Source organism: Pseudomonas sp. CFBP 13602 (assembly GCF_014842725.1).
Lineage (GTDB): Bacteria > Pseudomonadota > Gammaproteobacteria > Pseudomonadales > Pseudomonadaceae > Aquipseudomonas > Aquipseudomonas baltica.
In genome coordinates, this window is record NZ_JACYVT010000003.1 from 1 (window position 1) to 114,024 (window position 114,024).

At 63.1% G+C, this 114,024-nt stretch carries 103 protein-coding genes, 1 tRNA gene and 2 pseudogenes (1 of these 106 only partly in view); 46 read left to right on the top strand and 60 right to left on the bottom strand.

Going from position 1 to position 114,024, the window contains the following annotated elements; translation table 11 throughout:
* Positions 1-625 precede the first annotated feature (625 nt).
* Positions 626-1,000 (bottom strand): c-type cytochrome, encoded by a 375-nt coding sequence (locus tag IFU31_RS06395; protein WP_192102558.1) that lies wholly within the window; start codon positions 998-1,000, stop codon positions 626-628.
* 133 nt (positions 1,001-1,133) lie between these two features.
* Between IFU31_RS06395 and ampC the strand changes: the two genes are divergently transcribed.
* Both ampC and IFU31_RS06405 read left to right on the top strand, forming a co-directional pair.
* Entirely contained in the window at positions 1,134-2,273 is a 1,140-nt protein-coding gene (ampC, locus tag IFU31_RS06400; RefSeq protein WP_446731025.1) for a class C beta-lactamase, read from the top strand.
* Positions 2,274-2,346: 73 nt separating this feature from the next.
* Positions 2,347-2,907 (top strand): hypothetical protein, encoded by a 561-nt coding sequence (locus IFU31_RS06405; protein ID WP_192058745.1) that lies wholly within the window; start codon positions 2,347-2,349, stop codon positions 2,905-2,907.
* 250 nt (positions 2,908-3,157) lie between these two features.
* On the opposite strand, the gene IFU31_RS06410 is transcribed toward IFU31_RS06405, so the two are convergent.
* The 8 genes from IFU31_RS06410 to IFU31_RS06445 form a co-directional block, all read right to left on the bottom strand.
* Positions 3,158-4,450 (bottom strand): sensor histidine kinase, encoded by a 1,293-nt coding sequence (locus tag IFU31_RS06410; protein ID WP_185795113.1) that lies wholly within the window; start codon positions 4,448-4,450, stop codon positions 3,158-3,160.
* 146 nt (positions 4,451-4,596) lie between these two features.
* Positions 4,597-4,673 (bottom strand) — tRNA-Val (locus IFU31_RS06415).
* Positions 4,674-4,777: 104 nt separating this feature from the next.
* Complete coding sequence (locus tag IFU31_RS06420) at positions 4,778-5,446, bottom strand: UPF0149 family protein (RefSeq protein ID WP_192102560.1); 669 nt, start codon at positions 5,444-5,446, stop codon at positions 4,778-4,780.
* An 80-nt stretch (positions 5,447-5,526) separates the two neighbouring features.
* Positions 5,527-6,513, bottom strand: a complete 987-nt coding sequence (locus IFU31_RS06425; protein ID WP_192102561.1) for an asparaginase — start codon at positions 6,511-6,513, stop codon at positions 5,527-5,529.
* Positions 6,514-6,526: 13 nt separating this feature from the next.
* Entirely contained in the window at positions 6,527-7,717 is a 1,191-nt protein-coding gene (locus tag IFU31_RS06430; RefSeq protein ID WP_122474935.1) for a hypothetical protein, read from the bottom strand.
* A 12-nt stretch (positions 7,718-7,729) separates the two neighbouring features.
* On the bottom strand, positions 7,730-8,623 hold the full coding sequence (locus IFU31_RS06435) for a nitrilase family protein (RefSeq protein ID WP_185795110.1): 894 nt from the start codon (positions 8,621-8,623) through the stop codon (positions 7,730-7,732).
* A gap of 129 nt (positions 8,624-8,752) precedes the next feature.
* On the bottom strand, positions 8,753-10,690 hold the full coding sequence (locus IFU31_RS06440; RefSeq protein WP_192102562.1) for a flavin monoamine oxidase family protein: 1,938 nt from the start codon (positions 10,688-10,690) through the stop codon (positions 8,753-8,755).
* Positions 10,691-10,896: 206 nt separating this feature from the next.
* A complete protein-coding gene (locus IFU31_RS06445; protein WP_192102563.1) occupies positions 10,897-11,880 on the bottom strand; it encodes a 2-hydroxyacid dehydrogenase in 984 nt (327 codons plus the stop codon).
* A gap of 219 nt (positions 11,881-12,099) precedes the next feature.
* Between IFU31_RS06445 and IFU31_RS06450 the strand changes: the two genes are divergently transcribed.
* Positions 12,100-12,981 (top strand): alpha/beta hydrolase, encoded by an 882-nt coding sequence (locus IFU31_RS06450; protein WP_192102564.1) that lies wholly within the window; start codon positions 12,100-12,102, stop codon positions 12,979-12,981.
* A gap of 104 nt (positions 12,982-13,085) precedes the next feature.
* Positions 13,086-13,997: a formate/nitrite transporter family protein gene (locus IFU31_RS06455; protein WP_192054538.1), complete on the top strand. Its 912-nt coding sequence runs from the start codon at positions 13,086-13,088 to the stop codon at positions 13,995-13,997.
* Positions 13,998-14,009: 12 nt separating this feature from the next.
* Here IFU31_RS06455 and IFU31_RS06460 read toward each other — a convergent pair whose 3' ends face one another.
* On the bottom strand, positions 14,010-15,089 hold the full coding sequence (locus IFU31_RS06460; RefSeq protein ID WP_192102565.1) for an MBL fold metallo-hydrolase: 1,080 nt from the start codon (positions 15,087-15,089) through the stop codon (positions 14,010-14,012).
* Positions 15,090-15,274: 185 nt separating this feature from the next.
* Here IFU31_RS06460 and IFU31_RS06465 point away from each other — a divergent pair, with 185 nt between their 5' ends.
* The 4 genes from IFU31_RS06465 (at position 15,275) to IFU31_RS06480 (ending at position 19,531) form a co-directional block, all read left to right on the top strand.
* On the top strand, positions 15,275-17,407 hold the full coding sequence (locus IFU31_RS06465; protein WP_192102566.1) for a putative bifunctional diguanylate cyclase/phosphodiesterase: 2,133 nt from the start codon (positions 15,275-15,277) through the stop codon (positions 17,405-17,407).
* 118 nt (positions 17,408-17,525) lie between these two features.
* The gene (locus IFU31_RS06470) at positions 17,526-18,716 is read left to right on the top strand and encodes a sensor histidine kinase (protein ID WP_192058781.1); all 1,191 of its coding nucleotides are present in this window, start codon (positions 17,526-17,528) and stop codon (positions 18,714-18,716) included.
* 87 nt (positions 18,717-18,803) lie between these two features.
* Positions 18,804-19,205, top strand: coding sequence for a YidH family protein (locus IFU31_RS06475; RefSeq protein WP_122474951.1), 402 nt, complete (start codon positions 18,804-18,806; stop codon positions 19,203-19,205).
* Entirely contained in the window at positions 19,202-19,531 is a 330-nt protein-coding gene (locus tag IFU31_RS06480) for a DUF202 domain-containing protein (protein ID WP_192102567.1), read from the top strand. The genes IFU31_RS06475 and IFU31_RS06480 overlap by 4 nt, the downstream gene beginning before the upstream one ends.
* Positions 19,532-19,535: 4 nt before the next feature.
* On the opposite strand, the gene IFU31_RS06485 is transcribed toward IFU31_RS06480, so the two are convergent.
* Positions 19,536-20,171, bottom strand: a complete 636-nt coding sequence (locus tag IFU31_RS06485; RefSeq protein ID WP_122474955.1) for a DUF998 domain-containing protein — start codon at positions 20,169-20,171, stop codon at positions 19,536-19,538.
* Positions 20,172-20,289: 118 nt separating this feature from the next.
* Here IFU31_RS06485 and IFU31_RS06490 point away from each other — a divergent pair, with 118 nt between their 5' ends.
* On the top strand, positions 20,290-20,697 hold the full coding sequence (locus IFU31_RS06490) for a GNAT family N-acetyltransferase (protein WP_342214352.1): 408 nt from the start codon (positions 20,290-20,292) through the stop codon (positions 20,695-20,697).
* A 16-nt stretch (positions 20,698-20,713) separates the two neighbouring features.
* Here the strand turns inward: IFU31_RS06490 and IFU31_RS06495 are convergent, their stop codons facing one another.
* Both IFU31_RS06495 and IFU31_RS06500 read right to left on the bottom strand, forming a co-directional pair.
* The gene (locus tag IFU31_RS06495) at positions 20,714-21,691 is read right to left on the bottom strand and encodes a YihY/virulence factor BrkB family protein (protein ID WP_192102568.1); all 978 of its coding nucleotides are present in this window, start codon (positions 21,689-21,691) and stop codon (positions 20,714-20,716) included.
* Between the two features lie 221 nt (positions 21,692-21,912).
* Positions 21,913-22,104, bottom strand: a complete 192-nt coding sequence (locus IFU31_RS06500) for a CsbD family protein (RefSeq protein WP_192058726.1) — start codon at positions 22,102-22,104, stop codon at positions 21,913-21,915.
* A 217-nt stretch (positions 22,105-22,321) separates the two neighbouring features.
* Here IFU31_RS06500 and IFU31_RS06505 point away from each other — a divergent pair, with 217 nt between their 5' ends.
* On the top strand, positions 22,322-22,702 hold the full coding sequence (locus tag IFU31_RS06505; protein WP_192102569.1) for a hypothetical protein: 381 nt from the start codon (positions 22,322-22,324) through the stop codon (positions 22,700-22,702).
* A 21-nt stretch (positions 22,703-22,723) separates the two neighbouring features.
* On the opposite strand, the gene IFU31_RS06510 is transcribed toward IFU31_RS06505, so the two are convergent.
* Positions 22,724-23,560, bottom strand: coding sequence for a CvfB family protein (locus IFU31_RS06510; RefSeq protein ID WP_192102570.1), 837 nt, complete (start codon positions 23,558-23,560; stop codon positions 22,724-22,726).
* A 215-nt stretch (positions 23,561-23,775) separates the two neighbouring features.
* Here IFU31_RS06510 and IFU31_RS06515 point away from each other — a divergent pair, with 215 nt between their 5' ends.
* The 3 genes from IFU31_RS06515 (at position 23,776) to IFU31_RS06525 (ending at position 25,773) form a co-directional block, all read left to right on the top strand.
* Positions 23,776-23,964, top strand: a complete 189-nt coding sequence (locus IFU31_RS06515) for a hypothetical protein (RefSeq protein ID WP_177327984.1) — start codon at positions 23,776-23,778, stop codon at positions 23,962-23,964.
* A 161-nt stretch (positions 23,965-24,125) separates the two neighbouring features.
* A complete protein-coding gene (locus tag IFU31_RS06520) occupies positions 24,126-24,845 on the top strand; it encodes a TorF family putative porin (protein ID WP_122474965.1) in 720 nt (239 codons plus the stop codon).
* 67 nt (positions 24,846-24,912) lie between these two features.
* Entirely contained in the window at positions 24,913-25,773 is an 861-nt protein-coding gene (locus IFU31_RS06525) for a DUF6279 family lipoprotein (RefSeq protein ID WP_192102733.1), read from the top strand.
* A 9-nt stretch (positions 25,774-25,782) separates the two neighbouring features.
* On the opposite strand, the gene glcC is transcribed toward IFU31_RS06525, so the two are convergent.
* Entirely contained in the window at positions 25,783-26,535 is a 753-nt protein-coding gene (gene glcC / locus IFU31_RS06530) for a transcriptional regulator GlcC (protein WP_122474967.1), read from the bottom strand.
* Between the two features lie 198 nt (positions 26,536-26,733).
* Here glcC and glcD point away from each other — a divergent pair, with 198 nt between their 5' ends.
* The 7 genes from glcD to IFU31_RS06565 all read left to right on the top strand — a co-directional run bounded on the left by glcD (position 26,734) and on the right by IFU31_RS06565 (position 35,422).
* Positions 26,734-28,233, top strand: coding sequence for a glycolate oxidase subunit GlcD (gene glcD / locus IFU31_RS06535; RefSeq protein ID WP_192102571.1), 1,500 nt, complete (start codon positions 26,734-26,736; stop codon positions 28,231-28,233).
* Positions 28,233-29,294 carry a glycolate oxidase subunit GlcE gene (glcE, locus tag IFU31_RS06540; RefSeq protein WP_192102572.1) on the top strand — a complete coding sequence of 354 codons (1,062 nt, stop codon included), beginning with the start codon at positions 28,233-28,235 and terminating at the stop codon, positions 29,292-29,294. Before glcD ends, glcE begins: the two co-directional genes overlap by 1 nt.
* Positions 29,295-29,312: 18 nt before the next feature.
* A complete protein-coding gene (gene glcF, locus IFU31_RS06545; RefSeq protein ID WP_192102573.1) occupies positions 29,313-30,533 on the top strand; it encodes a glycolate oxidase subunit GlcF in 1,221 nt (406 codons plus the stop codon).
* A gap of 59 nt (positions 30,534-30,592) precedes the next feature.
* Complete coding sequence (locus IFU31_RS06550) at positions 30,593-30,994, top strand: heme-binding protein (RefSeq protein ID WP_122474974.1); 402 nt, start codon at positions 30,593-30,595, stop codon at positions 30,992-30,994.
* A gap of 30 nt (positions 30,995-31,024) precedes the next feature.
* Positions 31,025-33,205 (top strand): malate synthase G, encoded by a 2,181-nt coding sequence (locus IFU31_RS06555; RefSeq protein WP_192102574.1) that lies wholly within the window; start codon positions 31,025-31,027, stop codon positions 33,203-33,205.
* 112 nt (positions 33,206-33,317) lie between these two features.
* On the top strand, positions 33,318-34,064 hold the full coding sequence (locus tag IFU31_RS06560) for a response regulator transcription factor (protein WP_192102575.1): 747 nt from the start codon (positions 33,318-33,320) through the stop codon (positions 34,062-34,064).
* Between the two features lie 29 nt (positions 34,065-34,093).
* Complete coding sequence (locus IFU31_RS06565; protein ID WP_192102576.1) at positions 34,094-35,422, top strand: ATP-binding protein; 1,329 nt, start codon at positions 34,094-34,096, stop codon at positions 35,420-35,422.
* A 13-nt stretch (positions 35,423-35,435) separates the two neighbouring features.
* On the opposite strand, the gene IFU31_RS06570 is transcribed toward IFU31_RS06565, so the two are convergent.
* From IFU31_RS06570 to cysK, 3 genes are all read right to left on the bottom strand, one after another.
* The gene (locus tag IFU31_RS06570) at positions 35,436-37,388 is read right to left on the bottom strand and encodes a TonB-dependent receptor domain-containing protein (protein WP_192102577.1); all 1,953 of its coding nucleotides are present in this window, start codon (positions 37,386-37,388) and stop codon (positions 35,436-35,438) included.
* Between the two features lie 111 nt (positions 37,389-37,499).
* Positions 37,500-38,438, bottom strand: a complete 939-nt coding sequence (locus tag IFU31_RS06575) for an aspartyl/asparaginyl beta-hydroxylase domain-containing protein (RefSeq protein ID WP_122474982.1) — start codon at positions 38,436-38,438, stop codon at positions 37,500-37,502.
* Positions 38,439-38,760: 322 nt separating this feature from the next.
* The gene (cysK, locus tag IFU31_RS06580) at positions 38,761-39,735 is read right to left on the bottom strand and encodes a cysteine synthase A (protein WP_122474984.1); all 975 of its coding nucleotides are present in this window, start codon (positions 39,733-39,735) and stop codon (positions 38,761-38,763) included.
* A gap of 123 nt (positions 39,736-39,858) precedes the next feature.
* Between cysK and IFU31_RS06585 the strand changes: the two genes are divergently transcribed.
* From IFU31_RS06585 to IFU31_RS06595, 3 genes are all read left to right on the top strand, one after another.
* Positions 39,859-40,935: a DUF748 domain-containing protein gene (locus IFU31_RS06585; RefSeq protein WP_192102578.1), complete on the top strand. Its 1,077-nt coding sequence runs from the start codon at positions 39,859-39,861 to the stop codon at positions 40,933-40,935.
* Positions 40,936-41,172: 237 nt separating this feature from the next.
* The gene (locus IFU31_RS06590) at positions 41,173-42,018 is read left to right on the top strand and encodes an AAA family ATPase (protein ID WP_056844259.1); all 846 of its coding nucleotides are present in this window, start codon (positions 41,173-41,175) and stop codon (positions 42,016-42,018) included.
* Between the two features lie 30 nt (positions 42,019-42,048).
* Entirely contained in the window at positions 42,049-43,227 is a 1,179-nt protein-coding gene (locus IFU31_RS06595) for a vWA domain-containing protein (protein ID WP_192102579.1), read from the top strand.
* Between the two features lie 63 nt (positions 43,228-43,290).
* Here the strand turns inward: IFU31_RS06595 and IFU31_RS06600 are convergent, their stop codons facing one another.
* The 3 genes from IFU31_RS06600 to IFU31_RS06610 are packed head-to-tail and all read right to left on the bottom strand — an operon-like array spanning position 43,291 to position 45,252.
* Positions 43,291-43,830 (bottom strand): DUF2937 family protein, encoded by a 540-nt coding sequence (locus IFU31_RS06600; RefSeq protein WP_185795090.1) that lies wholly within the window; start codon positions 43,828-43,830, stop codon positions 43,291-43,293.
* Positions 43,831-43,872: 42 nt separating this feature from the next.
* Entirely contained in the window at positions 43,873-44,655 is a 783-nt protein-coding gene (locus IFU31_RS06605) for a class II glutamine amidotransferase (RefSeq protein ID WP_122474991.1), read from the bottom strand.
* 30 nt (positions 44,656-44,685) lie between these two features.
* Positions 44,686-45,252, bottom strand: coding sequence for an MFS transporter (locus tag IFU31_RS06610; protein WP_122474993.1), 567 nt, complete (start codon positions 45,250-45,252; stop codon positions 44,686-44,688).
* A 33-nt stretch (positions 45,253-45,285) separates the two neighbouring features.
* Between IFU31_RS06610 and IFU31_RS06615 the strand changes: the two genes are divergently transcribed.
* On the top strand, positions 45,286-47,340 hold the full coding sequence (locus IFU31_RS06615; protein ID WP_192102580.1) for a S9 family peptidase: 2,055 nt from the start codon (positions 45,286-45,288) through the stop codon (positions 47,338-47,340).
* A gap of 296 nt (positions 47,341-47,636) precedes the next feature.
* On the opposite strand, the gene IFU31_RS21840 is transcribed toward IFU31_RS06615, so the two are convergent.
* Positions 47,637-47,765: a hypothetical protein gene (locus IFU31_RS21840; RefSeq protein WP_446731020.1), complete on the bottom strand. Its 129-nt coding sequence runs from the start codon at positions 47,763-47,765 to the stop codon at positions 47,637-47,639.
* 234 nt (positions 47,766-47,999) lie between these two features.
* Between IFU31_RS21840 and IFU31_RS06625 the strand changes: the two genes are divergently transcribed.
* The 5 genes from IFU31_RS06625 (at position 48,000) to IFU31_RS06645 (ending at position 54,025) form a co-directional block, all read left to right on the top strand.
* Positions 48,000-48,680: a spermidine synthase gene (locus IFU31_RS06625; protein WP_122474999.1), complete on the top strand. Its 681-nt coding sequence runs from the start codon at positions 48,000-48,002 to the stop codon at positions 48,678-48,680.
* Positions 48,681-48,894: 214 nt separating this feature from the next.
* Complete coding sequence (locus IFU31_RS06630; RefSeq protein ID WP_240998650.1) at positions 48,895-49,584, top strand: DUF1120 domain-containing protein; 690 nt, start codon at positions 48,895-48,897, stop codon at positions 49,582-49,584.
* Between the two features lie 225 nt (positions 49,585-49,809).
* Entirely contained in the window at positions 49,810-50,532 is a 723-nt protein-coding gene (locus tag IFU31_RS06635) for a fimbria/pilus chaperone family protein (protein WP_122475003.1), read from the top strand.
* Positions 50,532-52,904, top strand: a complete 2,373-nt coding sequence (locus tag IFU31_RS06640; RefSeq protein WP_192102581.1) for a fimbria/pilus outer membrane usher protein — start codon at positions 50,532-50,534, stop codon at positions 52,902-52,904. Before IFU31_RS06635 ends, IFU31_RS06640 begins: the two co-directional genes overlap by 1 nt.
* The gene (locus IFU31_RS06645; protein ID WP_192054578.1) at positions 52,901-54,025 is read left to right on the top strand and encodes a DUF1120 domain-containing protein; all 1,125 of its coding nucleotides are present in this window, start codon (positions 52,901-52,903) and stop codon (positions 54,023-54,025) included. The genes IFU31_RS06640 and IFU31_RS06645 overlap by 4 nt, the downstream gene beginning before the upstream one ends.
* 7 nt (positions 54,026-54,032) lie before the next feature.
* On the opposite strand, the gene IFU31_RS06650 is transcribed toward IFU31_RS06645, so the two are convergent.
* Entirely contained in the window at positions 54,033-54,683 is a 651-nt protein-coding gene (locus IFU31_RS06650; RefSeq protein ID WP_122475009.1) for a DUF1120 domain-containing protein, read from the bottom strand.
* Between the two features lie 182 nt (positions 54,684-54,865).
* Positions 54,866-55,522 (bottom strand): DUF1120 domain-containing protein, encoded by a 657-nt coding sequence (locus tag IFU31_RS06655; protein ID WP_192102582.1) that lies wholly within the window; start codon positions 55,520-55,522, stop codon positions 54,866-54,868.
* Between the two features lie 226 nt (positions 55,523-55,748).
* On the opposite strand from IFU31_RS06655, the gene dapE reads away from it, so the two are divergent.
* From dapE to IFU31_RS06680, 5 genes are all read left to right on the top strand, one after another.
* Positions 55,749-56,900, top strand: coding sequence for a succinyl-diaminopimelate desuccinylase (dapE, locus tag IFU31_RS06660; protein ID WP_122475013.1), 1,152 nt, complete (start codon positions 55,749-55,751; stop codon positions 56,898-56,900).
* Positions 56,900-57,712, top strand: coding sequence for a putative RNA methyltransferase (locus IFU31_RS06665; RefSeq protein ID WP_122475015.1), 813 nt, complete (start codon positions 56,900-56,902; stop codon positions 57,710-57,712). Before dapE ends, IFU31_RS06665 begins: the two co-directional genes overlap by 1 nt.
* A gap of 12 nt (positions 57,713-57,724) precedes the next feature.
* On the top strand, positions 57,725-58,102 hold the full coding sequence (locus tag IFU31_RS06670; protein WP_122475016.1) for a hypothetical protein: 378 nt from the start codon (positions 57,725-57,727) through the stop codon (positions 58,100-58,102).
* Between the two features lie 135 nt (positions 58,103-58,237).
* A complete protein-coding gene (gene plsB / locus IFU31_RS06675; protein ID WP_122475018.1) occupies positions 58,238-60,721 on the top strand; it encodes a glycerol-3-phosphate 1-O-acyltransferase PlsB in 2,484 nt (827 codons plus the stop codon).
* 60 nt (positions 60,722-60,781) lie between these two features.
* Positions 60,782-61,183 (top strand): YbaY family lipoprotein, encoded by a 402-nt coding sequence (locus tag IFU31_RS06680; RefSeq protein ID WP_192058694.1) that lies wholly within the window; start codon positions 60,782-60,784, stop codon positions 61,181-61,183.
* 18 nt (positions 61,184-61,201) lie between these two features.
* Here IFU31_RS06680 and IFU31_RS06685 read toward each other — a convergent pair whose 3' ends face one another.
* Both IFU31_RS06685 and IFU31_RS06690 read right to left on the bottom strand, forming a co-directional pair.
* Positions 61,202-63,391: a TonB-dependent receptor gene (locus tag IFU31_RS06685; protein WP_192102583.1), complete on the bottom strand. Its 2,190-nt coding sequence runs from the start codon at positions 63,389-63,391 to the stop codon at positions 61,202-61,204.
* A 137-nt stretch (positions 63,392-63,528) separates the two neighbouring features.
* Positions 63,529-64,311: a class I SAM-dependent methyltransferase gene (locus IFU31_RS06690; RefSeq protein WP_342345282.1), complete on the bottom strand. Its 783-nt coding sequence runs from the start codon at positions 64,309-64,311 to the stop codon at positions 63,529-63,531.
* Between the two features lie 95 nt (positions 64,312-64,406).
* Between IFU31_RS06690 and IFU31_RS06695 the strand changes: the two genes are divergently transcribed.
* Positions 64,407-65,021 carry an energy transducer TonB gene (locus IFU31_RS06695; protein ID WP_122475026.1) on the top strand — a complete coding sequence of 205 codons (615 nt, stop codon included), beginning with the start codon at positions 64,407-64,409 and terminating at the stop codon, positions 65,019-65,021.
* Between the two features lie 465 nt (positions 65,022-65,486).
* Here the strand turns inward: IFU31_RS06695 and IFU31_RS06700 are convergent, their stop codons facing one another.
* The 6 genes from IFU31_RS06700 to ppc all read right to left on the bottom strand — a co-directional run bounded on the left by IFU31_RS06700 (position 65,487) and on the right by ppc (position 71,896).
* Positions 65,487-66,176: an extensin family protein gene (locus IFU31_RS06700; RefSeq protein ID WP_185795079.1), complete on the bottom strand. Its 690-nt coding sequence runs from the start codon at positions 66,174-66,176 to the stop codon at positions 65,487-65,489.
* Positions 66,177-66,224: 48 nt separating this feature from the next.
* A complete protein-coding gene (locus tag IFU31_RS06705) occupies positions 66,225-67,094 on the bottom strand; it encodes a DUF72 domain-containing protein (protein WP_192102734.1) in 870 nt (289 codons plus the stop codon).
* Positions 67,091-67,384 carry a hypothetical protein gene (locus tag IFU31_RS06710; RefSeq protein ID WP_192102584.1) on the bottom strand — a complete coding sequence of 98 codons (294 nt, stop codon included), beginning with the start codon at positions 67,382-67,384 and terminating at the stop codon, positions 67,091-67,093. The genes IFU31_RS06705 and IFU31_RS06710 overlap by 4 nt, the downstream gene beginning before the upstream one ends.
* Before the next feature lie 149 nt (positions 67,385-67,533).
* Positions 67,534-68,214 (bottom strand): tRNA (adenosine(37)-N6)-threonylcarbamoyltransferase complex dimerization subunit type 1 TsaB, encoded by a 681-nt coding sequence (gene tsaB, locus IFU31_RS06715; protein WP_122475032.1) that lies wholly within the window; start codon positions 68,212-68,214, stop codon positions 67,534-67,536.
* 123 nt (positions 68,215-68,337) lie between these two features.
* On the bottom strand, positions 68,338-68,985 hold the full coding sequence (gene adk, locus IFU31_RS06720; protein ID WP_122475034.1) for an adenylate kinase: 648 nt from the start codon (positions 68,983-68,985) through the stop codon (positions 68,338-68,340).
* Positions 68,986-69,250: 265 nt separating this feature from the next.
* A complete protein-coding gene (gene ppc, locus IFU31_RS06725; protein WP_192102585.1) occupies positions 69,251-71,896 on the bottom strand; it encodes a phosphoenolpyruvate carboxylase in 2,646 nt (881 codons plus the stop codon).
* A 231-nt stretch (positions 71,897-72,127) separates the two neighbouring features.
* Here ppc and IFU31_RS06730 point away from each other — a divergent pair, with 231 nt between their 5' ends.
* From IFU31_RS06730 to IFU31_RS06755, 7 genes and pseudogenes are all read left to right on the top strand, one after another.
* Positions 72,128-72,472, top strand: coding sequence for a pilin assembly protein (locus tag IFU31_RS06730; RefSeq protein WP_192058681.1), 345 nt, complete (start codon positions 72,128-72,130; stop codon positions 72,470-72,472).
* 240 nt (positions 72,473-72,712) lie between these two features.
* Positions 72,713-73,117 (top strand): DUF4398 domain-containing protein, encoded by a 405-nt coding sequence (locus IFU31_RS06735; protein WP_185795075.1) that lies wholly within the window; start codon positions 72,713-72,715, stop codon positions 73,115-73,117.
* 42 nt (positions 73,118-73,159) lie between these two features.
* The gene (locus IFU31_RS06740) at positions 73,160-73,972 is read left to right on the top strand and encodes an OmpA family protein (protein WP_122475042.1); all 813 of its coding nucleotides are present in this window, start codon (positions 73,160-73,162) and stop codon (positions 73,970-73,972) included.
* A gap of 231 nt (positions 73,973-74,203) precedes the next feature.
* Positions 74,204-74,920: pseudogene (locus IFU31_RS21845) on the top strand (PAS domain-containing protein); the annotation flags it as partial.
* A gap of 108 nt (positions 74,921-75,028) precedes the next feature.
* A pseudogene (locus IFU31_RS21850) lies at positions 75,029-75,472 on the top strand (methyl-accepting chemotaxis protein); the annotation flags it as partial.
* A gap of 246 nt (positions 75,473-75,718) precedes the next feature.
* Positions 75,719-76,132: a DUF4398 domain-containing protein gene (locus IFU31_RS06750; RefSeq protein ID WP_122475046.1), complete on the top strand. Its 414-nt coding sequence runs from the start codon at positions 75,719-75,721 to the stop codon at positions 76,130-76,132.
* A 41-nt stretch (positions 76,133-76,173) separates the two neighbouring features.
* Positions 76,174-76,956, top strand: coding sequence for an OmpA family protein (locus IFU31_RS06755; protein ID WP_122475048.1), 783 nt, complete (start codon positions 76,174-76,176; stop codon positions 76,954-76,956).
* Positions 76,957-77,004: 48 nt separating this feature from the next.
* Here the strand turns inward: IFU31_RS06755 and IFU31_RS06760 are convergent, their stop codons facing one another.
* The 13 genes from IFU31_RS06760 to IFU31_RS06820 form a co-directional block, all read right to left on the bottom strand.
* Positions 77,005-77,913: an alpha/beta hydrolase gene (locus IFU31_RS06760; RefSeq protein WP_192102587.1), complete on the bottom strand. Its 909-nt coding sequence runs from the start codon at positions 77,911-77,913 to the stop codon at positions 77,005-77,007.
* 63 nt (positions 77,914-77,976) lie between these two features.
* On the bottom strand, positions 77,977-79,254 hold the full coding sequence (locus IFU31_RS06765; RefSeq protein WP_122475052.1) for a flavohemoglobin expression-modulating QEGLA motif protein: 1,278 nt from the start codon (positions 79,252-79,254) through the stop codon (positions 77,977-77,979).
* A gap of 58 nt (positions 79,255-79,312) precedes the next feature.
* The gene (locus IFU31_RS06770) at positions 79,313-80,023 is read right to left on the bottom strand and encodes a TetR family transcriptional regulator (RefSeq protein ID WP_192102588.1); all 711 of its coding nucleotides are present in this window, start codon (positions 80,021-80,023) and stop codon (positions 79,313-79,315) included.
* A 198-nt stretch (positions 80,024-80,221) separates the two neighbouring features.
* The gene (gene lysS, locus IFU31_RS06775; RefSeq protein WP_192102589.1) at positions 80,222-81,724 is read right to left on the bottom strand and encodes a lysine--tRNA ligase; all 1,503 of its coding nucleotides are present in this window, start codon (positions 81,722-81,724) and stop codon (positions 80,222-80,224) included.
* 110 nt (positions 81,725-81,834) lie between these two features.
* Positions 81,835-82,930 (bottom strand): peptide chain release factor 2 gene (gene prfB / locus IFU31_RS06780; protein ID WP_122475055.1). Its coding sequence is split into 2 segments (ribosomal slippage): positions 81,835-82,857 and positions 82,859-82,930, totalling 1,095 coding nucleotides; the frame shifts between segments, so codons are not numbered across the junction.
* Positions 82,931-83,043: 113 nt separating this feature from the next.
* On the bottom strand, positions 83,044-84,057 hold the full coding sequence (locus IFU31_RS06785; RefSeq protein ID WP_122475057.1) for a diguanylate cyclase: 1,014 nt from the start codon (positions 84,055-84,057) through the stop codon (positions 83,044-83,046).
* A gap of 39 nt (positions 84,058-84,096) precedes the next feature.
* The gene (gene cheB / locus IFU31_RS06790; protein ID WP_185795068.1) at positions 84,097-85,107 is read right to left on the bottom strand and encodes a chemotaxis response regulator protein-glutamate methylesterase; all 1,011 of its coding nucleotides are present in this window, start codon (positions 85,105-85,107) and stop codon (positions 84,097-84,099) included.
* Positions 85,104-87,428, bottom strand: a complete 2,325-nt coding sequence (locus IFU31_RS06795) for a hybrid sensor histidine kinase/response regulator (RefSeq protein ID WP_192102590.1) — start codon at positions 87,426-87,428, stop codon at positions 85,104-85,106. Before IFU31_RS06795 ends, cheB begins: the two co-directional genes overlap by 4 nt.
* Positions 87,425-88,102 carry a chemotaxis protein CheW gene (locus IFU31_RS06800; RefSeq protein WP_122795255.1) on the bottom strand — a complete coding sequence of 226 codons (678 nt, stop codon included), beginning with the start codon at positions 88,100-88,102 and terminating at the stop codon, positions 87,425-87,427. Before IFU31_RS06800 ends, IFU31_RS06795 begins: the two co-directional genes overlap by 4 nt.
* Complete coding sequence (locus IFU31_RS06805) at positions 88,099-89,367, bottom strand: CheR family methyltransferase (protein ID WP_192102591.1); 1,269 nt, start codon at positions 89,365-89,367, stop codon at positions 88,099-88,101. Before IFU31_RS06805 ends, IFU31_RS06800 begins: the two co-directional genes overlap by 4 nt.
* Before the next feature lie 16 nt (positions 89,368-89,383).
* Positions 89,384-89,899 (bottom strand): chemotaxis protein CheW, encoded by a 516-nt coding sequence (locus IFU31_RS06810; RefSeq protein ID WP_185795066.1) that lies wholly within the window; start codon positions 89,897-89,899, stop codon positions 89,384-89,386.
* Positions 89,899-91,521, bottom strand: coding sequence for a methyl-accepting chemotaxis protein (locus IFU31_RS06815; protein WP_122475688.1), 1,623 nt, complete (start codon positions 91,519-91,521; stop codon positions 89,899-89,901). Before IFU31_RS06815 ends, IFU31_RS06810 begins: the two co-directional genes overlap by 1 nt.
* A 205-nt stretch (positions 91,522-91,726) precedes the next feature.
* Positions 91,727-92,479, bottom strand: a complete 753-nt coding sequence (locus IFU31_RS06820) for a tellurite resistance TerB family protein (RefSeq protein WP_192102592.1) — start codon at positions 92,477-92,479, stop codon at positions 91,727-91,729.
* Positions 92,480-92,782: 303 nt separating this feature from the next.
* On the opposite strand from IFU31_RS06820, the gene IFU31_RS06825 reads away from it, so the two are divergent.
* Positions 92,783-94,396, top strand: a complete 1,614-nt coding sequence (locus IFU31_RS06825) for a glucan biosynthesis protein D (RefSeq protein ID WP_122475070.1) — start codon at positions 92,783-92,785, stop codon at positions 94,394-94,396.
* A gap of 77 nt (positions 94,397-94,473) precedes the next feature.
* Here IFU31_RS06825 and IFU31_RS06830 read toward each other — a convergent pair whose 3' ends face one another.
* The 3 genes from IFU31_RS06830 to IFU31_RS06840 all read right to left on the bottom strand — a co-directional run bounded on the left by IFU31_RS06830 (position 94,474) and on the right by IFU31_RS06840 (position 98,027).
* Positions 94,474-95,580: an NADH:flavin oxidoreductase/NADH oxidase gene (locus IFU31_RS06830; RefSeq protein WP_192054608.1), complete on the bottom strand. Its 1,107-nt coding sequence runs from the start codon at positions 95,578-95,580 to the stop codon at positions 94,474-94,476.
* Positions 95,581-95,720: 140 nt separating this feature from the next.
* The gene (gene recJ, locus IFU31_RS06835; protein ID WP_122475073.1) at positions 95,721-97,430 is read right to left on the bottom strand and encodes a single-stranded-DNA-specific exonuclease RecJ; all 1,710 of its coding nucleotides are present in this window, start codon (positions 97,428-97,430) and stop codon (positions 95,721-95,723) included.
* A 57-nt stretch (positions 97,431-97,487) separates the two neighbouring features.
* Positions 97,488-98,027: a YaeQ family protein gene (locus IFU31_RS06840; RefSeq protein WP_122475075.1), complete on the bottom strand. Its 540-nt coding sequence runs from the start codon at positions 98,025-98,027 to the stop codon at positions 97,488-97,490.
* Between the two features lie 180 nt (positions 98,028-98,207).
* Between IFU31_RS06840 and IFU31_RS06845 the strand changes: the two genes are divergently transcribed.
* Complete coding sequence (locus tag IFU31_RS06845) at positions 98,208-99,119, top strand: TIGR02285 family protein (RefSeq protein ID WP_244652135.1); 912 nt, start codon at positions 98,208-98,210, stop codon at positions 99,117-99,119.
* A gap of 36 nt (positions 99,120-99,155) precedes the next feature.
* Here the strand turns inward: IFU31_RS06845 and IFU31_RS06850 are convergent, their stop codons facing one another.
* Positions 99,156-99,446, bottom strand: a complete 291-nt coding sequence (locus tag IFU31_RS06850) for a DUF3509 domain-containing protein (protein WP_122475077.1) — start codon at positions 99,444-99,446, stop codon at positions 99,156-99,158.
* A gap of 275 nt (positions 99,447-99,721) precedes the next feature.
* Here IFU31_RS06850 and IFU31_RS06855 point away from each other — a divergent pair, with 275 nt between their 5' ends.
* Entirely contained in the window at positions 99,722-100,360 is a 639-nt protein-coding gene (locus IFU31_RS06855) for a response regulator (RefSeq protein ID WP_244657655.1), read from the top strand.
* Between the two features lie 40 nt (positions 100,361-100,400).
* Here the strand turns inward: IFU31_RS06855 and IFU31_RS06860 are convergent, their stop codons facing one another.
* The 11 genes from IFU31_RS06860 to ffh all read right to left on the bottom strand — a co-directional run bounded on the left by IFU31_RS06860 (position 100,401) and on the right by ffh (position 113,094).
* Complete coding sequence (locus IFU31_RS06860; protein WP_163007386.1) at positions 100,401-100,868, bottom strand: response regulator; 468 nt, start codon at positions 100,866-100,868, stop codon at positions 100,401-100,403.
* 105 nt (positions 100,869-100,973) lie between these two features.
* Positions 100,974-104,573, bottom strand: coding sequence for an ATP-binding protein (locus tag IFU31_RS06865; protein WP_244657651.1), 3,600 nt, complete (start codon positions 104,571-104,573; stop codon positions 100,974-100,976).
* 134 nt (positions 104,574-104,707) lie between these two features.
* On the bottom strand, positions 104,708-106,117 hold the full coding sequence (gene thrC / locus IFU31_RS06870) for a threonine synthase (RefSeq protein WP_192102594.1): 1,410 nt from the start codon (positions 106,115-106,117) through the stop codon (positions 104,708-104,710).
* Between the two features lie 25 nt (positions 106,118-106,142).
* A complete protein-coding gene (locus tag IFU31_RS06875) occupies positions 106,143-107,447 on the bottom strand; it encodes a homoserine dehydrogenase (RefSeq protein ID WP_122475085.1) in 1,305 nt (434 codons plus the stop codon).
* Positions 107,448-107,540: 93 nt separating this feature from the next.
* On the bottom strand, positions 107,541-108,275 hold the full coding sequence (locus IFU31_RS06880; RefSeq protein ID WP_122475087.1) for a DsbC family protein: 735 nt from the start codon (positions 108,273-108,275) through the stop codon (positions 107,541-107,543).
* Between the two features lie 142 nt (positions 108,276-108,417).
* Positions 108,418-109,314 (bottom strand): site-specific tyrosine recombinase XerD, encoded by an 897-nt coding sequence (xerD, locus tag IFU31_RS06885; protein WP_122475089.1) that lies wholly within the window; start codon positions 109,312-109,314, stop codon positions 108,418-108,420.
* A gap of 197 nt (positions 109,315-109,511) precedes the next feature.
* Entirely contained in the window at positions 109,512-109,862 is a 351-nt protein-coding gene (gene rplS / locus IFU31_RS06890) for a 50S ribosomal protein L19 (RefSeq protein WP_043193039.1), read from the bottom strand.
* A gap of 42 nt (positions 109,863-109,904) precedes the next feature.
* Complete coding sequence (trmD, locus tag IFU31_RS06895; RefSeq protein WP_122475091.1) at positions 109,905-110,657, bottom strand: tRNA (guanosine(37)-N1)-methyltransferase TrmD; 753 nt, start codon at positions 110,655-110,657, stop codon at positions 109,905-109,907.
* A 3-nt stretch (positions 110,658-110,660) separates the two neighbouring features.
* Positions 110,661-111,197 carry a ribosome maturation factor RimM gene (gene rimM / locus IFU31_RS06900; protein WP_122475093.1) on the bottom strand — a complete coding sequence of 179 codons (537 nt, stop codon included), beginning with the start codon at positions 111,195-111,197 and terminating at the stop codon, positions 110,661-110,663.
* A gap of 5 nt (positions 111,198-111,202) precedes the next feature.
* Positions 111,203-111,454, bottom strand: coding sequence for a 30S ribosomal protein S16 (gene rpsP, locus IFU31_RS06905; RefSeq protein WP_043193034.1), 252 nt, complete (start codon positions 111,452-111,454; stop codon positions 111,203-111,205).
* 257 nt (positions 111,455-111,711) lie between these two features.
* Positions 111,712-113,094: a signal recognition particle protein gene (gene ffh / locus IFU31_RS06910; protein ID WP_122475095.1), complete on the bottom strand. Its 1,383-nt coding sequence runs from the start codon at positions 113,092-113,094 to the stop codon at positions 111,712-111,714.
* Positions 113,095-113,261: 167 nt separating this feature from the next.
* On the opposite strand from ffh, the gene IFU31_RS06915 reads away from it, so the two are divergent.
* A protein-coding gene (locus IFU31_RS06915; protein WP_122475097.1) for a cytochrome C assembly family protein crosses the window boundary here: on the top strand, positions 113,262-114,024 show its 5' portion. It continues 50 nt past the right edge of the window; 763 of the gene's 813 nt are visible here — the first part of the coding sequence; its start codon is at positions 113,262-113,264; its stop codon lies off the right edge, out of view.

A 114,024-nucleotide genomic window follows, 5' to 3' on the forward strand; every position in this document is an offset into this window, starting at 1 on the left:
GATGCTGATAATCTTGTTGACTAACAGTCTTAACTCACAAGCACCCACACGAATTGCTTGATTCAATTGTTAAAGAGCGGTGCGTTGATTCTTTCGTCTCAACCGAGGCGCGCATTCTACGCTAGCCTCACATCCTGTCAAGCGTTTATTTTGAAGTATTTAGCTAATCTCTAACAACTTCAACCGCTTGCGCTTTCGATTGCTCGTCAGCGGGAGGCGAATATTACTAGATTTTGCCGGCGAGTCAACACCTGTTCGCAAAACTTTTCACGACATCGTTCGTTTGACGTCAGGAACCAAGGGGCGCGCATTCAAACCGATTCGGTTCGACCTGGCATACGTGCTGCCGCTTGGGATCGCCCATGGGCAGTTCACGGTGCGAAGCTGGTCCCTTTCGCCAGGGATCGGGTGGGTTCATGGGGTCGGCCAGATAGACCCCGCTCGATGCGCAACCCGTCAGACACATCACTAATGCCAGTATTACCTTCGACATCCAATGCCCTCATCAAAGGGTTTGGAGAATACGAAGCCACATCCGCCAATCAAAGAGGTCGTTTCCCACGCTGTTGTAGGATGCTGCCTTGTGACCTGGGCCGCGCCGCGCCTCCACCGTATCGTACCTGCCTCAAGGGTTGCTTTTGAGGTACTCGAGAAGGTCGGCCATCTTTTGATCGTTGCCGAACCACCACAGGCGCATCTTGGTACCAGGCACCACATCGCTGGGTGCCTCGACGAAGGCGGCGATCTTCTCGGTGGTCCAGACGATGCCCGAGTTCTTCATCTCTGCTGAATAGCTGTAGTCACCGGTGCTTCCCGCCGCACGGCCGATCAGGCCATTGAGCTGCGGGCCGAATGCGGCCTGGGCACCGCGGCCTACCTTGTGGCAACCACCGCAATTCTTGTCGAATGTCGCCTGGCCGGCTACGGCGTCTCCCGCGGCCATGGCGTTGGCCTGCACCGCGACCAGTAGCGTGAAAAGCGCGCAGGTTACTGATTTCATGTTTCCTCGGAGTGTTGTTACAGATGCTCATCATAACGGCTGACACAACAAAGAGAGATGCCGGGATAATGCAGAGTGATCACTGCCAATAAAAATGGAAGAGGAGTCACTCATGCGCAGGTCCGGCACAGCCATGGTCATTGCGGGTTTTCTGGCATTCACGACCGTATGGGCGGGCGATAGCGCCCATGCCGAGGAGCCTGCAGTCGAAAGCCTGGTGAAGGCCCGGGCCGCAGCGTTGATGGCGCAATACAACATTCCAGGCATGGCGATCGCTATCACTAACGGTCGCCAGCAGCTGTTCTTCACCTATGGGCTGGCGTCGCGCGAAACGAAGGCGCCTGTTACCGCAGACACACTGTTCGAGCTTGGCTCGATCAGCAAGACCTTCACCGCCACCCTCGCTACCTATGCGCAAGCCAATGGGCAGCTGTCTCTGAGCGATCATCCCGGCCAGTATCTGCCCACATTGCGCGGCACACCGCTGGACCAGGCGTCACTCGCCGACCTGGGCACCCACAGCGCCGGCGGATTTCCTCTGCAGTTGCCGGACGACATCCAGAACGCTGCACAACTGATGACGTACTTTCGCGACTGGCAGCCCACCTATGCACCGGGCACCCAGCGCAGCTATGCGAACCCCAGCATTGGGTTGCTCGGGATGATCGCGGCCACGAGCATGAAAATGTCGTTCGGCCAGGCCATGCACGACAGGCTGCTCCCAGGCCTAGGCCTTGCCCACACTTACCTGGATGTCCCGACTGCGCAGTTGCCGTTGTATGCGCAGGGCTACGACAAGAACGACAAGCCGGTGCGGCTGAACCCGGCGGTACTGGCCGAGGAAGCCTATGGTTTCAAGTCCAGTGCGCGGGACATGCTTCATTATGTTCAGGCACAGATGGGCGCGGTGGCCTTGCCTGCGAAGCTGCGTGAGGCATTGGATGCCACGCAACGGGGCTACTTCAGGGTAGGTGGCATGACGCAAGCCCTGATCTGGGAGCAATACGCCTATCCCGTAGCGCTCGACACCCTGGCGCAAGGCAACTCCAATGCAGTAGCCCTGACTACCCAACCCACAAGCCCGCTGCGGCATCTGGACAAGGTATGGGTCAACAAAACCGGGTCGACCAATGGATTTGGCGGGTATGTGGCGTTTGTCCCATCACGAGGGATCGGCGTCGTGGTGCTGGCGAACAAGAACTATCCGAACGAAGCGCGGGTCAGGTTCGCTCATGAGCTGGTCCAGGCACTGGACCAGAGACTGGACAAGTAGGGGGTTCACGCACGTTCTCAAGCCCATGGGTCTGGGGTAGGATCCGAGTCCTGACCTTATTGGAGTTTCGTCGATGCGCCGCACTTGCCTGTTTCTCGCTTTCACGCTGGGCCTGGTCAACGTGGCCTGGGCTGCCAAGCCAGCACCGAGCGCCCCGAAAGCGCAGACCGTCAAGACGCTCGACGGCAAGTTCATGTTCACCCTGCCTGCGGGGTACACCGCCAACCCGCTGCCACCTGCCGATCCGAAAAGCGAAGCTGCAGGTGCCAAGGGCATGATGTACATGAATGAAAGCGAAAGACGCGTGGTGGTGACCACTGAACTGCCCATTCCCAAGGGTGGGCGTGCCGCCGACAACGATGATGAGTTCCTGACGGGCGCGACGGCAGGTTTCATCAAGCAACAGGCGACTGCGTTGCCTGACTTCAAGAAGACTGCGGAAAAACGTATCACCTTGCGAAAGCTGGGCGTGGAGCAAATTGACAGCACCGCGACCATGGGCGGCGGCGCAACCATGACGACCACCTTCGTGGCCGGCTCGGGACCGACCATGTCGGTTGTCCAAGTGATTTCGCGCGCCAGCGACCAGACGGGTCATGCGGCCATGGTCAAGCGTATCGTGACTGGCAAGTAACGGAATCGGGCCACCCTGCCCGGCTGTGGCAGGGGGTTTGCTGTGCGCAGGACAAAACAGCGCCCAACAAAAAACCCGCCGAAGCGGGTTTTTTGTCTAGCCATTCCAACATCCTGTCAGCAGCTTCCTTGCAATGGCCGGTCGTCCCTGACCCTGAGTCGCATCCTTCGTCTCAGTTAGTGAGGCTAGATTACTGGGATGAAGGTGATCGCAATAGAGGCGATTGGAGCCACAGCGTGTAAGTGATTCGCTATACCGCTGCTACGCGTCGTAGCCAGAGGGTAACGGTTGTGCCCTCGCCCAGCCGGCTCTCGATACGTGCGATACCCTCTGCGCTCGACGCGAAACCGTACACCTGCGACAACCCCAACCCGGTGCCCTGCCCGGCAGTCTTGGTGGTATAGAACGGTTCGAAGACCTGTACCAGTACGTCTTCCGGGATACCCGGCCCATCGTCGGCAACGCTCAGGCAAAGGTAGGTGCCGTCGGCCAGTTGGGCGTCGCCGCAGACGACACGTTCACAGGTGGCCACGCGGATCTGCCCGGCACCGCGCAGCGCATCGCGCGCATTGACCAGCAGGTTGAGCAACGCAGCATCCAATTGATGGGCGTCGCACATCACCGCCTGCGCTGGCGCTTGCAGATCCAGCTGCACCTTAGTTGCCGTACCGAGCGCGCGACCGAACAGGTCACTGTTGTGCTCGATCCGCTCGTCGAGTACGACCGCCTGCACGCTGGGCTCCTCGCGACGGGCGAAGGCGAGCAGGTGATGAATCAATTGCGCGCCCTGCCGTACCGCCTGCAGGCCGATTTCGGTGAGGCGTTCGACTTCCAGGGGCTTGCGTGCCTTGAGGCGAGTCATCTGCAAGCTGGCACTGACGGCCTGCAACAGGTTGTTGAAATCGTGGGCGATACCCGCGGTCAATTGGCCCAGCGAGGAAACCCGTTGGGCATGGCGCAGGGTCTGCAGAGTTTGCTGGTGCTCGCCCAGCACGTTGTCGAGCTGCCGGGACAAGGCAAGGGTCTGTTGCTCGCGCTCGGCGTTGAGCAGGCGCAACTCCAATTGCGCAGCCGTTTGCCGTGCCAGAGCCTGCAGAGCGCTGCACTGCGCCGCATCCAGCGTGCGCGGCACGGTGTCGATGACGCACACCGTGCCCAGTGCCAAGCCCTGGCGCGAGATGATCGGCGCGCCCGCATAGAAGCGAATATAGGGAGGGCCCAACACGAGCGGACTGCCCTTGAAGCGCAGGTCAAGATGAGTGTCCTGGACGATCATCACGGTATCGGGCGCGAGGATGGCATGGGCGCAGAACGCCAGGTCGCGATGGGTCTCGGAAACGTCGAGCCCGACACACGCCTTGAACCATTGACGCTCGCGGTCCACCAGAGAAACCAGGCCGATGGGTGTCCCGCAGAGCTGAGTCGCCAACTGGACGATGTCGTCGAAGCCCGGCTCCGGGACACTGTCGAGCACACCCAGATGTTCGAGCGCAGCCAGGCGTTCGGACTCGTCGATAGGCGATGGGGCCGGGCTGTGGGACATGCAAAGGGCCAGGTTTAGGAATTGATTGGCGATAATGCGCGCGGCGAGCCAAGGCGGCAAGCATGTGCAAGCATATTGCGCATGAACGAAAAAGGGCGACCCTTCCGGATCGCCCTTCTGCACCGCCCAGCAGAGCGGATTTTGTTTGGTAGGCGCGATTGGACTCGAACCAACGACCCCCACCATGTCAAGGTGGTGCTCTAACCAACTGAGCTACGTGCCTGCTGTGGCGCGCAATTTTACGGATTGAGGCGCCACTGTCAACGGCAATTTGCCGCCAATCGTAAAAAAATCACTCACTTGCAACGGACGCACTCGATGCGCAGGTCAATGCAGACAGCATTGCTTGAATTTCTTGCCGCTGCCGCAGGGGCAGGGATCGTTGCGGCCCGTCTTGGTTTCGCCGGTGATGGGCGTCTTGCCCGGACGACGCTCGAACCAGTACTGGTGCAGACGAATGGCGGCCATCTGGATCATCTCCATGGCCTCTTCGGCGTCCAGTTCCTCGCCCGAGCCGTCGCGCTTGAGGAGGTCGACACCCTGCGTGTGCAGCGTGATCAACGCCAGGAGGTCCTGCTCCTGGTCGGGCATGTCGAGCCAGCTGCCACCGACCACTACCCCACGTTCGTAGCCATAGCACCAGTCCTCGACGCTGACCACTTCTTCGTCGTCGAACAGGTTGAAGATCGGCGCGAAGTTTTCAAAGTCTTCTTCCAGCAGCATGGCCAACTGGTTCATGTGCTGGATGAGCAGGTCGAAGAATTTCTCGAACTGCTTGTCATCCTTGAAGACCGGCAACTGATCAGGCCCTCCCCACAGCGCCGCGTACCAGTCGTCGAAGGCGATTGCCTGAGGGCACGAAACGATGGCTGTGAAAAAGCCGTCTAGCTCGGAGATGCTGCCGACCGATGTTTCGCTGGCGTATTGCCCCAGTACATCTTCCACGTAATCCAGTTGTGTGTCGGTCAGCGCGTCATTGCTGATGGTGTAGGCCATGGTCTGCTCGATCAGGTCATCAAAAAGAATGCCCGCATTGTAGCCGCCAGCGTGGACGATGTCCCCGGATCTGCCGCCGATCAGTTGTCCAATTGGCTCAGGTAACGCTTGATGTCGTGCTCTTGGCCGCTACCGACCAGCATCCAGAGCAGGATCCGACACTTGCGCGGGCAGAGAAATCTACCCATCACGGCACCCTTCGCCTGCAGGTCCAGCTCGCTTCCCGCGAAGCCGTAACTACCGCTGGCCGTTGGCCCACTGCCCGTGCGAGTGGCCACTATGACCGGCATATGCCGGGCAATGACGTGCAGGCTGGCGGCCCAGCGCTGCGATACATGCCCGGCGCCGAAACCGCCAATGACCACGCCCCGATACCCGGCGTCGACGACCCTGTCGAGCAGCAGGGTGTCTGCATCCAGTGTGGCTTCGAGTAGCAACACGGTGTGATCGGTTCGGGTGGGATACGGCAGGCAGCAGCGCGCTGCAGGCGCGGCGGCGTAGTGCACCCGACCTTCGATCATCAGGCCAATCGGCCCGTAGGGTGCCGAGGCGAAGGCATCCATGGCCAATGCCGCGACCTTGCGCACCCGGGACGCCGCGTGCACCTGATCGTTGATCACTACCAACACGCCACGCCTGCGACTGTGTTCGGCCAGCGCCACCTGACTTGCAGCCAGCAGGTTCGCCGGGCCATCGGCACCGCAATGCGAGGCCGCACGCATGGCGCCCGTCAGTACCAGAGGTTCGTCGAGATCCCACAGCAGGTCGAGGAAAAAAGCGGCTTCTTCCAGGGTATCGGTGCCTTGGCTCAAGACTACCCCGACGGCTCCAGCCGCGATGCAGCTACGGGCCCACTCCAGGGCCTCGAGCAAGGCCTGGAAACTCAAGGAGGCGCTGGGCAGCAGATTCAGTGTGTGCACCTGAACCTCGGCCAGCGACGTCAACTCGGGCAGCAGGTCCACCATGCCCTGCCCGCTCAAACTGGGTTGAACACCTGCCCCAGTGGCCTGGGTCTGCATGCTGATGGTGCCGCCCAGGGCACCTACGGATAGTCTGGGTAGAGCCATGGGCGGTACTCCGTCAGAGGTTTGGGCTGCCGATGATCAGACCGATCAGCGGAAGGATGAGCACGGTGCTGATTGCCATGGACAGCACGTTGCCGATGTAGCCATGCATGTAGGACGGCAGCCGCTGGCTGATGGCGACGGCCAGGGGCGGCGCCAGCAGTGCGCCCAATGCGGCACTGAGGATGATCACCGGCAGGCTGCCACCATGGACCAGAATCGCGGCGGGGGCTACCGAGACGACGGGAATGTAGGTCGGATACCAGCCGCGAGCAATCCATTGACGGCGCCAGATCAGCACACCCAGCGCCGAGGCCAGGGTTTGCGCCGCCAACAGCTGCAACAGCCAACCGGAACCGTAGAACGGACTGGCCGGATTGAGCATCAGCGCCAGCAGCGCCCCCAGCACCAACCCCAGGCTGGCCCATTCGTTGCCGAAGAACGGGGCCTCGGAGAAATCCGCAAGGATACGGCGCAAGGTCCAGCGCAGGCCGTAGTTGGCCGGAGAAGCCACCACCGGTGGCGCTTGCGCAGGCGCCGCGTCGGGCCTGACCAGAACCGGGAAGCGCTTGCACAGCAGGAAGCCGATTACGCTGCCCACTGCCATGCCGGTAACATTGCCGATCACCACTGGCAATGCCAGCGGGGTACACACGTACTTGACGATCAGCAGGCAGGCCGGGGTGATCAGCACGGCGCCCATCACGGCCCCGGTAAGCGCCACGCGCCAGCCACGCCCGAACAGCAGCACCGTGGCCGCCGGCATGGACACGAACGCGACGAAAGTCGGCTGCCAGGTATCGGCCGAAAGTGTCCATCCCCAGAGCAGATTGCCCAGACCCAGGCCGAGCAGCGAGCTGGTCACCACCCATGGCCAGAGCCCGGTGCCGTAGCAGATCGCGAAGCCTTGCCAGCGCTTGCCGGTGTGATTGGCCCACCAGCCCAGTCCCGCACCTGCCAGTAGGCCGATGGAGGCAAACTCATGCTTGTAGAACGCGACTTCGCTGATATCACCCACCACCCAGCGCCACCAGGCTGCTGGGTGGTGCAAGTTAGCCATCATGTCGCCATAGCTGGGCCACAGTGCGTCGATGGCCAGCAGCTTGCCGCTGATGACGGTCAGGGTAATGGCCAGCGACAGCATCAACAGGCCAGTTAAAGTCCCGCTGGATGCGCGGGTTGGTGTGTCTTGCAGAGAGGATTGCATGGCCAGCCCTCCTCAGCGCGGCAGCGCGGCGTGACGGTCATAGCCCAGCATCGAGCCATAGAGGTCGACCCGACGGTCGCGCGGCAGATCGTTGAGGCTGTTCCAGATCGGCGCGCTACGTGCCGACACAAGGTCGACGTCGGCATAGAGGATGGTTTCCTCTTCGGCTCCGGCCACCTCGCTGAGCGGCCAACCGTTGGTACCGGCAATCAACGAACAGCCCAGGAAGCGATCGCCGCGATCGGTACCGATGCGATTGGCTGCAGCGATGAACGTGTTGTTGACGTGCGCTGCAGTGATGGTCAGGTAAGACGCCATGCATTTGCCGGTTTCGTCGAACAGCGGCGGCGGCGTCCAGACCCAGTTGTTCAGGCTGCAGATGATGTCGGCACCCTGCAGGCTCAGCAGGCGTGGCACTTCCGGAAACCAGACGTCCCAGCAGATCATCAGCCCGATGCGCCCGATGGGCGTTTCGAACACCGGAAAACCGAGGTCGCCGGGACTGAACCAGAGCTTTTCGAGATTCCACAGATGAGCCTTGCGGTACTTGCCTATGAAGCCGTCGGGCCCCACCAGCATTGCGCAGTCGTAAAGCTTGTGCCCGTCGCGCTCCGCCAGGCCGGCGGCGAGATAGACCTTATGTTCGCGCGCGAACTCGATCCAGGCCTGCGCGCTGGGGCCGTCGGGCACGGCCTCGGCCAACGCGAACGCTTCTTCGCGGTTGCGGTAGGCGTAGCCGGTGTTGGCCAGCTCCGGCAGCACGATCAGTTGGGCGCCTCCCGCGACCGCGCGCTGGGCCAGGTGAAGGCTATGGGAGAGGTTGAACGAGCGATGCTCGAGACCGCATTGTGGATCGAACTGAACGACAGCGACCCGCACGGGGCTGATAGCGGAAACAGAGGACATGGAGGCACCTTCTTGTTGTTTTTGGATTGCCTCCGCATAGAAACGCATTCGTTAAGATCATAGAACCGGACGCTTCCCAAGCATCTGTAGGATTAATCCGGCAGGTAGGACAAGAGGGTACAAAATCGTTCAGGACTCGGTGCCATACCGAGGGTAATGAGACAGGTCGAACCCGGCGTTGAAGACTGCGCCCTGGTTGGCGCAGAGGTTGATCACCGCGTCCACGGCGCCACGCATGGCCGGTTCGGTCCAGCCGGCGTCGACCGAAAACGATTCACCTGCGAGGTACAGCCCGGATAGGCGGCTGTAATCGCGGTTGTAGCTCATGAGCCCGACCGCATCCTGATACGCGCCTGCCCGGTAAAGCTTGGCGCAGCCCAGCGCATTGCGGTCCGTGACCCAGCGCTGCACGCGTGCGTTGGCCGTGTCGATGAATGAGGAAATGCGCGTGCCGACGTTGCTGCAGCGCATCAAGATGCGGTCCAGCTCGCGCACACAGTTGTCGACCAGCTCGGCGTCGCTGAACGCCGCCAGCTTGGTCGCATCGTCCTCCCAGGTGTAGCTGAGCAGGATGCAGTCATAGGCATAGTTGTCGTTGTAGCGGTAGGCATAGACGTCGTGCACGAAACTGTCGGTGACGAGTATCTGCGGTATGTCACGCCTGGCCGAGAGAAAGGTTTTCTTCAGCGGCGCGTAGACTTTGCAGCTGGTTTCCCAGTGCGCGGTCTTGTAGGCATCGATGGTGGCCTGAGGCAGCATGGCCGAGGTGAAACCAGCCACCTGGATTCGCGTTTCGAGGATCCAGGAGGGCACCGTGACGATCACCGAGTCGAAGCTCTGTTTCACCTGCCGGCTGGCCAGCGCGTCGCTTTGGTGCCAGCGGTAACCCACTTCTATGCTGCCGTCGGCCAGTCGCGTGAGGCTGTTCACCGGGCTGTCGGTGATCAGGCCAGCAGGCTGCTCGCGCAATCGTTCGTAAGGCGAGCGAGCCCCCTCCCCCAGCGGCATGAACATCAGACACTCATCCAATGCAGCCAGACCCAGGTAGCGAGGTGTGGCGAACGCCACACCTTTGGAGTCGGTCACGGCATGCTCGGTGAGGAACGGGGCTGGTAGCGGCATACCCTGGCCATCGACACGGCCGTGTACCAATTGCAAATGGCTGCTGAAGCCGAATATCGCGGTGCGCAGTGGATAAAGGCTGCACACGTCGTAGAAAGCGCCCCAACTGCCATCGCCTATGCCGATGGCGTAGAAGATCGACGATTCGGCGGCCGACATGCCTAGACCACCGAAGTCGCCCGGCCGGCTGGGATCCCAAGTGGGTACGCAAGGAGCGCGAACCAGCTCGCGGAACGCTACATGCTGGTAGCGCGTGACAATCGCAGACCACAAGGCGGGCCACTGTTGACTGCCGAACACGGCGGCGACCTGCATCGCCATTCGCTCGGCGAACAGCTTCCATTTCTGGTAGACGGCTTGCAGCACGGCGGTAGGTGGCGGTGTGCTGCCGTCGGGATTGTTCCAGATCAGCAGTTGGGGTTCGGTTTCCCCTGCCAGGCGACCTTCGTGCAGATAGATGCCGGTGGAGTGTACGAAGGGCGTGCCGGGATTCGGGAAGTCTGAGGTCTTGAGATCGTACAGGCCTGTGTAGTAGGCCATCAATGAGCGGCCGTCTACAGGCGCCTCGCCGGTGCGATTGAAAAAGGGCATGCGCATGGCGCCCATTTCGAAAGGCGTCGAGGGCGTGGATTGAGGGCTGTCGACCTGCACGGTGAGGTGACGTCCGCCGAGGCGGCGCGACTGCTCGATCAAGGTGATGCGTTCGAAGCCACAGCGCAGCAGTTCGCGAGCTGCCACCAACCCTGCGACGCCCGCGCCAATGATGCAGATGCGGTGTTGTGCGTTACCTGCGTGAGCGATGCCCCCGGTTTGTTCGAGCAGGCGGCGATAGTCGAAGCATAGATCCGGAGGGTTGGGAAAGCGGGCCGCCCACGGCAGGCTGGCGGGGTTCTGCACGGCGGCTGCGATGTCGGCGGGATGGTTGTGGGATGAGCCAATGGTCATGAATGACAGTCCTTGTCGGTCGGATTGAGGAGGCGTCAGTGTGCGAAGCCGTGGTGCGTCCAGGCAGAGGGATTGGGGGGCTGCGGTGTAGGAAGGATTTGGGGCGTATGTGGGAAGCAGGTGCGGTGGTTCAGGGAAGCTGCGGTGTGGCCGGACGCGGCTCGCGCCGCTGCTACAGGGGGCCGGGTGTGTCGCCGCGTCGGGTGTTAGACGGGACGGGGGTTTGTAACGACGTTCTGGAGGGGCTGGCCTTGGTGCAGGCGGTTGATGTTGGCGGCGATGAAGGCGTAGCGGCGTTCGAACAGGCCCTGGGTCCAGCCGGAGGCGTGGGGCGTGCAGTAGGCATTGGACAGGTCTTCGAAGCGGTGGTGAGCGGGTGCGACCGGGTCGGTGTCGCCGCTGGGATAGCGGTACCAGACATCCAGGTAGGCCTTGGCGATGAGGTTGTCGCGCAGGGCGTGGTACAACGCATCCTCATCGACCACGGCGGCGCGGGCGATGTTGATCAACACGGCATCATGGCGCATCGCGGCAAACTGCGCAGCGCCGAATGAACCGCGGGTGCGCTCGTTCAACGGGCAGGTGAGGATGACGAAATCGGCACGCGAGAGCGCCTGGTCGAGTTCGCCGGGTGTGTACGCCTCATCCATAGGGCCGTCGACCCGTCCGCCTTCGGCGCGAGCGGAAATGGCGATGATGCGCAGGCCGAAAGCTTGGGCACGGGTGGCAACAGCCTGGCCGATTCGGCCAAAGCCGACGATGACGACCGTCTTGCCGAACAGCTCGCCGCGCGGCTGACGCTTCAGGTAGGCACCCGTCCAGTGTTCGGTACTGAAGCGCGCACGAAGATCCGCCAGCTCGATCTGGTGTTCGAGCATGCAAGCCAGGGCGTATTCAGCCATGGGGATTTCATGTTCGAACACATTGCAGACAGTGGCACCGAGCGGCAGCGCTGCGAAGTCGATGCCATCCAGGCCGGCGCCGGGTACCTGCAACAGGCGGAACGCCGGCGCGGGGCCAGTACGCTGGAAGCGCATCGAGACCAGCACGTCGGCGCCTTCGATCTGCGCGTCCCAGGCAGCCGATTCATGGGCCTCACGGGGCAGCGCAACGAACTGCGCCGGGCAGTCCAAGCCTGCGGCAAGCATCTCGCGGTGTGTCGCGGCCTCTCCCACCATCACGATTTTCATGTGTCGCCCTCTTGTGTTGAAACGCTGCCCGCAATGGTAGCGCAAACATCGGTAGTCGGCGGACAGTAGAATATCGGCTCGGTCATGGCAATAGAGCGTGTGCATTGGGCACCGGGCAACCGTCCCGAACGGTACCTGACACCGCTTGAAATCAATTTGCAATGAACAGCCTGCAGTGCGTTCCGGTCCAGTGAAGAGACCCGTCTGGAGTGTGCATGCATGGCAACACCTACCACCGCGCCCCGTCGTCGGCGCTGGCTTCCCTTTCTGCTGCTGGCTCTGGCGATAGGTATCGGCTTGCCGTATGGCTGCTCGCAACTGGCCTATAAGGAGCGGCAATTGCTGTTCAACATCGAACCAGGCACGGCGAGCTGGTACTCGGGACTGCCTTCCGGGGTGACCGAGCTGCAGATTCCGGTCGAGAAAGCCTTGAGCAGCACCCAGTACCTGCACGCCTGGTGGTGGCCGGCATCGCGCGCCGATGCGCCGGCGGTGCTGTATCTGCATGGCACCCGCTGGAACCTGACGGCACAAGTGCGGCGCATCAGTCAGCTGCGCGAGCTGGGCTTCTCGGTGCTGGCCATCGACTACCGCGGTTTCGGCGAAAGCCCCGGCGAGTTGCCGTCGGAGCGCACCGTGTACCAGGACGCCCAGGCTGCCTGGGCACGGCTGGTGCAGTTTCAGCCCAACGCCGAGCGCCGATTCATCTATGGCCATTCGCTGGGCGGTGCGATCGCCGTGGATCTGGCCGAGCATCTGGCCGAAGGTGACGAGCCCAAGGCGGCCGGGCTGATCGTGGAGTCTACCTTCACCGATCTGGCCGCTGCCGCAGCGGCCGTGGCCAATACGTCGCTGCCGGTGCGCTGGATCATGTCGGAGAAGTTCGACTCCATCGACAAGATCGGCGACATCGGGATACCGGTGCTTATCGTTCATGGCCTGGACGACCGCTATGTACCGCCGCGTTTCAGCCAGGAACTGTTCGATGCCGCTGCCCAGCCCAAACGCTTGCTGCTGGTACCAGGTGGCACGCACAACAACAGCATGACGTTGGGTAGCCAGGCCTACGCCGAGGCGCTGCGTGAGGTGTTCGGTCTGTAGTGGACGCAAAGCGTGGGGTGACGCAACTTATTCAGCGCCCTGAAGGTCTGTGCTGTGGCAGCCGTGCACCGGGCACGCGCGCCAGCGCATTCGCAGGAACCTCCATGGAAAAGCACGAACCCAGCCTTGATGCCTCTGAAGAAGACGGCAAGACCCCTGGCCTGTCGGCCGACGAAAAAGCCGAGGTCCATGAGAATCAACCGCCCCGTGCGGCGGTGCTGCATGAAACCATTCGTATACAGGGCGACCACGAACTCGAACGTACGGTAGCCGCCCTGTGGTGGTCGGCCCTGGCCGCCGGACTGACCATGGGCCTGTCGCTGATGGCCATGGGTCTGTTCAATTCACGCCTGCCCGATGGCGAAACCAGCAAGGTCATTGCCAGCCTGGGCTACTCGGCCGGTTTTCTTGCAGTGATCCTGGCGCGCCAGCAACTGTTCACTGAAAACACCCTGACGGCCGTATTGCCGATCATGAGCAAGCCGAGCCTGAGCAATTTCGGCCGGCTGTTCAAACTATGGGGCGTGGTCCTGGCGGGTAACCTGGCGGGGACCTTGCTGGTGTCCTACGTCATGCTTCATTTGCCGATCTTCGATGCCAAGACCGATGTCGCCTTTCTCGACATCGGCCGCAAGGTGATGGAAAACGACCTGTCGCAGATGTTTTCCAAAGGCATCATTTCGGGCTGGATGATCGCCACCATGGTCTGGATGATTCCTTCGCAGGAAAGCGCCAAGATGTGGATCATCATCCTGGTCACCTACCTGATGGCATTGGGCGATTTCACCCACATCGTCGTGGGTTCGGCAGAGGTTTCCTACCTGGTATGGGCCGGCGAGCTGGACTGGAAAGCCTTCTGGCTCGACTTTGCCGCACCGACGCTGGCCGGCAACATCATTGGCGGCAGCTTCATTTTCGCCTTGATCAGCCATGCCCAGATCAGAAGCGAAAGTGGCCTGCCGCCCAAGGACGATGGGCAGGGCAAGGCGCGCAAGGAACCCAACGCCGACGCCTGAGCCGGGGCTGCATCAGGGTGTAGCCACGGGGGCCGGTGAGTCGACCTGCTCCCACCAGTGCACACCGGCCTGGGGATTGCGCATGTCGACCCGCTCCCCCATGCGCGGCGTGCTCAACGGCACGCTCTTGGCCTGCGCAAGTGCGCTGATGCGATCGAAAGGTTCGTGCCAATCGTGTATCGAAAGGTCGAAGGTCCCATTGTGGATCGGCAGCAGCGTCTTGCCGCGCAGGTCCAGGTGCGCCTGCAGGGATTCTTCGGGCTGCATGTGCACGTTCGGCCAGGCGACGTTGTAGGCACCGGTTTCCATCAGGGTAAGGTCGAAGGGCCCGAACCGTTCGCCGATCTGCTTGAAGCCCGGGAAGTAACCGGTATCGCCGCTGAAGAACAGCCGGAAGTCTTTGTCGATGATCACCCACGATGCCCATAGCGTGCTGTTGCTGTCGAACAGGCTGCGCCCGGAGAAATGCTGCGATGGGGTCGCCACCAGACGCAACCCGCCCACTTCGGTTTCCTGCCACCAGTCCAGCTGACGCACCTTGCTGGCGGGCACGCCCCAGTCGAGCAGGCGGTCGCCCACGCCCAGGGTGGTCAGGAAGTATTCGGTCTTGTCTGCCAGCGCCTTGATCGCCTGCTCGTCCAGATGGTCGTAGTGGTCGTGGGAGAGGATGACGGCCTTGATCGGCGGCAGGTCGGCGATGCTGATCGGTGGCTGATGGAAGCGCAACGGGCCCGCCCACTGCACAGGCGAGGCGCGCTCGGAAAAGACCGGGTCGGTCACCAGGAACTGGCCATTCATCTTCAGCAGCACGGTCGAGTGCCCCAACCGCCACAGGCTGTGGTCCGGCGCCGCCAGCAGTTGCTGGCGAGACAGGCGTTCGACCGGCAATGCGGCCTGCGGGCGGGTGCCTGGCGGCTTGCTCAACAGCAGGTACTTGATGCCGATGCGCAGCTTCTTCATGAAGCCGTCCTTGGGCAGGACCACCTGATTGCGATACTGGCCGTCCTCGCGCAACGAGCCTGGCAGTTCTTCGGCGTTAGGTGAAAACGACGTCATAAGCGCAAGCACTCCGAAAAGCAGTGGAATATTCATGCAGCCCTCTGGCTGGAAGATGCGTGCTACAGCATACGCTTTCGGCCTGGCGTGAAAAGCCCGTGGTCGGCCCGGAGCGCCGAGAAGGTGCCTGCATCGGCGCTTGGTCGCCCGGCGGGAACCATGTCGCCGCCGCAGCCGTCCGAATGGGATCAGGAAACGTCTGTTCGCAAGGACCGCTGCTCATGAATGCTGTTGATGCCGCCAACCCCTCCCGCTACTTACGCCATGCACGGCTTCTGGTGCTGGCGTTCGTGCTGCCCATCCTTGCCAGTGTGTTGATTGCCGGCAGTGCCGTGCTCGGCGTTCCCGCCGCGACGGATCATGCCAGCGATCCTTCGGCAGAGACGGTCGCCGCGAACAGCTTGAGCGGCGAGCGCGATCTGGGGGATAACAGTGGCCGGCCGCTGATTTCCCACGAAGAAGCCGGCTCGGGACTGCCCGTGCAGACGCCGCCACCGGGCAGCGAACCGCTCTGGGCGATGTCGCCGGCGACGATTGCCACACTGTTGCTCGTCGTGCTGATCGCCTCCGGCGGGCTGCTGCTCAGGACCTTGCGCAGCTTGCGTGACATCGACCGGGATCATGCACGATTGCAGGACAGGCATCGAGCACTGCAATCGAGTGAAGAGCGCCTGTATGACCTGACCCGTGCCAGTTCCGACTGGATATGGGAAACCGACAAGTTCCTGCGGGTCAGTTATCTGTCCTCGGAATTCACCGCTTCCACCGGTTTGGCAGGTGATGCCTGGCTGGGCCAGCCGATTGAATTGCTGTTGCAGTGCGAAACCCTGCCTCCGGGCCAATGGCTGCAACAGCTGGGAAACACCGCCGCAGCAGCAGGGACTGGTCAGTTGCGCTGCAGCTACCGCGACAGCGCGGGACAGACCCGCCAGAGTCGCATTGCAGCGCGGCCCATCGTCCACGAATCACGCGTGGTCGGGTACCGCGGTACGGTGGTCGACGTCACCGACCATGTCAGCGCCCAGGCCCAGCTGGCCCACCGCTCCACCCACGATGCCGTGACAGGCCTGGGTGATGAGCATGCCCTGACGCGGTTCCTCGACCAGACCCTGGCCGATCGCCTGCGTCCGCTGCCATTGACCGTGCTGCTGCTGGACCTGGAAGGGTTTGACGCAGCGCAGCAAACCCTGGACAAGCCCGCACGCGAATGTGTTCTGCGCACAGTCGCCAGTCGCCTGCGCGACAGCACGCGCAGCAATGATCTGGTGACCCGCCTGCACGCCGGGCAGTTCATGCTTGTGCTGGCCAGCATCGACGAGATGATCGAGATCGAGCATTTCTGTCAGCGCCTGATCGACAACATCCAGCGCCCGATCGCGCATGGCATCAGACAGCTGCAGGTGGGTGTGAATATCGGCGTGGTTCACGACCGGCCCGCACGTGGCGATGCCAGCGAGTGGATGCGCTGCGCGGACGTCGCCCTGCGTCAGGCCAAGGCTCAAGGCGCCGGCAGCTGGCAGCATTTTGCCCCGGCGCTGGACCGACAGAACCAGCTCAGGCAACTGGAAACCGATCTGGCATCAGCCATACGCCATGAACAACTGCTGCTGCAGTTTCAGCCCAGGTATAGCGCCGAGGCCGAACGAGTGGTCGCGGTCGAGGCACTGCTGCGCTGGCAGCACCCGGTCGAAGGCTTGCTCACCTCGGACGTTTTCCTGCCTTTGGCCGAGCGCAGCGACTTGATCGTAGCGATCGGCCGCTGGATGTTGGGCGAGGCCTGCAAGGCAGCACGCCATTGGCCACAGTCGATTGCCGTGTCGCTGAGCCTGGCACCGGCGCATTTCAGCCGCGGCGATGTTTCTCGCGATGTTCGTGACGCGCTGGCAGAAGCCCGCTTGCCTGCCAGCCGTCTGCAGGTGCAGGTTGCCGAGCAGGTCATGCTGGGCTGTGCCGACGGTGCCGTAGGTGCACTGACCGCACTGAAGGAACTAGGTGCCGGGCTGATTCTCGATGAGTTCGGTAGTGGCTACTGCTCCCTGGGATACCTGCGTCTGTATTCCTTCGATGGGTTGAAGATCGAACGACGTTTCGTGGCCGGCATGAGCGACAACCCGAATGACCGCGCCATGGTGCGCGGCATGATCGACCTGGGCAAAGCCATGGGTGTTCGTGTGATCGGCGCCGGTGTCGATACCGAGCAACGGCTACTCTGTCTGCAGCAAGAAGGATGCGCAGAGCTACAGGGTGATCATTTGAGCACCGCTCTGGATCACCTGGCGCTGGAGCCATTGCTCAAGCAGCAGAGCGCCTCGCGCAGGGTTCGTGAGGTACCGCAGGCATGTGATTACAGCTGATATAAGCCGTGCGGACTCAAGATTTTTTTACAGGCTCGAGCGGCATCGCTAGAATCGGTGCACCGTCCGGACACGACCAGCCAATGGTTCCGGCATGCGCAACCACAGTGGACACTCCATGGGCACGACTGCAGCAGCCGACATAGCCACCCTCGCGCGTATCGACGCGGTCCCGGCAATCCTGCAGGTCATCTGCGAAACCACCGGGATGCGTTTTGCAGCGGTAGCCAGAGTTACCGAAGATTCGTGGACCACGTGCGCGGTGCTCGACAGCATCGGCTTTGGCCTGGGGGTCGGCGACGAACTGGACGTGACCACTACCCTGTGTCACGAGATACGCGTCAGTCAGCAGACCGTCATCATCGACAAGGTCAGCGAAGACGAGGTGTACTGCAACCATCACACTCCGCGCATCTACAAGTTCGAAAGCTATATATCGACGCCTATATTCCGCGCCGATGGCAGCTTTTTCGGCACCATCTGTGCGCTCGATCCACGGCCTACCTGCCTCAAAGGCAGCACCATCGAACCCATGATGGAATCGTTCTCGCGTTTGCTGTCGCTGCAGATGGAGAATGAAGAACAGCACCAGCGCACGGCTACCGCGTTGCTGGAAGAGCGTGAAATGGCCGATCTGCGTGATCAGTTCATTGCGGTGCTCGGCCATGACTTGCGCAATCCGCTGTTTGCCATCAACGCCGGCTCGGAGCTGTTGCAGCGACGCGTCACCGATGAGCGCAGCCTGGGTATCGTCAAGCATATCCAGACCAGTGCACGTCGCGCCTCGCAGCTGATCGAAGATGTGCTGGATTTTGCCCGTGGACGACTCGGTGCCGGCATCGTGGTGGACCTGCAGCCCGACGCCGACCTGACGCGGAGCCTGGAGCACGTGGTCTCCGAGCTGCAGCGCATTCACCCCGACCGGGTCATCACGATGGATGTCGATGATCTGCAAGGCGTGCTGTGCGACAAGGAGCGTATTGGCCAACTGCTTTCCAACCTGGTGTCCAACGCGATCATCCACGGTGCTCCGGACAGCGAGGTGCGCGTGTGCGGCCGACTGTCCAATCAGGCATTCACCCTGTCGGTGCATAATCAGGGGCCGGCGATCGCTGAAAACGTGCGCTCGCAGTTGTTCAAACCCTTTGCCCGGCCCAGTGTGCGCAGCCCGCGCGGGGGCCTTGGACTGGGTTTGTACATTGCCTATCAGATCGCCCTGGCCCACGCCGGTCGACTGGAAGTCGCGTCGAGCGATGAAGACGGTACGCAGTTCAGCTTCCACCTGCCCGTGAACACCGACCGCGACTGAGGCCTGGGCCTGCTACGCGGAAAGTGGCCGGCACGACGGCTGGCGATGGTAGCATCGCCCTACCTCCACACCCTGCCTGGCACCCACATGGCGAGACCTGACCCCGGGATCCCCCCCACTCATGGCCAACGCAGCGCGCGACAGCTGAAGCTGCTCACGGGCGGCAGCGAGCCCGACCCACGTTTCACGTTGGCCAACGAACGCACGTTTCTGGCCTGGATTCGTACAGCCCTGGCCTTGATGGCTGGCGGCATCGCTGTCGAAGCATTCACTGCGGACGTGTTCGCACCCGAGTTTCGCAAGAGCCTGGCGGTCATCCTGCTGCTGCTGGGCATGCTGCTCAGTGCCAGTGCGAGCCTGCGCTGGCTGAACGTGGAGCGGGCGATGCGTCACAAGCAGCCCTTGCCCATTCCGTTGCTGGTGCCGCTGCTGTCCATCGGCGGTGCGTTGGTCACGGCAGCGCTGATAGCCTTCGTCGTATTGCGATGAGCCCGCTGCAAGCGGGACATCAGGACGAAGGCCTGCAGCCTGAACGGACGTTGCTGGCGTGGGGACGGACCCTGTTGGCGATGTTGGTGGCGAGTCTGTTCTTTCTGCGCTGGATGCCCTTCCACGGGCGCTTCGCCGGTGGCCTGATCGCGTTCACTTTGCTGGGAGCGCTGCTGATCTGGCTGAGCCAACGGCGCCGATACCGCTGCAGGGTGGAAGGGATCAGCCGCGCGCGCTTCCCGGCCGACGTGACGGGCGTGCTTGGCCTGGGCAGCATGGTCACGGTGATCGGCGGCGCGGCGATCTGGATCACCTTGATGACCTGAAGCGTCAGGCGTATTCGTTGCGCTCGGCCTTGAGCAATGCCCACGCCAGCCCGGCGACCCACACCAGTGAAGCGAAGTAGTTGACCCGCTGGAACAGGCCGAAGCCACGGCCAACGTCCATCGCTGCAGCCATCCACGGCAGGCAGCCCAGCGCAAACAGGCTACAGATCAGGGACAACCAGACCAAGCCCTTGCGGCCCTCGCGGCGTGCCACGACAATCCACAGCGCACTGGCGAGCAACAGGCTTGCCGACATGATCACGCTGGCGATGGTATGCAGGTTCTGCTGTGTCGAGGGGTATTGCAGGGAACAGCCGGCGTCGCAGGTGAAATACCCAGCGGCTAGGCTCGCCACACCGTGCACGATGATCAGCGAGGCGCTCAGCCGCGCAAGGCGCAGATGAGCATGGCCCGCGTACAGGCCAATACCGAACGCTATCGACAACAGGCCCAGCGGGTAATGACCGAGCCAGGCCCAGAGGGCGTGGGTGGGTGCATCGATGGCGCCCAACAGACCCATCGCCTGATCGATGTGGCTGTACCCGGCATACAAGCTGCCGGTCACGATGAGGCTGGCGGCCAGCCATAGCGGGCTGATCAGGCCAGCCAGATAGAGTAATTTGCGAATCGGCTGCTGCACAGCGCATCTCCGTCATAAAAAGAGGCCCGGACCTTACTACAGCGCCGGTGCGGTCACGAAGCAATTTCTCCCGCCATTGGGCAAACCTGGCGCTTTGGCAATAACAGGACACATTTACGTGGAATTCATCGAACTACCGACCTGTGCGCGACCGCTGCTGGACAAGTTCTACAAGTCGCAGAACAGTCGGATGCGCAGCGTGGGCAACGCCCGCTGGTGGGTAGCACGGAGCGACGGAATCGTTGCAGGTTCGAACTTCGTGTCGGTGGCCGGGGGGCACTGGTTAACCGGCCTGCACGTGGCTGTCGATCAGCGCAACAAGGGCTTGGGCCGACGCTTGCTCAGCACCGCCCAGACCACGCTGGGCGGGCCGGTATGGTTGTTTTGCGAACCGCCGTTGCGTGGTTTCTACCTCAGCCTCGGCTTCGAGGATGCAACCACTCTGCCTGCCGAGCTGACCCAGCGCCTGCAGCGCTACCGAGCCAGCAAGAACTTGCTGGCCCTGGTGCGTCCGACTGCCGCTTGATCTGCATAGCCTCGGCTCAAGGCTGCGGGCACGCTGCAACCGATGACGGCGTGGCAGGACTTGCACGCAGGTCCTTCTCGCCCGTGGGCACGGTCCCGGTCTGGTCCACAGCGGGGGTGGTATCTTCAGGGTCTTTGGCACCCTTGTCCTTGCCCTCGGCCGACATGTGCTCGATCACCGCATTCATCTCGGCACCGAGCAACAGCACCGCAGAAGAGATGTAGAAATACAACAGCAACACGATGATCGCGCCAATGCTGCCGTACATGGCGTTGTAGTCGGCGAACGTCTTCACGTAGTAGGCAAAGCCCAGCGATGCGACGATCCACACCACCACGGCGAGCATCGAGCCAGGCGTGATGAAGCGGAATTCCTGCTTCACGTCAGGCATGACGTAGTAGATCACCGCAACGGCGATCATCAGCAGGATGACGATCAGTGGCCAGCGCAGGATGGTCCACAGCGTGACGATGAAATCTTCCATGCCGATCTGCCCGGCCAGCCACTGCATGACCTGGGGACCGGTGACCATCAAGGCCGCTACGCACAACAGCATCCCGGCAAGGCCGATGGTGTACAGAATCGACAGGGGAATGCGCTTCCAGGCCGGACGTTCTTCGACTACATCATAGGCAGCGTTCATTGCGCTCATGGTCAGTCGCACGCCTGCCGAGGCAGTCCACAGCGCAACCACGATACCGATGGAGAGCAAACCACCTTTGGACTGCTGCAACTGGTCGATCACCGGATTGACTTGTTCCAACGCCTGTGGCGGCAGCACCAACTCGGATTGCAGACGCATCCACGAGAAGAAGTCCGGCAGATGCAGGAAGCCGATCAAGGCAATCAGGAAAAGAAGAAAAGGGAATAGCGAGAACAACATCTGGTAGGCCAATGCCGAAGCATAAGTAGGCATTTCGTCGTCGACGAATTCCTTGACCGTGCGAACCATGACCTTCATGAAAGGCAGGTTGTTCATGTGGGGAAATAGCATAGCGTCTCCTTGCGCCACTCGACTTTCGAATACCCTGCCTGAGTGGATGCGCAGCTCAACTGAGTCAGGCAGCCGCGGCAGGCTTGTAGCGGCACGCTTTCTACCGTAAAGCTGCAGGAAAAACGACAATCAGAGTATGTACGTCCGTGTCCGCCCAATAGCACAACGGCCATCGTTTGATGACCGTTGGCGAACTTCACTCAGGCAGGAAACACGCTGCCTCAGTGTTTATTTACAGCGTCTTTCACAGTGTTCTTGACTTCGCCTTCTACTTGCTGGGCTTCGCCTTTCTTCTCTTGCACTGCACCTTCAACCTGCAGTTTGTCGCTACCGGTGACTTTGCCCACGCCTTGCTTGAGGTTGCCGACTGCTTCGTTGGCTACGCCTTTGATCTTGTCTGAAGTGCCGCTCATGGTATGTCTCCTGGTCATGTAGGAATGTCTTGTCTCGACACAGGAATTGACCGGCACCGGCCATCCAGAGTTTCAAATTATTTTGCGTGGCAAAAGACGCCGTGGTCGTGCGGCAGGCACATGGGTTTTGCCCGCGCTTTATGTTCGGCCGATTTGCCCGCAGAATGCCGGTCGGATTCGGCCAGTGCGCCGAAGCGTCATACCTGTAGGAATTTTCATGAAACTCGACAAACCCCAAGCCATCGCCCGTCGCAACAAGGAACTGGGTGGCGCGGTGCTCGGCGTCAACAACTGCCATTTCACCGTGCTGGACGCCAAACGCAACATCTGGTGGTTCGACATCCCTGTGGCACGCATGCAGATCGGCCAGTACGAATGGATTCACCTGCTGCTGCATACTCCTTCCAGTGATCAGCTACTGCACCTGAAAGTGACCACGGCGTTTTTACGTGAACACATGGAAGGGCTGGTGGTGCGCAACGCCGGCAAACGCAAGTCGACGGTCAGCCTCGAGCTGAGCGCCGACAAGGATTCGTTCCTCAAGGATGTGCGCCCCACCGGCAGCGGCGTCGGCTTCGCGCCGTTCCTGCAGGCCTGAAAGCGGCCTGCGTGACGGGCTTCAGACCAGTTCGATACGGTCGGCGTGGATGACGATCTGGCCGTCCTTGTACAGGGCGCCGATGGCCTTCTTGAAGTTGCCCTTGCTGACACCAAACAGGTCGCTGATCACCTGCGGATCGCTCTTGTCGCTGACCGCCAGGGTGCCCTGGTTGTCGCGCAGCTTGTCGAGGATCTGGGCGTTGAGGCTGCTGGTGAGCTGCGCGCCGATGGGCTGCAGGCTCAGGGCAATCTTGCCGTCGCCGCGCAGCTCCTTGATGTAGCCCTTCTCCTGCTTGCCGGAGCGCAGGAACTTGAACACTTCGTTCTTGTGGATCAAGCCCCAATGGGCGTTGTTGATGATGGCCTTGAAGCCCATGTCGGTTTCTTCGACCACCAGCAGATCGACTTCCTGGCCTACCTGATAGGCCGGCGGCAGCTTGTCGAGGTAGCGATCCAGGCGGGCGGTGGCCGTAATGCGGCGCGTACGCTTGTCCAGGTACACGTGTACCACGCAGTACTCGCCCGCTTTCATCTGGCGTTTTTCTTCGGAGAACGGCAGCAGCAGGTCCTTGGGCAGCCCCCAGTCGAGGAAGACGCCAATGCTGTTGATCTCGACGACCTTGAGGCTGGCGAACTCACCCACCTGAACCTTGGGCTTTTCAGTGGTGGCCAGCAGTTTGTCTTCGCTGTCCAGATACACGAAGACGTTCAGCCAGTCTTCGTCTTCGCTGGGAATATCCTTGGGAATGTAGCGATTGGGCAAGAGGATCTCGCCGTCTGCGCCGCCGTCCAGATACAGCCCGAAGTCCGTATGTTTTACCACTTGCAATGCGTTGTAGCGCCCGACTAAAGCCATTTCGAATTTTCCTCGTCACCTGGCTCGGCATTCTACCCGAGAACCCTTCGGTTCGCTGCGCAAGGCGCCTTGCGCGACAGGTATTGGTACGCCGGAACCTTGCTGGACAAAACCTTGATCACAGGGGATGCCACTGCCACCGCTGGTCCATATAGCCCAGCCGAGAGGGGATAAATCATGTACAATGCCTGGCCATATTAATTTTTGACAGGTTAATGGCAGCCATGCGCGTTAAAGCATCCAACAGCAAAGTCAAACCCGCTCCAGCCGTAGAAACCAGCGAGTCGATCAACGAACAGATTGCTGCGTTTCTCAAGTCCGGTGGCGAGATCCAGCAGATTGCCAAGGGCGTGAGCGGCCAGACCTTCACCCCGTCCAAGCACATCAGCCTGGGCAAGAAGTAAGTTTGCGGCCCGGCCGTGGCGCCGGGCAAAACTTCAGCGTCATGTAACTCCTCGCATCACCCTCATCCCCCCTGAATCGACGAATGGCAGCGTGACGCCGCCCATGAGCGGTATGCTTGCACCCTTCTAGATCGGGCCGTCCAGGCTTACTGGAGGTAGGTATGCTCAGACCCAGCTGGTTATTGATAGCCGGACTCGTGGTCCCCCCTTCCCTATGCGCCCAGGTCATTCAACGTGACATCGGCGATTTCAACCTCAAGCTCGGCACTACACCGTCGCGCAGCATGGCCGTGGGCCTGGTGCAGCCAAGCGCCGGCAGTTCCTTCCATGGCGGGCTGGACCTGACCCACGACAGCGGTCTGTATTTCGGCCAATGGTCGCCCAACATGGGCCTCACCTCCTCCAGCAATCTGGAGGTGGATTCCTATATGGGCTACAAGCATCCGTTTGATAATTCGCTGGGCTATGAAGTGGGCGTGATCCAGTACAGCTACCCCGAGCTGGATGCCCCTTCGACGCATGCGTTCTACGCCGGCCTGCGCGTGCTGGATCGGCGCTTCGGAGCCGCGTTCAACAATACCCCCGACGGCCAGAACAGCACGCTGTTCGCCGACCTGGGCGGCCTGCCCCTGTTGGATGTGGGCTTTACCATGAAGGTCAGCAACCATCAGCTCACCACCCCGTTCACCATTGGCGAGGGGCAGGAAGTGCGGGCATTCAACGACTGGTCGCTGCAGATGTCACGGCCGATCGGCAGCTTCGACCTGGATTTCATCTACAGTGGCTCGGACCTGAGTGGCGCCAATTGCGCTGCCTATTCAGGCCAGAATGGCCAGTGTGACAGCATGTTCATGCTCAAGGCCCAACACGCGTTTTTCTGAACCGCACGCACCGGCATGGCTCTATAACCACAACAACGCCATCGCACGGACCGCTGCCATGAATCCTTTGTTTCGTCGCTTGTCGCATTGTGTGCTGCTCATGGGCCTGTGCCTGGTGTTCAGTGGCTGCACACGAGTGGACCTGGCCTATCGCAATCTGGACGTGATCATTCCCTGGTCGATGAACGACTACCTGGACATGAATCGCGAACAGAAGAACTGGTTCGACGAACGCCTCAAGGAGCATCTGCGCTGGCACTGCACCACGCAACTGGCCGACAACCTCCAGTGGCTGGACAAGGTCCAGCGCATGGTCGCCGAGCAGCAAGTGACTGCGCCGGCGCTGCGCGAACGCACCGCCGAGGCCAAACAGGCGATCTCGGCCATTGCGGTGCAGGTTACGCCCTCGGCGGTCGAGTTGCTGCAGGGCCTGGACGACAATCAGGTGCGCGCCCTGCAGCAGGCGCTCAACGAGGATCTGGTCAAGCGCCGCAAGGAATACGTGGAGCCGCCACTGCAGGCGCAGATCGACGAACGCGCCAAGCGCATGAGCAAGCGTCTGACACCTTGGTTCGGCAAGCTCACCGATACACAGCAGCAGCGCGTGCAGGCCTGGTCGCAGAGCCTGGGCGAGCAGAATCGTGAATGGATCGACAACCGCGAGCATTGGCAGGCGCAGTTCATGGCCGCCTTGCAGCAGCGCCAGTCGGCGGAATTCCCGGCGCGGATCGCGCAATTGCTGCAACAGCGCGAAGCGGTGTGGACCCCGCAATACAAGCTGGCCTATGCCCGTACCGAGCAGGCAGCCATCGACCTGATGAGCGGCCTTGCGGCCGACAGTACGCCTGAACAACGCGAGCGTATCGAGCGCAGGCTGGGTGAACTACGCGAAGACTTTGCCAACCTCAAGTGCCTGAAGAACGCCTGATCCGCTGCTTCAGGCCCAGCCTTCCAGACGCAGCGTGGCACGTACCAGACGCTGCTCTTCCCCTTCGATTTCCCGCAGGTTGGCGCAGATGCTCTCGATATGCGCCACGGCTGCCTTGCGTGCCTGCTCGGGCTGGCGATTGATCACTGCGGTGTAAAGCCTGGCGTGTTGCTTGTCGATCTGTTGTTTCTGCGGCTGGCGGTGGTACAGGTTGTTCACGCAGGCAAACACCGAGTTGAGCAGCAGGTCGGTCAACGAGCGCAGCGTCTGTACCAGCACTGGATTGTGCGAGGCATCGCAGATGGCCAGGTGAAAAGCGTGGTCCAGGTGCGCATGCCGGGTGGCGTCCAGCGGCTGGTCATGGGCTGCCAGCAGCGCCTGGTAGCTGCGCTCGATCAACACAAAATCAGCCTGGGTACCGCGCAGTGCGGCCAGCCGTGCCGACTCGCCTTCGAGCAGCGAACGCACTTCGAACAGGTCATAGAGCGTACGCGGCTGGGAACTGAACAGGTGCATCAGGGGCGTGGCATCGTTGGCAGGCGACAGCGACGCGACGAACGAACCGCGGCCCTGCTCGGTGGCGATGATGCCACGGGCGCGCAACAGCTTCAGGCCCTCGCGCAGCGCGTTGCGCGACACACCGAGCTTTTCCACCAGACGCCGTTCCGACGGCAGTGGTTGTCCGGTCTTGAGAATGCCATCGACGATGAGCCGCTCGATGCGCTCGCACACTACATCGGCGACTTGAGGTTTGTTGTGCATGCCATGCCTGCTGGTAGGACCATCGGCCGAGACTGTCGTCAAACGTTCGACGACCCTCCAAAAATAAGCCAGTAGACGCTTCGATAGAAGCCCCCCGACCAAAAGAACTGGTCCTACCAGTGGTTCAGCCCGTAGACAGGCCTGGTGTTTGCGACCACTGTTGAGCGCATAAGAACGACAAGCCGGTGGCCTGCGCCCATGAACATTCTCTACGACGAACGCATCGACGGCGTCCTGCCCAAGGTCGACAAGGCCGCGCTGGTGCAGGCACTGCACTCCCGCATCCCCGACCTTACCGTACTGCATCGCACCGAAGACCTGCGCCCTTACGAGTGCGACGGGCTCAGTGCCTATCGCACCGTACCGCTGCTGGTGGTGTTGCCCGAGCGTATCGAGCAAATTGAGGCTCTGCTCAGGTTGTGCCACGCGCAAAAGGTGCCCGTCGTCGCACGTGGAGCAGGTACCGGACTGTCGGGGGGCGCCCTGCCGCTCGAACAGGGCGTGCTGCTGGTGATGGCGCGCTTCAAGCAGATTCTCGAGATCGACCCCGCTGGGCGCTGGGCGCGCGTGCAGCCTGGCGTGCGCAACCTGGCGATCTCGCAGGCGGCGGCGCCCTTCGGCCTGTACTACGCCCCCGACCCTTCGTCACAGATCGCGTGCTCGATTGGCGGCAACGTCGCGGAAAACGCTGGTGGCGTGCACTGCCTCAAGTACGGTTTGACCGTGCACAACCTGCTCAAGGTGCAGATGCTGACCATCGAGGGTGAACGCCTGACCCTGGGCAGCGATGCCCTCGACTCGCCCGGTTTCGATCTGCTGGCGCTGTTCACCGGGTCCGAAGGCATGCTGGGCATCATCACCGAGGTGACCGTCAAGCTGCTGCCCAAGCCGCAGGTGGCCAAGGTGCTGCTGGCCAGCTTCGATTCGGTGGAAAAGGCCGGCGCCGCCGTGGCCGACATCATTGCCGCAGGGATCATTCCCGGCGGCCTGGAAATGATGGACAACCTGGCCATTCGCGCCGCCGAAGACTTCATCCATGCCGGCTACCCGGTGGACGCCGAAGCGATCCTGCTGTGCGAGCTCGATGGCGTGGAAGCCGATGTGCACGACGATTGCCAGCGCGTCTATCAGGTGCTGACGGAGGCCGGCGCGACCGAGGTCCGCCAGGCCCGCGACGAGGCCGAACGCCTGCGTTTCTGGGCGGGGCGCAAGAATGCTTTCCCCGCCGTCGGCCGACTCTCGCCCGACTACTACTGCATGGACGGCACCATTCCGCGTCGCGCCCTGCCGGGCGTGCTCAAGGGCATCTCCGAGCTTTCCGAACAATACAGCCTGCGCGTGGCCAACGTGTTTCATGCCGGGGACGGCAACATGCACCCGCTGATTCTGTTCGATGCCAACCAGGCCGGTGAGCTCGAACGTGCCGAAGCGCTCGGCGGGCAGATCCTGGAGCTGTGCGTGGCGGTGGGCGGCAGCATCACCGGCGAACACGGTGTGGGGCGGGAGAAGATCAATCAGATGTGCGCCCAGTTCAACAGTGACGAGCTGACGCTGTTCCATGCGGTAAAAGCCGCGTTCGACCCCGATCGGCTGCTCAATCCCGGCAAGAACATTCCGACCCTGCAGCGCTGTGCCGAATTCGGCGGCATGCATATCCACCATGGGCAACTGCCATTCCCTGATCTGGAGCGCTTCTGATGACCGGCAGCGATTTGGACGCCAGCGGGCAACTGCTGGATCAGGTTCGGCAGGCGCTGGCCGACGACCGCCCCTTGTGCATCCAGGGCGGCAACAGCAAGGCCTTCCTGGGCTGCATCGGTGCCGGCGAGCACCTCGATACGCGCGCGCACTGCGGCATCGTCAGCTACGACCCTACGGAGCTGGTGATCACCGCACGGGCCGGCACGCCCTTGCAGGCCCTGCGCGCCGCCGTTGAGCAGGCCGGGCAGATGTTGCCTTTCGAGCCACCGGCCTATGGCGAGCAGGCCACCCTGGGCGGCACGGTTGCGGCCGGACTGTCGGGGCCACGTCGTCCCTGGGCCGGTTCCGCCCGCGACTATGTACTGGGCACGCGGGTCATCACCGGGTTGGGCAAGCACCTGCGCTTCGGCGGCGAGGTGATGAAGAACGTCGCCGGCTACGACCTGTCCCGGTTGCTGACCGGCAGTTTCGGCACGCTGGGCGTGCTGACCGAGGTGTCGCTCAAGGTACTGCCCAAGCCGCGTGCCTGTTTCAGCATCAAGCTGGCCTGCGACGCCGAGCGCGCCTTGCTCAAGCTCGCCGAATGGGGCCAGCAGCCGATGCCGATCAGTGCCGCATGCCACAGCGATGAGGTGCTCTATCTGCGCCTGGAGGGCGGCGAAGGCTCGGTGGCTGCGGCCCACGAGCGCATCGGCGGCGAGCCCATCGACTCGGCGTTCTGGGATGAGCTGAACGAGCATCGGCTGCCCTTCTTCGCGCAGCCCGAAGCGCTCTGGCGATTGTCGCTGCCCAACAACACCGCTGCCTTGCAGCTACCGGGCAAACAACTGATCGACTGGGGCGGTGCCCAGCGCTGGCTGAAATCCAACGCCAGCGCCGCGTCGATTCGCCAGGTGGTCGAGGCAGTCGGCGGGCATGCCACCTGCTACACCACAGGCGTCACCCCCGAGCCGTTTCAACCCTTGCCCGAGCTGCTGCTGCGCTACCACCGCCAGCTCAAGACGCAGTTGGACCCACAGGGCATCTTCAACCCCGGCCGCCTCTACGCGCAGCTGTGAACCAGGAGCCGTGAACCCATGCAGACCCAATTGAGTGATCAGGCCCGCCTGCTGCCGCGTACCGAGGAAGCCGAGCGCATTCTGCGCAGCTGCGTGCACTGCGGCTTCTGCAATGCCACCTGCCCTACCTATCAACTGCTGGGCGACGAACTGGACGGCCCGCGCGGGCGCATCTATTTGATCAAGCAGGTGCTCGAAGGCCACGAGGTGACGGCGCACACGCAGCAGCACCTCGATCGCTGCCTGAGCTGCCGCAACTGCGAGACCACCTGCCCTTCGGGGGTGGACTACCACAACTTGCTGGACATTGGCCGTGCTGTGGTGGATCAGGCGGTGCCGCGGCCGGTCGAGCAACGCTGGCTGCGCGGCGGTCTGCGTGCGCTGGCCCCGCACCCGACCGCTTTCAAGACGCTGATCCAGCTCGGCCAGACCTTTCGTCCACTGCTGCCGCAACGCCTAAAGGACAAGCTGCCGCGTCAGGTGCATGCTGCCGTGCCGCGGCCTGCCACGCGGCACGCGCGTAGGGTGCTGATGCTCGAAGGCTGTGTGCAGCCCGGGCTGTCGCCCAACACCAATGCCGCCGCCGCGCGAGTGCTGGACCGCCTGGGCATCAGCGTCACGGCGGTTCGCCAGGCCGCTTGCTGCGGCGCGGTGGATTACCATCTGGACGACCAGGCCCGTGGCCTGCAGCGCGCCCGACACAACATCGACGCCTGGTGGCCTGCAATCGAAGCAGGCGCCGAAGCCATCGTGCAGACAGCCAGTGGCTGTGGTGCTTTCATCAAGGATTATGGCCACCTGCTGGAACAGGATCCGGCCTACGCAGCGAAGGCCCAGACGGTCAGCCGCCTGGCCAAGGACCTGGTCGAAGTGTTGCGCGACGAGCCGGTGGAGCAACTGGCCGTTCATACCGACCTGCGCCTGGCCTTTCACTGCCCGTGTACATTGCAACATGCGCAGAAGCTGGGTGGCGTGACCGAACACCTGCTGCGTCGGCTGGGCTTTCATTTGACCGACGTACCGGACGGCCACCTGTGCTGCGGGTCCGCGGGTACCTACTCGGTGACTCAGCCGGTGTTGTCGCGGCAGTTGCGCGACAATCGCCTCAATGCCCTGGAAAGCGGCGCACCCCAGGTGATCGCCACTGCCAACATCGGTTGCCAGAACCATCTGGACGGGGCCGCGCGCACCCCGGTACGGCACTGGATCGAACTGGTCGAACAGGCCATGGCCGACTGACCCCATATTTTTGAATGCACTGCACTTTGAACCTCTCGACAATAGAACTGGAGAAGCCCATGCAAAGCAAAGCGATTCTTGGCCACGAAGACGTCATCCGCATCCTCGCCGCAGCACGCGCCGAAGCGCAGAAGAACAACTGGGCAGTGGGCATTGCCGTGGTCGACGACGGTGGCCATCTGCTGGCGTTCGAACGCCTGGACGGCGCCGCTGCCAGCACGGCCTACATCGCGCCGGGCAAGGCGCGCACCTCGGCCCTGGGGCGCAAGGAATCGGTAGTGTTCGAAGAGATGGTCAACAACGGACGTACCGCGTTCCTGTCGGGTAACCTCATGACCTGCCTGGAAGGTGCCGTGCCACTGATCCACGAAGGCCAGGTCATCGGCGCGGTCGGCGTGTCCGGGGTCAAGCCCGGTGAGGATGCGCAGGTCGCCAAGGCCGGCGCCGCTGCCCTGGTCTGAATTCCCGCCCCCGTATTCGAGGAGACTGCAATGAAGCACCGCATGAGAGCCCAGCGTCTGCAGGTCGACGCCACCCTGTACGATTTCATCGAGAACGAAGTATTGCCTGGCAGCGGGCTGGAATCCGAAGCGTTCTGGACCGGCTTCGACGCCTTGGTCCATGAATTCGCGCCGCAGAACCGCCTGCTGCTGGCCGAGCGCGATCGCTTGCAGACCGAACTGGACAACTGGCACCGCGCCCACCCCGGACCGATCCAGGACCCGGCTGCCTACCGCAGCTTCCTGCAGTCCATCGGCTACCTGCTGACACAGCCCGACCGCGTCGAGATCAGCACCTGCGATGTCGATGACGAGATCGCCCGGGTGGCCGGCCCGCAACTGGTGGTGCCGTCGACCAATGCCCGCTACGCCCTGAACGCGGCCAATGCCCGCTGGGGCTCGCTGTACGACGCGCTGTATGGCACCGACGCCATCCCGGAAAGCGATGGCGCAAGCAAGGGCCAAGGCTACAACCAGGTTCGCGGCGACCGCGTGATTGCCTTCGCCCGCGCCCTGCTCGACCAGAGCACCCCGCTGGCCAACGGATCGCACCGCGACGCCAACGGCTACCGGATCGAGGGTGGCCAGTTGCAGGTGAGCCTGGTCGACGGCAGCGTCAGCGCGCTGGCCGAGCCGAGCCAGTTCGTCGGCTTCCAGGGCGATGCGCAGCAACCGGTTGCCGTGCTGCTCAAGCATCATGGCCTGCACATCGAAATCCAGATCGACCCGACCTCACCGATCGGACGTACCGACGCGGCAGGCGTGAAGGACCTGCTGCTCGAAGCGGCCCTTTCGACCATCATCGACTGCGAGGACTCGGTGGCGGCGGTGGATGCCAGCGACAAGGTGGCGATCTATCGCAACTGGCTGGGCCTGATGCGCGGCGATCTGACCGAGGAGCTGGAAAAAGGCGGCCAGCGCATCACCCGCCGGCTCAATCCGGACCGTCAGTACCACACGCCGGCAGGCGGCGGGTTGACCCTGCACGGCCGTTCGCTGTTGTTGATCCGCAACGTCGGGCACCTGATGACCAATCCGGCAATTCTCGACGATGAAGGCCGGGAGATCCCCGAGGGTATCCTGGACGGCGTGGTCACCAGCCTGATCGGACGCTACGACCTGGAGCGCAAGGGCAACTCGCGCACCGGCAGCCTTTATATCGTCAAGCCGAAGATGCACGGCCCGGCCGAGGTGGCCTTCGCGGACAAGCTGTTCGCTGCCATCGAAGACCTGCTCCAGCTTTCGCGCAATACCCTGAAGATCGGCATCATGGACGAGGAACGCCGCACCTCGGTGAACCTCAAGGCCTGCATTGGCGCAGCCTCGACCCGCGTGGCGTTCATCAACACCGGCTTCCTCGACCGCACCGGCGACGAGATCCACAGCGCCATGCAGGCTGGGCCGATGATGCGCAAGGGTGACATGAAGGGCAGTGCCTGGATTGCCGCGTACGAGCGCAACAACATGCTCACCGGACTGGCCTGCGGCTTGCGCGGCAAGGCTCAGATCGGCAAGGGCATGTGGGCGATGCCCGACCTGATGGCCGACATGCTGGTGCAGAAGATCGGCCACCCCAAGGCCGGCGCGAACACCGCCTGGGTGCCCTCGCCCACTGCGGCCACGTTGCACGCCCTGCACTATCATCAGGTGAACGTCAGTGAGGTGCAGCAGACCCTGGAGCAGATCGACGCAGCAGGCGAGCACGATGCCCTGCTGGACAACCTGCTGACCATCCCGGTGGTAGCCAATGCGCAATGGAGTGCGGACGAGATCCGTCAGGAACTGGACAACAATGCCCAAGGCTTGCTGGGCTATGTGGTGCGCTGGGTTGAACAGGGCATCGGTTGCTCCAAGGTGCCGGACATCCACGACGTCGGGCTGATGGAAGACCGCGCGACCCTGCGTATTTCCAGCCAGCACCTGGCCAACTGGCTGCTCCACGGCGTGGTCAGCCGCGAGCAGATCGTCGAAACCCTGGAGCGCATGGCCAAGGTGGTCGACCAGCAGAATGCCGGAGACGCGTCGTACCGCCCCATGGCGACCGACTTCCAGAGCTCGGTGGCCTTCACGGCGGCCAGTGCGCTGGTGTTCCAGGGCGGCGAACAGCCCAGTGGCTACACCGAGCCGTTGCTGCACCGGTTCCGCCTGGCATTCAAGAACGCCCAGGCGTGACATCGGCCGGGATAGGAAGGTTGTCGCCGACCTGTCCCGGCACTGCTGCGGCGGTTTCCCGCTTGCTGTAGTATCGCGTTCCGAATGAGAATCATCCGCGAACGCAATCATCATGAATCCTTCCTCTCCTCGTTTGCTGGTGGTCGATGACCACCGCAAGATCCGCGAGCCGCTGGCCATCTACCTGCGCCGCTTCGGTTTCGACGTGCGCACCACCGAAGACGCAGCTGGCATGTGGGCGCTGCTCAAGCAGGACGTGTTCGACGTACTGATCCTCGATGTGATGCTGCCCGACGGCGATGGGTTCGAGCTGTGTCGCACGCTGGCGCACAAGTCCACGGCGGCGGTCATCCTGTTGACCGCGCGCGATGCCTGCGCCGACCGCGTTCAGGGCCTGGATGCCGGAGCCGACGACTACGTGGTCAAACCCTTCGAGCCGCGTGAACTGGTGGCGCGCATCCACAGCGTGCTGCGCCGGCGTGGCACCTTGGGCACAACGGTGACGGCCGTGCCGCCAGCCCAGCCAGCGCCCTTGCGCTGCTACCAGTTCGCCGACCTGAGCTTTCGCAGCGGCTGTAACACGCTGACCCGCCGAGATCGAAGCCAGGTACGCTTGAGCACCGTGGAAGGCCGTTTGCTGGAAGTCTTCCTGGATCATCCCAATACCGTGCTGGGTCGCGAACGCTTGATCGAACTGACCTCGCGGCCCGGCAGCGATCTGTTCGATCGCGCCATCGACCGGCAGATCAGCCGCCTGCGTCGCAAGCTGGACGACAGCGCCCTGCAGCCCCTGTTGCTGCAAACGGTGTGGGGTGGCGGCTATCGCCTGGCGGCCAACGTCGCCCAGCAGCCCGGATGAAGCGCCTGCGCAAAGCATGGCCCCAGACCATGGCTCGCCAACTGGCGGTACTGCTGCTGCTGGCACTGCTGGCGTCCAACCTGATTGCCGTGCTGCTGCTGCAACGCACCGGCTCGCTGGTGCACCCGCTGTCGCGCACGCTGGTGGTCGAGCGGCTGGCCAGCGCCTACCACGCCGCCCGCGATCTGCCCCCGGCCGCTGCGCAGCACCTGCTCGAGGCCATGACCACTGCCGATACCCGTTTCTGGATCGCCCCCGACGCCGAAGTCCAGCCGTTCGTCATGCACAGCGAAGAACAGCGCCTGGCCACGGCCGTGCGCCAGCGGCTGGGCTTGCAGCACAACACCGTGGTCGTCCTGCAACTGGAGCGACGCAATGGCGGCCCTGCCCGTGAGCACCTGTTCAAGCGCGCCGGTTGGGAAGCGCTGCGCCTGCGCAGCTCGATAAGCCTGCCCAACGGTGCACAGCTCAATGCCGAGCAGGCACCGGCCGGTGCCTACGAATGGGGCCGACTGCTGGCCTACAGCGTGCCGGTCAGCACCATTCCGGTATTGTTGATCGTGGCTTTCTTCATGCGCCGGGTGGTCGCGCCCGTGAGGCGCCTGGCCCTGGCCACCGAACGGGTCAGCCGTGGCGAATGGATCGCACCGCTGCCGCTGTCCGGCCCGCGCGAAGCCCGGGAACTGACGCTGGCGTTCAATGTGATGCAGGCGCGGATCGCCCGGCATGTCGAAGGCCGCACGCGCATGCTGGCCGCCCTCAGCCACGACCTCAACACACCCATCACCGAGTTGCGCCTGCAGGTCGAGCTGCTGGAGGACCCGACCCTGCGCGGGGACATGCTCGATAGCCTCGACGAGTTGCGGGCAATGGTCAGTGAAACGCTGAATTTCGTGCGCGGCGATGCGGTGCAGGAAGCGACTACCGAGGTGTCGCTGAGTGATCTGCTGGAAGACCTGGCGCGGCGCTACCAGACCTTGGGCACGCCCGTCGAGTGGGCGGGTTCGCCCCCCGTGACGTGTCGCTGCCGACCACTGGCGCTCAAGCGCGCCCTGACCAACCTGATCGACAACGCCTTGCGCCATGGCGGCGATGCGCGATTGCGCCTGTACCGCGAAGATTCGGGTGGGCTGTGCATCGAGATCCGCGACCACGGCCCGGGGATCGACGCTGGCTGGTTGCAACAGGTGTTCGAGCCATTCGTGCAACTGGGCAAGGGCGGGGCCGACCCCAGCCAGGGAGGCGGGTTGGGCCTGGGCCTGGCGATTGCCCGCGCCTGCGTACAGGCCCACGGCGGCGAACTGCTGCTGGAAAACCGCGCACCGGGGCTGGCAGCCCTGGTGCGCCTGCCAGGCTGAACGTCGGCGGGTATCAGAAGCGCAGCGTGGTACCCATCCAGAAGGTACGGCCGTAATTGACCGTGCCGTAGGTGTCGTCGTCCAGGCGCTTGTCGGCGACGTTGTACACCGCGGCCTTGAGGGTGATGTCGCGGGTCAGCTCGTACGAGCCGCCAACGTCTGCGGTGGTATAGGCCGGTGCCGGTTCGCCGCTCAAGGTGGTGCCGTATTCCTGGCCATAGTAGTTGACCGAGGCCCAGGCCTGGGCGCGGTCAGACAGGGTCCAGTCGGCGCTGATATTGGCCTTGTGCTCGGGTGTCAGCGACAGCGGTGCGCCGGCATTGCTGCCGCTCTTCTGCTCCGAGTCGGTGTAGGTGTAGTTGCCCTTCAGCGCCACCGCGCGAGTGATGTCCCAGCGTCCGTTGACCTCGGCACCGGTGATCGTCGCTTCGTCGACGTTGATGCGGTCCTGGACGATGTAGCCGTTCCAGCGCCGCGCGGTGTTTTCCGTGGACAGTTTGTCCTTGAAGACGTTGTGGAACACCGTGGCCCCGGCCGACAGGTCGTTGCGATTGGACCACAGCGCCGACAGCTCGTAGTTGGTGCTGGTTTCCGGCTTGAGGTCCGGGTTGCCGAGGTTGACGTAGGTGTTGCGGCGAATGGTGGCGTAGCCGGGCACCACTGCGCGAATCTCCGGAGCCTTGAAGCCGCGCGCAACGCCGCCCTTGAAAGTCCAGTCCGGGGTGGCGCGCCATACTCCGTAGATCCGTGGGCTGACGTGGGTGCCGTATTGCTCGTGCTCGTCCACCCGGGCACCGGTGGTCAGGGCGAAATCGTCGGTCACCGACCATTCGTTCTCGGCGAACAGCGCTTTCTGGGTCACCGAAAATTCATAGTCGCGGCCGTCCATCAAGCCTTGGTTCCAGTCGGTGAGTTTGGCGCGGTTCCATTGCAACCCGGTGGTGGTGATGTTGTAGGCCGTGGGGATGACCAGCTTGGCATCGAGCACGGTGTTTTCCACCACCGGCTTGCGTCCGAGAATCTCCGGCTGGTTGGCTGCCGCCTTGCCTTCGCGGCTGGCTTTCTCGTAAGCCAGGGACACGTCCGAGGTGGCCCAGCCCCAGCGACCCTGATGCGAGATGGAATAATGATCGCGGTTGTTTTCCTGCTCGCGGGTGGCCCAGTTGACGCTGGTACCGTCGCCGTTCTTCAGGCGCGTGGCGCCGCCTTCCAGGAGGATGTCGTGATCCTCGGTAGGCGTGAAGGCCAGGCGTGCGGTGAGGTCCTTGTGGTCGGCCTTGGTGAAACCGTTGGTGAGTTCCACGTCGTCATCGGCCTGGCGGTCGAGGTAACGGCCCCAGACCTGTACCCCCAGGTATTTCTCCACCAATGGGCCGTTGAGGTAGAACTGGGTCTGCCGCGAATTGCCCTGGTCGCTGTGCTGACGCGCGGCGTAATCGTAGGAAACCGAGCCGCCCCACTGGGTGGAGACCTTGCGGGTGATGATGTTGATCACGCCACCGATGGCGTCCGAGCCGTACAGCGAAGACATCGGTCCGCGGACCACTTCGATCCGCTCGATGGCTTCGGCCGGTGGGACGAAGCTCTGCTCGTAGCCACGGTTGCCGTTGACCCGGGTTTCACGGCTGCTCTGGCGTTTGCCGTCGACCAGAATCAGGGTGTAGTCCGGTGGCATGCCGCGGATGGAGATATCGGTTTCGTTGGCGCCGCCGTTGACGACGACCCCCTCGATGTTGCGTACGGCGTCACCAAGGTCGTTGTAGGATTTTTTGCGCAGCTCATCGCCGGTGATGATGGTGACGGAGGCCGGGGCATTCTCCACGCTTTGCTCGAAGCCCGACGCCGTGACCACGACCTCGTCGAGGACGGTCGGTGCAGCCAGTTCGATCGGTTCGGCTTGCGCCAGCCCGGCAGCGGCCAGGGCGATCATTGCGGCCAAGGGCCGCAAGGAAAGTGGAGGATGCATGGAACTTCCCTACGATTCTGTTGTAAAAGCGAATCGTATGCATCCTCAGGCACGAAGGTTGGACAAGGTGTGACAGGGTCCAGATTTGCGGTGTTAGGGCTGGCCGAGCGGTCAGCCGAACAGCCAGTAACCCAGCGCCGTCAGCACGACCACTGCCAGCACCGGGCGCAACACTCGGTAGGCCTTGGGATTGGCGCGCTTGAACTGCTTGACCTTGCCACTGAAGCGATCGCTGAAGGTCTTGCTCCAGGCATAGGCCTGGTTGATGCCGCCCACGCGTTCGTCGTCCAGATTCTGCGGTGCGGTGGCACGCCCCAGAAAGGCACTGACGCGCTTGTTCAGGCTCGCCATGAAGCGGTTGCTCAGCGGGCGTTCGATGTCGCAGAACAAGATGACCCGGGTGTGCTCGGTCTCGTTCTTCACCCAATGCACGTAGGTTTCGTCGAACATCACGTCGTCGCCATCGCGCCAGGCGTATTCCTCACCGTCCACGAAAATGCGGCAGGCATCGGAGTTTGGGGTCGACAGGCCCAGGTGGTAGCGCAGCGATCCGGCAAAGGGGTCGCGATGCGGGTTGAGGTGGCTGCCGCCCGGCAATAGCGCGAACATTGCGCCCTTGACGTTGGGGATGCTGTTGACCAGTTCGACGGTGCGCGGGCACAGCGCGTCGGCCGACGGCAGGGATTTGTCGTACCACTTGAGGTAGAAACGCTTCCAGCCTTTCTTGAAGAACGAGCCGAAACCGGCATCGTTGTTCTTTTCGGCGGCGCGGATGTAGCCCTCGTCGAACAGGTGCATGGCCTCGTCGCGGATGACCTGCCAGTTGTCCTTGAGCACATCCAGCTCCGGGAATTTGCTGCGGTCCAGGTAGGGTTTGGACGGCACGCTGGAGAACAGGTACATCAAGGCGTTGTAGGGAGCGAACAGGGCCGAGTGGTTGACGAACTGGCGCAACACCGGCAGACGCGCCTTGCCCCGCAGGTGCACGTAGAGCGTGCTGCCGATGAACAGCAGCAAGACGGCAGCCTTGGCGGCGAAGGAAAGGGTCATGGAGCGGATCCTCGAGTGGGCAGTGCGCCATGATAAACCCTGGTGGCCCGACTGGAAATGAAAGGCGTCGGGCAGCGGTCGGGCTGCAAGAAGGCACCGCGGTGTGTCAGCTGTTCCGCAGCGCGGCTTTCGCGGCCGCGGACCGCTCCTACGGAGGTGGCGTATACCCGTAGGAGCGGTCATCGGCCGCGAATAGGCCAGCGCGGTGTGTCAGATATACCGCGGCGTGGCTTTCGCGGCCGCGGGCCGCTCCTACGGGGGTGGCGTATACCCGTAGGAGCGGTCATCGGCCGCGAAGGCGTCAGCCGTCACACAACAGCGATCAAGCCTGCAGTTCGGTTTCGGTGAACAGGTCGCTGAACAGCATGCTCGACAGGTAACGCTCGCCCGAATCGGGCAGGATCACCACGATGGTCTTGCCCTGCATTTCCGGCTTTTCCGCCAGCTTGGCCGCGGCCGCCATGGCCGCGCCACAGGAAATACCGCAGAGGATGCCCTCCTCCTGCATCAGGCGCCGCGCCATGGCCTTGGCTTCGTCGTCGCTGACCAGCTCGACCCGATCCACCAGCGACAGGTCGAGGTTCTTCGGGATGAAGCCGGCGCCGATGCCCTGAATCTTGTGGGGTGCCGGGCTGATTTCCTGGCCGGCCATGGCCTGGGTGATGATGGGCGAACCCAGCGGTTCGACCGCGACGCTGAGAATCGACTTGCCCTGGACGTGCTTGATGTAGCGCGAGATGCCGGTAATCGTGCCGCCTGTGCCCACACCTGCCACCAGCACATCGACGGCGCCGTCGGTGTCGTTCCAGATCTCCGGCCCGGTGGTCTTTTCATGAATCGCCGGATTGGCCGGGTTGTCGAACTGCTGGGGCATGAAATACAGCTCCGGATCACTGGCGACGATCTCCCCTGCCTTTTCGATGGCGCCCTTCATGCCCCTGGCCGGCTCGGTCAGCACCAGTTCGGCACCCAGCGCCTTGAGCACCTTGCGGCGCTCCAGGCTCATGGACGCGGGCATGGTCAGCATGAGCTTGTAGCCGCGCGCAGCGGCCACGAATGCCAGGCCGATGCCGGTATTGCCCGACGTCGGCTCGACGATGGTCATGCCCGGCTTGAGCTTGCCCGAGCTTTCAGCGTCCCAGATCATGCTCGCGCCAATGCGGCACTTGACCGAGTAGCCAGGGTTGCGCCCCTCGATCTTGGCCAGCAGGGTCACCCCGCGCGGGCCGATGCGGTTGATCTGCACCAACGGCGTGTTGCCAATGGAATGGGCGTTGTCGGCGTAAATGCGGCTCATGGCGTAAGGGTCCTTGTGCTGCAGCAGGAAAAATCCAAGGTTAAGCCCGCGATGGGGGCGAGTCCAGCGAACGGATGAGACTGTGGACAGTCAATCGCTAACTATCGTTCTGGAGAGTCTGCCATGAAACGTCGTTACAGCTGGCCGCTATGGACCGTGACCGGCCTGGTCGTATTGGTGCTGGGGCTGCACATCGCCCTGCCCTATCTGGTGCGCGACTACCTGAACGACAAGCTGGCCGACATGGGCGACTACAAAGGCCGTGTCAGCGATGTGGACCTGGCCTGGTGGCGCGGCGCCTATCAGATCAACGGCCTGCAGATCGTCAAGACCTCCGGCAAAGTGCCCGTGCCGCTGCTCGATGCGCCGGTGATCGATATCGCGGTGAGCTGGCACGCCCTGTGGAACAAGCATGCTGTGGTCGCACACGTGGAATTCCTGCGCCCCGAGCTCAACTTCGTCGACGGTGGTACCAACAAGCAGGCCACCCAGACCGGTGCCGGCACCGACTGGCGCGACCAGATGAACAAGCTGCTGCCGATCACCTTGAACGAAGTGCGGGTCAACGATGGCAAGATCAGCTTCCGCAATTTCTCGTCCAAACCGCAGGTCAACCTCAGCGCCACCCAGGTCAACGCCAGCCTGTACAACCTGACCAATGTCGAGGACCTCGAAGGCAAGCGCGATGCGCGTTTCGAAGGCCACGCCAAGCTGTTCGGCCAGGCCCCCATTGAAAGCACCGCCACGTTCGATCCGTTCAGCAACTTCGAAGACTTCGAATTCCGCTTGCGCGCCACCAGCATCGAGTTGCGTCGGCTCAACGATTTCTCGGGTGCCTATGGCAAGTTCGATTTCAACGCCGGCAGTGGCGACATCGTGATCGAGGCCGACGCCGACAACGCCCGTTTGAGCGGTTACATCAAACCGCTGTTGCACAATGTCGACGTGTTCAACTGGCAACAGGACGTCGAGAACAAGGACAAGGGCATCTTGCGTTCCATCTGGGAGGCCGTGGTGGGCGGGACCGAGACGGTATTGAAAAACCAGTCGCAGAACCAGTTCGCGACCCGGGTCGAACTCAGCGGCAATGTGCATCGTCAGGACATCAGCCCGTTGCAGGCGTTCTGGCAGATCTTGCGCAACGGGTTCGTGCAGGCTTTCAATGCACGCTACGAACAGGCGCCGCCGAAGCAGCAATGAGGTGATTGACAGGCCTGGCCCCTTCGCGGGCAGAGGGCCAGCCGCTCTCCTTGGGTTTTCTCGTAGGAGCGGTCTTTGGCCGCGAACCAGGCGCTGCAGTGTATCTGGCGCACCGCGTGGCACCGTTCGCGGCCACTGACCGCTCCTACGGGGGTTGCGCCAAGCCTTCTGGCACACCACAAGCAGCTCGTTGCGCTATATAGTCGGCCACCACTTTTGATCACCGAGGACAGCCCCATGAAGTTCGAAGGCACTCCCGCCTATGTCGCCACCGACGACCTCAAGCTGGCGGTCAATGCCGCGATCACCCTGCAACGACCCCTGCTGGTCAAGGGCGAGCCAGGCACTGGCAAAACCATGCTGGCCGAACAACTGGCCGAGTCCTTCGGCGCGCGCCTGATCACCTGGCACATCAAGTCCACCACCAAAGCCCACCAGGGGCTGTACGAGTACGATGCGGTCAGCCGCCTGCGCGACTCGCAACTGGGCGTGGACAAGGTCCACGATGTGCGCAACTACCTGAAGAAAGGCAAGCTGTGGGAGGCGTTCGAGGCGGACGAGCGGGTCATCCTGCTGATCGATGAAATCGACAAGGCCGACATCGAGTTCCCCAACGACCTGCTGCAGGAACTCGACAAGATGGAGTTCTATGTCTACGAGACCAACGAAACCATCAAGGCCCGTCATCGCCCGATCATCATCATTACCTCCAACAACGAAAAGGAGCTGCCCGACGCATTCCTGCGTCGCTGCTTCTTCCACTACATCGCCTTTCCCGACCGCACGACCCTGCAACGCATCGTCGACGTACACTACCCCGACATCAAGAAAACCCTGGTGGCCGAAGCCCTGGACGTGTTCTTCGACGTGCGCAAGGTGCCCGGCCTGAAAAAGAAGCCCTCCACCTCCGAGCTGGTCGACTGGCTCAAACTGCTGATGGCCGACAACATCGGCGAAGCCGTGCTGCGCGAGCGTGATCCGACCAAGGCCATCCCACCGCTGGCCGGTGCACTGGTCAAGAACGAACAGGACGTGCAATTGCTCGAACGCCTGGCGTTCATGAGCCGGCGCGGCAATCGCTGATCTCCCTTTTCGACTGCGAGGGCGTGCGCCATGCTGCTCAACCTGTTCAATGAAATGCGCGCGGCCAAGGTACCTGTGTCGGTGCGTGAGCTGCTCGACCTGATCAATGCCCTGGAACATCGCGTGACGTTCGCCGACATGGACGAATTCTACTTTCTGGCGCGGGCGATACTGGTCAAGGACGAACGTCACTTCGACAAATTCGACCGGGCGTTTTCAGCCTATTTCAATGGTCTGCAGCACCTCGATCAACACCTCGAAGCACTGATCCCGGAAGAATGGCTGCGCAAGGAGTTCGAGCGCTCGTTGAGCGCCGAGGAACGTGCGCAGATCCAGTCCCTGGGCGGGCTGGACAAGCTGATCGAGGCCTTCAAGCAGCGCCTGGAGGAACAGAAAGGCCGGCATGCCGGCGGCAGCAAGTGGATCGGCACCGGCGGCACCAGTCCGTTCGGCTCGGGTGGCTATCACCCCGAAGGCATTCGCGTGGGCGATGCCGGCGAGCGCCAGGGCAAGGCGGTGAAGGTCTGGGATCAGCGCGAGTACCGAAACCTGGACGACGGCGTGGAACTGGGTACGCGCAACATCAAGGTGGCACTGCGTCGATTGCGCCAGTTTGCCCGGCAAGGGGCGGCCGAAGAGCTGGACATCGACGGCACCATCGACCACACCGCACGCGATGGCGGGCTGCTCAACATCCAGTTGCGTCCCGAGCGGCGCAACAACGTGAAGCTGTTGCTGCTGTTCGATATCGGCGGTTCGATGGACGCCCACGTCAAGGTCTGCGAGGAGCTGTTCTCGGCCTGCCGTACCGAGTTCAAGCACCTCGAGTATTTCTACTTCCACAACTGTGTCTACGAGACGGTCTGGAAGGACAACCAGCGTCGCAACGCCGAGCGCATCAGCACCCACGACCTGCTGCACAAGTACGGCCCCGACTACAAGGTGGTGTTTATCGGCGACGCCGCCATGGCTCCCTACGAGATCACCCATCCGGGCGGTAGCGTCGAGCATTGGAACGAAGAAGCGGGGCTGGTCTGGTTGCAGCGGTTCATGCAGACCTACCGCAAACTGATCTGGATCAATCCCTACCCCGAGAACACCTGGGGGTACACGGCGTCGACGCACATCATTCGCGATCTGGTGGAACAACGAATGTACCCGCTGACCCTGAGTGGCCTGGAAGACGGGATGCGCTACCTGGCCAAGTGAGAGGTGTTGCGTGAGGTCGTTCGCGGCCGCTGACCGCTCCTAAGGTGAAAGTAGGAGCACGCTCTAGCGTTCGCGGCGTACCAGGGGCTCGGCCACGGGTTTGGCACGGCGGCGGCCGAACCACAGGGTCCAGCCGATGAACAGGATGATGCATTCCACCACCCAGGCCAGCACCAGGGCACAGGCGATGCCCCAGGCAATTGCCTCAGGCGCCAGCAGCACCTGATAACTGTAGCCATTCAAGGTTTCCTGGCGCAATTGCGGATCGGCCTGGGCCACCACATGCCAGGCTTTCGCATACCAGGGCCCTTGCAGCGCTTGCCACTCGCGTTCCAGCAACTGGTTGCGGGCCAGCAGCGCGCCGATGCTGGCGGCGTCGCTGCGGAACACCGGGTCTTCACTGGCACGGTAGTGCGCCACCAGCGCCTGCAGGTCGCCATTGAAGAAGCGCTGCGCGGTCTCGCTGAAACCACGCAGGCTCTGCTGCGCTTCGAGCCGATGGGCCTCGACCCGCTGGCTGTAGTCGTTGATCACGCCGGGCACTTGCACACCCACCAGCAAGCCGACGGCAAACAGCACAAGTCGCAGGTAGCTTCGCAGCATGAACGTCCTCTCAGTCAAAGGTGGCAGGGCCACGGTGGGGTATCAGGCAGGCTGCGCCTGTCCGGTGGCCACGCACTCGCCCTGGCGCCACAGGCCCCAGTTGCCGGGCGCGTAGCGGTTCCAGGTTTCGTTCTCGGTCAGCGGCTCGGTGGCGATCACCGTCACCACATCGTCAGGCGTGGTCTCGGCCTGGAAATCGACGATCACGTCCACGTCTTTGAGGCGTGCCGGACCGAAAGGTGCCCGCCGGGTGATGTGCACCAGCTTGGTCGAACAGAAGCAGAACAGCCAGTCGCCATCGCTGAGCAGGCAGTTGAATACACCCTGCCCACGGTACTGCTCGCAGGCCTGCACGAGGATAGGCAGCAGGCGCTCGAACTCGACCGGCTCGGGAAAGCATTCGCGGACGCGGTTGAGCAGGTCGCAGAACGCCGCTTCGCTGTCGGTATCACCCACGGGGCGGTAGAAATCGGCGCGCGGGTTGAACTCGGCCAGTTGGCCATTGTGGGCGAAGCACCAGTTGCGTCCCCACAGCTCACGCACGAAGGGATGGGTATTGGCCAGGCAGACCTTGCCGACGTTGGCCTGGCGAATGTGGCCGATGACCACTTCGCTCTTGATCGGATAGCGCTGCACCAGCTGCGCCACTTCCGACTCGCTGCTCGCGGTCGGGTCCTGGAACAGGCGCAGGCCACGGCCTTCATAGAAAGCGATGCCCCAGCCGTCGCGGTGCGGACCGGTGCGGCCGCCGCGCTGCATCAGGCCGGTGAAGCTGAAAACGATATCGGTCGGTACGTTGGCACTCATGCCCAGAAGTTCACACATGCACGGTACTCGAGACGATGGAACGTGGATTCAGATGCGCGGTTCGACCCGCAGGTTGTCGCGTGGCGGCGTGGGCACCGGACGTTCTTCGCGCGGCTCGATGGGCCGCGCAGCCGCGGCGGCATCGCCATCGTGCCGAGCGGCGTCTGCTTCAGCCTGCGCCAGGCGCCGGGCCTGGGCCTTGCGCAGGAACGGCAGGCGCACCAGGGCGAAAATCACGTACACGCCCAAGGCAATCACTGCGGCCATGGTCAGGTCGGAAATCGCGCCCCAGGCACTGCCGCCCATCTTGAACAACAGCTCCAGGGCGCTGATCGCCACGGCCGGGGCCAGCAGGTCGCGGGCCGGGTCGACCACGGTGGGCGTCAGCAGCAGCACCACGCCGAGCAGGCGCAAGGGCTCGCGCAGGTAGCGCCACATCCAGCGGGTGATACGAAACCACACCAGAATGCAGCCCAGGGCGGCGAAGGCGTAGATACCCCAGGCGAGGAAATAGTCGTTCTCGGTCATGGTGTCCGTGGCATGGCAGGCAAATAGGCGCTTATGATAACGGCTTTTCGCCTGCCCGGCGCTGCTGTTGTCGTGCCCCCGAGGCATGCACCGCCAGCACCCGCGCCAAGAGAGCCGCTCATGTCCCAGCCTATCGTCGCCCCCATCGCCCATGTCGCCCCCGGTGACGACCCCTACGCCTGGCTGCAGGTGCGCGACCGCGCCGACGTGCTCGACTACCTCAAGGCCGAGAACGCCTGGCAGGATGCACAACTGGCCGACCAGGCCGAGCTGCGCGAGCAATTGTTCGAGGAAATAAAGGGGCGCATCCGCGAAACCGACCTGTCCCTGGCCTCGCCGTGGGGGCCGTGGTTGTACTACACCCGCACCACGGCCGGCGACGAGTACCCGCGGCACTATCGCTGCGCACGCCCGGACGACGGCTCGACCCAGGTCGACGAGCACTCCGAGCAGTTGCTGCTGGACCCTAACGTGCTGGCCAACGGTGGCTTCCTGTCGATGGGCGCGTTCAACATCAGCCCTGACCACCAGCGCCTGGCCTACAGCCTGGACACCAGTGGCGACGAGATCTACCGCCTGTTCGTCAAGGAGCTGGGCAACGATGCGGTGGTCGAGCTGCCTTTCGAGGATTGCGACGGCAGCATGACCTGGGCCAATGACAGCCAGACCCTGTTCTTCGGTGAACTGGACGAAACCCACCGCCCTCACCGGCTGCACCGCCACACCTTGGGCAGCGACGGCGCCGAGCAGGTGTTCGAGGAGAACGATGGGCGTTTCTTCCTGCACTGCTACCGTTCCAGTTCCGAGCGCCAGCTGATCCTGCTGCTCAACAGCAAGACCACCAGCGAAGCGTGGGTGCTGGATGCCGACCAGCCTGCAGGGGATTTCACCTGCCTGGCGCCAAGGGTCGAGGACCATGAGTACTATCCGGATCACGGCCAACTCGACGGTGCCTGGGCCTGGTTCATCCGCAGCAACCAGTCGGGCATCAACTTCGCCTTGTACCAGGCCGCCGACACGGGCGCGGCGCCGACTCGCGAGCAGTGGCGAACGCTGATCCCACACCGTGACGATGTGATGCTCGAAGGGGTGACCCTCAATGCCGCTGCCTTCACCTTGAGCCTGCGCGCGCGCGGCCTGCCGATCATCGAAGTCCATGCCCAGGGCCTGGCGCCCTACCCGGTGCAACTGCCGGATGCCGCATACAGCCTGTATGTCTCTGACAGCCTGGAGTTTGCCAGCGAGCAGATTCGCTTGCGCTACGAGGCCTTGAACCGGCCTGGCCAGGTTCGCCAACTGAACCTGCGCGACGGCGCCCAAGTGGTGCTCAAGCAGACCCCGGTGCTGGGTCGGTTCGACGCCGACGACTATGTCAGCCAGCGCCTCTGGGCCACCGCCGCAGACGGCACTCAGGTGCCGATCAGCTTGGTGATGAAGAAAGCATTCGTTGGGCAGGCCACACCGCTGTACCTGTACGGCTACGGCGCCTACGGCGAGAGCCTGGATCCGTGGTTTTCCCATGCGCGGTTGAGTTTGCTGGACCGCGGCATTGCCTTTGCCATCGCCCATGTGCGCGGCGGCGGCGAGTTGGGCGAGGCGTGGTATCGGGCTGGCAAGCAGGAACACAAAGGCAATACCTTCAGCGATTTCATCGCCTGTGCCGAACACTTGATCGAGCAGGGGCTGACGCGCGCCGAGCAGCTGGTCATCAGTGGCGGCAGCGCGGGCGGCCTGTTGATCGGCGCAGTGTTGAACCAGCGTTCGGAGCTGTTCCAGGCGGCGGTAGCGGAGGTGCCGTTCGTCGATGTGCTCAACACCATGCTCGACCCCGACCTGCCGCTGACCGTGACCGAATATGACGAGTGGGGCAACCCTCAGGACCCCGAGGTGCATGCGCGCATCAAGGCTTACGCGCCGTACGAGAACGTCACCGCGCAGGCGTATCCGCACCTGCTGGTGGTCGCCGGCTACAACGACAGCCGTGTGCAGTATTGGGAAGCCGCCAAGTGGGTAGCGCGCCTGCGCGCGTGCAAGACCGACGACAACCTGCTGCTGCTGAAGACCGAACTGGGTGCTGGTCACGGCGGCATGAGCGGCCGTTACCAGGGCCTGCGCGATGTGGCCCTGGAATATGCGTTCGTGCTCAAGGCCCTGGGCACACCCAAACAATCCTGATGTGGCGTGCCTGAAGGAACGCGGTGAGCCCGGACGCGGCTTGCGCCGCTGCTACAGGGTTCGTGGCGCATCGGATGCGGTGGGCCTGAAGGAACGCGGCGAACGCGGACGCGGCTTGCGCCGCTGCTACAGGGTTCGCGGCGCATCGGATGCGGTGGGCCTGAAGGGACGCGGTGAACCTGGACGCGGCTTGCGCCGCTGCTACAAGGGTCGTGGCGTTGCAGGCGGCTTGTATCCCCTGTAGCAGCGGCGCAAGCCGCGTCGGCGGAGAATGCGGTATGCCAGGAAAAACGCGATCAACCGCCGGGGGATTTGGGCTTGACCGGGGTTGGCGGCGTGTCCTGACGCTCCGGTTCGGGGACGTTCTCGGCCTTGGGTGGCGCAGGCAACGGTATGGGCGGCAGCAGCGGCGGTGAACCGCTCATGCCCTCGCCGCCATGGGTCGAGGGCACGGTAACCTGTGGATAGGGGGTTGGCGTGGGTGTACCCGGCGATCCCGGGGGCAGCGACGAGGCCGATGCGACACCGGCACACAGGGCAACACATGCAAAGACCGATACACTGCGCAACTTCATTGAACACCCCAAGGCCTGACTGCCTGTTCCGATGACACAGGCTACTACCATGGCACTACCTTGTCCTCCTTCCGAGATTGACCGATGAAACGCTTCGTACTGCTCGACACCACACCGATCCCCGACAACGGCGGTGCGCTCTGCCTGTTCGAGTACGGCGAAGACTTCGTCATCAAGATCCAGGGAGGCGATGGCGGACAACTGATGAACACCCGCATGCACGGTTCCGAAGACGCCCTGGCCGAGATCCCCTGCCGCAAGGTGGCCGGGCGACCGAACTCGCGGGTGCTGATCGGCGGTTTGGGCATGGGCTTCACCCTGGCTTCGGCGCTCAAGCATCTGGGCAAGACCGCGCAAGTGGTGGTCGCCGAACTGGTGCCCGGCGTGGTCGAGTGGAACCGTGGCCCGTTGGGCGAAAAAGCCGGCAACCCCCTGGCCGATCCGCGCACCGTCATCCGCCTGGAAGACGTGGCCAAGGTACTGCAGGCCGAGCCGGCCGGTTTCGACGCGATCATGCTGGATGTGGACAATGGCCCCGAAGGCCTGACCCAGAAGGCCAATAGCTGGCTGTATTCGAGCGGTGGCCTGGCGGCCTGCGCGAAAGCCTTGAGGTCCAAGGGTGTACTCGCCGTGTGGTCGGCCAGCGCCGACCGCCAGTTCAGCGACAAACTGCGCAAGGCCGGCTTCAAGGCCGAAGAAGTGCAGGTGTTCGCCCACGGCAACAAGGGCACCCGCCATACCATCTGGATCGCCCAGAAAATCTGAACCCACTGCGCCGTAGGAGCGGTCCGTGGCCGCGAAGGGCGCAGCACGGTCCGCTAGATGCACCGCAGCGTCTGCTTCGCGGCCAATGACCGCTCCTACGGTGAGGAGCATTCCTGTTCGGCTGTGGAAATCGGCTAGGAGGTTTCACGGCAAACTTCTGAATCGGCTCACTTACGGGCTGTTCAGCGGCTTCTAGAGTTGGCGGTGTTGCGATGTGCAACCACCATTAACCAATCTGGAAATCAACATGACCCTTATATCCCGTCTGCTTATCGGCACCACGCTGCTGGCAGCACTCCCGACCGCGATGGCGGCTTCAACCGTTGATTTGAGTGTCACCGGCTCGATCGTACCGGCCGCTTGCACCCCATCGCTCTCTGCCAGCGATTTCCACCACGGCAAGATATCGAAGAGCGACCTCAACGTGGATGGGCCAACAGGTTTCACCGAGAACAAGAAGGTCGCCACCCTGAGCGTCAATTGCACGGCTGCTACGGTGTACGGAATCCGTGGGATCGACAATCGTGCAGATACCGTCGGAAATAACTGGTACGTGACACCCTACGGGCTGGGCTTGACGCCCAAAGGAGAGAAAATCGGTGCGCATTTTCTGGAAATCTACCCACGCGAATCACTGATTGACGGCAAACCTGCTTTCGTAGGCGTAGGTAATGCGGCGGGCACCGTATGGACCAGTGCGACCCAGGGCGAGAAAGGTATTCGCAACTACGGCGAGCTGTTGGGTTTCACCGATACAGCAGGGGCTTTGGCGCAACCGCTGCCGATCAAGGATGCTACTTTCGCACTCAAATCCTATCTGGTCATCGCTGCGGCCAAAGGGCTGACCCTGACCGACGAAGTCGCCCTCGACGGTGCCGCCACCATCGAACTCGTGTACCTGTAACGACACCGCGTTGCGGTAGTTTCTTTGTCGGCAAAGCCTGGCGCAGATACGTCCTACGTCGCTTGCAATCTTTTCGTCCTGCACTTGCTGAAGGGTCCGAGCCGAGAACGCGCGGATTGCTTTTAGAGTACTGCTGCCCTTCCCCCTCACACGATCTTCCCGGCACTGCGGTGTCGAGGAAGGCGTGGTCGTACCTGCCTGTTGCGTTCCTGTCTGGAGAAACCGATGAACCGCCGCAACCACGTTTTGTATGCGTACCTGGGCATCACAGCGTTGCTGATCTGCAGTCCTGAAATCCATGCCGACGGCATGATCCCGGAAACCTCGGTGGTCATCGTCTACGAAGGCGATGCCGAAACCGCCATAAAAGTGACCAACAGCGACCAGCATCCTGCGCTGCTGCACGTCACGCTGGATCACATCCCCGAAGACAAGGCGTCGCTGTTGTTCGTCACACCCCCCATCGCGCGCGTCGAGGCGGGTGAATCGCAGCTGGTGCGCTTCATCCTGTCGAACTCCGAACCGCTCACCACTCAACGCTTGAAAAGGGTCATCTTCGAGGGACTGGCGCAGAACGACCAGCCAGGTAAACCCGGCGAGGCACGAGTATCGGTAAACGTACGACAGAATCTGCCGGTGATCCTGCACCCCAAAGGCCTGGTGAGGAACGCCGAGCCTTGGAAGGGCCTGCACTGGTCGCTGCAGGACAGCCAGCTTACGGTATCCAACCCCACTCCCTATGTCGTGCGTCTGTCACAGGAAGTGCACAGCCTGCCGAGCAAGACCCCTTGGCAGCTGCCTCGCAGCTACGTATTGCCCGGTGATCGGCTGACTCTGCCCGGCAAGGCGCTGGCCGTCGCCGATGGGCAGGTCCTGTTTACCCCTGCCACGGTGTACGGTTTTGCCGTAGGTACGCATCAGGCAACGCTGAATCAGGGCGCGCCTTGATGAAGGCGCTCATTGGTAGCACATTGTCCGCAGTGACGTTGGCGCTGTACACCCAGACTGCAAGCGCAACAAGTTTCGACAGCGAAACCCTGCGCCTGCGTGGTATCGATCCTGACTTGGCCGCCTACTTGAGCCAGACCGCGCGCTTCACAGAAGGCGTGCACGCTGTGCGACTGTGGGTCAACGGTCAGCCCAGAGGCGTTGTCCAAGCCGCCTTCGACACCGCAGGTGCCCTGTGTATCGACCAGGCCGTGCGCGACGCCGGGGAACTGGTCGATACCGGGTCAGGCTGCGGCGAGTTCATCGAGCAATTTCCGCAGACCCTGATCGAACTGCTACCCCAAGCCGGTGAAGTGCGGCTGTTGGTACCTGCACCTGCCTTGCGCACTGCATCGGCCGACCAATCGGCCTTTACCCGAGGTGGGGTTGCCGGCCTGCTCAACTATGACGTGCAGGGCCTGTACAACCAGTTCAATGGTCAACGCAGCCGGTTTCTTTCGGCCAACACCGAGGCTGGCGTCAATGCAGGCGATTGGATCCTGCGCAGCCGTCAGTTCTATAGCTCGGTGCAGGGCAAGGCGAGCCTGCAGCACATGGAAGCCTATGCGCAGCGCACCTTCAGCGACCAGCAGGCGATGCTGCAGTTGGGCCAGATCAACCTGAGCAACCCGGTGCTCGCCGGCGCGCGCGTCACCGGCGCGCAGTGGATGAGCGAACCGGCGCTCGGCGGCAGCGGCCGTGGCGCTCGGGTGCAGGGCATTGCGGCTACCCAGGCGCGGGTGGACGTTCGCCAGAGCGGCGTGCTGATCTATTCAACCGTGGTGCCGGCCGGACCTTTCGAGTTGAGCGATATTCCCCAACTTGACCGGCGCAGAGACCTGGAGGTCACGGTGATCGAGGCCGATGGCGAACGTCGCACCTTTACCGTCCTGGCCGCCACCTTGGGCCTGGAGTTGCCCTCACAGGGCTTTGCTGTGGGCATCGGACAGCTGCGCAACAGTGGGCGCAGCGCTCGGGAACCCTGGGTGTTGAGCGCCGGAGGCAGCTACCCACTGGCGCCGGCCGCCAGTATCAGTGGCGGTGCCCTCATCGGCCAAGGCTACAACGCCGGCGGCGCCGGGCTCAACCTGGAACCGTGGCCCGGCTCGCGAGCGCAGAGCCTGTTACAGGCCGCGCATGCCAGCGAATCGGACGACCAGGGGGTGCAGGGCAGCATCAGTCTCAATCAGCAGCTCGGCGATCGCTGGTCAGCCTTGCTCAGTGCCGGTCGGCAGACAGTCGGCTATCGAGAGTTGATCGACAGTGGGTGGAATCAGCCCGCTGGCCAGCGAAGCCGAGTGCGTGATCAGTACGCCTTCGGCCTGGGCTGGACCCATCCCTGGACGGGCAGCCTGAGCGGCACGTGGTCCACCGCCACGGCGTTCGACGGGCAACGCTCCAGTCGAGCCCAGGTCAATTGGGGGCGACGGCTCGGCCCCGTGTCCCTGACCGCTACCGGGCAATGGCAGCTGGCCGGCGACGGTGGCCTGGGTAATGCCTTGTATTTCAGCGCCAGCCTGCCCCTGGGTGACGGTTTGAACTGGCGTTCGACCGCCCGCAACGACAGCACCGGCATCCGCCTGGGCAGCGGTGTGCAAGGCCGCTGGGACGAGCGCACTCAGTACCGAGTCGCCGCCGAGCGCGCCAGTCGCACTGGCGCGGTGAGCTACAACGGCGGCGTATCGCGGCTGACCCAAGCCAGTCAACTGGACGTCGGCTATGCCAACTACGGCAGCGACAGCCATGGCTACAGTGGCGCTGCACGAGGCGCCGTGGTGCTCCACGAAGATGGCTTCACCTTGTCGCCCTACCCGTTGCAGGACACCTTCGGCCTGTTGACCCTGGAAAATGTCGCAAACGTGCAGATCGATACCCCCGGCGGCAGCGTGTGGACCGACCGCAAGGGCCGCGCCGTGCTGCCGCAACTGGCTCCGTTCGGTCGCAGCAACGTGCAGGTGGCCACTGCATCGTTACCGCGCAACGTCGACGTGCATCAAGGCGCAGCCACCCTCCAGGCCGCGCGTGGCGCAGTGCCGCGCATCATGTTCGGTGTGGAGGTCACGCGGCGCCTGCTGCTTCAGGTGCAGGACGAGGCCGGGCGGCGCCTCAACCGTAGCACGGGCGTCACCGATGCGCAGGGCCAACTGGTGACATTGGTACAGGAAGACGGCGCGGTCTTCGTGCCCAATATCCATGCGAGTCCGCAGTTGTGGACCCGCACGGTAGACGAGCAGCCGTGCCGATTGCAGTTCGAACTGCCGGCCAGCGCCGATGCCGAGGCGTATTACGAGCAGACCACGGCGCAGTGCCGGGTCGAGGAGAGCGAATCATGAGCCGTTGCACCTTCCTGACGGCGCTGGTGGCCACCGCATTGGCCACACCGTTGCAGGCATTTGCGCAGGGATGCAGCCTGTCGCTCAGCCCGGCCGACATCGACCTGGGTCAATTCAATCGCACGACCGTGCAGTTGGCGTCCGGCGAGGTGCCTTTGCCGCCGCGTCGACTCAGCCTGAGCGTACTGTGTGAAACCGAACAGGATCTGACGCTTGCCTATCGGGCCGGCCAGTTCTCGAACCAGGGCTATGCCTTGGGTTCGCAAGGCGCCTACCGTCTGCGCGTGCTGCAGGCATCGGTGGACGATCAGCCCGTACAGTGGGGCCAGGTGGCGGCCGCTGCGCCACAGGTTGCAACCCGCACCGGCGCAGCGGCGCTGGAAGGTGACCAGCCACTGCAACCGCTGCGGGCCGGCCACGCGGTCAGGGGCAAACGCCTGCAGGCGCAGATCGAACTGCAGGCCACGCTTGCCCCCACCGTGCTCGCCGTCAGTGACGCCCATGAGCTGTCGGCCAGCGGCAGTTTCGACATTGTCGGTCAGCAAAAGCCATTGCTGGTGAAGGCCGGGTTCGCTCCAGCGGCGTGTCGGCCCTCGCTGGCGGGCAACGCGAACGTGAACTTCGGTCGCATTGGCATGGCCGATCTGCGGCGCGAATCGGTCACCACGTTCAGCCGGCAAACGGTGCTGGAAGTGGACTGCGACGCACCGACGCGCTTCGCTATCCGCGCGCTGGATAACCGGGCCGGCTCCGTCAGCGACCAGCTCCTGGCTGCCGCTCCGACGTTGTTCGGCATCGGCCGCACGGCGGACGGTCAGGCCTTGGGCGGTTTCACTGCTCGGCTGGGCACGGGGATCGGTCGTGACGGCAGCAGTGCTTATCCCTTGCTCGGAGACGCTTCTGCGCAAACCTGGCGACCGCACCCCGATGGATGGCTGCGCAGTGACGGCCCGCCCACCGCGCTCGGGCGACAAGCGACACCCGGCGTCGCCCCCGGCGCCTGGTCTGGACTGTCATTGCCGCTGACCGTCGAACTGCACCTGGCTCCAGCCCGAGGGCTGGACGTGCGCCAGGAAACCCCGATCGACGGCTCGGCCACACTGGAGATCATCTACCTGTAGCGCATGCTTACAGGTAGACCAGCTCCACGGTGACGTGTCCGTCCAAGGGCACGGCATCGGTCAAGGTCAGGCTGCGCGCAGGAGCGATAACGCCATGGGCGCGGATGCCCAGCTGGGCCATTCGTACCACTACGGCACCGGTGTCTACGCCGACACGGTCGACCAGCCCCAATAAACTGCCGTCGGTAGGCAGCGCCATCGGCTGGGCGGTAGAAGTGCTCCACAGGCTGCCGGTACGATCGCCGAGGCTGAGAAATACACGACGGCCATCGACGGTCGAACGTGCTGGATCGACTTGCAGATGATACGCGCCAATCTGCTCATCCGCCGCCGTGCGGCCCATACCCAGTCGACCAGCAATGCCGGAGTCATAGGCTGAACCGGCGCGGTTGTCCACCAGGCGCAGACCATACAAGGTCGGTGTGCCGCACTGAATCGTCAGGTTCGGCGTGTGCTCGATCATCGCGGTAGGCCGCTCGGGGTGCAGGTCGGCCGAACTCACGGTGCCGAAGTGCAGCGTGCTGACACTCAGGATGGGCGTGCAAGCGCTGGGAACGAGCGTTCCGGTGACTTGAATATCCACAGTGGAAGCGCAGAAAGCAGGCGTGGTGAAGCCGAGCGCCAGCATGGCGGTCAGCGTCCGAAAGCCAGGATGCATGATGTTGTCCCTCACTGTCCGATGAGCTGACCGGCACGGGAAACCGGTCACGCTCTTCAGGCTGAAGGGGAAGTTTCCCCTTTGAAAGAGGAAATTTCTGAAAAAAGGTAAATCTGTTCCTACGAAAGATCTTGGTACAGGTAGATCTGACTGCACCTAGTTCTTCCTTTACGTAGTTCTTCCTACAAGTAGAACAACTCAAGGGTAGCGGCACCGGCCAAGGGCACTTCAGCGTCCAACGTCAAACTGTCGGTCGGCGCGATGGTCAGGTAGGACACCAGGGTCAGCACTGCGTCCTTTGCCGGCATGGGTCCGCCGCCATCGTTTTTTCGGCTGGCCAGACCAATGAGCTGACCATCGTTGCGCAAGCTGCGCGCACGGCGTTCGGCGGCAGACCAGGCATTGCCCGTGGGGCTGCCTATCAGCAGCAGAAGCGGTTCGCCATCCAGGCTCGAGCCTTCAGGATCGATGCGTAGCCTGTAGGAGCCGATTTTCTCGTTCTTGCTGGTCAAGCCCAGCCCGAAACGGCTGCCGTCGATGTTTTCCAGGACTGAATCGGCGCGATTGTCCACCGCACGAAGCGCGTAAGCGGTAGCGGCTTCGCAATTTATGTTCAACGTTGAGGTACGGGCACGATCGAGCAGGACGGTGGGCGCTGAAGCAAGCAGGTCGCGGGTATACAACCGCCCATGATCGAAAAGCGCGTTGCTCAGGGTAGGTGTGCAGCCACCCGGCACGATCAAACCGGTGACGGTAATGTCCACCGACGGCGCGGCGACGGCCGTGGCGATGGAGGTGAGCAGCGTGGCAAGCAGGGTAATGCGGGTAACGGCGTTCATGTCGTTGTCTCAGGCTATGCGCTCGCGTGAAGGAGGTGGCGCGTGCGGCATGGTGATAGCCACGCGCGGGTCAAGACATGAGAGATCGGCCACTGCACCCGACGAAGGTGCGCGCAGCGGTGTAGGTCCTGGGACGCGAAAGCGCCGCCAGCAGGGGTGCGGTGTTGGCCCATGCGTTTTTGCTTTACCATATCGCCCCTTTGCCGCCCCTGCTTTTGGAGTTTTCATGACGGCCGCCGCCGACCTTTCGCCCACGCTGCAGCTTGCCTGCGACCTGATCCGCCGCCCTTCGGTCACGCCTCTGGACGCCGATTGCCAAAAGCTGATGATGCAACGCCTGGGGCAGGCTGGCTTCGCGCTGGAGCCGATGCGCATCGAAGAGGTGGATAACTTCTGGGCCACCCACGGTACCCAGGACGGTCCGGTGCTGTGCTTCGCCGGGCATACCGACGTGGTGCCCACCGGCCCCACCCAGGCCTGGCAGATCGCCCCATTCGAGGCGGTGATCGACGAGCAGGGCATGCTCCACGGGCGCGGCGCGGCCGACATGAAGGGCAGCCTGGCGGCCATGCTGGTGGCCGCCGAGCGCTTCGTCGGCGACCATCCGAACCACAGGGGCTCGGTGGCCTTCCTGATCACCAGCGACGAAGAAGGCCCGGCCCATCACGGCACCAAAGCGGTGGTCGAGCGCCTGGCTGCACGCAACGAGCGCCTGGACTGGTGCATCGTCGGCGAGCCGTCGAGCACCACCCTGGTCGGCGACGTAGTCAAGAACGGCCGACGCGGCTCGCTCGGTGCGACTCTGACCGTGCGCGGCGTGCAGGGCCATGTGGCGTATCCGCACCTGGCCCGCAACCCGATCCACCTGGTCGCCCCAGCCCTGGCCGAGCTCGCCGCCGAGCACTGGGACGACGGCAACGCCTTCTTCCCGCCAACCAGCTTCCAGGTGTCCAACCTAAACAGCGGCACGGGCGCCACCAACGTCATTCCCGGTGAACTGACGGCGGTGTTCAACTTCCGTTTCTCCACCGAGTCCACGGTCGAAGGCCTGCAGCAGCGCGTGGCCGCGATTCTCGACAAGCATGGCCTGGACTGGCACGTGGACTGGGCGCTGTCCGGCCTGCCGTTCCTGACCGAGCCCGGTGCGCTGCTGGACGCGGTGGCCGCGAGCATCAAGAACGTCACTGGGCGCGACACCCAGGCCTCCACCAGCGGCGGCACCTCCGACGGGCGCTTCATCGCCACCCTCGGCACCCAGGTGGTCGAGTTGGGCCCGGTCAACGCCACGATCCACCAGGTCAACGAACGAATCCTGGCCAGCGACCTCGATGTGCTGACCGAAATCTACTACCAGACCCTCGTCGAGTTACTCGCCTGATGCTCACCTGCCCCCTCTGCACTGCCATGCTGGCCAACGCCGACAACGGCATGGTCTGCCCCAGCGGTCACCGTTTCGACCGCGCGCGCCAGGGCTACCTGAATCTGCTGCCGGTGCAGCACAAGAACAGCCGCGACCCCGGCGACAACCAGGCCATGGTCGAGGCTCGCCGGGACTTCCTCAACGAAGGCCACTATGCACCGGTGGCCCAGCGCCTGGCCGAGCTTGCAGCCGAGCGCTGGCCTCGGCGCTGGCTGGACATCGGCTGTGGCGAGGGGTACTACACCGAACAGATCGCCCAGGCGCTGCCGCGCGCCGACGGGTATGCCCTGGACATCTCCCGCGAGGCGGTCAAACGCGCCTGCAAGCGAGCGCCGTCGGTGCATTGGCTGGTTGCCAGCATGGCGCGTGTGCCGCTTGCCGATGCCAGCTGCCAGTTCCTGACCAGCGTCTTCAGCCCGCTGGACTGGGACGAAGCCAAGCGCCTGCTGGCGCCGGGGGGTGGCCTGATGCGTGTGGGACCCACCAGCGGCCACCTGATGGAGCTGCGCGAACAGCTGTATGACGAGGTGCGCGACTACGTCGACGACAAACACCTGTTGCAGGTGCCCGAGGGTATGCAGCATGCCCACCATGAAACCCTGACCTTCAAGCTCAAGCTGATCGACGCGCAATCGCGCGCCAACCTGCTGGCGATGACGCCGCATGGCTGGCGCGCCAGCGCCGAGCGACGGACCGCAGTGATCGAACAGCCGCGGCCGTTCGTGGTCACGGTATCAATGCGCTACGATTACTTTGTGCGTCAAGACTGAGCGAGCCTACCCATGCGCCAACCCGATATCGAGATTTACCTCAAGGACGCCGACGTCGATCACAAGGCCATCGCCGCATGGCTCGGCCAGGCCCTGGGCCCCTGCAGCGACTGGCAGCAGAAAGGCCAGACCTGGAAGTGCCAGGCCGGCGACGTGCCGGTCACCTGGCTGCCCAAAGCGGTCGGCAAGTGGAACAGCCTGTACCTGGAGAGCGACGCCACGCCGTGGGACGACGACGTGGCCTGCGCCCGTGCAGCTTTCAAGGCCCTGAATGTAGAGGTGCGCTGTGCGCCTGGCAGCTGGGTGGAAGAAGAAGGCGAAGAGAATGCCGACCGCTGGATCCGTATCAGCGACGATGGCGAAGAGGAAATCACCTGGCGTACCAGTTGATACACCGCAGCGCGACGGTTCGCGGCCAGTGGCCGCGAAAGAGCCCGTAGCCGCGCGAAGATATTCGCCGACACCCTGCATCACTTACCTCGGCAAAAGCCGGTAAAATAGCGTTTTCCCCCCAAGCCCTGGCCTATGACCCGCTCACCTCTGCACCGCCTCGTGTTCGGCACCTTGCGCCGCTTGTTGTACCTGTGGGTTCGGTCTGAAACCATCAACCAGTCCTCGTTCACCTTGAACCTGGATCGCAGCAGGCCCGTGCTGTACGCCTTGCAATCGCCTTCGCTGGCCGACCTTGCCGTGGTCGACCGCGAATGCAGCAAAGCCGGCCTGCCACGCCCGGTGCTGCCCGTGGCCATCGGCGATCTCATGGAGCCCACGGCGGTGTTCTACCTGACCCCGGACCCTGACTGGCTGGGCCGGCAAGACAAGCGCGGCGCCCCGCCCACCCTGGCGCGGCTGGTCACGGCACTGGCACAGAACGCCGGCGAAGATGCGCAGATCATTCCGGTAAGCGTGTTCTGGGGCCAGTCGCCAGCGAGCGAATCCAGCCCCTGGAAGCTGCTGTTCGCCGACAGCTGGGCGGTTACCGGGCGCTTGCGCAAGCTGGTCAGCATTCTGATCCTGGGACGCAAGACCCGCGTACAGTTTTCCGAGCCGATCCACCTGGCCGAGCTGGTGCAGCAGAACAAGGGTCACGAGCGAACGGTGCGCATGGCCCAGCGCATCCTGCGTGTGCATTTTCGCAACCTGAAGACGGCAGTCATCGGCCCCGACATTTCCCACCGCCGCCATCTGGTCAAGGGTCTGGTGCGCGACCCACTGGTGCGCCAGGCCATTGCCGAAGAAGCCGAACGCGAGCACATCACCCTGGAAAAGGCCGAGGCCCGAGCGTTGCACTACGGCAACGAAATCGCCTCGGACTACACCTACACCGCCATCCGCTTCATGGAAGTGGTGCTCAGCTGGTTCTGGAACAAGATCTACGACGGCATCAAGGTCAACAACATCGACGGTGTGAAGGACGTTGCCCGTGGCAACGAGATCATCTATGTGCCATGCCATCGCAGCCACATCGACTACCTGCTGCTGTCTTACCTGCTGTTCAAGAACGGCCTGACGCCACCCCATGTTGCTGCCGGCATCAACCTCAACATGCCTGTGATCGGCAGCCTGCTGCGCCGAGGCGGGGCGTTTTTCATGCGCCGCACTTTCAAGGGCAATCCGCTGTACAGCGCCGTGTTCAACGAATACCTGCACACCCTGTTCACCAAGGGTTTTCCGGTGGAGTACTTCGTCGAAGGCGGGCGCTCGCGCACCGGACGCATGCTGCAACCCAAGACAGGCATGCTGGCCATCACCCTGCGCAGCTATCTGCGCTCCTCGCGTACGCCCATCGTCTTCGTACCGGTGTACATCGGCTACGAACGGGTGCTGGAAGGCCGTACCTACCTGGGCGAGCTGCGCGGCGCGGCGAAGAAGAAAGAGTCGATTCTGGACGTCTTCAAGGTCATCGGCGCACTCAAACAGCGCTTTGGCCAAGTGGCGGTCAACTTCGGCGAGCCGATCAAGCTGCAGGCTTTTCTCGATGAGCAGCAGCCTGGCTGGCGCGAGCAAGACCTGGCGCCGCAGTTCAAGCCCGACTGGCTGAACGAAACCACGCATCGCCTGAGCATCCGCGTGGCTCGCCACATGAACGAGGCTGCAGCCATCAACCCGGTGAACCTGGTGGCACTGGCACTGCTGTCGACCAGCAAGCTGGCTCTGGACGAACGGGCAATGGAACGGGTACTCGACCTGTACCTGACCCTGCTGCGCCAGGTGCCCTACTCGCCTCATACCACCGTTCCCACTGGCGATGCCCGCAGCCTGATCGCTCATGTCCAAGGCATGCAGCTGCTGTCCGAACAGAGCGATGCCCTGGGCAAAATCCTGTATCTGGACGAACAGCACGCGGTGCTGATGACCTATTACCGCAATAACGTGTTGCACATCTTCGCCCTGCCCGCGCTGCTTGCCAGCTTCTTCCAGAGCACTTCGCGCATGACCCGCGAGCAGATCCTGCGCTACGCCCATGCGCTGTACCCCTATCTGCAGGCCGAACTGTTCATCCGCTGGAACGCCGGGCAGCTCGACGAGGTGATTGACCAGTGGCTGCAAGCGCTGGTCGAACAAGGCCTGCTGCGCCTGGAAAACGGTGTGTACCTGCGCCCCGCGCCGAGTTCGCGGCAATTCGTGCTGCTGACCTTGTTGTCGCGTGCCATCGCGCAGACCCTGCAGCGTTTCTACATGGCCATCGCCCTGTTGCTCAATGCCGGGCAGAACACCCTCAGCGCCGAAGAACTGGAAAACCTGTGCACCACCATGGCCCAGCGCCTGTCGATCCTGCATGGCCTGAACGCCCCGGAGTTCTTCGACAAGAGCCTGTTCCGTCACTTCATTCAGACCCTTCTCGATCAAGGGGTACTGCGCCGCGATGCCCAAGGCAAGTTGAGCCACCACCCCATGCTCGATGAGCTGGCCGAAGGCGCTGCCAAACGGGTATTGCCCGCTGAAATACGCCTGTCGATCCGCCAGGTTGCGCTGCACCGCAGCGATGAGGCCGCCGATGGGCTGTGATCGACGACGGTCTTTGCCTATGCTTTTGCCTGACGGCCGAATTTGTAAATGGAGATAACCATGAAGCGCCTTTCACTGATCGTACTCAGCGCCCTCATCGGCGCCTGCAGCAGCATGCAGCCCGCACCCAAGGCCACGCTCGAGGGGGAGGCGTTCTATCTGCAGCGCATCGCCTTGCCGCCTTCGGCCGTATTGACCGTGAGCCTGCAGGACGTGTCCCTGGCTGACGCACCTGCGGTGGCCCTGGCCCGGCAGAGCGGCCCGATCACTGGCCAGGTGCCGCTGCCGTTCAAACTTGAATACGACCCGGCCCAGGTCAAGCCGGGGCATCGCTATTCGGTGAGTGCCCGCGTTGAAGCCGACGGGCACCTGCTGTTCGTCAGCACCCAGCATCACGGCGTGACGCTGGATGGCAAGGATGAGCAGCCGCTGCGTATCCGCATGGATGCCGCTTCGCGGTAGGCAGGGCTGCGGCGGTGTTCAGAACCGATAGACGCTGCTCAATACCGCCGCACGACCATCACCGAACTCCACGGCCGAAGAACGGGTATCGCTGCCGACGACCGTGCGTACGCGCTCGACGTACTTCGTGTCGGTCAGGTTGCTCAGGTTCAGCTGCAGCTCGAGGTTGTCGGATGCCCGGTAGCCCAGCATCGCGTCGTGTACCCAGTAGGCATCGAGCTTGATTTGATCCTGGGACGTCAGGTTGCGTTTGCCGACGTGGCGGATGCCGTAGGCCAGGGTAATGTCGCTGGGAAGCTGGTAGGCGGTCCATAGATTGAAAGATCGGGGCGCCGTGTTTTTCAGTGCCTGACCTATGCGTTCGGGATTGGCCACCGACTTCAGTGTCTCGCTGCTTTGCAGGGTGTAGTTGGCGAACACGTGCCACTTCTCGCTCAATGCGCCCGTGGCTGCCAATTCCAACCCCTGCACGCGCTGCTTGCCGGCAAGCAGGTTGCTGCCGTCGCTCAAGCGCTCGCGCACGTTGTCCTTGACCACCCGGAACAGCGCGCCTTCCAGCTGCAGCCGCTCATCGAGCAATTGCCACTTGGTACCCAGTTCCCAGGTCTTGCCCTTCTCGGGTTCCAGGCTCTGGGTGCTGTCGGAAAGACCACCGCCGTAGGTCAGCAGGTTCTCGGCCGAAGGGTTGAACGAGGTGCCGTAGGCGACGTAGAAGCGGCCGTTCTCGGCGGGCTTGTAGACCAGGCCGGCACGTTGGCTGAACACGCCGTCGGTTGAGCCGGCCTGGGTCCGAACGCCGCTGGCCGAGCGATTACTGGCCTGGGCCCGCATGTGGTCGTAGCGCAGGCCCAGGCTGAGGTCCCACTGCTCGTCCAGGGCCAGGGTATCGAACACATACAGGGCGCGATCTTCCATGCTGTTGTGCGCCACGCTGGTAGGCGACTTGACCTTCGGCCCGCTCCAGTAACCCGGCGGGTTGGCCAGATCGTAGCCGTTGGCTGGGTAGAAGGACTCCACGGCATAGCCCGAGGCCTTGCGGTCGTAGGTTTCGCGTGACAGTTCCGCGCCGACCACCAGGGTATGGCCCAGGCCGAAGGTATCGAAATGACCGGTCAGGCTGGTCTGGTTCATCGCCAGGCGGGTCTGCACGTCGCGCCGATAAGCTTGCGGCCCTGCCGGCAGGTAGCGTAGCGCCGGAAGCTTGGCCAGCCTGACATGGGAAGCGGACACGGTGGCATCGCGGTCAACCTGGCTGAGCCGGGCAAGGTTCTGCACGCTCCAGTCCGGGTTCAGGTCGTGCTCGTACTTGACCGTCAGGCTGTCGGTGTCGGTGCGGTCCTGGTCCAGGTTGCGCCAGCCATAATAGTGACTGGTCTTGACGCCCGGCAAGCGCTTGCCATCGCGTGCAGGCACGCCGTAGTCGGGCAGGTTGTCATCGCTCTGGTGGAAATAGCTGAGGGTCAGGCGCGTGTCGCTGCCGTGCCCGAACATCAGCGACGGCGCCAGGCCCCAGCGCTGCTGTTCGATGCGATCGCGCCCCGGCACGTGGTTCTCGTGAGCCATCATATTCAGACGAAACAGGGTGCCGTCGCCCAGGTCGTGCAGCTGCTGATTGGTGTCCAGGGTCAGGCGGCGATAGCGATCGGTACCAACGCCGGCGCCCAGCTCGGTGAAGCTGTCGGCAACCGGCAGCTTGGTGATCAGGTTGATGGAGCCGCCGGTGGTGCCGGCGCCACCGAATACCGAACTGGGCCCCTTGATGACCTCGACCTGCTCCAGGTTGAACAGGTCGTTGCGGCTGGTCTGCGCAGAGTCGCGCAGGCCGTCGATCTGCAGGTTGGCATTGGCACTGAAACCGCGGATGTTGATGCTGTCTCCCGACCCGCCGCCGCCCTCGCCGGCATTGAAGGAAATGCCGGAGACGTTGGACAGTGCCCGGCGCAGGCTCAGGGCATTCTGCTCGCGCATGATCTGGCGCGGGACAACGGTAACCGTTTGCGGCACGTCGAGCAGTGGCACGGCGTACTTGGCGGAAGCCGAACGCTCGACCTGGTAGGGTGGCGCGGCCTGCTTGCCGGTCACGCTCAGCTTGTCGAGCACCAGCGATTCGGGCCCTTCGTGGGCATTGGCACCTGCGGCGCAACCGATCAACGCCAGGCCCAGCGCCGAACGGCGGGGCAATGTGCAAACTCCTGTAGAACGGTACATGTATACAGCCTCACTACAAATGAGACTTGATTCTATTTGAGCGCATCGGGCTAAAACCGGCTGGGAAAAAATCAGGACCGATCCTACGTACCCCCGGGCGCCGGGGGTCGTCCTGGCCTACAACCTGCGTCCATTCATCACGTCGGTTTTAGGGCTTTCTTCGGGTAGATATCGTAGCGGCTGGATTTGCCTTCAAGCGCATGGCTGGGTTTGCAGCCCTCGATGCAGGGCGCCTTGCGCGGTCGCTTGACCACTACCCGGTGGCTGGCCAGGGCCAGGGCGGCGGCCAGCAGGGCCGGTGCGTCTATGTCATCGCCCACCAGCGGCCGGAACAGGCGCATTTCCTTCTTCACCAACGCACTTTTTTCGCGATGGGGAAACATCGGATCCAGGTAGATCACCTGGGGCGCTTCGCCCTGCCACTGCTGCATGACCTCGATCGAGTTGCCCTGAAGCAAATGCATGCGTGCAACGATGGCGCCTACCTCCAGGTCACCCTGGGCACGGGCCAGTCCGTCCTCGAGCAGCGCGGCGATGATCGGCTGGCGCTCCACCAGGCTCATCTCGCAGCCCAGACTGGCCAGCACGAACGCGTCCTTGCCCAGGCCGGCCGTGGCATCCAGTATCCGCGGGCGCACGCCAGGCTGCACGCCAACGGCCTTGGCGATCATCTGACCGCTGCCACCGCCGTACAGTCGTCGGTGAGCGACGGCGCCCTCGACGAAATCCACACGCACGGGCCCCGGCGCGTCCGCGCCCAGTTGTTGCAACTGCAGGCCGGTTTCGCCGACCTGCAGCACGAAATCGGCGTCGGGCAACTGGCGAGGCAGATGCAGGCGTTGCGCCCATCGTTCGGCTTGCGGTTCGCAGGCGTCGTTCTGTGCCTGAACCTGGATGCGACCACCGGCTTGCTGCTCCACTGAAGATTCCTGTATCGAAAGGCTAAAAGATCGGCGCACGCCGCCGATAAGAACTTTGCCAGGCATTTTGCCAGAGCCCAAGCGTGCCGAGTGCCATGTCCGTCATCAATTCCACAGCGCCAGGTTACATTTCGCCCATCGGCGACTTCAGCCAGCACAACATCCAGACCCTGGGTGCTGCAAGTGCGCTGTGGCAGGACTTCTTTGCCCAGGCATTGACCGAGCACTGCGACGGACAGCTGCCAGGGCAGGCTCATGCAGCGGCAGACAATGCAGCGGCGGCCGAGCCCAGCGCCGGCAGCGAGATCCTGGCGCACATTCTTCTGCAGCGCCTGTGCGATGTTCGCGACACCGAAGTGAAGCCTCCCGAGCCGTTGTTCCTGCCAAAGGCCGAACTGGAGCTGACGTTGCTGGACAAACCCTCGGCGCCGCTGCCCGAGCAGGACGTGCTGGCCCAACAGGCGCAGTTGGCGTTCGACAGCCGCTGGGTTCGTCCGCTGGTGCTGAACCAGGGTGGCCAGAGCACGCAACCAGCCCCGGCGCCTCTGCCTCGGGCAATGCGCCTGCCGATTGCCGAGCTCGACTGGCAGTTGGCGCAGACGCCGGTACCGCTGGCGCAGGAAACCATCAGTGAGCAATGCCATGCGTTGGACCTGGACCTGAGCTGGATGCGCCCCGCCGTGTTGAACAACATCCGCCTGGCTGCCTGAGCGCCGATCGCATCCATCCAGATACCTCGCGTGCACCGCCGACGCGGCTCGCGCCGCTGCTACAGAGGTCCACACCGCCAGCCCTGTAGCAGCAGCGCAAGCCGCGTCCGGCGTTCAGCCAGCCCATGCCCTGTAGCAGCGGCGCAAGCCGCGTCCGGCGTTCAGCCAGCCCATGCCCTGTAGCAGCGGCGCAAGCCGCGTCCGGCGTTCAGCCAGCCCAGGCCCTGTAGCAGCGGCGCAAGCCGCGTCCGGCGTTCAGCCAGCCCATGCCCTGTAGCAGCGGCGCAAGCCACGTCCGGCGTTCAGCCAACACAGGCCCTGTAGCAGCGGCGCAAGCCGCATCCGGCGTTAACCCAGCCCATGCCCTGTAGCAGCGGCGCAAGCCGCGTCCGGCGTTCAGCCAACACAGGCCCTGTAGCAGCGGCGCAAGCCGCGTCCGGGTTCACCGCGGTGGCCGGAAATGAATCAGCGACACACGCTCCAGCGGCCCATGTCGAGGTGAAAATGGTTACGGTGGGCGGCGTTGTACTCGGGGCCCAGCACGGTATTGAAATGCTTGCAGGCGCCGTCGCGTACCTGCCGCAGGAAGCGCGCGTTGGCGCTGTCGCCAGGCCAATCCTTGAGCACGTTGATACGACGTCCGTCGGCCAGACGAAACCCGGCGATGTCCAGCGCGTTGGCGCTGGCGTGCTGGCTCAGACGTCCTTCACTGCGACCATAGACATTGCGGCAGGCAAAACTGCCCAGGTGATCCACCTGCGTTACTGCCTGACCGAACGTCGCCTGCGCTGCCGGCTGCAGGGCCTGGCGCTCGAACATGGCGAACGCCACCACCACTGGGCAGGTGGCGAGGAAACTGCTGCTCAACCTGACCTCGCTGCCCTGCACGCGCAACACGTTCACCAACGGGCACTTGGCATCGGCGGGGCTGTCGGCCTGAACGCTATAGCGCACGGTGGAAGTTGCCAGAGCCTGCACACACAGCTGTGGATCGTTCTGTAACTTGCCGAGCTTGTAGCGGGTAAGGAAGTTCACCGGTTCGGCGATATCCAGCGGCGCCCAGGGATTCCAGCGATCGGGCACCTCGACCCAGCCTCGCCACACGGCAACGGGCGCGGCGGCCAGAAGCAGCAGAATGATCAGCAATCTCGGCACACAGGCTCCTGCTTCGCGTGGCTGAACGGTACCTGCGGAAAAACCGCGTCAGAGCAGGCCGAGTTGCGCCGTCTGTGGCTCCCGAGGCAGTTCCATTAAGGCCGGCAAGCCTGGCAAACGTTCCATCAAACGCTCGTGGAAACGCCGGGCCAGCGCGGGCGCGAGCAAGTTGTCGGCCGTGTGCAGGAAAATGTAGGGGGTGCGGCCCTCTTCGATCCAGGCGGCGATCTTCTCCACCCAGGGGGTCAGAAAAGGCTCATTCGCCTGCAACTGCGGGTGGCCGATGAAACGCACCTGCGGGCTGTGGCTGAACGCCGCTGGGCGGGGTGGCACCCGCGGCTTCTTGGACTGGGCATGAAGCACGGCAGGCGCGTCGGAAACACAACTGAACAGCGCACGCGGATCCAGACAGATGCGTTCGACATTGCGTTCGCGCAGCAGATTGTTGAGCAGTCGTTCCTCGCCACCGCGAGCGAAGAATGCGCCGTGGCGTACCTCCACAGCGATGGGCCGCTGCAGCACGTCGATGAAGCCGATCAATTCCGGCAGCCGCCAGGGCGCGAACGATGCAGGCAGCTGCAACCACAACGGCGCCACCCGATCGCCAAGCGGCGCGAGCAGCCGACAAAAATCCTCAGCCACTTCCAGTTGCTCGCGCAGATCGCCACCATGGCTGATGTCGCGCGGCAGTTTGGCCGTGAAGCGAAAATCGGCGGGCATGCTTGCAGCCCAGCGTTCCACGGTATTGGGCGCCGGCCGTGCGTAGAACGTGGTGTTGCCTTCCACAGCGTTGAACTGCTGGGCATAGAGGGCCAGGAAATCCGGCGGACGCGCGTCTTGCGGATAGAAATCCCCGCGCCAGGCGTTTTCGCTCCACGACGGACAGCCGATGAAATAAGGCAGGCTGGGCACAGTCAGATATGCACATCCAGGCCCAGGACTTCATTGTCCCACTCGACGAAACCCTGGGTGCTCAGGTACATGCCCAGCGCGTCGGCCGCACGCCGGCTCATCGAGCGGGGGAAGATCATGTCCTGCTGGCGGGCCGGCACGCTGGTGCCACGCGCGCGGGAGCGCTGGGGCGTAGGTTGCGGAGGAACCTCGAACTCGCCTTCGATATCGTCGACGGTTTCCTGCACCCGCGCCTTGTCCGCAAGCGGCTTGCGCTTGATTGGATAAGGCTGGGAGGAAACACCATCGATACGCATCAGATTCACTCGATCGTCGAAACAAGCCGCCACAGTGTCCTGCAGTGACCCAGGTAACCACTAGACCACAAATTGCGGCAAAGTTTTATCTTCATGGCAGATTATGCCGATGAAATGCGCACTACAGGCTTGAACGCCGACGAAGCGTACTACAACGGCGACTTCTTCGGTGTGGCAACGTTGTCACGCAGATAGACCGGCTGGGCGCCATCGGCGGGCAAGCCTTCGCCACGCGCCCAGGCAAACCGTGCAAGCTCGAGCAGGTCTTGCGCATGGGGCAGCAGATCGGCGTCACGCCCTACGATGGGCACAGCGATCCGCTCGGCATAGGTCCAGCCGGTGCCTGCGCCGAACCATTCGCCAGAGGCTTGGGCCGGCAGCAGGGCACGTTCGGGAGCGAATACCCCCTCTTCACCCTGCAGGCGCATTTCTCCCGCGTGCTCCCGATAACAACCCCAGTACACCTCGTCCATGCGCGCGTCGATCGCGGCCGCTACCTGGCCGACGCCATGCTCGCGCCAGGCGCGCTGCGCCAGCAGGGCCAGGTTGGACACTGGCAACACGGGACGATCCAGACCGAACGCCAGGCCCTGGACCACCCCCACCGCGATGCGCACCCCGGTGAACGCGCCCGGGCCGCGCCCGAAAGCGATCGCATCGACGGCCGTCAGCGCTACCCCCGCTTCGGCCAGCAAGGTCTTGATCATCGGCAGCAGCTTCTGCGCGTGAAGGCGCGGGATCACTTCATAGTGGCTCGACACCTTGCCATCGTGCAGCAACGCAACGGAACAGGCTTCAGTGGCAGTGTCCAGGGCCAGCAGGGTGGTCATCGAAAGGGTCCAGGCAAGGGGGAATAGGCGATTATAGACAACTACGGCCCGCAAGCGGGCCGTTCATGGCAAGGCAGTGGCCGACACCCAGTGTGTGGGTGCCACGCGTCTGGATGCCAGCACTCAGCTCAGTGCGGCAAGCACCTTGGCGGTGATGTCGGCGACCGAACCGACGCCTTCGACGTGGCTGCACTTGGGCTTGCCATGGGCAGCCGCCAGTTCGTTGTAGAAGGCCACCAAGGGCTTGGTCTGCGAGTGGTAGACCGAGAGGCGATGACGCACGGTTTCCTCGGTGTCGTCCTTGCGCTGCACCAACGCCTCACCGGTCACGTCATCCTTGCCCGCTTCGCGCGGTGGATTGTAGACGGTGTGATAGACCCGGCCCGATGCCTCATGGACCCGACGGCCGGCGATACGCTGAACGATCTCTTCGTCGTCGACGGCGATTTCCAGAACGTGATCGAGCTCCACACCATTGGTGACCAGCGCTTCGGCCTGCGGAATGGTGCGCGGGAAGCCATCGAAGAGGAAGCCGTTGGCACAGTCGGGCTGGGCAATGCGCTCCTTGACCAGGGCAATGATCAGGTCGTCGGACACCAGGCCACCGCTGTCCATGACGCTCTTGGCCAGCACGCCCAGTTCGCTACCGGCCTTGACGGCAGCACGGAGCATGTCGCCCGTGGAAATTTGCGGGATACCGAATTTTTCGGTGATGAATTTTGCCTGAGTACCTTTACCGGCCCCGGGAGCTCCCAGCAGAATCACGCGCATCGATGTGCTCCTCTCGATTTTTATAGATAGTCGTCGAATCTGCTTCCGCCGCGCTGACGGCAGAAGCCCTTCCCAAGAAAAATGATGGCCGCAAGATGGCCAAAGGCTGATCAAGATACACAGCGGGCACGGGGCACACAAGCCACCGAAAGTCGCAGGCACCCGCCCCCGGGGACGGTGTCCTGCAGGGGTTGTACCGGGTATTACCGTCAATCGGTTGCACCCGGGCTGGTGGCTGCCCGGCTGCACCGATCGACCGCCTGTCTCAACCGGTATTGCGCAACCCGGCAGCGATGCCTGCCACGGTGACCAGCAGGGCCTGTTCCAGAGGGCTGTCCAGCGCCGCTTCGCGGGCGCGCGAGCGTTTCAGCAGTTCGGCCTGCAACTGATGCAACGGATCCAGGTAGGTGTTGCGCAGGCTGAAGAACTCCAGGGTCGTCGGGCTGTGCGCAAGCAGGTGAGTCTGCCCGGTCAGGCCCAGCACGGCCGCGCAACACTGCGACAATAGGTCGCGCAGTTGCGCGCCCAATGGCTGCAGCTCGGGTTCGACCAGCCGCACGTCGTACAGCGCCGCAATCTCGGCATCGGCCTTGGCCAGCACCATCTCGAGCATGTCGATGCGCGTGCGGAAGAACGGCCAGTGGGCGCGCATCGAAGCCAGTTGCGCAGCCTGGCCACGCGCCAGCGCTGCGCCCAGGGCCGCCTCCCAGCCCAGCCAGGCGGGCAGCATCAACCGCGTCTGGGTCCAGCCGAAGATCCACGGAATGGCGCGCAGGCTTTCGATGCCGCCCTGCCGGCGCTTGGCCGGACGGCTGCCCAGTGGCAAACGACCAAGCTCCTGTTCGGGCGTGGCCTGGCGGAAGTACTCGACGAAGTGCGGGTTCTCGCGCACCACCTGCCGATAGGCCTTGACGCCCTGCTCCGCCAACTCGTCCATCACGGTGCGCCAGGCAGGCTCGGGCAGCGGCGGAGGCAGCACGGTGGCTTCCAGCACGGCGGCGACATACAGGTTGAGATTTTGCTCGGCGATGTCCGGCAGGCCGAACTTGAAGCGGATCATTTCGCCCTGTTCGGTGGTGCGGAAGCGCCCCGCCACCGAGCCTGGTGGCTGCGACAGAATGGCCGCATGGGCCGGACCGCCGCCACGGCCGACGGTGCCGCCGCGACCATGGAACAGCAACAGCTCGACGCCGTGCGCCTGGCAAATGTTCACCAGGGTTTCCTGGGCCCGGTACTGCGCCCATGCGGCGGCGGTGGTCCCGGCATCCTTGGCCGAATCGGAGTAGCCGATCATCACCTCCTGCGGACCCTGCAGCGAGCTGCGGTAGTCAGGCAGCTTCAGCAGGCGCTCCAGCACCGGGCCGGCATTGTCGAGGTCGGCCAAGGTTTCGAACAGCGGCACCACGCGCATCGATCGACGCAGCCCGGACTCCTTGAGCAGAAGCTGCACCGCCAGCACGTCGGAGGCGGCGCCCGCCATGGAGATCACGTAGGAGCCCAGCGACGCAGCCGGCGCGGCCGCTACCTCGCGGCAGGTAGCCAGCACTTCGGCAGTGTCTTCGCTGGGTTCGAAGCAGGCCGGCAGCAACGGCCGGCGATTGGCGAGCTCGCGCACGAGGAATTCGACCCGCGCCTCTTCGTCCCAGTCGGCATAGCGACCCAACCCCAGGTACTCGGTGATCTCGCTCAACGCTGCGCGATGGCGGGTCGAATCCTGACGCACGTCGAGGCGCACCAGAAACAGGCCGAAGGTCACGGCGCGGCGCAGGCAGTCCAGCAGCGCTCCATCGGCGATCACGCCCATGCCGCAGGCGTGCAGTGAGTCGAAGCACAGCTGCAACGGCTCGATCAACTCGCGATTGTCCTGCAGCACCTGGTCATCGCCGGGCTGATCGCCCGGCAGCGAGGCATGGGCCCAGTTGCGCGTGGCCCGCAGGCGTTCGCGCAGTTGCTTGAGCACGGCGCGATAGGGTTCGCGGCTGTCGGACGCCTGGGCCATGAGCGGCGCACTGGCCTGCTGCATGGACAGATCGGCGGCCAATTGGTCGACATCGCGCAGAAACAGATCCGCCGCCATCCAGCGCGCCAGCAGCAGCACTTCGCGAGTAACCTTGGCTGTCACGTTCGGATTGCCGTCGCGGTCGCCGCCCATCCACGAAGCGAAGTGTATGGGTGCAGCGCCCAACGGCAGGCGTTGGCCGGTGGCGGCCTGCAATGCCGCGTCGACCTTGCGCAGGTGGTTGGGCACCGCTTGCCACAGCGAATTTTCGATGACCGCGAAACCCCACTTGGCCTCATCAACAGGCGTGGGTCGGGTACGACGGATTTCTTCGGTGTGCCAGGCCTCGGCGATCAACCGCTGCAGGCGCTCGCGCACCGCGTTGCGCTCGGCGGTGGTGAGATCGCGGTGGTCATGCAAGGCCAACTGCGCAGCGATGGCGTCGTATTTCTGGATCAGCGTGCGGCGAGCCACTTCGGTGGGGTGCGCGGTCAACACCAGCTCGATATCCAGCGCCAGCAACTGCTGCGCCAAGGCTTCAGGGCTGTGCCCGGCGCTTTTCAACCGCCCCAGCAGCTCGCCCAGGGCAAGGTTTTCGAAAGGTTCGGGCTGGCCCTCGTCGCGACGGCGGATCAGTTGGTATTGCTCGCAGATATTGGCCAGGTTGAGGAATTGATTGAAGGCGCGGGCCACGGGCAGCAGCTCTTGCTCACCGAGGTCGTCCAGGCTGGAGCGCAGTTCGGCGCTGACCGCATCACCGGACGGATCAGCCCGACGGTCCGCCTTGGCGCCACGCCGTATGCGCTCGATCTTTTCCAGAAAGGCGTCGCCGTACTGCTCGCGGATGGTATTGCCCAGCAATTCACCCAGCAGGTGCACGTCTTCGCGCAGGCGCAGATCGATATCGGACATCGGCATTTTCTCCATTGCTTGGAAACGGTGTGCCCTTCCAGCCCGCGCGGCGCGACCGGTGATTCGATCGCCATGGCCACTGAACAAGCACGGGAAAAATGGCTCTACAAACTACTGGTACGCAACAACTACTGCCATGCAACGACGGCTGTACAGTAAAGAGTGCCCCAGCCGAGCCGAGGCTGACAAGCGTGCTGGACGGGGCGTGAACAACCTGGGCAAGAGGTATTTATGAAGATTCATGAACTGGCCGAGCATTGGGAACAGAACGCCAAGGGCCGACTGACCGACACGGGTATCAACATACATCTGGACATGGAGTCGGCCGCACGCCTGGCGGCCCTGACCCAGATGTACCCCAAGCATCACGCTCAGGAACTGCTGGGCGAACTGATCGGTGCGGCACTCGAAGAACTCGAAGGCAGCTTTCCCTACGTCAAGGGGACCAAGGTCATCGCTACCGACGAAGAAGGCGACCCGATGTACGAAGACATCGGCGCGACGCCGCGTTTCCTGGCGCTGTCGCGTGAACACCTTGGGCGCTTGAAACACAATGCGGATGACACTCCAGACTGAACATGGACTATTAACTTTAAGAATATTCCTACACCCATAACGCGCCGGGTCAAATGGTCAGAAAAAAAACCAGGCCTCCACGTATAAAACCATATAAATCAATAGGATAGTGTTCCATAGCGATTGTAGACTCGAAAAAAAGAGCCAGGTAATGGCCACCGATCCGTCCGCAGCGCATCCCAGCGACAGGCCCACTCCGGCGCGTCGCGGATAGCGGACGAAGCAATCAATCGCTGTCCAATGGAGCACTATCGCGTGAATACATCCAGCGTAAGGTCGTCTTTCGGCCCTTTGAAAACAGCCCTTGTATGCCTTGCTGCCGGTGTCGTGCTGACAGGCTGTGCCAGCAACGCACCGGTCGAGCAATATGCGCTGAGCCGGTCGGCCGTCAATGCGGCGGTGAGCGCCGGTGGCACCGAGTTCGCCGCCATCGAAATGAAGTCCGCCCAGGACAAACTCAAGAACGCTGAAATCGCCCTGCACCGCAAGCACCACGATGAAGCCCGGCGCCTTGCCGAGCAGGCTGAGTGGGATGCCCGTGTGGCCGAGCGCAAGGCTCAGGCCGCCAAGGCTCGCCGCGCCGTCGACGATGCCCGCCAGGGCGTCCAGGACCTGCGCGAGGAAGGCCTGCGCGCTGCTTCTTGAGCCTGGCCTTCGCGTTCTTCTTTCAAGATTCAGGAAAATACCGTGAACAACACATTCAAGTTCCCCGCCCTGTCGGCGCTGTTCGTACTGCTGGCTGCCTGCTCCAAGACCCCCAACCCACAACTGGTGCAGGCCCAGGCCAACTTCGCCGGCCTGCAGGGCAACCCCAAGTCGGTACAGTTGGCCGCCCTGGAGACCAAGGACGCCGCCGACTGGCTGGAGCGCGCCGAAGCGGCCGCTCGCGCCAACGAGGCCGATGAGCACGTGGGTCATCTGGCCTACCTGAGCAATCAGCGTGTCGAAGTTGCCAAGCACACCATCGAACTGCGCACGGCCGAGCACGCGATCCAGGGTGTCGCCGCGCTGCGTGCGCAGGCCCGCCTGGAAGCTCGCGATGCGCAGATCAAGAAACTGCAGGAAAGCCTCAATGCCAAGCAGCCCGCAGCCGAAGTGATGGCCGTGGCACAGACCGAGCGCGGCAGCCTGGTGACCTTCGGCGATGTGCTGTTCGAAGTGGGGCAAGCCGAGCTGCGCGCCAATGCCTACGACAACATAGGCCGCCTGGCGCAGTTCCTGCGCGACAACCCGGACCGCAAGGTCATCGTCGAAGGGCATACCGACAGCACGGGTTCGGCTTCCTTCAACCAGACCCTGTCACAGCGACGCGCCAATGCCGTCATGGTGCAGCTGGTGCGTACGGGCGTGGGTGCCGAACGTATCGTGGCTCAGGGGCTGGGTATGGCCTACCCGGTTGCCAGCAACGGCGACGCCTCGGGTCGGACACAGAATCGCCGGGTAGAGGTGACCATTTCCAACGACAACCAGCCGGTCAGGAGCCGCGCTTCGCTGCATTGATCCACGATGCCTCGAAAAGCCCGGCCTGCGCGCCGGGTTTTTCATGCCCGGGCGTTTCATGCCCGGGCGTTTCATCGCGACGAATGCGCGGTCGGTTCGCGAGCACCTTGGCCTTAAGTATGGTTCTGCGCGGTCGATAATCTAGGTGCCCTTCCCCTACCCGAGGCCTGCCACATGTTCTCTTTCAAACGCATGAAAAACGAAATGGCCGCCTTGCGTGAGGAAGTGGCAATGGTCAGGCAGATCCGTCAGGGCCTGGACGAAGAAACCATCCACCTGAGGCTCGACCCTCGCGGGTGCATTCTCGGCGTGAATGCCAACTTCGAGGAAGTGCTGCAATACCGCAATGACGAGCTGGCGGGCAAACCGCTGGAAAGCCTCGTTGCCGAACAGGTGCGCAGCGACCCGCACTATGCGCGGGTGCGGACCGCGATCCGGCAGGGCGAACATTTCTGTGGCGCCTGGCGGCTGTTGCGCAAGGACGGCGGCGAAACCTGGCTGCGCGTCATCATGCACCCTGTACGCGCCACCGACGGCACGTTGCTCAAATTCTCCTGCTACGCAAGCGACCTGACCAATACCATCGAAACCTCTCGCGCCCACGAGAACTTCATCCAGGCACTGTTGCGCTCTACTGCGGTGATCGAGTTCGACCTCAGCGGGCACGTGCTCACCGCCAACGACCTGTTTCTGCAGGCGATGGGCTATCGCCTGGAGCAGGTAAAGGGCAAGCACCACCGGCTGTTCTGCAGCAGCGACATCGCCGACTCCAGCGAATACCAGGCGTTCTGGGATCGGCTGCGCCGGGGGGAGTTCGTTGCCCAGCGCTTCAAACGCATCGACAGCAAGGGCCGGGATGTGTGGCTCGAAGCGTCCTACAACCCGGTCCGGGATGGCAATGGCAAAGTCTACAAGGTGGTGAAGGTCGCTACCGTCATTACCGAGATGGTAGAGCGTGAAATAGCCATCGCCGAAGCCGCCACGGTGGCGTACGACACGTCGGTGCGCACGGATGAAACTGCACTGCGCGGGGCGCAAGTCGTGCGTGAGACGGTCGAAGTGATGAAGGATCTGGCTCATCACATGCAAAGCGCCGCCGAAGGCATCGAGGCGCTGGACGAGCAGAGCCAGGTCATTTCCAACATCATCAAGACGATCAGCGGAATCGCCGCGCAAACCAATCTACTGGCGCTGAACGCCGCTATCGAAGCTGCGCGAGCCGGTGAACAGGGTCGCGGTTTTGCAGTCGTCGCCGATGAAGTCCGGCAGCTGGCATCGCGCACGACCCAAGCCACTGCAGAGATCGAGAGCGTGGTGCAGCAGAACCAGAAACTGGCCACCGGTGCAGTAGCCACCATCGGCGCCGGCAAACACAAAGCCGAGTCTGGCCTGCAACTGGCGAACCAGGCAGGCACGGTCATCACCGAAATTCAGGACGGTGCGAAGCGCGTGCTAGGCGCGGTCGAGAGCTTTGCTACCCAGCTGGGCGCCGAGTCCTAGTCGAGTTCCAGGCAGCTGTGTACACGGTATGTAGTCGACATCCGTATCACGGGCTTTTTCATGGCGCCAAACCCACGGCGTCAGAAAAAAACCGCCCATTCGGACAAATTTCTGAACTATTCAAAATTCTCTTGTGTCCCAACGTTTAACCATTACAGCCAGCGGCGTCAGTGAGTCGCCGGGCTTGACCCAGGCGCGCGAAACGTTCGACTGTCATGGATTTTGATGTTTTTCAGGAGCTATCCAATGGAGTTGAAAGCCATGAATACCCGTACTGCCAAAACCTCGTCCAACCCTCTGCGCGGGCTGAAACTGGCTGCCCTGGCACTGGGTACCACCTTCGTCCTGGCTGGCTGCGCCGGCAAGCCACCGACCGAACAGTACGCTGTGACCGAGTCGGCTGTGAACAGCGCCGTTAGCGCTGGCGGTACCGAATACGCTGCCGTCGAAATGAAAGCGGCGCAGGACAAGTTCAAGCAGGCGGAAATCGCCATGCATGACAAGAACTACGAGAAAGCCAAGATGCTGGCCGAACAGGCCGAGTGGGACGCACGTCTGGCCGAGCGCAAGGCCCAGGCCGGCAAAGCCGCCAAGGCCCTGCAAGACTCCAAGCAGGGTGTACAGGACCTGCGTGACGAAGCCGGCCGCAGCGTTCAGTAAGCTGCCCATCGCGACTTGAACTCGAATAAAGGATGAAGATTATGCGTAAACAATTGATGGTTCCTGCTCTGTTGGCTCTCAGCGTTGGCCTGGCAGCTTGCTCCACTCCGCCGAACCCTAACCTGGAACAGGCGCGGACCAATTTCTCGTCCCTGCAGACCAACCCCAAGTCGGTACAACTGGCGGCCCTGGAAACCAAGGACGCGTCGGAGTGGCTGGACAAGGCTGACAAAGCCTTCCGCGACGACGCCGACGCGAAGAAAGTCGATCAACTGGCCTACCTGACCAACCAGCGCGTTGAAGTGGCCAAGCAGACCATCGCCCTGCGCAGCGCCGAGGAAAACCTCAAAGGCGCAGCTGCCCAGCGCGCTCAGGCTCGCCTGGATGCCCGCGACGCTCAGATCAAGAAGCTTCAGGAAAGCCTGAACGCCAAGCAGACTGACCGCGGCACCCTGGTGACCTTTGGTGACGTGCTGTTCGACCTGAACAAGGCCGAGCTGAAATCGTCCGCGTTCGTCAACGTGGCCAAGCTGGCCCAGTTCCTTCAGGAAAACCCTGATCGCAAGGTCATCGTCGAGGGCTACACCGACAGCACCGGTTCGGCTGCCTACAACCAGAGCCTGTCCGAGCGTCGCGCCACTTCGGTAATGGCCGCACTGGTCCGCGCTGGCGTCGAGCCTTCGCGCGTCGTCGCCCAGGGCTATGGCAAGGAATACCCGGTTGCCGACAACACCAGCAACTCGGGCCGCGCCCAGAACCGTCGCGTGGAAGTGACCATTTCCAACGACAACCAGCCAGTGGCTCCACGCTCGTCGATGCGTTGATCCTCGCGCTGTAATCGAACGCCCCGGTGAGTGATCACCGGGGCGTTTTCATTTGTCCGCAGCGGGCGTTGGGTAGTTGGGAATCTCGCCCAGACGGCGCAGGCCATTGAAATGCTGCGGGTCGTCCAGGTAGCGCAGCATGACCTGGCGCCAGGTAGGGTCGGCGAACGTCTGCACATGTCCCCCACGGGTCAGTTGCAGGACTCGCGGCAGCGGTGCCTGCTGGTACAGCGCGATACCGTTGGCCAACGGCACGATAGAGTCGTCCATGCTCTGGAAGAGCAGCGCCGGTGTGCCCTTGAGCTGGGCGATGGAGCGGATCGCACTGTCGCTGTCGGGCACCAGCCAGGCCAGCGGCACCTGCAGTGGCCAGGTCAGCCAGGACGTGCTCAGTGCGTACTGGCCAACGGCGCGGTAACTGGCAGGGACGCCATCGAGCACCAGCGCCTGCAGGCGCTGGCGTTGCCTGGGGTGTTCGGCCAGGTAGTGCACGGCCATGGCGCCGCCCAGGCTTTGCCCCAGCAGGACCAACGGCTTGCCCTGCACCTCCGGCTTGCTCGCCAGCCAGGCGAACGCGGCGTCGATGTCCTGGTAGATCGCCGGCAGGCTGGGCGAACCCCCGGACATCCCGTAGCCACGGTAGTCGAGCATCAGCACCTGATAGCCCTGCTCGGGCAACCACCAGCTGCCGCCCAGGTGCCAGGCCAGGTTGCCGCCGTTGCCGTGCAGGTGCAGCACGGTGCCCTTGACCTCGACACCGGGCTTGGCAGGCAGCCACCAACCGTGCAATCGGGTACCGTCGGCGGCCGTGAGCTTGACGTCCTCGAAACCCAGCCCGGCTTTTTCCGGGGTGAACGGCAACCCCCGCTCGGGGTAGAACAATAATGAGCTGCAGCCACTCAGTACCACGGTCAGCAGCAGCAGCGCTGGCAGGCGTCGCGATAGGCAGGCCTTCATGTGCAACGCCCGGACGCGGCTCGCGCCGCTGCTACAGGGGGTCGATGCAGCTGCGTCGGCAGGTCAGAGGATGTTCGAGTAGTCGGCTTCAATTCGGTCCAGGCTCAGGTGATTGAGGAAGTTCGAGAAGCACATCCAGGCGGACAGTGCGTTCATGTCACGGAACTGTTCGGGCAGGTACTTGGGCGGCGTCACCAGTCCTTCGTCGACCAACTGGCGCAACGTGCGCATGTCCTCCAGGGTGGTCTTGCCACAGAACAGCAGCGGCACCTGTTCCAGCTTGCCCTTGCGCACGGCCAGCTGAATGTAGTTGTAGACCATGATGAAGCCTTTGAGGTACGACAAATCCTTGGTGAATGGCAGCCCGGTCGGAGTCGAGCCGCGGAACACGCGGCTGGCGTTGCCGTAGGCCTCGGGCATCTCGAAGCCTTCTTCGCGAAAGAATTCGAACACCTGCAGGAAGTCGGCGCCCTCCTCGACCATGTGGATCGCGCGCGTGCGATTGGTCAGCTTGCGCAGGCGGCTGGGGTAGGAAGCGAAGGCGATCACTTCCATCAGGATCGCCAAGCCTTCCTGGGTCACGGTGGACGACGGCGGACCCTTGGACAGGAAGGTGCAGATCGGCTGGTTCTGGCCATTGAGGGTGGTGGCAACATGGACCAGGCCCTCGTGCACCTCGAGGGCGCGCACATCGCGCTCGTTGAACATGGCATCGCTGCGGATCTTGATGTAGTCCGCCCCTGCGGCAGCGTCGGCGACGATGCCATCGGATTCGAACACGCGGATGGTGCCCTCGGTTTCGCCGAACACACGGTTCAGGCGTCCTTGCAGCATGTTCACTGCATCCTTGGCGGTCAGGGTCTTGGCTTCGTCCTTGAGGTCGCCGCGCCCGGCAATGTTGTTCAGGTAGTCCGAGAGCATCAGGCCGAGGTCGGCCAGGGTCGGATCGCCGGCATGAAACGCATCCGACGCGGCGCCGTACAGCTCCTGCGAGATCAAGCCGAAGTCCTCGGTGCCGCGCGCCTCGAGCATGCGCACCACCATGCGGTACTCCTTGCACATGCGCCGCATGATCTGCCCGACCGGGTTGAACTGGCCGAGCTGACGGGTGATGTCGCGCTCGATGTTCTGGAATTCCAGTTTGACCGCACTGGAGTCGAAGCCCAGCGCGCGGTTCTGGTAATAGTCGCGGTCGACCGCAGGCATCTGCTTGCCGCCCGCCTGCAGAAAGCCGTGACGAATGGAGTCGTCCCATTTCACCGCATCAAGTACGCGGATCGGCGTCTGCGCGTGCACGATGCGGTCGGACAGGTCTCGAATCGTCTGCTGATACTCGTCCACCGTACTGCTCCTCGTTCTGGCTCGGCCCGCCGGCAGCGGACCTCTCACTGCATGGGGCTCAGCTCAGTACCCACTGCATGAAACGGGTAAGGATGCCGAGCATTTCACGGTCGGCATCGGCAGGGGCACTGGCCAGCAGACCCTGATATTCCATCCGGCCGATAATCGCCGTCAACACCTGTGCGTCCTGCGACGGTTCGCGCGAGCCAAGCACCTCGAGCATCTGCCGCCCGCCCTGCAGCAGAATGTCCTGATGCGCCAGCACCAGTTCGGCCAGGCGCGGGTTGAGCAACGCTTCCTGGCGGAAAGCCTGCTCGGCAATCAATTGGTCGCGACGGGTCTGCAGCTGATGCATGACGTAGTCGGCGGTCAGGCGGGCGATTTCGTCGGCCAGGGCAGCGCGGGCCTGGGGGCTGCCGTCGCCGCGGGCGATCAGGGCGCGCAGCAGCTCTTCGGTGTTGCTCCACAACTTGGCCATGAACACGGCGCTGCGCTCGACGTACTGGGCGAAGGCATCGTTGAGCAGGTCATCGATGTCCTTGAAGTAGTAGGTAGTAGCCGACAGCGGCACCCCGGCTTCGGCGGCCACGGCGCGATGGCGCACACCCCGCACCCCATCGCGCACGACGATGCGCATGGCTGCGTCGAGGATTTCCTGGCGGCGCAGTTCGCTGCCCTGTCGGCTGGCCTTGCGGCCTTGATACTGGACGTTGCGGGCGAGCGTCGAGGCAACGCTGGCGGCTCCCTGTCTGGGTGTGGCTGGGATCACTGCTCGTATCCTTTGAGTGAGTGGGAGTGGGTGCCGACGCGGCTTGCACCGCTGCTACACGATAGCGTAATCGCCTGTAACGACGGCGTGAGATCGCAATCCCTGTAGCAGCGGCGCAAGCCGCGTCGGGGCCGGCAATGACACCGCTGATCTGCGCTCATAAAAAAGCCGCCCCATGGGGCGGCTGATCAACGACCGTCAGGCTTGTGGTCGCATGTGCGGGAACAGGATCACATCGCGGATCGAAGGCGAATCGGTCAGCAGCATGACCAGGCGATCGATACCGATACCCTCGCCGGCCGTCGGCGGCATGCCGTATTCGAGCGCCCGAACGAAATCGGCGTCGTAGTGCATGGCTTCGTCGTCGCCGGCATCCTTGTCCGCCACTTGGGCCATGAAGCGTGCGGCCTGGTCTTCGGCGTCATTGAGCTCGGAATAGGCGTTGGCAATCTCGCGGCCACCGATGAACAACTCGAAGCGATCGGTGACGTTGGGGTTGTCGTCGTTGCGGCGCGCCAGTGGCGACACCTCGAACGGATACTGGGTGATGAAGTGCGGCTGCTCGAGCTTGTGCTCGACCAGTTCTTCGAAAATCATCACCTGCAGCTTGCCCAGGCCTTCGAACCCCAGCACCTTGGCGCCGGCCTTCTTGGCAATGGCACGCGCCTTGTCGACATCGTTGAGGTCGTCTACCGTCAGCTCGGGGTTGTACTTGAGGATCGAGTCGAACACCGACAGGCGTACGAACGGCTCGCCGAAATGGAACACCTTGTCGCCGTAGGGCACGTCGGTGCTGCCCAGTACCAACTGGGCCAGCTCACGGAACAGCTCTTCGGTGAGGTCCATGTTGTCTTCGTAGTCGGCGTAGGCCTGGTAGAACTCGAGCATGGTGAACTCAGGGTTGTGCCGGGTCGAAACGCCTTCGTTACGGAAGTTGCGGTTGATCTCGAAGACCTTTTCGAAGCCACCGACCACCAGGCGCTTGAGGTACAGCTCCGGGGCGATGCGCAGGAACATTTCCATGTCCAGGGCATTGTGGTGGGTTTCGAACGGCTTGGCCGCAGCGCCGCCGGGAATGGTCTGCAGCATCGGCGTTTCGACTTCGAGGAAGTCGCGCTTGGCCAGGAAGCTGCGAATGTGGGCGATGACCTGGGAGCGCACACGGAAGGTGTCGCGCACCTCCTCGTTGACGATCAGGTCGACATAGCGCTGACGGTAGCGCTGCTCGGTATCGACCAGGCCGTGGTGCTTGTCGGGCAGCGGGCGCAGCGACTTGGTCAGCAGGCGTACGCTGGTCATTTCGACGTACAGGTCGCCCTTGCCGGAACGGGCCAGGGTGCCTTCAGCCGCGATGATGTCGCCCATGTCCCAGGTTTTCACCTGAGCCAGGGTTTCTTCGGGCAGGGTCTTGCGATTGACGTAGACCTGAATGCGCCCGGTCATGTCCTGGATCACCATGAACGAGCCACGGTTGAGCATGATGCGACCGGCGACCTTGACCGGAATCGCCGCTTCGGCGAGCGCTTCCTTGGTCTTGTCGGCGTACTGCTTCTGCAAGTCGCCTGCATAGTTGTCGCGACGAAAATCGTTGGGGAAGGCCTGGCCCTGGGCACGCACGGCAGCAAGCTTTTCCTTGCGCAGGGCGATCAGGCTGTTCTCTTCCTGTTGCAGGTCTTGCGGGTCGGGTTGTTGGTCGCTCATGTCTTGGATTTTCCATCACGGGTTCGTTGCTCCCGACTACGGCGCCGGGATCGCGGGCAGGCCAGCCGTGGCAGGCCGACGCAATGGCTGCGCCAGCCTGCCAGGCGGTGTTACAGCCCTTGTTTCAAGCTGGCTTCGAGGTATTCGTCGATGTCGCCGTCGAGCACCTTGTCGCAGTCGCTGCGTTCGATGTTGGTACGCAGATCCTTGATCCGCGAAGCGTCGAGCACATAAGAGCGAATCTGGTGACCCCAGCCGATGTCAGACTTGCTGTCTTCCATCGCCTGCGAGGCGGCATTGCGCTTCTGTACTTCCTGCTCGTACAGGCGCGCACGCAACATCTTCATCGCCGTGTCTTTGTTGGCATGCTGCGAACGTTCGTTCTGGCAGCTGACCACGGTGTTGGTCGGCACGTGGGTGATACGCACCGCCGAGTCGGTGGTGTTGACGTGCTGGCCGCCGGCACCGGAGGAGCGGTAGGTGTCGATGCGCAGGTCGGCCGGGTTGATGTCGATTTCGATGTTGTCATCGATTTCCGGCGAGACGAACACGGCCGAGAACGAGGTGTGGCGACGGTTGCCGGAGTCGAACGGGCTTTTGCGCACCAGGCGGTGGACACCGATTTCCGTGCGCAGCCAGCCAAAGGCGTACTCGCCCTTGATGTGCAGGGTGGCGCCCTTGATACCGGCGACTTCACCGGCCGACAGCTCCATGATGGTGGTGTCGAAACCGCGCTTGTCGGCCCAGCGCAGGTACATGCGCAGCAGGATGTTGGCCCAGTCCTGGGCTTCGGTGCCGCCGGAGCCGGCCTGGATGTCCAGGTAGGCGTTGTTGGCGTCCATCTCGCCGCTGAACATGCGGCGGAATTCCAGCTTCTCGAGCTGGGCACGCAGGCGCTCGACTTCGGCGGAGACGTCGTCGACGGCGCTCTGGTCTTCTTCTTCGGCCGCCATTTGCAGCAGGTCGCGGGCATCGCCGAGGCCGGCGTTCATTTCATCGAGGGTGTCGACGATCTGCGCCAGCAGCGAACGCTCGCGGCCCAGTTCCTGGGCGTAGGCAGGGTTGTTCCAGACAGCGGGATCTTCAAGCTCGCGATTGACTTCGGTCAGACGCTCATGCTTTTGATCGTAGTCAAAGATACCCCCGAATGGTTTCGGAGCGCTCGGACAGGTCCTTGATGCTGTTAAGGATCGGGTTGATTTCCATGGCGGGCAGCTCTCGTGCGTAACGTGTCAAAAGCCGGAGAGTATACCGCAGCCGGCCAATGACAGCAGCCCGCCGAGCAGGGGACGGGCTTTTTTTTTGGAAGATCGGGCAGCCTAGCCCTGATCCCCGACCACTACCTGATTGCGCCCGGCATGCTTGGCCGTATACAGGCCCTTGTCGGCGGCCAGGATCAGCTCGCGGCAATGACTGCCCTGCTGCGGGGTCATGGTCGACAGGCCGATGCTCACCGTCAGGCAGGCATCGGCCTGGGGCGCGATGTGGGGGATGTTCAGGGCGGCAATGGTCTGCCGCAGCTTCTCGGCAACCAGCCGCGCGCCGCCAGGCGAGGTACCCGGCAGCACCAGGGCGAACTCTTCGCCGCCATAGCGCGCCGGCAGGTCGCTGGAGCGGTTGCTGGAATGGCGAATGGCGTCGGCGACGCGGCGCAAGGCTTCGTCGCCTGCCAGGTGGCCGAAGTTGTCGTTATAGGACTTGAAATAGTCGACGTCGATCATCAACAGCGACAGCTGGGTCTTGTCACGCATCGCGCGACGCCATTCCAGTTCCAGGTACTCGTCGAAATGACGACGATTGGACAGCGCGGTCAGGCCATCGGAGTTCATCAGCCGCTGCAGCACCAAATTGGTGTCGAGCAGTTGCTGCTGGCTCACGCGCAGCGCACGGTAGGCTTCGTCGCGCTGCAGCAGCGTCAGGTACGACTTGGAGTGGTAGCGTATGCGCGCCACCAGCTCGATGGTGTCGGGCAGCTTGACCAGGTAATCGTTGGCGCCGGCGGCGAAGGCAGCGCTCTTGATCAGCGGGTCTTCCTTGGTCGACAGCACGATGATCGGGATGTCCTGGGTGGCCGGATGGTTGCGATAGTCACGCACCAGCGACAGGCCGTCGAGCCCCGGCATGATCAAGTCCTGGAGGATCACCGTCGGCTTGATTCGCATGGCCTGGTTGATGGCCTGCTGCGGATCGGCGCAAAAGTGGAAGTCGATGTTGGCCTCGTCGCTGAGACTGCGACGGATGGCTTCACCGATCATGGCCTGGTCGTCCACCAGAAGTACCATCGACTTGTTGTTGTCGTTGGACCTGAAGGCTTCGATCTGTAGATCAATCATGCGTTGTCACCTGGATACTGCCTACGCGGTGGCTCGAGTTCATCGTGAAAATACGTCCATCAGTCGGGGTGCGATCCGCTCCAGCGGACGAATTTCAACAGCTGCGTCAATGGCCGCCGCCGCTTTGGGCATTCCGTAGACAGCGCTGCTCTGCTGGTCCTGCGCGATGGTCAGGAAGCCGCGCTGACGCATCGACTTCAAGCCCTGTGCGCCGTCGCGGCCCATGCCGGTGAGCAGTACGCCCACTGCATCGCCATTCCAGAATTGCGCCACGCTTCGGAAAAAAACATCTATGGAGGGCCGGTAGATCTCGTCCACCGGTTCTGCCGTGTAGGTTAAGGTACCATTTTTCAGCAGACGAATATGATGATTGGTGCCTGCCAGTAGCACAGTGCCAGCCAACGGCGTTTCTCCGTCGCGGGCCAGACGCACCGGCAAGCCGGCTGCGCTGCTCAGCCACTCGGCCATTCCGGCGGCGAACACCTGGTCCACGTGCTGGACCAGCACGATCGCCGCCGGGTAATCGCGTGGCAGCCCCTTGAGCAGGATTTCCAGCGCGGCCGGGCCGCCGGCCGACGAACCGATGGCCACCAGTTTCTGCCGCACGCCGCCCGAGCGCGGCAGCGGCAACTCGCTGCGCACCGCCGGGCTGCGCTGGCCCACCAGCCAGCCGATATTGAAGATCTTGCGCAGCAGCGGCGCTGCAGCTTCGCGAGCGTCGCCCACCCCCAGTGTAGGGGTGTCGACCACATCCAGGGCGCCATGGCCCATGGCCTCGAATACGCGGTGGACGTTCTGCTGGCGGTCGACGGTGACGATGACGATGGCGCAGGGCGTATTGGCCATGATCTGCCGGGTGGCTTCCACGCCGTCCATGACCGGCATGATCAGGTCCATGAGGATCAGGTCCGGAGTCACGGCCTGACAGCGCTCGACCGCCTCACGACCGTTGGCGGCCACCCATACCACGTCATGGGACGGTTCGAAGGCGATCGCGCGACGCAGCGCCTCCACGGCCATGGGCATGTCATTGACGATGGCGATCCTCATCCCCGCGCTCCTCCGATCAACTCAACCACCGCATCGAGCAAGGCATCGTCGTGGAAACTGGCCTTGGCCAGATAATAATCGGCCCCGGCGTCGAGGCCACGGCGGCGGTCCTCTTCCCGGTCCTTGTAGGACACCACCATGACCGGCAGCGATTGCAGGCGGGTGTCGCGGCGCAGCAGAGTCACCAATTCGATACCGTCCATGCGCGGCATGTCGATGTCGGTGATCAGCAGGTCGAAGTCCTCGCTGCGCAACGCGTTCCAGCCATCCATGCCGTCGACGGCCACCGCAACGTCATAGCCACGATGGCTGAGCAGCTTGCGCTGCAGCTCGCGGACGGTGAGCGAATCATCCACCACCAGTACCCGCTTGCGAGCCGATTCGGCCTGTTGGCTGCGCTTGTCGATACGCTCCAGGCGGCCGGTATTGAGCAGCTTTTCCACCGAGCGGAACATGTCTTCGACGTCGATGATCAGCACCACCGAACCATTGTCGAGCAAGGCACCGGCGGAAATATCCTGGACCTTGCCCAAGCGGGCGTCCAGCGGCAGCACCACCAGCGTGCGCTCGCCGATGAAGCGTTCCACGGCCACGCCGTAGATCGCTTCACGGTCGCGAATCACCACCACTTTGAGGCTCGCTTCGTCGCCCTGGCTGGCCGGCCTCTGCAGCAGCTGGCTGGCGGCAACCAGCCCCACATGGCGGTTCTGGAACCAGAAGTGCTGGCGCCCCTCGAGCTGGATGATGTCTTCGGCCGGCAGGTCCATGGTGTGTTCGATGTGGGCCAGCGGAAACGCATAGGCCTCGCCCCCCACTTCCACTGCCAGGCTGCGCACCACCGACAGGGTCAGCGGCACCTCGATATGGAAGCGACTGCCCTGCCCTGGCACTTGAATCAGTTCGACCGAGCCACGCAGCTGGCGAATCAGGTGCAATACCGCATCCAGGCCAACGCCGCGGCCCGAGACCTCGGTTACCGTGTCGCGCATGCTGAAGCCGGGCAGGAACAGAAAGCTCAGCAGCTCTTCTTCACTGAGCTGCTCCACCGTATCGGCGGCCGACAAACCGCGCTGGACGATACTGCGCCGCAGCGCGGCAAGGTCGACACCCGCCCCGTCGTCGCTCAGTTCCACCACCAGCAAGCCCGCCTGGTGCGAAGCGCGCAGCACCACGCGACCTTCGGCGGGCTTGCCGGCCAGCAATCGCTGCTCGGCGGTTTCGATGCCGTGGTCGACGGCGTTGCGCAGCAAGTGGGTCAGGGGCGCTTCGAGCTTTTCCAGCACGTCGCGATCGACCTGGGTCTTCTCGCCTTCGATATCCAGGCGCACCTGCTTGCCCAATGAACGACCGAGGTCGCGGACCATGCGTTCCTGACCACCGAGCATGTCGGCGAATGGGCGCATGCGGCAGGCCAGCGCCGTGTCGTACAGCAACTGCGCGCGCTGGCTGGCCTGCCAGCCGAAATCGTCCAGTTCGGCGGTCTGCTGCAGCAGCATCTGCTGGGTCTGATCCAGCAGCGACTGCGCCTGCGCCAGGGCGTCGCGTACCTCTGCGCTGTGGCCCTCGAGCTGCAATTGTTCGGCAAGCCCGCCAAGCGCGCGGATGCTTTGCGCCTGCATGCGCTTGAGGCGCTGCATGGTCAGCAGATAGGGCTTGAGGCGCTGGGTTTCGACCAGCGACTTGCTCGACAGGTCCAGCAGGCTGTTCAGACGCTCCGCCGTGACCCGCAGCACGCGCTCGCCGGTATCGCTGACCCGGCGCGCCCGGCTGGCAGGTAGTTCGGCGGCCGAGTCGTCCTGGCCGGGCATCGCTTGCGACGGATCGATGTCCCGAGGCGGCTCGGCCGCGACCTCCATGGGCGGCTCGGCAGGCGCGAGCGGGACGGCCGATACGGGCACGCTGACCTGTACCTGCGCTGCCGCGGCCGCCAACGGGTCCATCACCGCGGCCATCTGCGCCTCGTAGGCATCGATATCGAGGGTACCCGGTGCGCCAGGGCCGGGCGTGCCGACGCGCATCAGCAGGTCGGTGCCCAACAGCAGCGCATCGATGTGTTCGGGCATCAGGTAGACACGCCGCTCCTGCGCCGCGACCAGGCAGTCTTCCATCACGTGAGCCACACGCACCCCGGCATCCAGGCCGACGATGCGTGCCGCACCCTTGAGCGAGTGGGCCGCGCGCATGCACGCTTCCAGTTGATCGGCCTGGGTCGGATTGCGTTCCAGGGCCAGCAGCCCGGCATTGAGCACCTGGGTCTGGGCCTCGGCTTCCAGGCTGAACAGCTCCAGCAACGAGGCGTCGCGCATCTGTTCCGGGGTCATGTCAGGCTCCGGTTCATGGCGATCAGCAGCGCCTTGTCATCGAGCAGGCGCACACTGCGCTGGCGAAACGGCAGAACCCCTTGAGTGAAACGGGCGCCCGCCTGGGTGGTGGCGGTAGACGCCTGTTCGAGCTCGACCAGGTCGATCCGATGAATGCCATCCACCTCTTCCACCGGTACCACCACCGAGCCGCCGTCTATGGCGATGATCAGCATGCGTGGCATGACCCGCGCCGAAGCGGCCGGTGCGACGTGCTGGGTGTCGATGCCCAGCAGTTCCTCCAACGCCAGGCATGGCACCAGTGCGCCGCGCACGTTGGCGACCCCGCGCAAGGCGCGCGAACGCTGGTGCGGCAGCGAATGCACTGCCTGCACCGGGGCCACTTCGACCAGGCAGCGGGTGGCCAGCGCCAGCCACTCATCGCCCAGGCGAAACAGCACCAGCGACCTGCTTTCGACCCGGCCCAGGGTTTCGCTGTAGTGCATCGGCGCGTGCTGGCGGTCCAGCGCGTAGCGGTCCAGCAGGCGCACGGCCGCCGAGGCGTACACCGCGCAATTGCGGCAGTGGATATGCTCGGCGAGCAACGGGCAGGATTTGTCGCCATGAATACCAATACGGTTCCAGCAGTCGTCGATCTGCTGGGCGTCGCTGTCGATCAGGTCCAGGGCGGTCATCGCTTATGCTCCTGGACATGCGGGCGGTCGTTGCGTGCGGCGCGCTCCTGCAGTCGCCGCGCCCCGGCAATGTCGCCCTGGGCGGTGAGCAGCATGGCCAGGTGGGCCAGGGCCTCGGCGTGCTGCGGGTCTAGGTACAGCGCCTTGCGGTAATAACCCTGCGCCTGCAGCACCTGGCCGCCGACATCACTGAGCAGGCCCAGCCAGTAGAACACCTGGGGATCTGGACCGTGGCTGCGCAGGAACGCGTCGCACGCGGCCTGCGCCTCGGCACTCTTGCCTTCGTTGGCCAAGCGGGCGATCTGCGCGAGCAGACCGGCGCCATCGCTTGCCACTGCCTCGGCGGCATTCGCCACCGGCAGCGCGCGGGTTCGCGTTCGCACGGGCAACCTGCCCGGCTCGGGCAACAACTTGATCGGCATCTGCAGGCGCGCCGTTGCCGGGGGCAGCGGCGTGGGCGTTGGTGCGACGTGGCGATCGCGGACGAACGCGAAGGACTGGGCAATACCGATCGGGCGCATGCCCAACCGTGCCAGCAGGCTGCCTTCGGCAGGACCGATGAACAACGCGCCGTCTTCACGGGTGAATGTCTTCAGCACTTCGAACACCTGCTGCTGGGTCGGCAGGTCGAAATAGATGAGCAGGTTGCGGCAGAACACGAAGTCATAGGGCAGTTCACCGCCCAGCAGCAACGGATCGAGAATGTTACCGACCTGCAAGCGAACCTGGGCCCGAACCTGAGCATCGAGCAGATACCCCTCGTCCGCAGGCACGAAATGGCGGTCGCGAAAGGTCAGTGGTGCGCCGCGAAACGAATTGCGGCCATAGATCCCTCGCGTTGCCCGGGCCACCGACAGGGGGCTGATGTCCACGCCGTCCACACTGAATTGCTGCGGCGCCAGCCCGGCGTCGAGCAAGGCCATGGCGATCGAGTACGGCTCCTCGCCAGTGGAACACGGCAGGCTGAGGATGCGCAGCGCCACGCCAGGCCGTTCGGCGAGCCGCGCCTTGGCGACCTTGCACAGCGCGGCAAAGGACTCGGGATAACGCATGAACCAGGTTTCCGGGACGATCACCGCCTCGATCAGCGCCTGCTGTTCGGCCGCCGAACCCTGCAGCAGCTTCCAGTAGGCATCCAGGTCGCGGACATGCGCAGCCTGGCTGCGCTGCGCGACCGCGCGCTCGATCAGCGCCGGGCCTACCGAGGCCACGTCCAGGCCGATGCGCTCACGCAGAAAACGTACGAAGCGCTGCTCTTCACCCATCACGATGCATCACCCATCACCCTGTTTCACCCAATACGGAGGCCGCCAACTGCGGTGCGAAAAGCAAGTCGCGCACCGACGGTTCGAGCAGATCCTGTACCCGCAACCACTGCAACAGCCCCTGGCTGTCTTCGAGCACCGGCCCCAGATAGGGCGTGGCACGGTTATGCACTCCCATGGGTTTGAAACCGTTGGGGTCACAGCGAAGGGTTTCGCTGGCGTGTTCGACGATCAGCCCCAGGCGCGCCTCGGGGCCGGCCTGCTCGTGCGGATAATGCACCAGCACCAGACGCGTGCTGGTGCGCCGCACGGCAGCCACGCCGAAGCTCAGCGCGCTGACGTCCAGCACCGGCACCACCCGGCCACGATGGGCGAACACACCGGCCACCCAGGCCGGGGCATGCGCGACCGGTTTGAGCGGCAGCAGCGGCAGCACCTCTGCGACTTCCAGCGCATCCAGGGCGAAGCGTTCCTGCGCAATGCGAAACAACAGGAACAACTTGCTGCGCGATGTGACCGGCAATGCGTTCATCAGACTTTGAAGCGCGAGACGCCGCCGCGCAGGCCGGTAGCGACCTGGCTGAGCTCGTCGATGGCAAAGCTGGCCTGACGCAAGGATTCGACCGTCTGGCTGCTGGCATCGCCCAACTGCGACAGGGCGTGGTTGATCTGTTCGGCACCGGTCGCCTGGGCCTGCATGCCTTCGTTGACCATGAGCACGCGCGGCGCCAAGGCCTGGACCTGGCCAATGATCTGCGACAGCTGATCGCCGACCTGCTGCACTTCGAACATGCCGCGGCGCACTTCCTCGGAAAACTTGTCCATGCCCATGACGCCGGCCGACACTGCCGACTGGATCTCTCGCACCATCTGCTCGATGTCGTAGGTGGCCACGGCGGTCTGGTCGGCGAGGCGGCGCACTTCGGTGGCGACCACGGCGAAACCGCGACCATATTCACCCGCCTTCTCGGCTTCGATGGCCGCGTTGAGCGACAGCAGGTTGGTCTGGTCGGCGACCTTGACGATGGTCACGACTACCTGATTGATGTTGCCGGCCTTCTCGTTGAGGATTGCCAGCTTGGCGTTGACCAATTCGGCGGCACCCATCACCTGGTGCATGGTTTCTTCCATGCGCGCCAGACCCTGCTGGCCGGAGCCGGCCAGCGAGGAAGCCTGATCGGCCGCCGAGGTGACTTCACCCATGGTTCGCACCAGATCACGGGACGTGGCAGCGATTTCCCGGGAGGTCGCGCCGATCTCGGTGGTGGTTGCGGCAGTCTCGGTCGCCGTGGCCTGTTGCTGCTTGGAGGTGGCCGCGATTTCGGTCACCGAGGTGGTGACCTGCACCGAGGAGCGTTGCGCCTGGGCGACCAGCGCGGTGAGCTCGGTCATCATGTCGTTGAAGCCCAGTTCGACCTCGTTGAACTCGTCCTTGCGCGCCAGGCTCAGGCGCGTGCTCAGGTCACCGGTGCGCATCACTTCGAGAATCCGCACGATCTTCTGCATGGGCGCCATGATGGTGCGCAGCAGCCAGAGCCCGCAGATACCGGCAACGATGATTGCCACCAACAGGGAAATCACCAGGCTGACCTTGGCCGCCGCGACCGAAGCGTCAATGGCGCTGGTGGCTTTCTCGGCCGCTTCACGATTGCGGTCGATCAAGGTATTGAGCTGCTTGCGACCTGCCACCCAGGCGGGCGTGAGGTCGTCGATGGCCATCTGCTGGGCTTCACTGAACTTGCGCAGTCGATAGGCCTCCAGCACATCGGCCAAGGTCTTTTCATAGGTCACGCGCATCCGCGCGAATTCTTCGAAGGCCGCCTGGTCGTCGCTGTCCTGGACGGTGCTGCGGTAATTGGCCATCTGCTGGGTCAGGCGCTCGGCGAAGCTCTTGTACTGGTCCACGTCGGCCGTGAGCAACTCGCGCTGATAGCTCAAGCCCACCAGTTGTTGGGTGTACACGTAGCTGTCTACCCAGGCGCTGCGGATCATGGAACTGAAGACCACGCCCGGAACGCTGTCGGTGCGCACCTTGGTTTCGTTCGTCTCGATGGTCTGCAGACGTGAATAGGAGACCACGACCATCAACAGCATGATTGCAATGACAACGGCGAAACTCGCCAGAATGCGGTGGCGCAAGGACCAGTTCTTCACAGTCAACCCTCGAAAATTCCTGCAGCTACAAACGAAAAATCGCCTGAGTATAGCCCTACCTCAGACGATTTCGCGCTGGTACCTGACTTTCCTTCATCCGCGAGGGTATTGCCAGTTACTGGTAGATCAATGCGCCACTATTGCCGACCAACGTAAGTTCCGGCAGATGAGTGGCGGCGTCAGCCTTCGGACCTGACGTCCGGGGTCAGACGGCTTCGACTTCGGCCTGACGCACCTGCTTCTCCAGTTCGAGCTTGAGCGCAGGGTCGAGGGCCAACTGCTTGGCCAGCTCGTCTAGATAGGCACGCTCCATGAAGTGCTCCTGATCCACCATCATGACGCTGGCAATGTACATTTCGGCAGCGATCTCCGGAGTCTTGGCTGCCCGCGCCACGTCTGCCGGGTCCAGCGGCTTGTTCAGTTCGGCGTGCAGCCACTGCTGCAGTTCGTTGTCCGAATCCAGGCGGGTGAATTCGCCTTCGATGAGCTCGCGCTCGCGATCATCCACATGGCCATCGGACTTGGCTGCTGCCACCAGCGCCTTGAGGATAGCCTGGCTGTGTTCCTCTACCTGCTGGGGTGGCACTCGGTCGACCGTCTGCGGTTCGCCTCGAGGGGCGTTCTGCTGCTGGGCCTGCCAATTGCCGTAGGCCTTGTAGGCAATCACGCCCAGTGCCGCCAACCCACCGTAGGCCAAGACCTTGCCACCGTACTTGCGCGCGCTCTTGTTGCCGAGCAGCAAGCCCATGGCGCCGCCGGTCAGTGCGCCCTTGCCGCCGGACAGCAGGCCACCCAGCGCGCCGCCCGCACCGCCCTTGCCCGAGAGCAGGCCGCCGAGCGCGCCGGCAACACCACCGGTGCTACCGGCACCGCCCAGGGGGGAAGAACCGCCGCCCTTGTTCTTGAGCAGTTCCTGGCCGGATTTGAACAACTGGTCGAGCAAGCCACGCGTGTTCATTTTTTGGTCTCGTCAATGGGAGATACGTTTGACGAGAGTAAGGGCATTCCGTTGCCTGGCTCGCACGGTGATTTGCTTCGGGATGTTGCGCAAAGGCTTGCTCTCAACACTGCGCCTCGACCACCGATCTCGCTGTCGATACAAAGTGCACGTGAAAAAATTTTTACAGGAGTTTGCGAACACATCGGTCATTACGGTATCTGTGTACAGTTCTCTGCGTTTGGACAAGGCAGGCCCAAACCTTCCTACTTGAGCCTCGCCGGTCGCTTGGAGCGACCGAGGTTGATTCAGAACAGGTTATCTATGCACCGCAGGCACCTTCTGAAAGCGTCGATGGCCCTCGCGGCCTATACCGGACTGTCCGGCACCGGATTGTTCGCTGCCCAGGCCCTGGCCGCCACCGCCGACGGCGAAGCCGAACCGTTCACTTTCGACATGCTCAAGGCCCAGGCCAAGAGTCTCGCCGCGCAGGCTTATGTCAGCAACAAGCAGACCTTGCCGCCGACCCTGGCAAACATGACCCCCCAGCAATTCAATGCAATTGCCTACGACGCCAATCATTCGCTGTGGAACGACCTCAAGGGCCAACTGGACGTGCAGTTCTTCCATGTGGGCATGGGGTTCCGCACGCCGGTGCGCATGTACAGCGTCGACGCCGGGCGCAAACAAGCGCGTGAAGTGCATTTCCATCCGCCGCTGTTCGACTACAAGAACACCACGGTGGATACCTCGCAGCTCAAGGGCGACCTGGGCTTTGCCGGCTTCAAGCTGTTCAAGGCACCCAAGCTCGACCGCCATGACGTGGTGTCCTTCCTCGGCGCCAGCTACTTCCGCGCCGTCGATGCCACCGGGCAGTACGGTCTGTCCGCGCGCGGCCTGGCCATCGACACCTATGCCAAGAAGCAGGAAGAGTTCCCCGATTTCACCAAGTTCTGGTTCGAAACGCCTGGCAAGGACAGTACCCGCTTCGTGGTTTACGCCCTGCTCGACTCGCCCAGCGCCACCGGCGCCTATCGTTTCGACATTGACTGCCAGGCCGAGCGCGTGGTGATGGACATCGACGCGCACATCCATGCGCGCCAGGACATCGAGCAACTGGGCGTGGCGCCGATGACCAGCATGTTCAGCTGCGGCAACCACGAGCGGCGCATGTGCGACACCATCCACCCGCAAATCCACGACTCCGACCGGCTGGCCATGTGGCGCGGCAACGGCGAATGGATCTGCCGGCCGTTGAACAACCCGGACCGGGTGCGCTTCAACGCCTTCGCCGATGTCGATCCAAAAGGCTTCGGCCTGATCCAGACCGACCACGACTTCAGCAACTACCAGGACACGGTCGATTGGTACCACAAGCGCCCCAGCCTGTGGGTCGAGCCCACCACCGCCTGGGGCGAAGGCTCCATCGACCTGGTGGAACTGCCGACCACCGGTGAAACCATGGACAACATCGTTGCCTTCTGGACACCCAAATCACCGGTCAAGGCCGGCGATGCCCTTAATTTCGGTTACAAACTGTACTGGAGCGCCCTGGCGCCGATCGGTACACCGCTGGCCCGCGTTGCAGCGACGCGCTCGGGGATGGGCGGTTTCACCGAAGGCTGGGCACCGGGTGAACACTATCCGAATGTCTGGGCGCGGCGTTTTGCCGTGGACTTCGCCGGCGGCGGGCTTGAATCGCTGAAAACGCCGATCGAGCCCATCATCACGGCTTCGGGTGGCAAGGTGCAGGACGTTCAGGTACTCGAGCTGCCCGACATCAAGGGCTTCCGCGTGCTGTTCGACTGGTACCCGACCAGCGACAGCGTCGATCCGGTGGACATGCGCCTGTTCATCAAGACCCAGGGGCGTACCCTCAGCGAAACCTGGCTCTATCAGTACCTGCCGCCCGCAGCGGAGAAACGCAAGTACGTGTGATGCGCTGACCTCAGCCAGCATCCTCGCCCGCCCTTTTTGCGGGCGAGGATGACATCACCGAAACGCCGCAGCGCCACTCAGTCGCGAAGGTCCGATTCCACAATCGGCTGGTCGCGATGGGTGGCGCGCTGGTACTGGGCGGGCCATGTGGCCAGACGACCACCCAGGTCTTCGTCGGCGTGCAGCGGCCAGTACGGATCACGCAACAGCTCACGCGCCAGCAGGATGACGTCGGCCTGGCCAGTGCGCAGGATGTGTTCGGCCTGCGCGGGATCGGTGATCATCCCGACGGTGCCCGTGGCAAGATCCGCCTCTTTGCGGACTCGCTCGGCAAAGCGCGTCTGATAACCAGGCCCGGTCGGGATCTCGGCATTGGCCGAGGTACCGCCCGACGACACGTCGATCAGATCCACGCCCAGCGCTTTCAGGCGCTTGGCCAGCTCGACGGTCTCGTCCGGGTTCCAGCCGTCTTCGACCCAATCGGTGGCCGACACACGCACGAACACGGGCAATTCTTCAGGCCAGATGTCGCGAATCGCCTGGGTGACTTCCAGAGTGAGACGGATGCGATTTTCAAAGCTGCCGCCGTAACTGTCCTGACGCTGGTTACTGATCGGCGACAGGAACTGGTGCAGCAGATAGCCGTGCGCCGCATGCACCTCGACTACCTTGAAATTGGCGGTCAGCGCGCGACGAGTCGCGTCGACGAACGCCTGGATGATGTCCTTGATGGCTGCTTCATCCAGTGCGGTCGGCGCGGTGTGCTGCGGGTCGAAGGCGATACGCGACGGGCCCACCGGCACCCAGCCGCCTTCATTGACAGGCACGCTGCCATGCTTGCCCAGCCAAGGCCGCCAAGTGCTGGCCTTGCGCCCGGCGTGGGCCAGTTGGATGGCCGGCACCGCGCCTTGCGAGGTAATGAAGCGGGTGATGCGCTGCAGCGGTTCGATCTGCTCGTCGTTCCACAGGCCCAGGTCTTCAGGCGTGATGCGACCCTCTGCCGTCACTGCGGTGGCCTCGGTGAAGACCAGACCGGCACCGCCACTGGCGCGACTGCCCAGGTGCACCAGGTGCCAGTCGTTGGCCAGGCCATCGACACTGGAGTACTGGCACATCGGCGATACGGCGATGCGGTTGCGCAGGGTCAACTGGCGCAGGGTATAGGGTTCGAGCAACATGCTCATCGGGCACCTCGGTTGGCAGTTTCAGATAGGACGAGAAGCGTCCGCTCGAACACGGCTGCGGACGTGCCTGTCTCGTTCTCGAAGACTAGTCGACAACCGAGCCGCGAGCGTGGTTCCGCGGCCGAGCAGGGTCGTACGGCTCAGCGCGGCTCGATGTGGGTAATCAGCAACTGCACCGTTTCCCGCCCGCGGAACTCGTTGAGATCCAGCTTGTAGGCCAACTGCACCCAGCGTACCGATGGATCGGGCCACACCTCGCGGTCGACGCCGAAAGCGATGCCGTCCAGGCTGACGCTGCCGCACTCGGTCTTGAGCGTCACCTTCAGGTGTCGCTCGCCAACCACCCGCTGCTCCACCAACTGGAACACCCCGTGGAACATCGGCTCCGGGAAATGTTGCCCCCACGGGCCGGCATTGCGCAGGGCGCGCGCCAGCTCCAGATGGAATTCCTCGACGCCCAGGGTACCGTCCGACAGCAGGCGTCCGGTCAGGTCTTCCTCGCACAGCTGGGTGCGCACCTGCGCGTCGAATGCCTCGCAGAACGCCGGGAAATTCTCCTGCGGCAGGGTCAGCCCGGCGGCCATCGCATGCCCACCGAACTTGCTGATCAATTGCGGATGCCTGGCCGCCACCGCGTCCAGCGCGTCACGGATATGGAAGCCCTGGACCGAGCGTGCCGAGCCTTTGAGCAGCCCGTCACCGGCGTCGGCGAAGGCAATCGTTGGACGGTGGTAGCGCTCCTTGAGACGCGAAGCGAGGATGCCGATCACACCCTGATGCCATTGCGCATCGAACAGGCACAAGCCAAACGGCATCGACTCCAGCGCCAGGTCCTTGAGCTGAGCCAGGGCCTCGCGCTGCATGCCTTGCTCGATCGACTTGCGGTCCTGATTCAAGCCATCGAGCTGCGCCGCGATGGTCTGGGCGCTGGGCAGATCGGTGCTCAGCAGGCACTCGATGCCCAGGCTCATATCGTCCAGGCGGCCGGCTGCGTTGAGTCGCGGCCCGAGAATGAACCCCAGGTCGGTCGAGGTGATGCGCGCATGCTCTCGGCGTGCCACTTCAAGGATTGCCGTGATGCCCGGCCGCGCACGGCCCGCACGAATGCGCTCCAGGCCCTGGTGCACCAAGATGCGGTTGTTGGCGTCCAGCGGCACGACGTCCGCCACGCTGCCCAGTGCCACCAGGTCCAGCAGCTCGCCGATATTGGGCTGCGGCACCTGTGCATAGCGGCCCAGCTGGCGCAGCCGCGCCCGCAGTGCCATCAGCACGTAGAAAATCACCCCGACGCCCGCCAGATTCTTGCTGGGGAACTCGCAGCCTGGCTGGTTGGGGTTGACGATGGCATCTGCAGCCGGCAACTCGTGCCCCGGCAAGTGGTGGTCGGTGACCAGCACCTGCAGCCCGGCAGCCTTGGCCGCAGCCACACCCTCGACGCTGGAAATGCCGTTGTCGACCGTAACCAGCAATTGCGGCTCGCGCTGCAGGGCGACTGCGACGATTTCCGGGGTCAGGCCATAGCCATACTCGAAGCGGTTGGGCACCAGGTAGTCGACGTGAGCGGCGCCCAGCAGGCGCAGGCCGAGCACACCGACCGCGCTGGCCGTGGCACCGTCGGCATCGAAATCGCCGACGATCAGGATGCGCTGGCGCTGGTCGATCGCCGTCACCAGCAGCTCGACGGCGGCCTCGATGCCCTTGAGCCGCTGAAAGGGAATCAGGCGCGCCAAGCTCTTGTCCAGCTCCTCTGCGCTCGACACGCCACGTGCCGCATAAAGACGATTCAGCAAGGGCGGCATGTCGCCGAGGAAAGGCAGGGTCTGGGGCAACTGACGGGGTTCGATGCGCATGGGGCCTGGGGCGGTTCTCACTGCAAGACAAAGGAAGAAGGTTGAAACCTGGGCGGCCTAGCGCTCGCCCAGCAGCCACTCGAGCTGGACTTCGTGCTGACCGCGGTCATCGGTGACGAACACCGTGCCCTCGCTGATCATGACGTCCCACTTGATGACCCGCGGCATATCCTTGGCCAGGGTCTCGAGCACCTCCTGAGGCACCGCGGCGATGTTGACGTTCTTCAGGTTCTTCACCGCATCGACCACCTTGGTCTGCCATACGCGCAAACTGCCGTAGGCCAACAGGCTGGTGCGTTCGGTACGCCGCGAACACCAGGTCAGGCGATCGGCATCGGGCAGGCCGACTTCGATCCAATGCAGGATCCGGCCATCCAGGCTCTTTTCCCACAAGGCAGCCTCGTCGACATCCGACAGACCACGGCCGAAAGACACCTGCTCGTTGTACCACAGCGCGTAGGCAAGCAAGCGCACGGTCATCCGCTCTTCGGTTTCCGAGGGGTGACGCGCGATGGTCTGCTTGACGGTCTGGTAAACGCTGCGGTCAAGATCGGTGAGGTTGAGTTCGAATTTGTAGGTGGTCGACGGCTGGGCCATTAGGCAGGCTTCTTGGGGACAGGAAAAGGCCGACAGTCTACCCGATGCGGGCCCGATCAACGACCACCACGGGGCAGTGCGACCCTGCGGCACGTTTTGATCATGGGTCCGGGTGTGGTAAAGATGGCGCAGTGTTTCAAAAACGGACACCCACGCCCCACACCCCGCGCAAGGAATGCCATGGACTCGTGTTCCAGAACTCTGCCGCCCAGCAGCCTTCTCCTGGCACTGGCGGTGTGCTCGTGCCTGCTCACTTCACCGCTCGCCCATGGTCGCGAGACCATTACATGGCTGCTGCGCGACCTGGCGCCGCTGACCATCGCCAGCGGCCCGGCGCGTAATCTGGGCGCCGTCGACCTGGCCCTGCCGTTGTTGCGCGCAGCCTTGCCCGAGTACGACCACAATGTCCTCAGGGTCAATCGGGCGCGTGCCTCGCAGATGCTTGGCGAACCCGGCCTCAACTGCGACCCTGCGCTGCTCTGGACCGCACAGCGGGCGCGCAGCATTCTTTATTCCGTGCCCAGCATGAATGTGCTGAGCAATATGCTGATCATGCAGCGCGGCGACCTGCCGCTGATTGCCGAGTTCATGCGAGACGGCAAGGTCGACCTGGGCGCGCTTCTACGCAGCAGAACCCTGGCCCTGGGCATCATTGCCGAGCGCAGCTATGGCCCTGTGGTGGACCGGATTCTCGCCGACACCGACAGCTATCAGCTTCTGGCCCATCATGGCAACGACGCCATGGGCAGCCTGCTGCGCATGGAAAGACTCGGCCGGATCAAGGCGCTGCTCGGCTACTGGCACGAAGCGCGCTACCAGGCACGTCAGGAAGGTCTGGATCCGGAACAGTTGGTGCAAGTCCCCATCGAGGGCTCAGCGCGCTCGCAGTTCATTCATGTCGGTTGCTCCGACAGCCCTGCCAGCCGGCGCGTACTGACAGCACTGAATTCGGTGTTGCTGGACCTCAGGAACGGTCAGTTGGCAGATTTCTACGCCCAATGGCTGGCGCCCGCCGAACGGCCGGCGTACTTGCGGGAAACCACTGCGCTGTTCGATGCCCAGCGCAAAGAGGCCATGAGCAGTCAGCGCTGAGTGAGGATTACACAGGCGGCCATCCATCGATGAATGTCAGACCAGCGCGTGGCTGAAAGCGGCATTTTGCGAAACATTGCGCAGCGCCGCGATCATCGACGGCTCCAGCCGCCCTTCTGCCACCAGAAGATCGCGGTGCAGACCATCGACCACGTCGGTAAACGAACGCAGATCCTCGAACTGACTGCGGTTGACCAAACGCTTGGTCACCACGCTCCCAGCCGCGCTCATCACCACGACCTGGCAATTGCCAAGGCTATCCTGCCCTTCGAGCGTCACGCGATACGGCGTCAGGGCTTCATTGAGCAACAGGCTGATATTCTTCATCGCATCACCACTCGTCTGTTCGAATTCTTAAGGTGCATGACACTGACCCCTGCCCTGCGAAAAAAGTTCTGAGCAAGCCGTGTCAGACTATTACCGAGGTTGCCGATAGAATATGACAGCGCGAATGTAGGACATTTCTGAATATCAGATTTGGCGCCTGCATGCTTAGAAATGGACTACAAAACAGATCAGGAATGGACCACAGGTGTGCCAGAATTCATCGCCTGATTTGCCCGTCACCGGAGCCTGCCTTGACCGACCCACTGATCGCCCCGCTGCGGATCGTGCTGGCCGATGACCATCCGATCTTTCGCGTTGGCCTGCGCGCCGTACTGGAACGAGACCCCGGTTTGCGCGTGGTGGCCGAAGCTTCCTCGCCGGAGGAGCTGACACGCTGCCTGGGCGAAACCGAATGTGGCCTGTTGATCACCGACTTCATGATGCCCTCCACGGAACAGGGCGATGGCCTGCGGCTGATCGCCTACGTTCGCCGGCATTGGCCAAAGCTGCCCGTGCTGGTGGTGACCATGCTGACCAACCCGGGTCTGTTGCGTTCGATCCTCAACCTGGGGGTAGCTGGTTTGCTGGGCAAGGCCAGCCTGGTTAATGAACTCCCTACGGCGATTGCCAGCCTCAAGCGCAACAAACCCTACGTGGCGCAATCGGTGAGGAGCATCCTGGCACTGCCCAGCGATACCCCCGCAAGACGGATCACCGGCCATGTCGACCTGTCACCTCGCGAGCTCGAGATAACGCGACTGCTGGCGCAGGGGCTCTCGGTCAACGAAATCGCCGCGCAGCTCAACCGCAGCAAGCAGACGATCAGTGCACAGAAAGTGAGCGCCATGCGCAAGCTGGGCATCGGCAACGATGCTGCGCTGTATATCTACCTGCAGGCTCACGGGCTGAAATGAACCCGGCCGCGGCAGGTGTGCGCAGGGTAGGCGGGCCGTTCTAAGGACGCAAAGGCAAAGACCAGGCGCCCTCGAAGTGACTGATTTCGTGCACTTCCGGCAGGGGCAACAAGGCCCGTGCGCTCATGCTTCGCTGGTAATCCTGCAACAGGCCATGCACTGCTGCGGCCGACACCGGTGTGTGCAGTACGCCCAGCAGCGGTAGCCGATGCTGCCGCGCCAATGCCGTGAACGGTTCCACCGGCTGTGACCCATTGCTGTAGATGACCAGCGCCCGTGCCAACCCGGTTGCGGCCAGATGGCCGATCAGCTCGCCCATGTCCAGGCCGGCCACGGTCATTTCGCAGATGACAATGTCGACGCCCTGGCGCTTCTCCAGCGAGAGGCATGCCGCGTTGAAACTTTGCGCGGTCAGGACATCGAACACGCCACACGCATTGAGCACCTGATGCATGGCGATCAGCTGGTACGGAATGTCTTCAAGCACCAGAACTCTGAGCGAACGCATGAAGGAAACCTCGAGTGAGCGCATCGAGCTGCGCATTGACGGGCACTCTAAAGGGCAAGCGGCACGCTTGGGATAGGACAAGTCCGAAAGTTTCCGAGAATTTTCCTAGCAGCGTGCTATCGCCGTCGCCAGCCTGGCGATCTCGCGATTCAGCTCGGCAGCGTGAACGGTCAACTGTTCATCGCTGCCCGACCGGCAGCATGTGTTCACCTTGGCCAGCACGCGTGCCAGAGGTGCGGCATCGATCAAACAAGCGATGCCGTGGAGCCGATGAAGCACCTCGTGCAACCGCACACGATCGAGCGTCTCGACACTTTTCGCCAACGTCTGGCTTTCAGCCTCAAGGTTGCGCGAGAGCTCATCGAGCATTCGCCTGATGACCGCGTTATCCGCCTGGGTCAGGTGATGCAGCGCCTGCATGGAGAATGCCGGGCCCTGCTGCATGTCGGCGATGATCTGCGCCAGCTTGTCCAACGCTATCGGCTTGACCAGCAGTTCGTCCATGCCCGCTTCGGCGCAGCGCAACCGCTCGTCCTGCATGGCATTGGCGGTGCAACCGATGAGCCTGACCGGAGGCGCGGCGGACGCGGCCTCCTGCAGGCGGATGGCTTTGCACAAGGCATGGCCGTTCATGCCCGGCATATTGCAGTCGGTCAGCACCAGATCGAAATGCCCGGCCTGCCAGGCCGTCAGCGCACTCACACCGTCGCTGGCGTCCTGCACCCGGTGCCCGAGGAACTGCAACTGCTGGGTCAGTACCATCCGGTTAGCCGACAGATCGTCCACGACCAGTATGTCCAGTGCAGCGCTGTCGGGCCGAGCGTGCACGGTCGGCATCGCGTCCTGTTCAGCCTGATGCCGCACCTCGATCTGCACTTCCACCCGTGTCCCCTCGCCTTCGGTGCTGTGCAGGCTGATCGTGCCACCCATCAGCTGGACCAGCTGCTTGCAGATGCTCAAACCCAAGCCGGTGCCGACCGATTCCTGCTGCACATCCACGTTACCCTGGACGAACGGCCTGAACAGCCTGGCCTGTTGAGCGGGCGTGATGCCCGCACCTGTGTCGCTGACGGTAATGGTCATGTGCCACTGGCCTGAACTGAGTGGCTGCGCCGCGACCGCCAGGTTGACGCTGCCCTGGCGGGTGAACTTCAAGGCGTTGCCGAGCAGGTTGTGCACCACTTGCCGCAATCGCAGCGGATCGAACCAGAACGCGCTGGCCACGCCCGGCGCAATATCGAGGTGCAGCGCTACGCCTTTGCGCTGAGCCTGGGCCGAGAACAGGCTGAGCATGCCCTCGAAGAACGGCCTCACTTCGGTTACCTCCTCGGCCAGCAACATGCTGCCCGATTCGATCTTCGCCAGGTCCAGGCTGTCGCCGATCAGGGCGATGAGGTCCCGCGCCGAACGCCAGGCCACTTCCAGCGCCTGCGACACTGGCTGGTCGTCACGCTTGCGCCGTTCACGCTCGAGCTCGAGCAGACCGATGATGGCTGCCATGGGCGTACGGATCTCATGGCTCATGGTCGCCAGAAAAGCGCTTTTGGCCTGGTTGGCCTGTTCGGCAATGTGCCGCGCTTCGACCAGTTGGTCTTCCAGGCGCTTGCGTTCGGAAATGTCGATCCAACCACCGAGCAGGCCCTGCAACTGCCCCTCGGCGTTGTAGAACGGCACGATCCATTGCCAGGCGTGAACCTTGCGGCCGCGCATCTGGATCTGCCGATCGGTCGACACCGGCTGCTGATCGTCCAGCAGCCTGAGGTAGTCACGGTGCATCTGCTGCGCTTCGTCGGCATTGACCACGGCGACTTCCAGCAATGTACGACCCTTGATGTCCTGCAGACGGGTGGCAAAGCTCTGCTCGTAACTCTTGTTGCAGGACAACAGCCGCGCCTGCAGGTCGCGGACATAGATGGGCCCGGGGATGCCATCGAGCAGCGCGTGCTGGAATGCCAGCTGATCGTTGAGTGCCTGCTCGGCCTTGAGCCGCTGACGAATCTGCGCCTTGAGTCGACCACTCCACAACAGCGACACCGCGCCCAGCACCAGCGCTGCTGCCAGCAGCCAATAGACCCAGGTGGCAATGCGTTGCCACATGGGCTCTGGAGGCACTACCGCCCCCAGCCACTTCAGGCGCGCTGCACGCAGTTCCGCGACCGGATAGGCCTCCAGCGCCTTGTTGATGATGGACGTGAGCTCGGGTTCCGAGGCACGAATGGCAAAACGGTCGGGCGACCATTCGCCGGCGACGTTGCGTCCGACCTTGAGCACGCCGGGCGGATAACGGCCAACCGCGCGATAGGCGCCGACTTCACTGTCGATGGTGGCATCCGCTTCGCCGCTCGCCACCATCTCGCGCGCCTTGTCGTAGGTGCTGACCAGGCGCAGCTTGATGTGCGGGTACTGGCTGCGGATCGCGCTTTCCAGGGCGTGCTCGGCCGGAATCGCCAGGACCTTGCCGGCCAGCTCGTCCAGATGACCGATGGGCAGGTCCTCGGCGCGCACGATGAACACCCAGCCCTGGCCCCCGAACGAATGGCTGAAACTCAGGAAGGCCTTGCGGTCCGGCGTTTCCGAGAGAGTGGTATTCATATCGGCCTTGCCAAGCTTCAGCATTTCCAGGCTCTGGGCCATCGAGTGGGAAGGCAGGTAGACGAACTGCAGCCCCGTCATGTGCGACAGCGTTGCCAGCACTTCACTGTTGAGCCCTACCCAGTTTCCCTGGCGGTCCCGGTACAGGTAGGGAGGATACTGCGTCGCGACCACACGCACCTGGCGGTGCCGGGCGATCCAGGCTTGTTCGGCAGGCTCCAGCGGTACCCGGTGGTGGCCGATTTCCGACCCCAGCCCGGTGGTCCAGCGGGTCAGGATCTCGCGGCGCAAACCATCGTCGAGGCTGGCCAGGGCCCGCTCGACCATCTGCCCCAATATCGGATCGGCCTGGCGACTGGCGATGGTGTAACCCACGGGTGGCAGACCGCTGGGGCCGACGATATCCAGAGCCAGGTAGGGTCGCAGTGCGTTGTAGGCGCGCACGATCACCTCGTTGCTGATCATGGCGTCGACATCGCCCTGGTGCAGCGCCTGCAAGCCACTGCTCAGGCTGGGTGCGACCACGATGCGGCTGTCGGGATACACGCGCTGCACCGTGGCATCGTCGGCATAGCCATCCACCAGCGCGACCTTCTCCCCGGCCAGGCCGCTGCTGTGCTTGCTGCCCGCGCGCCGTACGATGACGCCGCGGTCAGGCATGTACTCCTTGGAAAAGGCCAGGCCATCGATGGCCTGTTCGAAGGCATTGGCGCTGGTCAGCAGATCGATTTCGCCATCCTTGAGCGCCTGCACCGCCTCGCTGCGCTGGGCAAACCCCAACACCCGCAGATCGACCCCCAGGCGGCTGCCGATCAGGCTCAGGTAGTCGGCACTCACACCTTGATAGCGGTTGCGATCGCTGGTGATGTCGATGGGTTCGTGATCGGCCAGGGAAACACCCACCCTGAGCGTGCCGTGGCGTTGCAGCCACTGCTGTTCGGTGCTGGAAAGGGGCAGTGGAGAAAGCTGCGCGAACGGTGCAACCAAGGCGAAGGGCAGGCTTTGGGCAGCGAACGCCAGGCCGGGCGAAAGCATGGCAACCGCCATGAACAACCCCGCCATCCACGCCGTCACCCCTGCGAGCGTGAGAAACGAGGTCAGTGTGGGTTTCATGCCATGCATCCTTGCCTGCGGGCCAAAGGGGCCCAGGAAAAAGTTGCATAAGCTTGGCACTGTAAAAAGCATAAAGCCCGCATCGGGCGGGCTTTATGTGTTTCAGATCGCGTCAGACGCGAGGCTGCATGCCATCACAGCGGTTTGCCGCGATTGCCATGTTGGCTGACGAAGGCTTGTACGGCCGACAGGTCGTTGGGCAACACGGTGCACTTCTCTTCGCGCTCGAACAGATCGACCAGGTGCGCAGGCAACTCCAGGGCCTTGCCTACGCCGGCCTTTTGCACGGCTTCGGGGAACTTGACCGGGTGCGCCGTTCCCAGCACCACCATGGGCGTGTCGAGGCTGCGACGACACTCGCGCGCCGCGCGTACGCCAATGGCCGTGTGTGGATCGAGGACCTCGCCGCACTCGGCGAACACCTGGGCGATGGTCTCGCAGGTTTGCTCGTCGGTGACCGCCAGCGAGTCGAACAGCTTGCGCGCCTCGGTCCAGCGTTCCTCATCGACGCTGAAACCGCCGCCCTGGCGGAAGTTGTCCATCAGGCCTGCAATGGCCGCGCCGTTGCGACCGTGCAGGTCGAACACCAGGCGTTCGAAGTTCGACGACACCATGATGTCCATCGACGGCGACAACGTCGCGTGCAGGGTTTGCTTGACGTACTGATTGCCGCTCATGAAACGGTGCAGGATGTCGTTGCGGTTGGTGGCCACCACCAACTGGTTGATCGGCAGGCCCATGTTGCGCGCCAGATAGCCGGCGAAGATATCGCCAAAGTTGCCGGTGGGCACCGAGAACGCCACCGAGCGTGCCGGGCCGCCCAGCTGCAGGGCCGCGTGGAAGTAGTAGACGATCTGGGCCATGATCCGCGCCCAGTTGATCGAGTTCACTGCAACCAACGGCGTGCCCTTGAGGAAACTCTGGTCGGCGAAGCTGTTCTTGACCATTTCCTGGCAGTCGTCGAAATTGCCTTCGATGGCGATGTTGTGCACGTTGTCGCCGGTAATCGTGGTCATTTGCCGACGCTGAACCGCAGACACGCGCTCATGCGGATGCAGGATGAAAATATCGACGTTCTCGCAGTGCTTGCAGCCTTCGATTGCGGCCGAACCGGTATCGCCACTGGTGGCGCCGACGATCACCACACGCTGGCTGCGTTTGGCCAGTACGTAGTCGAGCAGCCGCCCCAGCAGCTGCAGGGCAAAGTCCTTGAACGCCAGCGTTGGCCCGTGGAACAGCTCCATCACCCACTCGTTACCACCCAGCTGGCGCAAAGGTGCGACGGATGCATGGGCGAATACCGCGTAGGTTTCTTCGAGAATCTTCTTGAAATCGGCATCCGGAATGCTGCCGGTGACGAACGGGCGCATGACCCGAAATGCCAGCTCGTGATAAGGCAGCCCCGCCCACGAGGCGATTTCTTCCTGGGTGAAGCGCGGCAGGTTTTCCGGGACATAGAGGCCACCGTCACTGGCCAGACCGGCGAGCAGAACCTCTTCGAAGTTCAGGGCCGGGGCCTGACCGCGAGTACTGATATAACGCATTGCGAATTCCTCTGGCAGCTGCCGCTTAGTTCAAGTGCTCGACACGGATGCGCACGACCGGGCCAACCACGCCCTGCAAGGCTTCCAGCGCCTTGATGGCATCATTGATGTGCTGTTCGACGACGCGGTGGGTCAGCAGAATCATCGGCACCAGGCCATCGTGTTCCTCGACCTCTTTCTGCATGATCGACTCGATGTTGATGCCACGCTCGGAGAGGATGCTCGCCACCTGCGCCAGCACGCCCGGATGATCCTTGGCTTGAATGCGCAGGTAGTAGGCGCTTTCGCAGGCCTCGATGGGCAGGATCGGGTGAGCGGAAAGCGAATCCGGCTGGAAGGCCAGGTGCGGCACGCGATTCTCCGGGTCCGAGGTCATGGCGCGGACCACGTCGACCAGGTCGGCGACCACGCTCGAGGCAGTCGGCTCCATGCCCGCACCGGCACCGTAGAACAGGGTTGAACCGGCCGCGTCGCCGTTCACCATCACTGCGTTCATCACGCCATTGACGTTGGCGATCAGACGGTCGGCCGGGATCAGCGTCGGGTGCACCCGCAGCTCGATACCGCGCTCGGTGCTGCGCGCCACACCCAGATGCTTGATGCGGTAGCCCAGGGCTTCGGCGTAGTTGACGTCGGCCGTGGTCAGGCGGGTGATGCCTTCGGTGTAGGCCTTGTCGAACTGCAGCGGAATGCCGAAGGCGATGGACGCCAGAATGGTCAATTTGTGCGCCGCGTCGATACCTTCGACGTCGAAGGTGGGGTCGGCCTCGGCATAACCCAGGGCCTGCGCTTCGGCCAGGACGTCCTCGAAGGTACGGCCCTTCTCGCGCATTTCGGTCAGGATGAAGTTGCCAGTACCGTTGATGATGCCCGCGACCCAGTTGATGCGGTTGGCCGAAAGACCTTCGCGAATGGCCTTGATCACCGGGATGCCACCCGCCACGGCGGCTTCGAACGCAACGATCACGCCCTTCTCGCGTGCCTTGGCGAAGATCTCGTTGCCGTGCACTGCAATCAGCGCCTTGTTGGCGGTGACCACGTGCTTGCCGTTTTCGATAGCCTTGAGTACCAGCTCGCGCGCGATGCCGTAGCCACCGATCAGCTCGATGACGACATCGATATCCGGGTTGCAGGCCACGGCGAAGACATCGTTGGTAATGGGGGTACCGGCGATCTGGCAATTGGGGTTCTGCGAGCGCATCGCAATCTGCGCCACTTCAATACCGCGCCCGGCACGGCGGGCAATCTCCTCGGCGTTGCGCTGAAGTACGTTGAAGGTGCCGCCACCGACGGTACCTAACCCACAGATGCCTACTTTGACCGGTTTCACTCTGAACTCCCCATGAAACGACCGCCTCGATGACGGTCGTGATACTGGCCGCAGGCCGTGAGCCTTCGGCTATTGATGACGTGCGAGTGCCACTCAGCCTTTCGCGTCGAGAGCCAGCTTGGCGACGTTGGCGGCCGGCTGGTAACCCGGAATGACCTGACCGTTCTCCAGCACGATGGCTGGCGTGCCGGTGACGCCGATCGACTGGCCCAGCTCGAACTGCCTGGCCACCGGGTTGGCGCATGAAGGCGCCTTGATGGTGTCGCCCGATACCATCTTGTCCATCGCTGCCTTGCGGTCCTTGGAGCACCAGACAGCCTGCAGCTGTTCGTCACCGGCCGACTTCAAGCCCTGGCGCGGGAACGCCACGTAGCGGACCTCGACACCCATGCGGTTCAGCTCGGGGACTTCGGCGTGCAGCTTGTGGCAGTACGGACAGGTGGTATCGGTGAAGACCGTGATGTGCGACTTGGTTTCGCCCACCGCGGGGTACACAACGGTATCGGCTACCGGGATCGCGTTGACGGTCTTGGCAATGGCCAGTCGCTCGGTTTTCTCGGTGAGGTTGACCGGCTTGCCGTCCTGGATCTGGAACAGGTAGCCCTGCATGACGAACTGACCGTCGGCGCTGGCGTAAAGCACGCGACCGCCCTTGAGCTTGACCTCGTACAAGCCGTTGAGCGGACTGGCGGCGACGCTTTCGATCGGCACTTCCAGTTGCAGGGTCTGCAGGGTCTTGCGAATCGCTTGTTCCGCAGCCGGGTCGGCAACGGCAAAGGTGCTGGCCAGCGCAAGGGCTGCGGCGGCGAAAAGGCGGGTCACGCGCATGGGAACTCCTGGAGCGACGGACTTGAGGGGCGGTGGACGATCAGCTCGTCACAGCCCGCTGCATAAACCGGGCAAGCCTACCACATTCATTGGCCAAGACCGACTCTGGACAACCCTCGACACAGCCTTGGAGCACGTTGTTTCATCCGCGCGGATGATGCCTGGCATGAAGCTCCTGCAGACGCGCGCGTGCCACGTGGGTGTAGATCTGCGTGGTCGACAGATCGCTGTGGCCGAGCAGCATCTGCACCACGCGCAGATCCGCACCGTGATTGAGCAGATGCGTCGCGAAGGCGTGGCGCAGCGTGTGCGGCGACAGCGACTTGGCGATGCCGGCGACCTGGGCCTGATGCTTGATCCGATGCCAGAAGGTCTGTCGCGTCATCTGCTCGCCGCGCTGGCTGGGGAAGACCACGTCGCTGGGCCTGCCGCCGAGCAGTTCGTGACGTCCGTCGCGCAGGTACCGCTCGACCCAGACCACCGCTTCCTCACCCATCGGCACCAGGCGCTCCTTGTTGCCCTTGCCCACCACGCGCAATACACCCTGGCGCAGATTGACCTGGTCCAGGGTCAGGCTGATCAACTCGGTCACGCGCAGGCCGCAGGCATACAGCACCTCGAGCATGGCGCGATCCCGCTGGCCGATCGGCTCGCTCAGATCGGGCGCCTGCAATAACGCTTCGACGTCGGCTTCGGACAACGATTTCGGCAACGGTTTGCCCAGTTGCGGCATGTCGATCTGCAGCGTCGGGTCGGCACCGATCAGCTTTTCGCGCAGCAGGTAGCGATAGAAGCCGCGCGCGCCCGACAGCAGGCGTGCCGTGGAGCGCGCCTTGTAACCCTGCTCGACCCGCCAGGCCAGGTGATCGAGCAGTACATCGCGGCCCGCCGCCTCCAGCGCGATGCCGCGCTCGTGCAACCAACCATTGAACAATGCAAGGTCGCTGCGGTAACTGTTGCGGCTGTTTTCCGATAGGCCTTTTTCCAGCCACAAGGCATCGAGAAATTGGTCGATCAGGGGGTGGTCGAGGGCAGGCATCGCAATCGCAGGGCTGTGGGGGTGCGGGGATGATAACAGGGCGCAGCGTCAGGGCGACGCCTTCGCGGGCAGAGGGCTCGCCGCCCGCCCCCCTCCCACATGAACCTTACCCACCCGTTCACGCTCGCCTACACACTTTCGCCCACAAAAAAGGCAGCCCGAAGGTTGCCTTTTCCTGCATCAGAAACAAACTGTACTCAGGACAGTTTTTCCTTGATACGTGCTGCTTTACCAGACAGGTCGCGCAGGTAGTACAGCTTGGCTTTGCGCACGTCACCACGACGTTTCACGGCCATGCTGTCGATCTGCGGGCTGTAGGTCTGGAAAGTACGCTCTACACCTACGCCGTTGGAGATTTTACGAACGGTGAAAGCACTGTTCACGCCGCGGTTGCGCTTGGCGATAACAACGCCTTCGAACGCCTGCAGACGCGAGCGATCGCCTTCCTTCACTTTCACCTGAACGACAATGGTGTCGCCCGGGGCAAAGGGAGGGATTTCTTTGGTCATCTGCTCTGCTTCGAGTGCAAGGATGATTTTGTTGGTCATGCTGTGCTCCTAAGGTAAATCGTCTGACTTACCATCGATACGTTAACTATCGTCCCGCTCGCGGAGGTACTCCGCCAGCAGCTTGTTCTCTTCTCCAGAAAGCGAGCGTCTTTCCAGAAGATCGGCACGTCGTTCGTAGGTCCGCCCAAGGGACTGCTGCAAACGCCAGCGCCGGATGTGTGCATGATTGCCGCTAAGCAATATGTCGGGAACACGCTGATCCGCATACACCTCCGGTCGGGTGTAGTGCGGGCAATCCAGCAGACCGTCGGTGAAGGAATCTTCCTCCGCGGAGTCCGCATGCCCCAAAGCTCCGGGCAGCAGCCGTGTAACCGCATCGATCAGGACCATGGCAGGCAATTCACCGCCCGACAGCACATAGTCGCCAACAGACCACTCTTCATCGACATGAGCTTCAATGAAACGCTCGTCGATGCCTTCGTACCGCCCAGCGATCAGAATCAAGGATTCGGAGGTCGCCAGTTGTTTCACCGCACCCTGTACCAGCGGCCGGCCCTGGGGCGAAAGGTAGATCACCTTCGCCGCTTCCCCTGCCGCAGCCTTGGCCTGAACCAGAGCGTCTTCCAGGGGCTTGATCTTCATCACCATTCCCGGACCACCGCCGAAGGGCCGGTCATCCACTGTGTGGTGACGGTCCGTGGTGTAGTCCCGCGGATTCCAGCAGGTCAATTGCAACAACCCCTGTTTCACCGCGCGGCTGGTAATGCCGTACTCGCTGATGGCCGAGAACATCTCGGGGAACAGGGTGATCACTTCCACGCGAAGGGTTGCCATCGCCTAGAAGTCCGCGTCCCAATCCACCCTCATCTCGCCAGCGGCCAGGTCGACCTTCAACACACATTGCGCCGTATAGGGCAACAGGCGTTCACGATCATCCAGGCTGCCCGCGCAGGGCTTCACCACCATTACATCGTTGGCGCCGGTCTCCAACAGGTGATCGACGGTGCCGAGCAATTGCTCTTGCAGGTCGATGACTTTCAGGCCCTGAAGCTGATACCAGTAGTAGTCATCTTCGGCCAGGTCGGGCAAAAGGCTGCGCGAGATGCAAATCTCGTAACCGGACAGAAGACGTGCTTCGTCGCGATCGTCCAGGCCTTTCAACTTGGCAACCAGATCCTTTTGCGTGGATCGGCCGCTGACCAGCTCTACCTGCTTGGTCACGCCTTCGCGCCGGAGCGTCCAGGAGGTGTACTGCAGCAGGTTTTCAATCGGATCGGTAAAGGAAAAGACCTTCACCTCGCCGCGAACGCCGTGTACCGAGAAAATCTTGCCGACGACGATCAAGTCATCAGCGGAATCTGGCGTCGCGTTCATATTGCTCAGGCCGCGGCCTTGGCATTTTCCTTCAGCAACTGAGCAACGCGCTCAGAAGGCTGTGCACCAACGCTCAACCAGTGGTTGACGCGCTCTTGGTTCACGGACAGACGGATTTCCTGACCACGGGCAACAGGGTTGAAGAAACCCACGTGCTCTTTGTGGGAACCGTCACGCGGGTTGCGCGAGTCGGTTACGGTCAGTTGGTAAAACGGGCGCTTTTTGGAGCCGCCACGGGCAAGACGGATGGTTAGCATTGAACATCGTTCCTGTAGTCGGTGCTGCAAATCATAATGCACAGCGGGCACACGGGTGCCCGAAAGGCCGCATATTCTCAAGGAATACACGGACATTTGCAAATGCCTTTTTCCGATAGGTCGAGGCTTGCAGCGAGGATTTGCCTATGAGCCGTTGCAAGCAACGGAGTTTGGCCACATGGCCAGGGTATTCATCGGCAAGAGGGATGTGCTTGTGGGAGCAGGCTCCCACAGGGTTCTCGTACCGACGCAATGGGTTACATCTTGGGCATGCCGCCACCGCCGCCGGGCAGCATGCCGCCCATACCGCGCATCATCTTGGCCATGCCGCCCTTGGTCGAGAACTTCTTCATCATCTTCTGCATCTGCTTGTGCTGCTTGATCAAGCGACCGATGTCCTGCACCTGGGTACCCGAGCCCATGGCGATGCGACGCTTGCGCGAGCCGCTGATCACCTCGGGGTCGCGGCGCTCGGCCGGGGTCATGGAATTGATGATGGCTTCCATCTGCTTGAACTGCTTCTCGGCAACGTTCTGGGCGTTGCCCATCTGCGAGAGGTTCACACCGCCGATGCTCGGCAGCTTGTCCATCAGGCCACCGAGGCCGCCCATGGTCTTCATCTGTACGAGCTGGTCGCGGAAGTCTTCGAGGTCGAAGCCCTTGCCCTTCTTCAGCTTCTTGGCCAGCTTGTCGGCCTTGTCCTTGTCCAGCGACTGCTCGGCTTGCTCGATCAGGCTGAGCACGTCGCCCATGCCCAGGATGCGCGAGGCGATGCGGTCGGGGTGGAACGGCTCGAGCGCTTCGCTCTTCTCGCCCATGCCGATGAACTTGATCGGCTTGCCGGTGATGGCACGCACCGACAGTGCGGCACCGCCGCGAGCGTCGCCGTCGACCTTGGTCAGGATCACACCGGTGAGCGGCAGCGCATCACCGAAGGCCTTGGCCGTGTTGGCTGCGTCCTGGCCGGTCATGGCGTCGACCACAAACAGGGTTTCGGCAGGCTTGACCGCCGCGTGCAGCTGCTGGATCTCGCCCATCATCTCGGCGTCGATGTGCAGGCGCCCGGCGGTGTCGAGGATGACCACGTCAATGAACTTGAGCTTGGCCTCGCGGATCGCGGCGTTGGCGATGTCCACGGGCTTCTGGCTGATGTCCGACGGGAAGAAGGTCACGCCGATATCGTTGGCCAGGGTTTCCAGCTGCTTGATGGCTGCCGGGCGGTAGACGTCTGCCGACACCACCATCACCGTCTTCTTCTTGCGCTCCTTGAGGTAGCGCGCCAGCTTGCCGGCGGTGGTGGTCTTGCCCGCACCCTGCAGGCCGGCCATGAGGATGACCGCCGGCGGGGTCACCGCCAGGCTCAGTTCCTCGTTGGCCGCGCCCATCATCTCGACGAGCTCGGCCTGGACGATCTTCACGAACGCCTGGCCTGGGGTCAGGCTGCGCGAAACCTCGGTGCCGACCGCACGCTCCTTGACCTTGTTGACGAAGTCCTTCACCACCGGCAAGGCGACGTCGGCTTCGAGCAGCGCCATGCGCACTTCGCGCAGGGTGTCTTTGATGTTGTCCTCGGTCAGCTTGGCTTTGCCGGTAACGTGGCGAAGCGTCTGCGAGAGGCGGTCTGTAAGGTTTTCAAACATGTCGCGATCCTTTCTGGCTCTGGTTGAGCCGAGGTTGTGGCGGCAAGAGCAGGCCGGCGATTATAACCAAGAGTGGGTGCCACGGACACTGCGCGGTATGCAGTCTTTCGTCGGCGGGCATTTGATGCCAAACTCAGGCACTTTCCGGCTTGTGCTCCACAGGACCTATGCTCCCCTTGTCACCCAGTCTAATCCCCACCCTCGCCGCCGCCTGCCTGTACGCCGCTGCGACTGCCTATCAGGCAACCCGTATCGGCCAAGGCGGCAAGGCTGACAAGCGCGTGCTCTACCTGTTCGGCTTCCTGGCCGTGATTGCCCACGGCTGCGCGTTGTTCTCGCAGTTGCTCACCCCCCTGGGGCTGAGCCTGGACTTCTTCAGCGCGGCCAGCCTGATCGCCGTGGCGGTGATCGCCCTGACCCTGCTGGCCACCAGCCAGATACCCGTGGAAAACCTGCTGGTGCTGCTGTTTCCCCTGGGTCTGGCGACCATTCTGATCGCCCAGTTCGCGCCCGGCGGGACTGCACCGCTGATCCACGAAGAGCCAGGCATTCTCACGCACATCCTGCTGTCCATCCTGGCCTATGGCATGTTCACCATCGCCGTGTTCCAGTCGTTGCTGCTGTTGCTCCAGGACCACCAGCTCAAGCACAAGCATCCGGCAGGGCTGATCAAGAATTTCCCGCCGCTGCAGACCATGGAAAGCCTGCTGTTCGGTTTCATCTGGGCCGGCTGGGCACTGCTGTCGCTGTCACTGATTTCAGGCTGGGTGTTCGTCGAGAACCTGTTCGCGCAACACCTGGTGCACAAGACCCTGCTCGCCTGCCTGGCCTGGATCGTTTTCAGCGTGCTGCTGTGGGGACGCAATCGCCTGGGCTGGCGCGGGCACAAGGCCATTCGCTGGACGCTGGCCGGCTTCTGCCTGCTGATGC

Bases quoted from the DNA above. Each gene is read 5' to 3' on its own strand.
- IFU31_RS06395 (WP_192102558.1), bottom strand. From the start codon at position 1,000: ATGAAATCAGTAACCTGCGCGCTTTTCACGCTACTGGTCGCGGTGCAG.
- ampC (WP_446731025.1), top strand. From the start codon at position 1,134: ATGGTCATTGCGGGTTTTCTGGCATTCACGACCGTATGGGCGGGCGAT.
- IFU31_RS06405 (WP_192058745.1), top strand. From the start codon at position 2,347: ATGCGCCGCACTTGCCTGTTTCTCGCTTTCACGCTGGGCCTGGTCAAC.
- IFU31_RS06410 (WP_185795113.1), bottom strand. From the start codon at position 4,450: ATGTCCCACAGCCCGGCCCCATCGCCTATCGACGAGTCCGAACGCCTG.
- IFU31_RS06420 (WP_192102560.1), bottom strand. From the start codon at position 5,446: ATGGCCTACACCATCAGCAATGACGCGCTGACCGACACACAACTGGAT.
- IFU31_RS06425 (WP_192102561.1), bottom strand. From the start codon at position 6,513: ATGGCTCTACCCAGACTATCCGTAGGTGCCCTGGGCGGCACCATCAGC.
- IFU31_RS06430 (WP_122474935.1), bottom strand. From the start codon at position 7,717: ATGCAATCCTCTCTGCAAGACACACCAACCCGCGCATCCAGCGGGACT.
- IFU31_RS06435 (WP_185795110.1), bottom strand. From the start codon at position 8,623: ATGTCCTCTGTTTCCGCTATCAGCCCCGTGCGGGTCGCTGTCGTTCAG.
- IFU31_RS06440 (WP_192102562.1), bottom strand. From the start codon at position 10,690: ATGACCATTGGCTCATCCCACAACCATCCCGCCGACATCGCAGCCGCC.
- IFU31_RS06445 (WP_192102563.1), bottom strand. From the start codon at position 11,880: ATGAAAATCGTGATGGTGGGAGAGGCCGCGACACACCGCGAGATGCTT.
- IFU31_RS06450 (WP_192102564.1), top strand. From the start codon at position 12,100: ATGGCAACACCTACCACCGCGCCCCGTCGTCGGCGCTGGCTTCCCTTT.
- IFU31_RS06455 (WP_192054538.1), top strand. From the start codon at position 13,086: ATGGAAAAGCACGAACCCAGCCTTGATGCCTCTGAAGAAGACGGCAAG.
- IFU31_RS06460 (WP_192102565.1), bottom strand. From the start codon at position 15,089: ATGAATATTCCACTGCTTTTCGGAGTGCTTGCGCTTATGACGTCGTTT.
- IFU31_RS06465 (WP_192102566.1), top strand. From the start codon at position 15,275: ATGAATGCTGTTGATGCCGCCAACCCCTCCCGCTACTTACGCCATGCA.
- IFU31_RS06470 (WP_192058781.1), top strand. From the start codon at position 17,526: ATGGGCACGACTGCAGCAGCCGACATAGCCACCCTCGCGCGTATCGAC.
- IFU31_RS06475 (WP_122474951.1), top strand. From the start codon at position 18,804: ATGGCGAGACCTGACCCCGGGATCCCCCCCACTCATGGCCAACGCAGC.
- IFU31_RS06480 (WP_192102567.1), top strand. From the start codon at position 19,202: ATGAGCCCGCTGCAAGCGGGACATCAGGACGAAGGCCTGCAGCCTGAA.
- IFU31_RS06495 (WP_192102568.1), bottom strand. From the start codon at position 21,691: ATGCTATTTCCCCACATGAACAACCTGCCTTTCATGAAGGTCATGGTT.
- IFU31_RS06500 (WP_192058726.1), bottom strand. From the start codon at position 22,104: ATGAGCGGCACTTCAGACAAGATCAAAGGCGTAGCCAACGAAGCAGTC.
- IFU31_RS06505 (WP_192102569.1), top strand. From the start codon at position 22,322: ATGAAACTCGACAAACCCCAAGCCATCGCCCGTCGCAACAAGGAACTG.
- IFU31_RS06510 (WP_192102570.1), bottom strand. From the start codon at position 23,560: ATGGCTTTAGTCGGGCGCTACAACGCATTGCAAGTGGTAAAACATACG.
- IFU31_RS06515 (WP_177327984.1), top strand. From the start codon at position 23,776: ATGGCAGCCATGCGCGTTAAAGCATCCAACAGCAAAGTCAAACCCGCT.
- IFU31_RS06520 (WP_122474965.1), top strand. From the start codon at position 24,126: ATGCTCAGACCCAGCTGGTTATTGATAGCCGGACTCGTGGTCCCCCCT.
- glcC (WP_122474967.1), bottom strand. From the start codon at position 26,535: ATGCACAACAAACCTCAAGTCGCCGATGTAGTGTGCGAGCGCATCGAG.
- glcD (WP_192102571.1), top strand. From the start codon at position 26,734: ATGAACATTCTCTACGACGAACGCATCGACGGCGTCCTGCCCAAGGTC.
- glcE (WP_192102572.1), top strand. From the start codon at position 28,233: ATGACCGGCAGCGATTTGGACGCCAGCGGGCAACTGCTGGATCAGGTT.
- glcF (WP_192102573.1), top strand. From the start codon at position 29,313: ATGCAGACCCAATTGAGTGATCAGGCCCGCCTGCTGCCGCGTACCGAG.
- IFU31_RS06550 (WP_122474974.1), top strand. From the start codon at position 30,593: ATGCAAAGCAAAGCGATTCTTGGCCACGAAGACGTCATCCGCATCCTC.
- IFU31_RS06555 (WP_192102574.1), top strand. From the start codon at position 31,025: ATGAAGCACCGCATGAGAGCCCAGCGTCTGCAGGTCGACGCCACCCTG.
- IFU31_RS06560 (WP_192102575.1), top strand. From the start codon at position 33,318: ATGAATCCTTCCTCTCCTCGTTTGCTGGTGGTCGATGACCACCGCAAG.
- IFU31_RS06565 (WP_192102576.1), top strand. From the start codon at position 34,094: ATGGCTCGCCAACTGGCGGTACTGCTGCTGCTGGCACTGCTGGCGTCC.
- IFU31_RS06570 (WP_192102577.1), bottom strand. From the start codon at position 37,388: ATGCATCCTCCACTTTCCTTGCGGCCCTTGGCCGCAATGATCGCCCTG.
- IFU31_RS06575 (WP_122474982.1), bottom strand. From the start codon at position 38,438: ATGACCCTTTCCTTCGCCGCCAAGGCTGCCGTCTTGCTGCTGTTCATC.
- cysK (WP_122474984.1), bottom strand. From the start codon at position 39,735: ATGAGCCGCATTTACGCCGACAACGCCCATTCCATTGGCAACACGCCG.
- IFU31_RS06585 (WP_192102578.1), top strand. From the start codon at position 39,859: ATGAAACGTCGTTACAGCTGGCCGCTATGGACCGTGACCGGCCTGGTC.
- IFU31_RS06590 (WP_056844259.1), top strand. From the start codon at position 41,173: ATGAAGTTCGAAGGCACTCCCGCCTATGTCGCCACCGACGACCTCAAG.
- IFU31_RS06595 (WP_192102579.1), top strand. From the start codon at position 42,049: ATGCTGCTCAACCTGTTCAATGAAATGCGCGCGGCCAAGGTACCTGTG.
- IFU31_RS06600 (WP_185795090.1), bottom strand. From the start codon at position 43,830: ATGCTGCGAAGCTACCTGCGACTTGTGCTGTTTGCCGTCGGCTTGCTG.
- IFU31_RS06605 (WP_122474991.1), bottom strand. From the start codon at position 44,655: ATGTGTGAACTTCTGGGCATGAGTGCCAACGTACCGACCGATATCGTT.
- IFU31_RS06610 (WP_122474993.1), bottom strand. From the start codon at position 45,252: ATGCCTCGGGGGCACGACAACAGCAGCGCCGGGCAGGCGAAAAGCCGT.
- IFU31_RS06615 (WP_192102580.1), top strand. From the start codon at position 45,286: ATGTCCCAGCCTATCGTCGCCCCCATCGCCCATGTCGCCCCCGGTGAC.
- IFU31_RS21840 (WP_446731020.1), bottom strand. From the start codon at position 47,765: ATGAGCGGTTCACCGCCGCTGCTGCCGCCCATACCGTTGCCTGCGCCA.
- IFU31_RS06625 (WP_122474999.1), top strand. From the start codon at position 48,000: ATGAAACGCTTCGTACTGCTCGACACCACACCGATCCCCGACAACGGC.
- IFU31_RS06635 (WP_122475003.1), top strand. From the start codon at position 49,810: ATGAACCGCCGCAACCACGTTTTGTATGCGTACCTGGGCATCACAGCG.
- IFU31_RS06640 (WP_192102581.1), top strand. From the start codon at position 50,532: ATGAAGGCGCTCATTGGTAGCACATTGTCCGCAGTGACGTTGGCGCTG.
- IFU31_RS06645 (WP_192054578.1), top strand. From the start codon at position 52,901: ATGAGCCGTTGCACCTTCCTGACGGCGCTGGTGGCCACCGCATTGGCC.
- IFU31_RS06650 (WP_122475009.1), bottom strand. From the start codon at position 54,683: ATGCATCCTGGCTTTCGGACGCTGACCGCCATGCTGGCGCTCGGCTTC.
- IFU31_RS06655 (WP_192102582.1), bottom strand. From the start codon at position 55,522: ATGAACGCCGTTACCCGCATTACCCTGCTTGCCACGCTGCTCACCTCC.
- dapE (WP_122475013.1), top strand. From the start codon at position 55,749: ATGACGGCCGCCGCCGACCTTTCGCCCACGCTGCAGCTTGCCTGCGAC.
- IFU31_RS06665 (WP_122475015.1), top strand. From the start codon at position 56,900: ATGCTCACCTGCCCCCTCTGCACTGCCATGCTGGCCAACGCCGACAAC.
- IFU31_RS06670 (WP_122475016.1), top strand. From the start codon at position 57,725: ATGCGCCAACCCGATATCGAGATTTACCTCAAGGACGCCGACGTCGAT.
- plsB (WP_122475018.1), top strand. From the start codon at position 58,238: ATGACCCGCTCACCTCTGCACCGCCTCGTGTTCGGCACCTTGCGCCGC.
- IFU31_RS06680 (WP_192058694.1), top strand. From the start codon at position 60,782: ATGAAGCGCCTTTCACTGATCGTACTCAGCGCCCTCATCGGCGCCTGC.
- IFU31_RS06685 (WP_192102583.1), bottom strand. From the start codon at position 63,391: ATGTACCGTTCTACAGGAGTTTGCACATTGCCCCGCCGTTCGGCGCTG.
- IFU31_RS06695 (WP_122475026.1), top strand. From the start codon at position 64,407: ATGTCCGTCATCAATTCCACAGCGCCAGGTTACATTTCGCCCATCGGC.
- IFU31_RS06710 (WP_192102584.1), bottom strand. From the start codon at position 67,384: ATGCGTATCGATGGTGTTTCCTCCCAGCCTTATCCAATCAAGCGCAAG.
- tsaB (WP_122475032.1), bottom strand. From the start codon at position 68,214: ATGACCACCCTGCTGGCCCTGGACACTGCCACTGAAGCCTGTTCCGTT.
- adk (WP_122475034.1), bottom strand. From the start codon at position 68,985: ATGCGCGTGATTCTGCTGGGAGCTCCCGGGGCCGGTAAAGGTACTCAG.
- ppc (WP_192102585.1), bottom strand. From the start codon at position 71,896: ATGTCCGATATCGATCTGCGCCTGCGCGAAGACGTGCACCTGCTGGGT.
- IFU31_RS06730 (WP_192058681.1), top strand. From the start codon at position 72,128: ATGAAGATTCATGAACTGGCCGAGCATTGGGAACAGAACGCCAAGGGC.
- IFU31_RS06735 (WP_185795075.1), top strand. From the start codon at position 72,713: ATGGAGCACTATCGCGTGAATACATCCAGCGTAAGGTCGTCTTTCGGC.
- IFU31_RS06750 (WP_122475046.1), top strand. From the start codon at position 75,719: ATGGAGTTGAAAGCCATGAATACCCGTACTGCCAAAACCTCGTCCAAC.
- IFU31_RS06755 (WP_122475048.1), top strand. From the start codon at position 76,174: ATGCGTAAACAATTGATGGTTCCTGCTCTGTTGGCTCTCAGCGTTGGC.
- IFU31_RS06760 (WP_192102587.1), bottom strand. From the start codon at position 77,913: ATGAAGGCCTGCCTATCGCGACGCCTGCCAGCGCTGCTGCTGCTGACC.
- lysS (WP_192102589.1), bottom strand. From the start codon at position 81,724: ATGAGCGACCAACAACCCGACCCGCAAGACCTGCAACAGGAAGAGAAC.
- IFU31_RS06785 (WP_122475057.1), bottom strand. From the start codon at position 84,057: ATGATTGATCTACAGATCGAAGCCTTCAGGTCCAACGACAACAACAAG.
- cheB (WP_185795068.1), bottom strand. From the start codon at position 85,107: ATGAGGATCGCCATCGTCAATGACATGCCCATGGCCGTGGAGGCGCTG.
- IFU31_RS06795 (WP_192102590.1), bottom strand. From the start codon at position 87,428: ATGACCCCGGAACAGATGCGCGACGCCTCGTTGCTGGAGCTGTTCAGC.
- IFU31_RS06800 (WP_122795255.1), bottom strand. From the start codon at position 88,102: ATGACCGCCCTGGACCTGATCGACAGCGACGCCCAGCAGATCGACGAC.
- IFU31_RS06805 (WP_192102591.1), bottom strand. From the start codon at position 89,367: ATGGGTGAAGAGCAGCGCTTCGTACGTTTTCTGCGTGAGCGCATCGGC.
- IFU31_RS06810 (WP_185795066.1), bottom strand. From the start codon at position 89,899: ATGAACGCATTGCCGGTCACATCGCGCAGCAAGTTGTTCCTGTTGTTT.
- IFU31_RS06820 (WP_192102592.1), bottom strand. From the start codon at position 92,479: ATGAACACGCGTGGCTTGCTCGACCAGTTGTTCAAATCCGGCCAGGAA.
- IFU31_RS06825 (WP_122475070.1), top strand. From the start codon at position 92,783: ATGCACCGCAGGCACCTTCTGAAAGCGTCGATGGCCCTCGCGGCCTAT.
- IFU31_RS06830 (WP_192054608.1), bottom strand. From the start codon at position 95,580: ATGAGCATGTTGCTCGAACCCTATACCCTGCGCCAGTTGACCCTGCGC.
- recJ (WP_122475073.1), bottom strand. From the start codon at position 97,430: ATGCGCATCGAACCCCGTCAGTTGCCCCAGACCCTGCCTTTCCTCGGC.
- IFU31_RS06840 (WP_122475075.1), bottom strand. From the start codon at position 98,027: ATGGCCCAGCCGTCGACCACCTACAAATTCGAACTCAACCTCACCGAT.
- IFU31_RS06845 (WP_244652135.1), top strand. From the start codon at position 98,208: ATGGACTCGTGTTCCAGAACTCTGCCGCCCAGCAGCCTTCTCCTGGCA.
- IFU31_RS06850 (WP_122475077.1), bottom strand. From the start codon at position 99,446: ATGAAGAATATCAGCCTGTTGCTCAATGAAGCCCTGACGCCGTATCGC.
- IFU31_RS06860 (WP_163007386.1), bottom strand. From the start codon at position 100,868: ATGCGTTCGCTCAGAGTTCTGGTGCTTGAAGACATTCCGTACCAGCTG.
- IFU31_RS06865 (WP_244657651.1), bottom strand. From the start codon at position 104,573: ATGAAACCCACACTGACCTCGTTTCTCACGCTCGCAGGGGTGACGGCG.
- thrC (WP_192102594.1), bottom strand. From the start codon at position 106,117: ATGCGTTATATCAGTACTCGCGGTCAGGCCCCGGCCCTGAACTTCGAA.
- IFU31_RS06880 (WP_122475087.1), bottom strand. From the start codon at position 108,275: ATGCGCGTGACCCGCCTTTTCGCCGCCGCAGCCCTTGCGCTGGCCAGC.
- xerD (WP_122475089.1), bottom strand. From the start codon at position 109,314: ATGCCTGCCCTCGACCACCCCCTGATCGACCAATTTCTCGATGCCTTG.
- rplS (WP_043193039.1), bottom strand. From the start codon at position 109,862: ATGACCAACAAAATCATCCTTGCACTCGAAGCAGAGCAGATGACCAAA.
- trmD (WP_122475091.1), bottom strand. From the start codon at position 110,657: ATGGCAACCCTTCGCGTGGAAGTGATCACCCTGTTCCCCGAGATGTTC.
- rimM (WP_122475093.1), bottom strand. From the start codon at position 111,197: ATGAACGCGACGCCAGATTCCGCTGATGACTTGATCGTCGTCGGCAAG.
- rpsP (WP_043193034.1), bottom strand. From the start codon at position 111,454: ATGCTAACCATCCGTCTTGCCCGTGGCGGCTCCAAAAAGCGCCCGTTT.
- ffh (WP_122475095.1), bottom strand. From the start codon at position 113,094: ATGTTTGAAAACCTTACAGACCGCCTCTCGCAGACGCTTCGCCACGTT.